Raw genomic sequence first — 111633 nt, 5'->3', positions numbered from 1 at the left:
GGTAAACGCCGTTGACAGGACGATCACGGGCAAATCACTCGGAATAGTGAGCGCAGTTGTCACGCGATGTCGCGGGCAGTTCCGGACGATGCGGCGAACGGAGTAGTGCCTGGCTGGGCGCCCGCGATCCGGTGACCGTTGGTAGCCGGGTCACCCTCTCGGGCCCGTGGTGGCGCTCCTCGAGGGGTGCCTTGGTGAAGATCCCCAGGCTGTGGCTAGGATTCCGTCAGAAATCACCGCCCAGTGTGGCGTACTCGCGCAAGGCCACAACATCGGGCATATCTCACCCCTTGACCCACCCGATGGGGGCACGCTGAGTACACCTGAAGGGGGAACTGACTACCCTTCGTGGGCTAAACGGGTGACGTCCGAGTGCCCGAGCCCGACGCGTCCGGTAACCGGAATTACCCGTTTGTCCCCCGGCGGGGCGGAATGCGTGTCCGGGGCACCCGGTGATGAACGCATTTTCCCAGGTCAGCACCCATATACGGAACGGAATTGACCGGGCCACCATTGGTGTACGATTCTTTGGCCCAGCTGACCGCAGCGATCGATTGGCACCGAAAAGTTGATCTCGACGACCGTGCAGTACGCAAGTTGCGCAGTGCACGTGGAGCGCACCGGGTGGCAGCCCGGGAACGAGAGCCGCGCCGTGTGCCGCCCGGGCCTACAGTGCGCACGGGGTGATCGCGCGGCACGCCGCAAGGCCGGGGACCGCGCCGCAAGCACCGGGTGCCGTCGCCGCGGCTCCACGACGCCGGACAGGGAGTCACTTACGTGACCGTTGCAGGAGAAGGCCAAGTGCCTGTTGGCAAGCTGCTCGGCCGCCCGCCCCAGCGTTCACGCTGGGCGTCGGCCTGGCAGGCGCTGGTGCGCTGGCGGGACTGGAGCCTGCCGGTCAAGCTCGCGGCCGTCACCGTGGTGCCGATCATCATCGCGCTGGTACTGGGTGTCACCACGATCGCGAGCCAGGTCGGCCGCTCGGGCGGCTACCAGCGGATCGACCGGCTCGTCGCGCTCGGCTCGCAGGTCCGCGCGCTGGCCACCGGGCTCGAGCACGAACGCACCGTCACCGCGGCGACGCTGACCGCGGGCACCGTGGGCGGCACCCCGGAACTGACCGCCGCCCGTGCCGAGGTCGACGCCGCGGTCGGCCCGTACACCGCCGCGGCGGGGCGGGCCGCGGAGGCCGCGCCGGGCGTCGACGGGCTCGCGAAGGCGGCTTCCGGCCAGCTCGACCGGCTCGCCTCGGTCCGGAAGCAGGCGGCTTCCGGTCAGCTCGAACCGCTCCAGGCGATCGCCGAGTACTCCACGATGACCGCCGCGTTGATGGATCTGGACACCGCGCTGGCCGCCGGGTCCACCGACGACGCGCTGGGCGGGACCCCGAACGCGCTGCACGAACTGACCGTCGCCGGCGACCAGCTCTCGACCAGCCAGGCGCTGGTCTCCTTCGGGATAGCCAGGGCGGGTCTCGCGCCGAGCGCGCTCGATCAGCTCAACACGGCCGAGCTGCGGCTGGCCGACCGGCTCGCGGCGTTTCGCGCCGCGGCCACCGACGCGCAGCGCGCGGACTTCGACAGGACAGTGTCGGGCAGCGCTGTGCAGACCCGCGACCGGCTGGCCAAGGCGGTACGCGGGACCACGGGCGTGGCGAGCGACCAGGCACTCCGGCGGATGGCCGCCGCCGAGTGGAACGACAGCTCCTCGGCGATGCTCGGGAAGCTCGGCGAGGTCGCCAAGCGGATGGGCGACCAGGTCGGTGCCGCGTCGGCGGAACTGGTCGAGGACTCCAGCAGCGGCGCCGGGCTGCTCGCGGTGCTGTTGTTCGGCGCGCTCGTGCTCGCCGTCGCGGTCGTCTTCCTCATCACCCGCCAGCTGCTGCGTTCGCTGAAGGTGCTGCGCCGCAGCGCGCTCGACGTCGCCGAGAACCAGCTGCCCGACGCGGTCCGCAACATCCAGGAGGGCCGCGCGCAGAGCACCGAGGTCCAGCCGGTCGCGGTGGGTGCCGACGACGAGATCGGCGAGGTGGCCCGGGCCTTCGACAAGGTGCACCACCAGGCGCTGCGGCTGGCCACCGAGCAGGCCGCGATGCGCACCGGGTACGGCAGCGTGTTCGTCAACCTGTCGCGGCGCAGCCAGAGCCTCGTGCAGCGGCAGCTGCAGCTCATCGAACAGCTCGAGCGGGACGAGGAGGACGCCGACCAGCTCGCCACGCTGTTCCAGCTCGACCACCTCGCCACCCGGATGCGGCGCAACAACGAGAACCTCATGGTGCTCTCCGGCGCCGAGCCGGGCCGCCGCTCCGGCAGGCCGGTCGGCACCACCGACATGCTGCGTGCCGCGGTGTCGGAGATCGAGCAGTACCAGCGTGTCGTCGTGCAGCCGCCGCCGTCGGCCACGATCGTGGGCTACGCGGCCAGCGACCTGATGCGGCTGGTGGCGGAGCTGCTGGACAACGCGACGGCGTTCTCCGCCCCGGCCACGCAGGTGACCGTGGCGACCAGGCTCGGCGAGGACGGTTCGCTCAACATCGACATCCTCGACAAGGGCATCGGGATGAACGCCGCCGAGGTCGCCGAGGCGAACGCCCGGCTGACCGAGGCCGGGTCGGTGGACCTGGCGACCTCGCGCCGGATGGGCCTGTTCGTGGTCGGCCGGCTGGCCAGCAGGCACCGCATCGGCGTCTCGCTGCACGGCGGCAAGGACATCGTCGGCGTGCGCGCGACCGTCGTCGTCCCCGCCGAGCTGGTCACGGTGACCGACGCGGGCCCGGCGACCGGGCCGATCACCCGGCCGCCCATGCAGACCACGCAGAACACGCAGACCACCGGCGGGCTGCCGCGGCGGCTGCCGGTCAACGGCTCGGCGGTGCACGTCCCGGCGCAGCCGGGGGAGAACCGGTGGCCCTCGGCGAGCGACCTCGCCGGCCACACGAACAACGGGCACACGCCGCCGCAGGTGGCCCGGCCGCCTTCGGATCTGGAGATCTCCGGCACCGCGCTGTTCAGCCCGATCCCCAGCGACGAACCCCCCGCCGCCCCGCCGGCGCCGCTGGCCGCGCCGCCTCCGCCGCGTCAGCCCGAACCGGAGCCGAAGGCGGCCGAGGAGCCCGCCGAGCTGCCTTCGGGGAAGGACCTGTTCTCCGCCAACGGGACCGCGTTGTCCGACTGGTGGCAGCAGGCGGCCACCTCGGCCCCGCCGCCCGCCCCGGCCCCGGCACCCGCACCGAAGCGGTCGGAGACGACGCCGATCTTCGACGAGATGCTCTCGGCGTGGTTCCGTGAGCCCGCGAAACCGGCCGCGGACGGCGAGCAGCAGCCCGCGGCGAAGGAGCCCGAAACGGACGGGTCCGAAAAGGACACCGAGAAAGCCAAGGGCGGCAAGGATTCCGCCGAGCAGGACCTCGCCGAGCAGGAACGGCGCAGCTGGGACTTCGCGAGCGACGAGAACTGGCGGACCGTGCAGGCGGTGACGCAGGCACAGGCCACGCCCACGTCGTTCACCCAGGCCGGGCTGCCACGCCGCCGTCGTGGCGAGCGGCTGTTGCCGGGCAGCGCCGTCCCGGCGGCGCCCGCCCCGGCCGAGGCGGCCGCGGAGGCCAAGCCGGAGCTGCCGGTCCGGGATCCGGCCGATGTCCGCGGCAGGCTCAGCAGCTTCCAGCAGGGGGTGTACCGCGGCCGGCTGGAGGTCCAGCAGGCCGTGCCGGAAGCGCCCGCCGCGGCCCCGGAAAAGCCCGTCGCCCCGCAGCAGCCGGAGCAGCAGGCCAATCCGGCCGCCGCCGGTCAGCCGGCGCAGGCCGCGCCGGGCACCACACCCGCGGGTCGTCCCGCCACGCCGCCGTCGGTGCTGCCGTCCCGGCGCCGTCCGGCCACCCCGCCACCCGCCGCCCAGCCCGCCGCCGCGGCACCCGCCGCTCAGCCACCGGCCGCCCAGACACCGGCCTCTCGGACACCGGCCTCTCGGACGCCCGCGGCGCAGCCGGGAGCCGAGGCACCTGCCGTGCAGCAGCCCGTCGAGACGCCCGCGGCGGAGGTACCGCAGCCGCCGCTGGTCGAGCCGCTGGAGCAGCCACGGCCCGAGGTCCCGGCGACGGCGGTGGCCGACCGGACCGCGGACGCCGCGTGGTCGTTCGGCTCGGACGAGGGCTGGCGGAGTGCGCAATCGGTGTCCCAGTCGACACCTTCGGCGTTCACTTCGGCAGGATTGCCCCGGCGGCGTCGCGGGGAGCAACTGCTTCCGGGTAGCGTCGCACCACTCGCCGGAGGGTCCAATCCCCGACCACAACGCGACGCGCACGATGTACGCGGTCGCCTGAGCAGCTTCCAGCAGGGCATCCAGCGCGGACGGCACCACAACGCGCGGGCCGCCGAAAGCAACCACGAAACACTGGAGGGTGAATGACCTCGCCGAGTACCGGGCAGCCGCAACAGAACCAGTTCGGATGGCTCGTCAACGACTTCGCCGAGCGGGTACCGGGCGTGGCGCACGCTGTCGTCGTCTCGGCGGACGGCCTGCTGCTGACCGCCTCCAACCGGCTGCCGCTCGACCGCGCCGACCAGCTCGCCGCGGTGGCGTCGGGCCTGGTCAGCCTCACCCAGGGCGCCGCGCGGTGCTTCGAGGCGGGCGCGGTCAACGAGACCGTGGTCGAGATGGAGCTCGGCATCATGATCCTGATGTCGATCAGCGACGGCTCGTGCCTGGCGATCCTCGCGGCGCCGAACTGCGACATCGGGCAGGTCGCCTACGAGATGACGATGCTGGTCGACCGGGTCGGCCAGATCCTCACCCCGGAACTTCGCGCGCAACTTCAGGGCGCGGGCGGGTCGCTGATCGGCGAACCGGTGGGATGATACCGCGATGAGCACGGGGTCCGGATACGGCGAAGAGCCGGGAGCGCGCGACGCTTCCGGTGGCGGGGACGACGGCACGTTCGCCGACGTCCTCAACGGCTTCACCCTGGACTCGGGCCGTGCCCGGCGGAAACGCAAGAAGAACAAGGAGTCCCCGCAACCCCCGGCCGCCGGAGCACACGCGGCCGCGGAAGAGGGGGATAACAGGCAGCCGCCTGCCGAGCAAGGAGACCGCGTGACCTCACTAGTCTCTCCCCCGGGCAGTACCGACGCCGATGGGCCGAGACCGGGCGGCATGTTCGACCCGGGCCCGCCCAGCGGCGAGTTCGTGATGCCCGCCGTGTTCGATCCGCCGAGCCCGGCGGAGGAGACGGCGATCGTGCGGCCCTATGCCCTCACCGGTGGCCGGACGAGGGCCAATTATGCTCTTGAGCTGGAGACGTTGATCTCCACCAAGGACTACGCCGTTTCGGGGGGCCTCCCCGAGGGGGCGGCGGATCGGATCGAGAACATCTCGATCATGGAAGAGTGCCGGACCCCGCGTTCGGTCGCCGAGATCGCGGCGGCCCTGCGCGTACCACTGGGTGTGGCCAGGGTGCTGATCAGCGACGCGGCGGACGCGGGGCTGGTCACGGTGCACAGGACGATATCCGGGAATGACGGCGCCGAGGCACATCTGGTGTTGATGGAAAGGGTTTTGAGTGGACTCCGTCGGCTATAAGGCTCCGCGGGAGACCGCGCCTCCCACCATGACCTCGGCGAAGATCGTGGTGGCCGGCGGCTTCGGGGCGGGCAAGACGACGTTCGTCGGTTCGGTGTCGGAAATCGTTCCGCTCACGACCGAGGCGATGATGACCGACGCGAGTCGCGGCATCGACAATCTGGACCAGACCCCGAACAAGTCGACGACGACCGTGGCCATGGACTTCGGCCGCGTGTCGCTGGACGCGGACCTGATCCTCTACCTGTTCGGCACGCCGGGACAGCAGCGGTTCTGGTTCATGTGGGACGACCTGGTCCGCGGCGCGATCGGCGCGGTGGTGCTCGCCGACACCCGGCGGCTGGCCGACTCGTTCGCCCCGATCGACTTCTTCGAGGACCGCGGGCTGCCCTACATCGTCGGGGTCAACACGTTCGACGGCATCCTCGAGCACGACATCAACGACGTGCGCGAGGCCCTGTCGATCGACCCGAACATCCCGATCGTGCGGTGCGACGCCCGGGATCGCGAGTCGACGAAGCAGACGCTGATCACGCTCGTCGAGTACGCGATGCGGCAGTGGATCGCGCTGCGGGCGGCCAACGCTCGCTGACCCTGGCTCCTGCCTGCCGGTAGGAATCGATGGTCCGGTGCAGCTGCGCGCACAGCTCACCGAGGTGGCGCTCGCGGAACCCTTCGCCGACGGCGAAGGGTTCCAGTTCCGCCGTGAGCCGCTCCAGCTCGGCCGCTTTTTCGGCGCCGGGCAGGTGGTTGCGGGTCAACGTGTGCAGGATGCGGTACACGAGATCGGAACTGTCCGGCTGGGGGTCCATGACGCCAGCCAACCCACTTTTCAAGCCGGAGTTGTCGATGAGAACTCTGCGAGCCGACGCCCGGCGCAGTCGCGAGCAGATCGTGCAGGCGGCCGAGACCGCGTTCCAGCGGTACGGCGTCGACGCCTCACTCGAGGCGATCGCGAAGGACGCTGGAGTCGGATCAGCCACGCTGCACCGCCACTTTCGTTCCCGGCGCCAGCTGGCGGAGGCAGTGTTCCAAGAGCGCACCGAGGCGGTCGCCGCGGTCGCCGACCGGCTGAAGGCCGAGCAGGAACCGGGTCCGGCGCTCTTTCACTGGCTTCGGGCGGCGCTGGAGTACACGGTGGCGAACCGCGGGCTGGTGATGACCCTGCTGCCGCCGTCGGACGACGACGCCCCCACAAAGGTTTGCGGCCACCAGACCCTTGCCGCCGCGGCGGATTCCCTGCTGAGCGCCGCCCAAGCGGCCGGCGCGGACGTCACTGTGGCCGACACGCTGGCGTTGGTCAACGCGATGTCGCTACTCGCAGAACAGGACGCCACGGCAGACGTTCGGCACTTACTCGGATTGGCGATCACAGGCATCGGTCCCGGCCCATGCGAGGCTGACGAACCTGCCCAGTAGCCCCGGGCGTTCCCGCGTCGGCCTGCCCCGCGGGCGGCGAGCTGGTGTGAAACGCAACTCAGGATCAGCGCAGGGCGTTCTCGACCAGCGCGACGGTCGCGCGGGGATCGTCGACTTGGACGACCAGGCGGGCGTAGCGCTCGTCGGCGAGTTCGATCACGACGGCCTTCGACGGGTTTTTGACGTCCCAGAAGACCTTTTCGCCGTCGAGGTGGAACGTGCCCGCCGTGATCACGCCGGGCACGTGGGCACCCGGCGCACGGATCCCCTGGGGATCGGCTGCGATGCCGGGGTCCGCGGTCGCGCCGCGGACGTTGGCCAGCGGGATGGTCATGCTGCTCTTGAAGGCCCAGAGCTTGTCGAGACCCTCGATCACGACAACGAGATCGTCGCCGTCGATGGTGACCAGTGCCATGTTTGTTTCCTTGTCAGTTAAGCGGATCGAGGCGGTGGGTCAGCGCGGTGCCGACACCGTCGGGGTTGCCGCGCAGGAGGATGCCCAGTGCGGCGGCCGTGAGGGCGGCGGCCAGTGCGGTGGAAATGCCGAGCGCGTCGGCGATCGCCTGGTCGGCGGCGGCCAGCGCCGCGGCCACCTCGGCGGCCACCTCCTCGTCGGCCGGTGCCCGTTCGGCCGCCGCGAGCAGCAGCAGACCGAGGTCGGCTGACGTGATGAGCCGCAGCGCGGTCGCGGCATCCGTTGCCGCGGCGAGCTTTTCGGTCAAGGGGCGGACGTCGTCGGCGAGGTGGCGGCGCAGGGCGACCAGGTAGAGGCCGCGCTTGCTGCCGAACGTCTTGTACAGGCTGTTGCGGTGCACGCCGAGGTGGGTCACGAGGTCGTCGATGGACACTCCGTCGTACGCGCGGCCACCGAACAACCCCACGGCGGCGCGCACCACCTCGTCCTCGTCGAACGCCCTTCGCCTGCCCATGCCACGACGATAGACTTTTGAGGAACGATCAGTCAAGAACGATCGTTCCTCAAAAGTCGGGCGCACAGGAGACGACGCGGCCGGGCGGGCGATCCCGAGGAAATCCGGCCACCGTGGATCACCAGGCGACGGAGAGCCGTTCGACGCCGTGCACGGCTGTCATGGTGCGAAAGCGGATGTCTGCCGGATCACCATCGAGCCGGAGCCTGGGGAAGCGTCGCAGTAACGCTGGTAGCGCGATCCGTAGTTCCATCCTGGCCAGTGGCGCGCCGATGCAGTGGTGGATGCCGTGTCCGAAAGTCACGTGCGGGACCGGTTTCCGTGAGATGTCGAAGTCGTCTGGCGCGGCGGCAAGACCCGGGTCCCGGTTGGCCATGGGGAGCGACGGAACGACCAGATCGCCGGTGCGCATTTCCTGCCCGCCGACGGTGGCGTCCACCATGACGGTTCGAGGAAGACCAGAGTGCACCGGAGTGAGAAACCGGAGCAGTTCTTCGACGGCATCGTCGACACGCTCGGGCTCGTCGCGAATCGCGGCCAGTTGTCCGGGGTGCTCGAGCAACAGGGCGGTGCCCGCGCCGAGGGTGCTGGCCGTGGTCTCGTGCCCCGCGATCAGCAGCACAAGGGCGATACCGACCAGCTCGTCGTGACTGACGTCCTCATCGTGCTCGCGGATTAGCATGCCGATCAGGTCGTCACCCGGAGCACCGCGATGCCGGTTGACGAGATCGCTCAGGTAAGTACGAAGAGCAAGGAACGCCGCGGTTCGTTCGTCCTGTGAGGCGGTGAGCCGAAGCTGAACCGACGACAGACGTTGGAACATCTCCCGGTCGGAGTAGGGAACTCCCAGGAGTTCGCAGATGACCAGGGAGGGGATGGGCAGCGCGAAGCTCTCGACGAGGTCGGCCGGCGGGCCGGCGTCCCGCATGTCGTCGAGAACTTCGCCGACAACGGCCCGCACCCGAGGCTCCAGCACACGCATGCGGCGCATCGTGAACTCCGGGGTGAGCAGCCGGCGTAGCCGGGTGTGCTCGGGCGGGTCCTGACCGACCATGAACGATGCCGCGTCGGCGAACTGCTGTCGTCCGGACGCGGCGGCATCGGTTCGCGAGGCGGCGGGATCCGCGTGCCGGGCAAGACCCGCGCTGCTGAACCGGTCGGCGTCGCCGAGTACGGCACGCACATCCTCGTGGCGGGTGACCAGCCAGGCGGACACCCCGAACGGCGTGTCCGTTCTGGCCGGCCTGCCCGTGCGTGCGTGTTCGGAAAGCTCGGGTCCTGGGCCGTAGCGCTCGCGCGACATGGTGACCGGACGCGGCGGGGTCGGCGACGTCATCAGTTCTCCCATCGAGCAGCGACCGGGCGTCTCCCGGAGCACATTGCTGAGACTCAGTAAACTTACCTGGTAAGCTTATCGAGTAAGCATTCAGTGCGCCAGGTCGAACCGGGGAGACCGGGACGGGTGTCGCTCGATCATCTTCCTGGTGCTGACAGAAGGGGAATCGGTGTCATGACATCCACATCCGGAACGCGCTCCCTGAAGGTCCTCGTCTGCGGCGCTGGTGTCGCGGGACAGGCATTGGCCTACTGGCTGGTGCGAGGTGGTCATCGGGTCGTGGTCGCCGAGCGCTTCCCGGCGCTGCGGGCCACCGGCGCCCAGGTCGATCTCCGTGGTCAAGGCATCGAGGCGGTCGAGGCCATGGGACTTCTCGATGTCGTGAAGAGCAAGCTTGTGGACGAAGCCGGCGTCGCCTTTGTGGACACCCGGGGCAAGGCGCGGGCGACGATCATGGCCAACACGTCCGGCCAGGGGCGCCAGATGCTGACCTCCGAGTACGAGATCATGCGGGGAGACCTCGTGCGCATTCTCCATGATGCGACGAAGAACGACGTCGACTACGTCTTCGGGACGAGCGTGGACCGCTTCGAGCAGGATGAGAAGAAGGTCGTCGCCCACTGCTCCGACGGCTCGTCCGACGAGTTCGACCTGCTGGTCGGCGCCGACGGACAGGGGTCGCGTGTCCGCCGGGCCCTCCTGCCTGCCGGGACTCCGGAGCCGTACTGGCGGGTGGGGATCCACATGGCGTACTGGTTCGTTCCGCGCATCGCGTCGGACAGCAACATCCGCGACACCTATATCGCCCCTGGTGGCCGGATGATCATGCGCAGGAGTCACAACCCGGACGAGACCCAGGTGTATTTCGTGCTGCGGGAAACCTCGGAGGAAGCGTCGGTCGTCCATCGCGAGCCGGTCGAGCGCCAGAAAGCGTTCTGGGCCGGGCGGTTCCGCGACGCGGGATGGCAGACCGGCCGGTTCGTCGACGGCATGGAGACGACCCCGGACTTCTATTCGCAGGAGGTCGTGCAGGTTCGTACGGACACCTGGTCGCGCGGACGTGTCGCCCTGGTCGGCGATGCCGCGCACTGCGCCTCCCCCTACAGCGGCATGGGGGTTTCCGGCGGCCTGGTCGGCGCCTACGTCCTGGCCGCCGAGATCAACCGCCACCCCGCTGACCTGTCGCGGGCGCTCGCGAACTACGACACGACACTCCGGCCGTTCGTCGACGAGATCCAGGCCGCGGTGAAACCGCACCTGTTGCGCCTCGGCATGCCCCGGAGCCGCTTCGGGATCAACGCTTTCCTCGCCGCCACCGGATTCGCCACCTTCCTGCGTGTTCCCGACCTCGTCGCGCGGTTCTCGACGGAAGACCGGGGCGGCGCTTGGCAACTCCCCGAAAGCCCGGAACTTCGTGTCCGCTAGAAGTGGCAGCTTGTCCGAAATGACTTACTTGATAAGCTTACTGTATAAGTACACTGGATAAAGAATCAGTCCGGCGAAGGAGCCCGTTTTCCATGCCAAAACGCGGAGATCGAGGCGGGGCGAAGACGCGGGCGCGTATCGCCGAGATCGCGAGCGAGCTGTTTCTGGAGCGAGGCTTCGACGAAGTCACGATCGCGGAAGTCGCCGCGGCCGCCGGGGTGTCGAAGGTGACGGTGTTCTCGCACTTCGAGCGCAAGGAAGATCTCCTGCTCGACCGTCTTCCCGACGTCGTCGACATCGTGCGGATCGCGATCCGCGAGCGGGCGAACGACGTGGATGCCATCAGGGCGCTCCGCCGGGCGGTCCTCGCGCTCGGCGAGGAGCGGCACGTGCTCTCGGGATTGGGTGGGGATCTCGAACCGATCATGCGGACCATCGCGGCTTCGCCCGCGTTGATCGCACGGCTCCGTGCGTTCGGGTACGAAATCGAGACGGAGTTGGCCGCCGAGCTCGACGCGGACGCGAGTTTCGACGGCGACAGCACGTTGGCCGCGGCCCTGCTCGTCGCCGCGTATCGGACAGTCGCCGTCGAGACGGTACGACGTCGGCTGGCAGGAGAGGATCTCGACGACCTCGCCGTGTCGCACCGTCGGCGCGTGAAGCGGGCGTTCGACGCCGTTGAACGCGGCATCTCAGGCGCTCATCGCAAGGCGCCGTCCGCCTGAGATCCCGAACGCCGCGCAAGCGAGTCGCCGAGGTGTTGTCGGGAGTCTGCCGTCAGCAAAGGGCGCTGGCTGTCCGCACTTCGGTGAGTGTTCGCCGCGCGAGTTCGCCGAACTCCTTGTCGGTGGTCGTGTCGCACCAGCGCTCGTAGGCGATTTTCCAGGCGAGCGCGCCCAGTTCGGCGGCCACGTGCGCGGTCAGGACGGGAACGCCGCGGCGCTTGAGCGCGTCGATCATCGACGCGGTGAGGCCGATTCCCTTGAGTGCCTCGCGTTCGCGCAGTTCCGGGTTGGCGGCGATCACTGCCTGCCGCCGGGCGCCGAATTCACGACGATCGGGTGGGAAGGCTTCCCTGCCGATCACGTCCAGAGCGTGAGCCACCGCTTCGAGCGGGCCGGCGCTGGCCGGCGCCGCGGCGATCCCGTCGACGAGCAGCCCGGTCATCGTGCCCCCGCCGAAGAGCACTTCCCGCTTGTCCGGGAAATGCCGGAAGAAGGTGCTCTTGGTGAGCCCGGCACGTTCGGCGATCTCGATCACCGTCGTGTTCTCGTAACCCCGTTCCTCGAACAGTTCCAGGGCAGCGACCACGAGTCGCTGTGATGCGTTGGGTTGCCAGCGGGCCATGGGGCCAGTTTACGGCACTTGGTCCCGTCACTCGTGTATGGTGATGGGACCAAGTCTCATCACTGTGGTGTCGGAGGTCCCGAAGTACCATGATCGTTTTTCTCCACGGAGTACCGGAAACAGCCGCGGTCTGGCGCAAGGTGCGGGCCGGGATCGGCGCCGAGTCGGTGGCGCTGACCCTGCCGGGGTTCGACGGCTCGCTGCCGGACGGGTTCACCTCGACCAAGGACGAGTACGTCGACTGGGTCGCCGAGCAGCTCGACCAGTACGACACCGTCGACCTGGTCGGCCATGACTGGGGCGCCGGGCTGGTGTACCGGCTGGCGATGACCCGGCCACTGCGCTCCTGGGTCGCCGACGTCGGCGGCTTCCTGCATCCCGGCTACGTCTGGCACTCCCTTGCGCGGACCTGGCGGACGCCCGGCGAGGGTGAGGCGGCGATCGCGGCCATGGTCGCCACGGAGCCCCAGGCCTTCGCCGGTTCCGCCGCCCAGTGGGGCCTGTCGAAGGAGGACGCACGGGAAATGGCCGAAGGCTTCACCGAGACCATGGGCGCGTCCATCCTGTCGCTGTACCGCTCGGTCACGTCGACCGCGCACGCCGACTGGGGCCCGCTCACCCCGACCGGCGCGCCGGGCCTGATCCTGCACCCGGCCGACGACGAGTTCTCCGACGAGGCCAAGGCACGCGAGGTGGCCGCCGCGTTGGGTGCGCGGTTCCGGCTGCTCGAAGGCGTGGGTCACTTCTGGCCGTACCAGGCGCCGAAACAGGCCGCCGAGATCCTCGTCGAGTTCTGGTCATCGTTGCGATAGGACAGTCCTTATTGGATCGTGCCGCGAACGGTCCTATCACCGTGTCATTGGAGGTCCCCATGAGCCGAGCCGTTGTCCATGAGACGTTCGGAGGCCCGGAAGTGTTGGAGTTGCGAGAGATTCCGGAGCCGCACGCCGGGCCCGGCGAGGTCCGCGTCCGTGTCACGGCCGCCGGTCTGAATCCCATGGACTGGGGTATCGCGGCGCGGCCCGAAGCGGCCGCCCAGTTCGGTATCACCGTGCCATCGGGCTTCGGTTTCGACTTCGCCGGGGTCGTCGACGAGGCCGGGCCCGGCGCCACGGGATTCGCTGTGGGCGACCGTGTCCACGGCGGCGCGCTGAGCAGGGCCGTCGCCGATTTCGTGGTGGTCAAGACGCCCACTGCGGCGCCCGACGCGCTTTGGCCGACGCCGGAGGGCGTCGGCGACGAGGTGGCGGCAACGCTCCCGGTGGCAGGTATGACCGCTGCCGCCGCGCTGGCGGCCATCGATCCACGGGCGGGCGACACCGTCCTGGTCGGCGGTGCCGCGGGCGGCGTCGGTGTGTTCGTGGTACAGCTCGCGAAGCTCGCCGGCGCCCGGGTGATCGGGACCGCCGCGGAGAGTACTTTCGAGTTCCTGCGCCAATTCGGTGCCGAGCCCGTGACATACGGCCCCGGACTGACTGATCGGGTACGGGCACTCGCCCCCGACGGCGTGACCGCGGCGACCGACCTGTTCGGCACCGAGACGGCCGAGACCGCGCTCGCGCTCGGCGTGCCGCCCGAGCGGATCTCCACCATCGCCGCGGGGCCCACCCCTCCCGGCGGCGTGCGCGCGACCGGCGGTTTCGACGCGGAGCCGGACGCCATGAAGCGGATCACCGACGCGATCCTCGCCGGCGAGCTCACCGTGCCGATCGCCGCCAGTTTCCCGATCGAGAAGATCCGCGACGCCGTGACACTGCAAGCCGGACGTCACGTCCACGGCAAGATCGTGATCACCCTCTGACGTGTCGCGAATGGGACATTGGCGACATTGAACGTCCTCAATGGGTCATTCGCGACATCACCCAGCCCGGCACGGATTCAGCTCACAGCGTGACCGCGCGCCGGTAGCGCAGCAGGACGGCCTTCCCGTCGAAGACGCGGGATTCCGTGAGTTCGAGGCCGAACCTGTCCGGGCGGCCGGGAAAGGCGTGCTTCCCGCCGCCGAGCACGACGGGGTGCACGACGATCAGGTACTCGTCGATCAGGCCGCGCTCGGTGAGCGCGGTGGCCAGTTCCGCGCCGCCCATGAGCAGGATGTCCTTGCCCGGTTCCCGTTTCAGCGCGGCGGTTTCCTCGCCGAGGTCGCCGCCGAGGACGCGGGTGTTCCAGCCGGCCTCGGTCAGCGTGCGGGAGAAGACGACCTTCGGGGTCGCACGCCAGACCGGGGCGAAGGCCAGGTCGTGCGGGTGGTCCGAATGCGATTCGGCCTCGGGCCAGTACCCCGCCATCATCTCCCACACCCGGCGGCCGTAGGCGAACGTGCCGCTGCGACCGGTCAGCGCCTGGGAGTAGGCGGACAGCTCCGGGCCCATGACCGGCCAGTCGAACTCGCCGCCCGGGCCCTCGACGTAGCCGTCGAGGGAGGTGTGGACCAGGTAGACGATCTCGCGCATGGGGTGCTCCTCGGTTCCGGTGAAGGGGTCCTTCACCGGATAGTCGGAGCACCCCGCGCGACCTTGACATCCTCACCGGAAGTTTTTTCGCGGCGGGGATCAGTACTCGTTGTGGCGGCGCCACCAGGAGCTGGGCGTGTCCGTGCCGGGGCTGTTCTCCTCCCAGTCCTCCTGCCGCCCGAACGGGGTGAGGTCCAGATAGCGCAGGGTGCCGACCAGCTGATCGCCGCCGCGGCCGGTGGTGAAGTAGGTGCGGAACACGTCGTCGCCGTCCCGCAGGAACACGCTGATCCCGAAGCCGCCGCCGACACCGCTGTCGGCGGTGAACTCGCTGCCATGCGCGGAGACCCAGGGGACCGTCCAGCCCATCCGTGCCTTGTAGCGCTCGATCTCCGCCAGCGTCGCCGGCGCGACGACGGTGAGGGTGACGTCGCGGGCATGCAGATGCGCGAGGTGTCCGATGTTGTCGACCACCAGCGAACAGCCGGGGCAGCCCACCTCGTCACCGGGGTGCAGCATGAAGTGGTACACGATCAGCTGACGGCGTCCCTCGAACAGGTCGAGCAGGCTCTTCGGCCCGGCCGGTGTGTCGAACTCGTACTTCGCGTCGAAGCGCACCATCGGCAGCCCGCGCCGCTCGGCGGCCAGCGCGTCCTGCGCCTTGGTGAGCTCCTTTTCCTTGACCAGCAAGGTGTCTCGGGCCGTCTGCCACTCCTCGGGCGAGACGATCTTCGGCAGCGTCATGATTTCTCCTTCACGTCAGGTGGTGCACGAGGTCGTCGAACGCTTCCGACCAGCCGCCGTGGTGGCCGTCGCGCTCGGCGACGGTCGGGAAGCCGGTCTGGTGGAACGTCATCTCGGTCTTGCCGCCGAGATCGGCGAAGTGGATGGTGACCAGGGTCTGTTCGCGCATGTCGCCTTCGGTGTCCCAGGTGAAGGTGAACACCAGCCGCTCCGGCGCGGAGATCTCCCGGTAGGTGCCGTGCATCCAGTGCTCGTCGTCGCCCGCCTCGTCGCGGATGCAGGCACGCCAGGCGCCCTCGGGACGCGGATCGAGCGTGACCGCCGGGGCGGTGTAACCCTTCGGGCCGAGCCACGCGGCGAGCTGGTCGGGGTCGGTCCAGGCGGCGAACACCAGCTCCCGCGGCGCGTCGAACACCCGGGTGATGGTCAGTTCGTGGTCAGGCATCCCGGTTTCCTTCCTGTGCTTCGCGGAGCCGGCGCAGGTGCTCGTCGAGCTGGTCGAACGAGCCTTCCCAGAACCGCCGGTAGTGGCCGACCCAGTCCGCGACGTCGGCGAGCGGCGCCGCCTCCAGCCGGCACGGGCGCCACTGCCGGGTGCGCCCGCGGCTGATGAGCCCGGCGTTTTCCAGCACCTTGAGGTGTTTCGACACCGCCTGGAGGCTCACCTCGAACGGCGCGGCCAGTTCGTTGACCGTCGCCTCGCCCGCGGAGAGCCGCGCGAGGATGGCGCGCCGGGTCGGGTCGGCGAGCGCGGCGAAGGTGGCGCTGAGCTGATCAGTGGACATGAGGTCTCAATCGATCGGTTAATTAACCTATGGGTTGAATATAGCCGCGAGCTGGGACTTGTCAACCCGTCGTGTCATCCCATGAGAGCCGGGTCACGGCCTCTAGGGTTTCCAATAGTAGGAAGTCCAAGTATTTTGGAGGGATGAGCAGCGACCTGTACCGCCCCGCGAACCCCGTCCGGTTCGTCACCGCGTCGAGCCTGTTCGACGGGCACGACGCGTCGATCAACATCATGCGGCGGATCCTGCAGTCGCAGGGCGCGGAGGTGGTGCACCTCGGGCACAACCGCTCGGTCGACGAGGTGGCCACCGCCGCCATCGCCGAGGACGTACAGGGTGTCGCCATCTCCGCCTACCAGGGCGGGCACGTCGAGTACTTCTCCTACCTGGTGGAGTTGCTCGCCGAGCGCGGCGCGGGGCACATCAAGGTTTTCGGGGGTGGGGGAGGCGTCATCGTCCCCGCCGAGATCGAGCTGCTGCACTCGCGCGGTGTCGCGCGGATCTTCTCGCCGGAGGACGGCTACCGCCTCGGCCTGCCGGGCATGATCAACACGATGATCGAGGCCTGTGACGTCGACCTGGCCGCGCGGCCGCCGTCCTCGATCGACGAGTTCCTCTCCGGTGACATGCCTTCGCTCGCCCGCGTACTCACCCAGCTGCAGGCCGGGACGCTGGCCCCGGACTGGCTGGACGCGATCACCGAGACGGCGAAGAAGCGCACGGCCCCCGTCCTCGGCATCACCGGCACCGGCGGTTCCGGCAAGTCCTCGCTCACCGACGAGCTGATCCGCCGCTTCCGGCTCGACCAGGAGGACAAGCTGCGGATCGCGGTCCTCGCGGTCGACCCGACGCGCCGCCGCGGCGGGGGCGCGCTGCTCGGCGACCGGATCCGGATGAACTGCCTCGATGGCTCGCCGGTGTATTTCCGTTCGCTGGCCACGCGGGGCAGCAGCGGCGAGATTCCCGCCGGGCTGAGCGAATCCGTCCTGGCGTGCAAGGCCGCCGGATACGACCTGGTGATCGTCGAGACGCCGGGTATCGGCCAGGGCGACGCCGGGATCGTCGACTACGTGGACGAATCGCTGTACGTGATGACGCCGGAGTTCGGTGCTGCGTCGCAGCTGGAGAAGATCGACATGCTCGACTTCGCCGACGTCGTCGCGATCAACAAGTTCGAGCGCCGGGGAGCCGAGGACGCGCGCCGCGACGTCGCGCGTCAGCTCGTCCGCAACCGGGAAGCGTTCCACTCCGACCCCGCTGACATGCCGGTTTTCGGGACCAGTGCGGCGAAGTTCAACGACGACGGCGTCACCGCGCTCTACCAGCATCTGCGCGACTCGCTCGCCGAGCGCGGGCTTTCGGTGTCCGCCGGGGTGCTCCCGAAGGTCGAGGGCAAGGTGTCCACGGACGCCAGCACGGTCATCCCCGGGAACCGCGCGCGGTACCTGGCCGAGATCGCCGAGACCGTCCGCGGCTACCACGCGAAGACCGAAGAACAGGTCGCCGCGCTGCGCAAGCGGGATCACCTCGCCGCGGCGCGGGAGGCGCTGCTGGGCGCCGACGCCTCGACCGACGCGCTCGACGGGCTGCTCGCCGCCGCGGAGTCCGATGTGGACGGTGAGTCGACAAACCTGCTCGCCCGCTTCCGCGAGCTGGCCAAGGCCTACCGCGAAGACGAGTTCGTGGTGAAGATCCGGGACAAGGAGCTGCGTACCGCGCTGTGGCGGGATACGTTGTCCGGCAACAGGATCCCGCGTGTCGCGCTCCCTCGCTACACCGACCCCGGCGAGCTGCTCTCGTTCCTGCGCCGGGAGCACCTGCCGGGTTACTTCCCTTACACCGCGGGCGTTTTCCCGTTCAAGCGGGACGGCGAGGACCCGGCGCGGATGTTCGCGGGCGAGGGCGACGCGTTCCGCACGAACCAGCGGTTCAAGCTGCTTTCGTCGGATTCCGAGGCGAAGCGGCTCTCAACGGCGTTCGACTCGGTCACGTTGTACGGGCACGACCCGCACACCCGGCCCGACATCTACGGCAAGGTCGGCACCTCGGGCGTGTCCATCGCGACGCTGGAGGACATGAAGGCGCTCTACGACGGGTTCGACCTGACCGCGCCGAACACCTCGGTGTCGATGACGATCAACGGCCCGGCGCCGACGATCCTGGCGTTCTTCCTCAACACCGCGATCGACCAGCGGGTCGAGGCGTTCCGTGCCGAGCACGGCCGCGAGCCGAACGCCGAGGAGGCCGCGGAACTGCGGGAGTGGGCGCTGCGCAACGTGCGCGGCACCGTGCAGGCCGACATCCTCAAGGAGGACCAGGGCCAGAACACCTGCATCTTCTCCACCGAGTTCTCCCTGCGGATGATGGCCGACATCCAGGAGTGGTTCATCGAGCACGGGGTGCGCAACTTCTACTCGGTGTCGATCTCGGGCTATCACATCGCCGAGGCCGGGGCGAACCCGATCTCGCAGCTGGCGTTCACGCTGTCCAACGGCTTCACCTACGTCGAGTCGTATCTCGCGCGAGGGATGGACATCGACGACTTCGCGCCGAACCTGTCGTTCTTCTTCTCCAACGGGATGGACGCCGAATACTCGGTGCTGGGCCGGGTCGCGCGGCGGATCTGGGCCGTGGCGATGCGGGAGCGGTACGGCGCGAACGAGCGCTCGCAGAAGCTCAAGTACCACGTACAGACCTCCGGGCGCTCGCTGCACGCGCAGGAGATGAGCTTCAACGACATCCGCACCACGCTGCAGGCCCTGTGTGCCCTCTACGACAACGCGAACTCCTTGCACACCAACGCTTTCGACGAAGCGATCACGACGCCATCGGAGTCGTCGGTCCGGCGCGCGATGGCCATCCAGATGATCATCAACAAGGAATGGGGCCTGTCGAAGAACGAGAACCCGCTGCAGGGCTCGTTCATCATCGACGAGCTGACCGACCTCGTCGAGGAGGCCGTGCTGCTGGAGTTCGACCGGATCTCCGAACGCGGCGGCGTGCTCGGCGCGATGGAAACCGGTTACCAGCGCGGCAAGATCCAGGACGAATCGATCCTCTACGAGCGCAAGAAGCACGACGGCTCATTGCCGATCATCGGCGTCAACACGTTCCGCAACCCGCACGAGGGCGAGGACGACGTCGAGGTCGAACTGGCACGGGCGACCGAGGACGAGAAGCGCTCGCAACTGTCGCGTTTGGACGATTTCCAGGGCAGGCACCGCGAGGAGGCCCAGCAGGCGCTGAAGGCGCTGCGCGAGGCGGCCACCCGCGGCGGTAACCTGTTCGGGGTACTGATGGATGCCGCGCGGGTGTGCTCGCTGGGTCAGATCACCGAAGCGTTCTTCGAGGTCGGCGGGCAGTACCGCCGCAACGTCTGACGCCTCAGACGGCTTTCGCCGCGAACGCGTCGACTCCGGTGAGTTCCGCCGACAGCGTCCACAGGCGCGCAGCCTCGCCGGGGTCGGTCGCGTGTGCGCGGACGCCGTCGACCATGTCGGAGCGGTCGGTTGGTTCGGCGACGTCGCAGTCCTCGCAGTAGACGCCGCCGAGCCCGGCCAGCTGCGGGGACGTCGCCGCCCACACCTGGGTCGCGGCCCCTTGCTCCGGGGTCTTGAACGACGGGTCGATGACGGTGCCGTGTTCGTCGATCCAGCCGTTGCCGATCATCTCCGCGGTGTCGAGATGCCGGGTCAGCGGGGTGAGGATCTTGCCGGGGTGCAGGGAAAACGCCCGCACGCCAATGCTTTTCGCCAGCGTGTCGAGGTGAAGGGCGAACAGCGCGTTGGCGGTTTTCGCCTGGCCGTAGGCGAGGAACCGGTCGTAGCCGGTGGCGAAATGGACGTCGTCCCAGCGGATTCCACTGAGCTGGTGGCCCGCCGAGGACACCACGACCACGCGTGTGCCGTCTTGGGCGAGCGCGGGCCAGAGCCGGTTGACGAGCGCGAAGTGGCCGAGGTGGTTGGTCGCGAACTGCGCCTCCCAGCCGGGGCCGACCCGGGTTTCGGGGCAGGCCATGATCCCGGCGCCCGCGATGAGAATGTCGATTTTCCGTCCGGTGGCGAGAAAACGCTCCGCGAAGATGCGGACGTTGTCGAGATCGCCGAGATCGAGTTCGCCGACCTCGACGCCGTCGATGCCGCTGACCGCGTCGCGGGCGGAGGCCGGCCGGCGTGCCGGGACGACGACCTCGGCGCCCGCCTTGGCGAGTGCGCGCGTCGTTTCGAGGCCGATACCCGAGTAACCGCCGGTGACGAGCGCGAGCTTGCCGGAAAGGCCGATGCCCGCCAGGACGTCGTCCGCGGTGCTGCGGGCGCCGAAGCCCGAGCCGATCTTGTGCTGTGTGGTCACGGGGCGACGCTACGAGCTGGAGTGCGCTCCAGCGCAAGGGTTCCTGGGGGAGAGCCCTACCACGGAGAGGGTGGCCGGCCGGTGTGTGCGGTGGGCCCGGCGTTCGTAGCGTGCGGAGCCATGACTTCCTTACATCGCTGGGGTGCCGCGCTTGTCGCGGGTGTCGTCGCCTGCGCCCTCGTCGCGGGACCGGGACCGGGATCGGGATCGGCTGAGGCACAGGAGAGAGGACGGCTCGCCGACGTCGTGCCGCTGCGCACCGTGAGCGCGGCGGACGTGGCGGGGGAGCTCGCCGCGACCGGTTTCGACGCCGGAGAAGTGCGGTATGGCGTGCGGGCCTTCCGGCTGGAGTACCGGACGGTGGACGCGCGGAACCGGCCGGCCACGGCGAGCGGGCTGCTGATGGTTCCCGAGGGCGGATCCGGCACACTGTCCACTGTGGTCACCGAACACGGGACAACCAGCTACCGCGGTGACGCGCCTTCCATACGTGCCAAGGACTTCGCGACGTCGCCCGCGCTGACCTACGCGTCGGCGGGCTTCGCCACGGTCGCGCCCGACTACCTCGGGCTGGGCACCGGGCCCGGCTTCCACCCGTGGATGGACGTTCCGTCCGAGACCACCGCGTCACTGGACATGCTGCGTGCCACACGGGAGTTCCTCGGGCACCGGATGGGCCGGGACGTGCTGGTCGCCGGGTTCTCCCAGGGCGCGTCGGCGGCGCTGGGCCTGGCGCGGGCGCTGGACGGGCACGCGGACCCGCGGTTCCGGCTGCGCGCGCTGGCCCCGATCAGCGGCGGCTACGCCTTCCGGGACGCGGAAATCCCCGCACTGCTGGCCGGTGAACTCGAAACGAAGTCGAGTGCGTTGTACGCGGCGTACCTGCTCGTCTCGTGGAACCGGTTGCACCACCTCTACCGTTCGCCGTCGGAGATCTTCCGCGCTCCCTACGACAGGACGATCGAGGAACTCTTCGACGGGAACCACACCGGCAAGCAGCTCATGGCGGGCACCCCCGGCACCCTCGGGGAGCTGATCACTCCGGCCGGGATCGACCTCCTGCGGCACCCCTCGCCCCGGTTCGTCGCGGCGTTGCGCGTCGCCGACGGCGTGTGCACCGGCTGGAAGCCGGGCGCGCCGATGCGGCTGTACGTGATGGACGGTGACGACCAGGCCGCCACCGCCAACACCGATCGCTGCGTCGCGGGCTTCGCCGGCGCCGGGGTTCGTCCGGAGGTCGTGCGGTTGCCGCACTCTGTCTACAATGGATCGACGCATCTCGCGTCGAACGTGACCGCCACCGGCGAAATCGTCCGCTGGTTCCTGCGCGAAGCCGCCTAGGGGAGGACAGCGGTCAGCTGCCACACGGGCACCTGGATCCGGCCGCGCTCGTCGACGTCGAACTCGGCGAGCGCGGCTTGGTCGATCTCGCGTTCCGGTTCGACGGCCTGGATCATGGCCACCATGCTGTCCCTCGTCATCGAGGTGGTGTACACGGCCTTTTCGAGCCGGGTGATCGTCCAGTCCTTCCCGACCTTTTCGCGCAGATCGCGTTCGCTGATCAGGAACGGGACCGGGAAGCTTTCGGGGAGCCCCTCGGGAAAGCAGAAGATGTGCAGGCGGGCGCCGGGCTTCGCGGCGCGGGTGAGCGCGTCGACGTAGGCGCGTCGTGCTTCCTCGTCGAGGCAGTGGTAGAGCGCGCTGTCGACCACGGTGTCGAAGCGGTTCTCGAACCCGTCGAGGCGGGTCGCGTCGGCCTCGGCGAACTCGACCTCGACGCCTTGGGCCGCGGCGCGCTCGCGAGCCTGGCGAAGCGCGGTGACGGACCCGTCCACGCCGGTGACGCGGTGCCCGCGTGAGGCGAGGAAGATCGCGTTGTCGCCGAGGCCGCATCCGACATCGAGGACGTCCTCGCCGATTTCCCCCGCGCTCTCGACTGCCACCAGCGCCGGCTGCGGCGCGCCGATGTCCCACGGCATGACGGGCCCGACGCCCGTTTTTCCTTGGTACAGCTGCTCGAAGTCGACGTCGTCGAGATCGATCCCCGGATCGGTCATCGCATCCTCCCAAGTTATTCAACGCCCGATGAGTTCCATCATGCTGCCGATCTTGGTGAGGTGTCAACACACCCGCGGGAATATCGGGGGCGCCGGGCGAGTAGTTGACTGACATGGACTTCGGTATTGGGACTTTTGTGACCGACGAAGGAATCCGGCCCGACGTGCTGGGCAGGGCGGTGGAGGAGCGGGGGTTCACGGCGTTGTCGCTGGCCGAGCACTCGCACATCCCGGCCAGCCGCGAGACGCCCTATCCCGCCGGCGGCGAGCTGCCGCGGGTCTACTACCGCACGCTCGACCCGTTCCTCGCGCTGAGCGCGGCCGCCGTGGCCACGAAGACCCTCCGGCTCGGCACCGGGATCACGCTGCTGATCCAGCGTGACCTCATCCACACCGCGAAGGAGGTCGCCACGCTCGACCTGCTGTCGGGCGGGCGGTTCGACTTCGGCGTCGGGGTCGGCTGGAACAAGGAGGAAATGCGCAACCACGGTACCGACCCGGCCACCCGCGGCGCGCTGATGAACGAGCAGCTGGCCGCGCTCAAGGAGATCTGGGCCAAGGACGAGGCCGAGTTCCACGGCAAGCACATCGACTTCGACCCGATCTTCTCGTGGCCGAAGCCGGTGGCGAAGCCGCATCCGCCGATCTTCGTCGGCGGCGCGAGCAAGGCGGCGTTGAACAGGCTGGTCGCGCACGGCGACGGCTGGTTGCCCACGCCGGGGGCGTCGCCCGGGGAACTGCACCGCGTCCGGAAGTGGCTGGCCGAGCAGGGCCGCACCGGCGTCCCGTTCGTGGTGTGGGGCTCGCCCGCCGAGCAGGCGGTGATCGACGGCTACGCCGAGGGTGGCGTCGATCAGGTGAACCTGATGTTGCCGACCCTGCCGGAGAGCGAGACGCTGCGGAAGTTGGACGAACTGGCCGCGTTCGCGCAGGCCAACCGCTGAAGGGTTTGATGACCTCGTGAGTGACGTACAAATCGGCCTGGCCGCGGCGCTGGAGCAGTTCTCGCCGCGGGAGTCGATCCGGCTGGCGGCGCTGGCCGAACAGCACGGGTTCTCCGGTCAGATGGCGGCGGACCACTTCCAGCCGTGGGTCCCTCAGCAGGGTGAAGCTTCGTTCGTGTGGAGCGTGCTCGCCTCGCTGGCGGAGAACACCACCGGCGACCTCGGCCCCGGCGTGACCTGCCCGTCGTTCCGGCTGCACCCGGCGATGGTCGCGCAGGCGGCGGCGACGCTGGAGGCGACCTACCCGGGCCGCACCTGGCTCGGGATCGGCTCCGGCGAAGCGCTCAACGAGCACATCATCGGCGGCTACTGGCCCGAGGCGCCCGAACGGGTCCGGCGGATGTTCGAGGCGCTGGAGATCATCCGGAAACTGTTCGGCGGCAAGGACGTCAAGCATTCGGGGGAGTTCTTCAAGCTGCACACCACGCGGCTGTGGACGCTGCCCGACGCGCCGCCGCCGATCTACATCGCGTCGGCGGGCCCGTACACCTCGCGCAAGACCGGCGAGCTGGCCGACGGGCTGATCACGCCCGGCGCGTCGCTGGAGAAACTCGGCGGGATCCTGGACAACTTCAACCAGGGCGCGAAGAAGGCGGGCAAGGATCCGGACGCGATGCCGAAGCTGCTGCAGGTGCACCTGTCCTGGGCCGAGGACGACGAGACGGCGTGGGCGAACGCGCTGGACCAGTGGCCCAACGGTGGCATGAAGTTCCCGAAGGCCGACATCCGCTCGCCGTTCGACTTCGCGCAGATGGCGAAGCTCGTGCGGCGGGAGGACTTCGAGGGCCGCATGGTCGTTTCGTCCGATCCGGACGTGCACCGCGCGGCACTGCAGAAGTATGTGGACGCCGGGTTCACCCGGATCTACGTCCACAACGTGGGACGCAACCAGGACGCGTTCATCGAGACCTTCGGGCGCGACGTCCTGCCGAAGCTCACCGCGTGAGCTGAAGGGGACTTTCCTCTCGTTACATGTGAGGAAAGTCCCCTTCATCGCATGAGACGCGACGAACGTCCCCTTCAGCACACGGGGCGCTACTTGTCCAGCAGCAGGTGCACCGAGAGTTCGACGCGGTGCGCGACGTCGGCGGCCGACGCGCGGCGGGTCACCCAGGCGACCAGGTTCGCCATCCAGACGTCCGCGATGACGTGGAAGATGTCGCGGTCGGCCTCGGTCGGGTCGGTGATGCCCATCGCCTTGGCGAACATGTTCTCCATGAGCCGCCCGACCTGTTCGACCTCGGCCGCGGCGGAGGTGTCGGCGAACATGAACGCGCGCACCATGGCCTCGGTCAGGTGTGGATCGCGCTGCATGAGCCGGGTGTTGCGGCCGAGCACGAACATCAGCCGCTCGGCCGGGGTGTCGCCGGGGATGGCCGACCGCTCGAGCTTCTCCTGCGCCCGTTCGAACTCCCTGGCCAGCCCGGACACCAGCAGGTGGATCTTGGACGGGAAGTACCGGTACAGCGTGCCCAGCGCGACGTCGGCCTTCTCCGCGACGGCCCGCATCTGGACCGCGTCGTAGCCGCCCTTGGCCGCGAGCGCCAGCGTCGCGTCGATGATCCGGCGCCGCCGGTCCCGCTGGGCGGCCGAGCCCAGTTCCTCGGTCCCCGCGCCGCTCAGCCCGTTGCCGCGCCCCTTCGCGGCCACCGGCGCCTTCGCCTTTCCTGGCATGGGCCCCTCTCCCGTCCCCAAAGCTGGCTTCGGAACTTGTTCCAGTTCCCGACGTAGCGTACCTGTCCTGGCGGACTCCGCGCCGATCGACCCACTGGCCGAAAAACTGTAACACGTTCTACACTCGCGAGTAGTCCGAGCCGGTACCCGTGGGTACCCGCTGGTCCTACCGCGAGGAGGTCGCCGATGCCGGTCGCGCTGACGGAGGAACAGGCCGCGCTGGCCGCCGCCATCCACGACTGGGCGGCCGCGCGCCATCCGGTGGAGGCCGTCCGCGCCGCCGAAAGCACGTGCGGCGGGGCGCTCCCGCCGGGGTTCGCCGAGATCGGGCTGTTCGGCGTGGCGCTTCCGGAGGACGTCGGCGGCGCGGACGGCACGGTGGCCGATCTCGCCGCCGGGCTCGCCGCGTCCGCCGAAGCGCTGGTCCCCGGGCCGGTGCTCGGCACCGCGCTCGCCGCGCTGCTGCTCGCCCGCGATCCGGATCGCCCGTCCGCCAAGGAGATCCTGCCCGCGCTGGCCGACGGGACCGCGCAGGCCGCGGTCGTGATGGACGTGTCGTTCGCCACTTCGGGTGACAGGCTGGTCCTCGACGGCGAGAGCGGTCCGGTGCTCGACGCGCACCCGGCGTCCTGGCTGCTGGTGCCCTGCGACGGCGGGTACGTCCCGCTCGCGCCGGGAACGCCGGGGGTGACCGTGGAACCGTTGGCGCCGTTCGACTTCTCCCGGCCGCTCGGCCGCGTCCGGCTCAGCGGCGTCGAGGTCGTGGCCGACGCCGTGCTGGCACTGTCCGATGTGGACGACCTTGCCGCGACACTGGGCGTCGCGGAGGCGGCCGGTGTCGCGCGGTGGTGTCTCACGACGGCGGTGGAGTACGCGAAGGTCCGTGAGCAGTTCGGTCGCCCGATCGGGTCATTTCAGGCGATCAAGCACCTGTGCGCCGAGATGCTCACCAGGGCCGAGTCCGCCGAGGCGCTCGCCTGGGACGCCGCGGCCGCCGGGCATCCACTCGCCGTCGCGGCCGCCGCGTCGGTCGCGCTGGACGCCGCGGTCGAGAACGCCAAGGACTGTATCCAGGTCCTCGGCGGCATCGGGTTCACCTGGGAGCACGACGCGCATCTGTACCTGCGCCGCGCGATCGCCGTCCGGCGGTGGCTCGGCGGATCCGCCCGCTGGCGCCGCCGCGCCGCCGACCTGGCACTCGGCGGGGCGCACCGCACCCTCGCCGTCGACGTCGGTGACGACGCGGCGTTGCGCGAGCAGGTCGCCGAAATCGCTTACCTGCCAACGGAAGAACAGCGGGCGGCGCTGGCCGACGCTGGCCTGCTCGCACCGCACTGGCCCGCCCCGTACGGCCGCGACGCGGGTGCCGCCGAGCAGCTCCGCATCGACAACGCGCTCGCCGACGCCGGGCTCCGGCGTCCCGATCTCGTCGTCGGCGCGTGGGCCGTGCCGACCATCCTCGAGCACGGCTCCGACGAGCAGCGGGCCCGGTTCGCCCTGCCCACGCTGCGCGGCGAACTCACCTGGTGCCAGCTGTTCAGCGAGCCCAGCGCCGGTTCGGATCTCGCGTCCCTGCGCACCGCCGCCCGCCGGGCCGACGGCGGCTGGCGGCTCACCGGCCAGAAGGTCTGGACGTCGCTCGCGCGCGAAGCGGACTGGGGCATCTGCCTCGCCCGCACCAATCCCGAAGCCCCCAAACACAAGGGGATCACCTACTTCCTGGTGGACATGCGCGCCGAGGGCATCACGACGCGGCCGCTGCGCGAGATCACCGGTGAGGCGGTGTTCAACGAGGTGTTCCTCGACGACGTTTTCGTGCCGGACTCCGACGTCGTCGGGGAGATCGACGGCGGCTGGCGGCTGGCGCGGACGACGCTGGCCAACGAGCGCGTCGCGCTCGGCAGCGGCTCGTCGGTCGGCGAAGGCGTGGAAAACCTTGTCGCGACGCTGAATCTCGCCCAGCTCGACGTCACCGCCCGCGAACGGCTGGGCGGCCTGATCGGCCAGGGCAGCGCGTGTTCCGTGCTCGACCTCCGCGCGACACTGCGGCGGCTCGGCGGGCAGGACCCGGGCGCGGAGTCGAGCGTCCGCAAGCTGCTCGGCGTCCGGCATCGCCAGGAGGTCGCCGAATTCGCGCTCGAATTCCACGGCGCGGACGTGCTCGCCGCGGGCGGGGCGGCGGCCGAAGCACAGCACGAGTTCCTGGTGTCCCGCTGCCTTTCCATCGCGGGCGGCACGACGCAGGTGCTCCGTTCGCTCACGGCGGAACGGCTGCTCGGCCTGCCCCGGTGACCTTCCCGATGGGCGCGGTACCGCCGTTTGTCGTACCCGTGGCATACCGTGCACGGCGTGGAGTTCGCAGCAGGCACCCAGGCCACTTACGTCCCCTCGGATCCGCCGAGGGAGGGCGTACTCGCGCTGTGGGGAGAAGGCGTCGAGGGCGACACCGCCATCGAGCTCGTGTTACCGGAGGGCAAGAAGTTCCGGCGCACGAAGGTCGAGGCGAGCGTCGTCCCGCTGGCGCGCGCCATCCCGCGGCTGCTGGTGGTCGGGGAGGACGCGAGCCCGGCGATGGCGGCGTGGTCGGCCGCGGTCAACGCCGGGGTCAACCTCGTCGCGCGCGGCAGGCTGCGGCCCTCGGTCTCGCCGAGCGGCGTCGGTTCGTGGCGGGTGGGCCCGCTCGACGCGGGTGACGAGGAGCTGTTGCGTGGCCTCGCCGGCGCGTTGCCGCCCGAGGCGCACGCGCTGCCGCTGTCCGGGCTGAAACGGATCCGGCTGCATTCGCCGGAGTCGCTCGTCCGCGCGCTGTGGGACGCCACGGCGGACGTACTGGTACGTACTCCGGCGGCAACGGCGGGCGGTCCGGCGGCGTTCTCGGCGGCCCAGCCGACTCTCGTAGGTGAGGACGGCGCGGCCTGGCTCGCCGAGCTGGACGCGCGCCAGCCCCACGGTGCCCAGCTCCTCCTGCGCGTCGAAGCCAGACTGGACGCCGACGCGGAGCCCACGTTCGCCGGAGTGCTGGCGGTGCGCAGCGTCGCCGAACCGAGCCTGGTGGTCGAGGCGGCGACACTCTGGGACGCGCCGGACGCCGTGTTGAACCGGCTCGGGGACGGGGTCGAGACCCAGCTGCTGCTCGGCCTGCGCCGCGGCGCGCGGGCATGGGCACCGCTGGGCAAGGTACTGGCCGAACCCGCGCCTGCCGAACTGCCGCTGAGCGACGAGGAGGTCGTCGACCTGCTCACCGACGGCAGCCGTGACCTCGGCGGCGCCGGGATCGAAGTGCTGTGGCAGAAGGGTTTGTTCAGCGGCGAGGTCAAGGCAAAGGCGGGGGCCACCCAGCAGCCGGGGAGCGTCACCGGCCCGGTGTTCGACCTCAACGGGCTGCTGAAGTTCCGCTGGCGGCTCAGCCTCGGCGGCGAGGAGCTGACCGACGCCGAGGTGAACGCGCTCGCCGAGGCGAAACGGCCGCTCGTCCGCCTGCGCGGCCAGTGGGTCCGGGTCGACCCCGGGCTGCTGGCCCGGATGCGGGCCCGTCGCGAGCGCACGCTCACCGGCGCGGAGGCGCTGGCCGCCGCGCTGTCCGGGGAGCTGGAACTCGACGGCGAACGCGTCGAGTTCGAGGCGCCCTCGGCGCTGGGCGGGCTCGTCGAACGGATCCGGGAGCGGGCCGACGAGCCGGTCGAACCGCCGCCGGGGCTGTGCGCGACGCTGCGGCCGTACCAGCGGGCCGGGCTGGCGTGGCTGGCCACCATGACCGGGCTGGGCCTGGGCGCCTGCCTCGCCGACGACATGGGGCTGGGCAAGACGATCCAGCTGATCGCGCTGCACCTGCACCGGCAGGAGGCCGCGGCGGGCCCGACACTGGTGCTGTGCCCGACGTCGCTGCTGGGCAACTGGGAACGCGAGTTCGCCCGGTTCGCGCCGGGGGTCCCGCTGCGCCGGTTCCATGGCGGCGGGCGGCATCTGGACGAGCTGCGGCCCGGCGAGGTCGTGCTCGCCACGTACGGCGTCCTGCGCAGGGATCGCGCCGCACTGTCCGAAGTGGACTGGGGACTGGTCGCGGCCGACGAGGCCCAGCACGTCAAGAACCCGTTGTCGGCGACGGCGAAGGAACTGCGGAAGATCCCGGCGGCGGCCAGGGTCGCGCTCACCGGGACTCCGGTCGAGAACCGGCTCACCGAGCTTTGGTCCATTGTGGACTGGACGACGCCCGGCCTGCTCGGCCCGCTGGACCGCTTCCGCCGCACCGTCGCCCGGCCCATCGAGCGCGACCGCGATCCGGCGGTCACCGAGCGGCTCGCCGGCACCGTGCGGCCGTTCCTGTTGCGGCGCCGCAAAACCGACCCGGACATCGCGCCGGAGCTGCCCCGCAAGACCGAGACCGACCGGTTCGTCCCGCTGACCGCCGAGCAGACGACACTGTACGAGGCGGTGGTGCGGGAGAACCTCGCGCTGATCCGCGAGTCCGAGGGCGTGCAGCGGCGCGGCCAGGTGCTCAAGCTGCTCACCGAGCTCAAGCAGATCTGCAACCACCCCGCCCAGTACCTCAAGGAGCCGCGTGGCGCGCTGACCGGGCGGTCGGGCAAGCTCGCGGCGTTCGAGGAACTGCTCGACGTCATCCTCGACGAGGGCGACAGCGTGCTGGTGTTCAGCCAATACGTCAAGCTGTGCGAGCTGCTGGAACGCAGGCTGGCCGAACGCGGGCTGCCGGTGGCGTTGCTGTCCGGGAAGAACACGCCCGCCGAGCGCGAGGACATGGTCGAGCGGTTCCAGGCGGGCGAGGTCCCGGTGTTCCTGCTCTCGCTCAAGGCGGGCGGCGTCGGGCTGAACCTGACCAGGGCCACGCACGTCATCCACTACGATCGCTGGTGGAATCCGGCGGTGGAGGACCAGGCCACCGACCGGGCCTACCGGATCGGCCAGGACCGGCCGGTCCAGGTGCACCGGCTGATCGCCGAAGGAACACTGGAAGAGCGGATAGCGGCCGTGCTGGAACAGAAACGGGGTCTCGCCGACGCCGTCGTGGGCGCGGGTGAGGACTGGATCACCGAGCTGTCCGACGACCAGCTCGCCGATCTGGTCCGCCTGGGTTCGGGGTAATGCCGCCGCGCCGGACGTTCGGCAACACCTGGTGGGGGCGGGCCTGGGTCGACGCGTTGGAACAGCGGGCGAAGCTGGACCCGAACCGGCTGCCGCGCGGGCGGACGTACGCGCGCAAGGGCACCGTCGCCGGGCTGGCCGTCGGCGCCGGGGAGATCTCCGCGCGGGTGCGGGGAAGCCGTCCCGTCCCGTACAAGGTGACCATCCGGATGCGGGAGTTCGCCCCGGCGGAGTGGGACGCCCTGCTCGACGTCGCGGGCACGCGGCTGGGGCACGCGGCGGCCCTGCTCGACGGCGAGCTGCCGGAGGAGCTGGCCGAGCAGGCCCGGGAGGCCGGGGCCGATCTGCTCCCCGGCCCCGGTGATCTCAAACCGCGGTGTTCCTGCCCGGATTCGGCTAATCCGTGCAAGCACGTCGCGGCCGTGTACTACGTCGTCGCCGACGAGGTCGACGCCGATCCGTTCGTGTTGTTCCTGCTACGCGGCAGATCCCGCGACGACGTCCTCGCCGAACTCCGCGCCCGCCGTACACCCCGCGGCGGTGACGGCGAGAAGCCGGGAAAGGCGTTGCTGCCGAAGAAGAATCCCGGCCTGACCCCGCGTGCCGCGTTCTCCCGCCGGGTCGGCCCGGTCCCGCCGCTGCCCGCCGCGCCCGAGGCCGCGGGCACTCCGGCCGTCCTCGATCTGGATCCGCCCGCGAGTACCGGCTGGACCGCCGCCGCGCTGACCACTCTCGCCGCCGACGCCGCCGCGCTGGCCCGTGATCTGCTGGTGCACGGCGCGCCCGCGGTGGCGGACCTGACGTTCGAGGAGGACCTGGCCCGCCGGGCGGCCACCCGCGGCGGCGACCTCGGCCCGCTCGCCGCCGAGGCGGATGTCCCGCTCCGCGAACTGACCCGCTGGGCGCATGCCTGGCGGGAAGCGGGCCGCGGCGGCCTCGCCGTGCTCCGGGAGCCGTGGCAGCCGGGCCCCGGCCCCCTCGAACGCGCCCGCGCCGAACTCGCCGATTCCGGCCTGACCGGCCAGGTGAAGGTCTGGCGCAACCGCGTCACCCAGGGTGACGTTCAGCTCCGCTACGGCCGCGACGCCCGCTGGTACCGCTTCGTCCGCGAAGGCCCCGAATGGCACCTAGACGCCCCACCCTCCGACGACCCCCTAGACCTCGCCTACCCCACCCCGTGAGATCGCCACCCAATCACGCGAGTGCGCCGTCCAGTCACGCGAGCCCGCCGCCGAGGCACGCGAGCCCGACCGTCTGGGTACGCGAACCGTCCGTCTGGGTACGCGAACCGTCCGTCGGGGTACGCGACTTCGCCTACTTCGCCGCCCAGCTCCGGTAACTGTGCTCCAGGAACCGTTCCACCCCACGCACCACGTGCGCGCTGCGGATGGACGGGAACACGTCGAACGCGTGCTGCGCCCCGGCCAGCTCCGCGTACGCGACCGGCTCCCGCGACTTCTCCCGCAGCCGCCGCACGAACTCTCGCGCCTCCCGCACCGGGATCAGCGAATCGTGCTTGCCGTGGATGACGAAGAACGGCGGCGCGTCCCCGGTGATCCGGTCCAGCGGCGACGCCGCGACATAGTCGTCGAGGTGGTTCACCGGGTCGCGGTCCGGGGCGAACACCCGGCGCGCCAGCAGCTGGTCCCGCCGGAACGTGCTCGACCGCGAGCCGGTGGTCGCGGCGAAGTCGTAGGCGCCGTAGTGCGGGACGCAGGCCTGCACGCTCGTGTCGACACCGGGGGCGTCCGGCTGGTACATCGGATCGTTCGCGGTCAGCGCGAGCAGCGCGGCGAGGTGCCCGCCCGCCGAACCGCCGGTCGCGGCGACGAACCGCGGGTCCCCGCCGTAGGAGGCGATGTGCTCGCGGATCCAGATCAGCGCCTGCTTCACCCCGAGGATGTGTGCGGGCCAGCGGGCGGCGGGGGCGAGCGGGTAGTTGATCGCGACGCAGACCCAGCCCCGCCGCGCCATGTGCAGCATGAGCGGCCTGCCCTGCTCCTCCTTGTTGCCGATCACCCAGGCGCCGCCGTGTACCTGCAGCAGCACCGGCGCGTCCGACACGGGTTTCCGCGGGCGGTAGACGTCCAGCAGGTACCGCTTGCCGCCGGGGGCGTAGGCGATGTTCCGCTCGACCACGACCTCCGGGTCGTGCATCCGGAACGGCAGCAGCAGCTGGCCCCACGGGGTCGCCAGGTCGCGTGGGCTCGGCGGATGCGCGAGCCGCGAGCCGTAGTCCTCGCCGAGCGCCTCGGTCAGTGCGTCCTCGACCTCGCCCTTCGCGCGCTGGGCTGTCGCGATCAGCGAGCCGAGCCCGGCGGCGGTCAGCCCGGCCAGCGCGAGCCCGATCCGGTCGGACGGCCTGCGCGCGCCGTGGCGTGCCAGGTGGACGGCCGTGTCGGCGGCGGTGAGCGCGAGCTGTTGGGGCGCCAGTTCGTCGGCCAGCCAGCCCGCGAAGAACAGCGGGATCGTCGCGCGCTTCGAACGCACCGGGCGCACGGCGTTGGCCGTGAGGGCGAGCTGGATCGCGCGGCGGGTCAGGAAATTCGGCTGCACCCGCCCGATGCTACCCGCGCGTACGCGCGGCGGCCGGGTCGCCGGATCTGCCTTAGGCTTGCGGCATGCAGAGACTGAGCGGCCTGGACGCGAGCTTCCTCTACCTCGAGACGTCCTCGCAGGTCCTGCATGTCTGCGGCCTGATCACCCTGGACGGCACGACGATGCCGGGCGGGTACAGCTTCGCGGAGTTCAAGCGGCAGCTGGCCGAACGGGTCCTGCTGATCCCGGCATTCCGCCGTAAACTGCACAATCCACTCTGGAATGTCGGGCATCCGGTGTGGGTGGAGGACGAGGACTTCGACCTCGACCACCACGTGCACCGCATCGGCGTGCCCGCGCCCGGCGACCGCACGGAACTGGCCGAGCTGTGCGCGCACATCGCGGGCCAGCAGCTGGATCGCGCGCATCCGCTGTGGCAGCTCTACGTGATCGAAGGCCTGGCCGACGGCGGGATCGCGGTGCTGATCAAGATGCACCACGCCAGTGTGGACGGTGTCAGCGGCGCCAGCCTGATCGCCTACCTGGCCGGGCTTTCCCCGGACGCGCCGCCGCCGGACATCGAACCCGACGAGCGTCGCAACGCGCACGTGCCGGGCAGGCTCGACCTGCTGCGCTCGGGCGTCGCCACGGTCGTCAAACGTCCTTACGCACTGGTGAAACTGCTGCCCGACCTGGTCGAGCTGGTCCCCGGATGGCTCGGGAAAGCGTTGCGGGGCAAGGGAATGCCTGTGCCGTTCACCGCGCCGAGGACCTCGCTCAACGGGACCATCACCGGACACCGCAGCGTCGCCTACGCCCAGCTCGACCTCGAAGACGTCAAGCGTGTCAAGAACGCCTTCCGCGTCACCGTGAACGACGTCGTGCTCGCGCTCGTTTCCGGCGCGCTGCGCCAGTTCCTCGACGATCGCGGCGAACTGCCCGGCGACCCGCTGGTGGCGACCGTCCCGGTGTCGGTGCACGAACGCACCGAACGCGAGGGCGGCAGCAACAAGGTGTCCGCGTTCTTCGCCTCGCTGCCCACGCATCTGCCCGATCCCGCCGCGCGCGTGTTCTTCCTCGCCGAGGCGAACCGGCGGTCCAAGGCACACCACTACGACATCGACGCCGACATGCTGGCCGACTGGGCGCAGTTCTCCGCGGCGTCGATGTTCGGCCTGGCGGTGCGCGCGTATTCGGCGTTGCGGCTGGCCGAAAAACACCCGGTGGTGCACAACCTCGTCGTCTCCAACGTGCCGGGCCCGCCGATGCCGCTGTACCTGCTCGGCGCGCGGATCACCGGGCTCTACCCGCTGGGGCCGGTGTTCCACGGCGCCGGGCTCAACATCACCGTGCTGTCCAACGCGGGCAAGGTCGACGTCGGACTGCTCGGCGCGAAGGAGCTCGTCAAGGATCTCTGGCCGCTCGCCGACGCCCTGCCCGACGCGCTGGCCGAACTGCTCAAGGCCGCGCCCGCTTAACGCCGCCTTCTCGACGGCTTCGTCCGCGCCCGCGACTTCGGCACGTACGGGATGTCGGCGAAACGCAGCTCGGCCCGCAGCGCTCGCACCGCGCGGTCCAAGCGCAGCAACGCGACCTGCGACAGCGTGAACAGCTCGTCGACGTTCCACGATCGTCCGGCGGCGGCCAGCACGACCGTGCCGGGGGATTCGGTGACGACCCGGTCCGGATCCAGTGCCGCGGCTTTCGCGGCGAGCTGTGCGAGCGCGTCCGGTTCGTCGCGGAGGGCTTCGGCCGAGACCAGCGCTTGCGTGTAGAGGTGGCTCGCGGCCGTCGCGCGGCCGAGCCATTTGACGTGGATCAGCTCGTCGCCCGGCCCGAGGAGATCGCACAGTTCGAATCGGGGATGCAGCGGTGTCGTCGCGAAATCCTTGTCCAGACACAGAAAGCCGGGTTCGCGAGCGACCTTCCGGCAGTAGCGGTGCTCGTCGTCGGGCTCGCCGCTCGGTGTCCATTTCACCTCGGGCCACGCGTAGCGGCGCTCCAGCAGCGCGGCCACCTGGGCCCGCATCTGCTCGACGTAGGTTTCCCCGATCCGGTACCAGCGGCCCTGATGGAACACGTACCGGACGTGGTCGATCGTGGTCTCGAAGACCACCCACTTCGCGGCCGGGATCGCGGCGCCGGACTCCTCCTCGCCCGCGTCGTCCGCGCACGCCACGACACGTCCCGCGCGCAGGGCCTTGGTCCGCTTGCCCTCTTCGATTGCGGAAAGACGGTCGGTGAGGTGCCCCAGCTCCAGCCGTCCCTCGGCGGTGAACGGGCCACCGGCACCGAGCCCGGTGATCCGGAACGATCCGGCGTGCTCCGCCTCGCGGACCGCCGTCGCGGGCCACGCCAGCCCCAGCGCGCCGTCGTCCGCGCCGCCGAGCGCCTCGGCGAGCCGGCCTTCGAGCGTGGGCAGCAGACGATGGTGCCGGTCCAGCGGGCGGGTCTGGGCGATGAACCGCAGCGCGGAGTTCCGGTCCGGTTCGTCCACCACCGCGCCGACCGCGTCGAGGTCGGCCAGGAACGCGCGGGGTTCCTTGGCCAGCGGGACCCACAGCGCGTTGCCGACCCGGATCCGGTACCGCTTCCCGGTGATCCGGCCGTAGGTCAGCTCGGTCAGATCTGCGGCGCCCGCCAGCCGGTTGACCAACTCGCCGTAGGGCTCCAGCCGGAACGCGGACAGATCGCCGCCGCCGGGAATGGAGATCTGCGTGGCCCGCGCCGACGCGTCGAGGGCCGCGCTGGCGACCAGCCCGAGGTCGAACGGGTCGAGCCGCCGGATCCCGAACATCAGGCCGAAACCCTGCTCGACGTGTTCGTCGTTCAGCGCCAGATGCCCGGCGCCCCACGTCACGGCGTAGGTCCACGGTGGACGGGGGACCAGCAGCACGGCGAACGGTAGTTCGGCGGACAGGTCGAGTTCGTTGCCGGTCAGCGCGGCGGCGTGCGGGACCCACTGGGGTACCTCGGTGTGGAACACCCCCGCCACCAGCCGCGCGCGGGTGCCGGAGATGTCGACGTCGGTGTCGACGGTGACCTGCTCGGGCTTCAGGGAGACCAGCGCCTCGGTACCGTCGAGGCGGAAGAGGGAGGCGGGTTTGCTCGGGGCGGACGAAGCGGCCATGGAACCACCCGGTCGTACGTACACCGAGACACCCTGGGTGATCGGCGGCGTGGTCACGGACAACTGCCTCACTCCAGAATACGCCGGTGATCGCGAACGCCGATGACGAATACACCCCGCGCGAGAACCGAAGAGGTGAAATCCGGTTGAACGCGGATTCGTCGTTATCCGGCCGTGAGTCGGCCGCTATGTTCGCGGTATACTTCGCCGATGGCCGCGAACGTCTCATCGTGCCGCCGAAAATGGTTTCATCGCTGGTCAGGCGTCCATCAGGTTGTGATCGAGTAACCGGTGGGGCTACGGAGAATGGCGGAACCGGGAATTCTCGATCATTACTCGAATGGACGCCTTTCCGGGTGATCCTGCTCTGTTCGGGCGGGCCGGGAGAAATGTGCGCACGCCTCGTGACGGCGATCGCGGGAATGACGGCGGGGGAATAGGCCGGTCGGGCGGACTCGGCACGGTGCGCTGGTTAGCGCTGCGGCCCGTGCACGACTACGCTGGCCGAGTCCATTCCCGTCCTGGCAGGTGGTGGGGGCAGCATGGAGACCGTCCCGATGTTCGCGCACGGAGACCGTCTCACCCGTCGGGACCTGGAGTTGATCACCGATGAACGTCGTCGGTACGAACTGGTCGACGGGACACTTCTAGTGAGCCCGTCCCCGCGCCCGCTGCACCAGAGGGTGGTCGCGCGCCTGCTCGCCGCGCTCACCCCCTTGTGCCCCGCGGACTGCGAGGTGCTCCCGGCACCGGTGGACGTCGTGCTCGACGATCACACCGTGCTCATCCCCGACGTCGTCGTGGGCAGGCGGGACAGCTTCACCGACCGCGCGCTGGTCGGGATCCCGGTGCTCGCCGTCGAGGTCGTCTCGCCGTCGAGCGAGTACATCGACCGTCACCTCAAGCCCGCCCGGCTGGCCGCCGCGGGCTGCCCGCACTACTGGGTGATCGACCCGCGGGTGCCGAGCCTGAGCTGCTTCGATCTCTCCGGCGATTCCTATGAGCTGGCGGGCGAAGGACGCGGCGGCGACGAAGTCCGGCTCGAAAAGCCGTACGCGCTGACGCTTCGTCCCGCCGAGCTGGTCTCGCCGCACTGACTCACGCCGTCGCCGCGTACCGCCAGAAATCCCGCATGAGCGGGGTCGGGGCCGGGTTGGTCATCGCCAGCTGGGTGAGCAGGACCGCGACCGTGCCGGTGGCCGGGATGACATGGGCGGTCGTGCCGGTGCCGCCGACCCAGCCGTAGCGGCCGGGCACGTTCCACGGATCGACGGCCGCGACGTCGACCGAACCGCCATGACCCCAGCCCTGCCCTTCCAGGAACAGCGTGCTCGCTTCCCGCTGCGCCGGGGTCAGGTGGTCGGTCGTCATCCGCCGCACGGACTCGGCCGACAGCACGCGGTGGCCGTCGAGAATCCCGCCCCCGAGCAGCATCCGGCCGAAGACGGCCCAGTCGTCCACGGTCGAGACCAGCCCGCCGCCCCCGGAGGGGAACCGCGGCAGCGTGTGCCAGGCGTCGTCCGGGGCGCTGGCCGGGACGGGGCCGTCGTCGCCGGGCGCGTAAAGGCGGGTGAACCGCGCGCGTTTCTCCGGCGGCACCACGAATCCCGTGTCCGTCATGCCGAGTGGCTCGAAGACCCGTTCGGCCAGGTACTCGGGCAGAGACCGGCCGGAGACCCGGGCGATCAGGATGCCCTGCAGGTCCGAGCAGGTGTTGTAGAGCCACGCCTCGCCCGGCTGGTGCAGCAGCGGCACGCGGGCCAGTTTCGCCAGCCACTCGTCCGGCGAGGGGAAGGACGCCGGGTTGCGCGGGTCCGCCTGCACCTCCTCGAACAGCAGACGCACCGCTGGCAGGGAGAAATCGGCCGGAAATCCCCACCCGGCCCGGAAATCGAGCAGATCGGCCACGGTGATCGGCCGGGCGGCCGGGACCACGTCGTCGACCGGGCTGTCCGGGGTCCGCACGACGCTCGGGGCCGCCAGCTCCGGAAGCCATTTCTCGATCGGGTCGTCGAGCGCGACGCGACCGTCCTCGATCAGCGTCATGACCGCTGCGGCGACGATCGGCTTGGTGATCGAGGCGACGCGGAAGATCGAGTCCCGCGCCATCGCGGTGGTGCCTTCGACGTCGTGGGAGCCGAGGGCCACCACCTCGGTCTCGTCGCCGCGCGCGATCAGCGCGACCGCTCCGGGCGCCCCCGCGCCGCCGACATGCTTCTCCAGGACGTCACGCAGACCGGTCATCACTGCCCCCATGGTTCGTTCGGTGCCGGAAGACTAACGCGGGACACCGTCAGCGGGCGTGGACCGACGTCACCGCCGCCATGACCGCGGGCACGAACTCCTTCGCGTTGAGCACGCAGGCGGCATGCCCGGCCGGGATCTCGTAGCTCGCCGCGCCGGGGACGAGCCGTGCGAGGGTCCGCTGGTGTGCCGGGGCGATGAACCGGTCTCGGCTGCTGATCACGACCGACGTCGGCTGCCGGATCGCGGGCAGCCACGACCGGGAGTCGAACCGGCCGATCTCGTCGATCGCGACGGCGATCTCCCAGGCGCTGGTGGACCGGAACTCGGCCAGCGCCCAGCGGTGGTCCTCCAGCCGGGCCAGCCGCGCCCGCCGGGGCTCGCCCGGCACCGCGCCGATACGCGCGCTCTCGCGGAACCGCGTCAGCGCGCGGCCGAAGACGTCGAGTGCGACGCGCTGGCGGACACCGCGCCGGAAGTTGCTCGCGGTCGAGCACAGGATGAGACCTGAAACACGTTCTGGTTCTGCGTGGGCGACGAGCTGCGCGACCATCCCGCCCATCGAGTAGCCGCCGACGGCGAAGGTGCCCAGTTCGAGCGCGTCGGCGACCGCGACGACGTCCTCGGCGCAGTCGGCCAGCCGGAACTGCGCTGATGCCTTCTCGGCGGGAGAGCGTGCCTCGAAGCGTGGCGACCGGATGCCCTGCCCGTGCCAGCGCTGGTCGAACACCACCACCCGGTACCGCGCCGACAGGCGTTCCAGCACCGGATACCAGGTGAGCAAGCCGGTGCAGGCCACCGAATGCAGCAGGACGATAGCGGGCGCGTGCCGCGGCCCGACGTCGACGTAAACGGTTTCTCCGCGACCCGGCAGCGTGAGGGGTTTGGGGTCGGGCACGCCCGCGGTCGGCGGGATCGTCACCAGCCGTCGCGTGACGAGCCAGCCGGCGTCGGAGATGGTGCCGCGGTCCATACGCCCTCTCCCCGGGGGTTGCCGATCCCGCTCGTTCCGGCTAAGACTAGAACAGGTTTCAATATTACGCCCATCCGGAGGCGGTGGATGGACTTCACCCTTGACGATACGCAGACCGAGATCATCGCGCTCACCGCGAAGGTGCTCGGCAAGGACGGCGACCCCGGCAGCGTGTGGCACGCGCTGGCCGAGGCCGGGCTGCTCGCGCTCGCGCTGCCGTCCGACCTGGACGGTGACGCGCTCGGCGTCGCGGAGGTCGCCCAGGTGCTCACGGAGGTCGGCAGGGCCGCCGCGCCCGTGCCCGCGCTGCCCGCGCTGGCACTCGGCGTCCTGCCGGTGGAAGCGCTGGGCAGTCCCGGGCAACGGGCCGCGCTGCTCCCGCCGGTCGCGACGGGGGAGGCGCTGCTGACCGCGGCCCTGCACGAACCGTCCGCCCCGCTGGCCGTCCGGCCCGCGACGACCGCCACCGCGAACGGCGGCTGGCGGCTCGACGGGGTCAAGACGGCCGTTCCCTACGCCGCCGAGTCCGCGCGCATCCTGACCCCGGTGTCGATGCCCGGCGGCACCGGCGTGTTCCTGGTCGATCCGCGTGCCGACGGCGTCACGCTCACCGCGTCGAGGAATTCCTCGGAAACGCCGGAATACACGGTGAAACTGGACGCCGTCGTGGTGTCCGAAGCGGACTTGCTCACCGAATCCGGTGGGGGACAGGCGGTCGCGGTCCTGCACCGGTTCGCGCTCGCCGGCGCCGCCGCGCTCGGCGACGGCCTGCTGGCGGGCGCGCTCGCCCTGACTTCCCGGCATGTCGGCGAACGCACGCAGTTCGGCCGTCCACTCGCGACGTTCCAGGCGGTGGCCCAGCAGATCGCGGACGTCTACATCGCGTCGCGGACCGTGCACCTCGCCGCGACGTCGGCGGTGTGGCGGCTCGCGCGGGGACTCGACGCGGACGCCGACCTCGATGTCGCCGCCTACTGGCTGGCCGAGGAAATACCGGCCGCGCTGGCGATCTGCCATCACCTGCACGGCGGCGTCGGCGTCGACGAAACCTATCCGCTGCACCGCTATTCCTCGGCGGTCAAGGATCTGGCCCGTGCGGTCGGCGGGGCCGCGCACCGGCTCGGCAGGCTCGGCGAACGAGTGGCGGGGTGAGCATCGGATGCATGTCGAACTGACGGCCGAGCAGCAGGCGCTGCGGGCCGAACTGCGGAAGTACTTCGCCGGGCTGCTCAGCCCGAAGGAGCGCCGGGAAATGCTGCGTGAGCGGCACGGGCCGATGTTCCGCGAACTCGTGCGGCGGATGGGCCGCGACGGGTGGCTCGGCGTCGGCTGGCCGAAGGAGTACGGTGGCCGCGGTTTCGGCGAGATCGAACAGCACCTGTTCGTCGACGAAGCCGCGCGAGCCGAGGTCCAGCTGCCGTCGGTCACGCTCCAGACGGTCGGGCCGACCCTGCAGAGCTTCGGCACCGAGGAGCAGAAAGCCCTGTTCCTGCCGAAGATCCTGGCCGGGGAAGTGCATTTCGCCATCGGGTACACCGAACCGGAGGCCGGGACGGACCTCGCCTCGCTGCGCACGACGGCGGTGCGTGACGGCGACGAATACGTCGTCAACGGCCAGAAGATCTTCACCACCGGAGCGCACGACGCGGACTACATCTGGCTCGCGGTGCGCACCGCGCCGGACGCGCCGAAGCACAAGGGGATCTCGATCCTCATCGCGGACACGCGCGACCCCGGCTTCTCCTGGACGCCGATCATCACCTGCGACGGCGCGCACCATGTGAACGCGACCTACTACTCGGACGTCCGCGTGCCCGCGAACATGCTGGTGGGCAAGGAGAACGAGGGCTGGAAGCTGATCACCACCCAGCTCAACCACGAACGCGTCATGCTCGGCCCCGCCGGGCGGATCGGCGGCCTGTACGACCGGGTCCGCGCCTGGGCCGCCGCGCGTGAGACCCCGGACGGGACGCCGCTGCTGGACCTGCCCGACGTCCGGGCGGTGCTGGCCGAGTCGCTGGCCACCGCGCGGGTGAACGAACTGCTGAACTGGCAGGTGGCGGTGTCGTCGGCGAGCGCGCCGGTCGCCGTGGCGGACGCGTCGGCGACGAAGGTGTTCGGCTCGGAACGGATCCAGCGGATCGGCAGGAGACTGGAGGAGATCGTGGCACGCCATGGTGATCCGGCCGAGCCGGAGACGGCGGAACTGGCGGAGTTCCTGGACGTCCTCGCCAAGCGGAACCTGGTGCTGACGTTCGGCGGCGGGGTCAGCGAGATCCAGCGCGAGCTGATCGCCACCACCGGTCTCGGACTGCCGAGGGTGCCGCGATGAGCGAAGCTTGCGAGCGAATCATGGATATCATGCGCCAAAAAGAATCGAACATCGTCTCGCGAAGCGAGGCCATCGCATGAGTGTCCAGGACGCGGCCGAACGCATTGCCGCACAAGGGGAATCCTCACCACGGCTCGCGCGTGACGCGGTCAACCAGGCGATGGTGAACAACTGGGTCGAAGCACTCGGCGATCACAACCCGGTGTACACGGACCCGGGCTTCGCCGCCGACAGTGTCCACAAGGGACTCGTGGCGCCGCCCGCGATGGCGCAGGTGTGGACGATGAACGGACTGCACGGAACCCGCGCGGCCGACGATCCGCTCGGTGCCATGATGGAGGTGCTCGACCAGGCCGGGTTCACCTCGGTGGTGGCGACGAACTCCGAGCAGACCTACCACCGTTATCTGCGGCACGGCGAACACGTGGCTGCCACGACGAAGCTGGAGAACGTCGTCGGCCCGAAGCGCACGGCGCTCGGCGAAGGCTGGTTCGTCACCACCCGGACCACCTGGTACGTCGGCGAGGAAGCCGTGGCGGACATGGTGTTCCGCGTGCTCAAGTTCCGCCCGCCCGGCGCCGCACCGGCCCCTGCTGTCAAGGCACCGGTACTGCGTCCGGTGATCAGCAAGGACACCGAGTTCTTCTGGGAGGGCCTGAAAGCGGGCGAGCTGCGGATCCAGCGCTGGGGCGAGACGCTGCGTCATCCGCCCGGCCCGATGCCGCCGGACGGCTCGCTTGACACCGTGCCGGACTACGTCGTCGCATGTGGACGGGGGACGGTGTACAGCTACGTCGTGCACCATCATCCACCGGTGCCCGGTAAGGAACTCCCGTTCGTCGTGGCGCTCGTGGAACTCGAGGAGGGCGTCCGTGTGATGGCCGAACTGCTCGACGCCTCGCCGGATGAGGTCCACATCGGACTCCCGGTCGAGGCCGCGTTCGTCCGGGTCGACGACGAGCTGACGTTGCCCGCGTGGAAGGTGGCGCGATGACTGTGGACTGTGCGGTCGGTACCGAACTTCCGCCGCTGACGATCGAGGCGACGCCGACTTTTGTGGTGAGCACCGCGCTCGCCACCCGGGACTTCCAGGACGTTCACCACGATCGCGATTCGGCGGTCGCCAGGGGCTCCAAGGACATCTTCCTCAACATCCTCACCGACACCGGTCTTGTGCAGCGTTTCGTCACGGACTGGGCCGGGCCGGAGGCATTCGTGCGCTCGATCAAGATCCGCCTCGGAGTACCGTGCTACGCCTACGACACGCTGACCTTCACCGGGCGGGTGATCGAACGCGACGGCGCGGACGTCGTGCTCTCGGTGTCCGCTGTGGACAGTCTGGGTGAACATGTGACGGGAACCGTGGAACTGACCATGCCGGGCGGTGCGTCGTGACCCTTTCCGGAAAGGCCGCCATCGCCGGGATCGGCGCGACCGAGTTCTCCAAGGACTCCGGCCGCAGCGAACTCCGCCTCGCCGCCGAATGCGTCTCGCACGCCCTCGCCGACGCCGGGCTCGGTCCGTCCGATGTGGACGGCCTGGTGTCGTTCACCATGGACGGCAACAGCGAAATCGCGGTGGCCCGCGAACTCGGCATCCCGGAACTGAGCTTCTTCAGCCGGATCCACTACGGCGGCGGGGCCGCGGCGGCGACCGTGCAGCAGGCGGCGATGGCCGTCGCGACCGGCGTCGCGGACGTCGTGGTCGCCTACCGCGCCTTCAACGAACGCTCCGGGCACCGGTTCGGGCAGGTGTCGTCCGCGGCCGCGGGGCAGGTCAATTCGTCCGGTGTGGACAACGCATTCCACTACCCGATGGGCATCGCGACGCCCGCCGCGACCGTTGCCATGGTCGCCCGCCGCTATCTGCACGACTACGGCGCCACGAGCGAGGACTTCGGCCGGATCGCGGTGCTCGACCGCAAGCACGCGGCGACGAACCCGAAGGCGTGGTTCCACGGCCGCCCGATCACGCTCGAAGAGCACCAGGCCTCCCGCTGGGTGGCCGAACCGCTGCACCTGCTCGACTGCTGCCAGGAGAGCGACGGCGGCGTCGCGCTGGTGATCACCAGCGTCGAGCGGGCCCGCGACCTGCCACACCCGGTCGCGGTGATCTCGGCGGCCGCGCAGGGCAGCGGACCGGACCAGTACGTGATGACCAGCTACTACCGCGACGACCTCGCCGCGCTGCCCGAAATGGGCGTCGTCGGCAGGCAGCTGTGGGCCCAGTCCGGACTCGGGCCGTCCGATGTGGACGTTGCGGTGCTGTACGACCACTTCACCCCGTATGTGCTGATGCAGCTGGAAGAACTCGGCTTCTGCGGGCGTGGTGAGGCGAAGGACTTCATCGCGGACGGCGCACTGGAACTGGACGGGAAGCTCCCGCTCAACCCGCACGGCGGCCAGCTCGGCGAGGCATACATCCACGGCATGAACGGCATCGCCGAGGGGGTGCGGCAGGTGCGCGGCAGCGCGGTCAACCAGGTCCCCGGCGCCGCGCGAGTGCTGGTGACCGCGGGCACCGGCGTCCCGACGAGCGGGCTCGTCCTGACGGGAGATTAGCCGGGACGCATATCCGGTTCGTGTTTCCGGTCGTCCATCGGGTGGGCCAACGGTTTCACCACAATGACGGCTGGTGCCGGGAGGCGGCCGGTGTCACGGTGGAGCGGATCACTCCGCGACACACGGCGAGGTTGGCATGCCCGGACGGAACCCGCGAGCCGGCACGAGCCGTGCCACCGGAACCGGCTAGGCGGACCGCGTGCACGGCCTCGTCGCGGTGGACTGGATCCTGACCGGGATCTTCGTCGTGCTGGTCCTGCCCTGCGTGCTGCGTCTCACCCGGCTCGACTACGTCCGGCTCGGCCGGACGGTCCGCAACGGCGATCTGGCCGAGCTGTTGTTCATCGTCGCGATGATCGCCATGTTCTCCCCGGTCGGCGGGCCGATCCCGGCCGCGGGCTGGCAGGCGGTGCTCGTGCTCGTCACGGGCTGGTTCGGCCTCGCCTGGTGGCGTGACCGGCGCGAGCACGCCGGTGGCGGCCACGAACATCCGGCCTGTGGGCACCACGCGCTGTCCGCCGTCGTGATGCTCTACCTGGTGACCGCGATGCCGCACGGCTCCGGCACGCACGGTCCGTGGCTCAATATGTCCACAATGGACCTCTCGGTGGGCGGGGCGTGGCCGGTCCTGGCGGCGGCCGCCGCGTACTTCGTGGTGGACGCCGTCCTCACGGCCATCCGCGCCCTGCGGCCCGGCGACGTCGAGGGCCGCACCTCGCGAGCGGTGTGCCGGGGCGTGATGGGCCTGGGTATGGGCTACATGCTCATCGCCGCCCTGTGACGCGAAAAGTGCTGTGGGGCGTGGTGGCCGGCGCGGTGCTGTTTCTCGGCGTCGTGCTCGTCAGCCTGGCCTGGGTTCCGGGACTGCTGTTCCCGCCGTTGAGCGACGCGGACCTCGGTGCGGTCCCCGCCGCGGAGACACGGATACGGCTGCGGCAGGAGCAGTCGCAGCTGCAGAACGGCGTCCGGTCGACCCTCTTGCAGCTCACCGCCGGGCTGCTCGTCGTCGCGGGCGCCGGGGCGACCTGGCGGCAGGTCCACGTCAACAGGGAAGGGCAGCTCACCGAACGGTTCACCCGCGCCGTGGACCAGATCGGGAGCGACAACCAGGACGTGCGCATCGGCGGGCTCTACGCGCTGGAACGCATCGCGCGGAACTCCCCGGCGGACCGCGACACGATCCAGTTCATGCTGGGCGCGTTCGTCCGCAACCACAGTCCCTGGCCCGCCGGTTCTCCCGACGGGCCGGCCCATCCCACCGAGGAGGTGGACGAGCAGCTGCCCTGGATGCGCGTCCGGGCGCCCGACATCCAGGTCGCCATGGGCGTGCTCGGCCGCCGTCCGGCCTCGTGGAACCAGCCGGTCGTGTTCCTTTCCCGGGTCGACCTGCGCAGCGTGGCGCTCCGCGATTCCCGGCTCGGCGGCGCCCAGCTCCGCTACAGCAACCTCGCGCGCGCCGTGCTCGCCGGGATACACCTGGAACACGCGGACCTGACCGCCGCCGATCTCCGCCGGTCGTATCTCGAACGCGCCCACCTCGTCGAGGCGAACCTCGGCCGGGCGCACCTGCGGGGCGCGAACCTGCGGCACGCCGATCTCAGCGGTGCGGACCTCGGTGCGGCGGACCTTCGTGGCGCGGACCTGACCGATGCGCGGCTCGACCGCGCGGTGCTGGCCGGGGCGAGAGCGGACGCGAGCACGGTCTGGCCGGACGGCTGGGACCGGGAACGGCGTCAGGCACGGGGAATCGTCGAGGACGCCGGCTGACCGCTGTTCGGACTAGGCGCGGGGGAGCCTGCGGACCTCGCCGGGCTTGGGGTCGCCCGGGTCGGGCAGATTCGTCGCCGGGTTGTCGGCCGTCCAGGCCGCGGCCGCGATGACGTCGTTCTTCAACGCCGTGATCAGCTCTTCGGCGGAGGAGTACGCCTTCTGGTCACGCAGGTGCTTGCCGAGCCAGACGGTCAGCACCTCGTCGTACAGGTCGCCGGCGAAGTCCAGCAGATGGGCCTCCAGCAGCCGGTAGCCGTCGGCGCCGTAGTAGGTCGGGCGGCGGCCCACGGAGACGGCGGCGGCGACGCGGGTGCCGTCGGCGCGTTCGGCCCAGCCCGCCCACACGCCGTCGCCGACCGCGCCGTCCTGATCGCGCAGCGCGATGTTGGCGGTGGGGAAGCCCAGCTCCCGGCCCCGCTTGTCGCCGGATTCGACCTGGCCGCGCACCACGAAGAAGTCCTGCTCGTCTGGCATCTGTCGTCCGTCCTGCTGTCGTTGCCCTGTCACCACCGTAACCGGCGGCGGCGGGGCCGGTGCCGGGCGACCAGGGTGTGGACGCCCGGCACTCACGGCAGGCCGTCAGCGTCGCAGGTTCCTGGCGAAGAACGACCGGACGCCGTCACGCACCGCCGGTACCGACACCGCCGGGTCGATCGCGCCGATGAGCGACTTCCGTTGCGCGGCGGTCATCAGGCCCGCTGCCTGCAGTTGCGGTGCGATGGCGGCGAAGTCGGTGAACACCCAGTGCGTGGCGTCGCCGAGCTGGCGACGGCACGTCCATTCCGGCGAGCGGGCGAGCATGGCCGACCACGCGCGGTCGTAGCGTTCGGTGCGGTAGCCGTCGGTGCCCCACAACAGCAGGGGACGGTCGACGCCGTCGCGGACGACCGGCAGCAGTTCACCGGCCTGCCCCGGCCGATCCGGGAGATAGTCGAGGAAACCTTCCAGGTTGACCGCCGCGTCGATCCGCTGGTCCTCGTGCAGGGCCTCGGCTGCGGTCGTCCCGCCCGCCGAATGCCCGTACATCCCGATCCTGCGCGGATCGAGGGAACGGCCCAGGTTCTTCGGCAGCGCACGGTGTTCGGCGTCCGGATTCCCGCCCGCGGCGAGGGTCTCCAGGTTGTCCAGTACGAGCCGGGTATCAGCGAGCCGGGTCGCGATCATCGTGCGGAAGGCCGCGGGCTCAGTGCCGGGATTGTGGCCGTTCAACTCGAGAATCGTCCGCGTCCTTCCGCCGGGGAACTCGACGATGCTCGTTTCGCCGGGATGGTCGAGGGTCACCACGACGAAACCGCGGCTGGCCAGTTCCTCGGCGACGCCGGTACCGAGCGTGCGTGGATCCCCGAAACCCGGGCTGTAGAGGAGCACCGGGTGGCGGCCCGGTAGCGCGGGAGCGCCGGTGTGTGCGTGCGTCAGCGTGGCCGCCCAGTCCACCTTGTCCTTTGTGGACGAAAGCTCCGGGTGCAGGAACACCGTGTCCGTGGTGGCGAACCACGCCGCGGCCTGGCGTGTCATCTGTGGCGCGACCGGATGGCCGCGGACCTCCTCGGCCGGGTAGAACACCGACACCATCACTTCGCGGGTGCCGGTCGGGCTGCCAGGGTCCGGCAGAGCAGGGTCGACCAGGTGCAGGTCGGCGACGCCGACCGCGTGCGGGCCGGTCGGCGCCGGAAGCCGCGGGACGAGCCGATCGGCCGCGTGTGCGACCCCGCTGCTCGCCAGGAACAGAACGGAAAAGAGCAGCAGCAATCTTCGGAACATTTTCATTCCCCTCGATGTGCGGACGGTTTCCCGTCCGTTTTCATCCGGCGGACAACGCCGCCGCGTAGGCTTTCGCCACGTAATCCCACAACTCGTCACCGAGCGCGAAATCTTCGGGCGCCACGTCTTGCAGTACACCGAGCCCCTGCTCCCGGAAGAACCGGGCGACCGAGTCCTTGAGGCCGGAATCGCCACCGGTGTACATGTCCAGTACCACGAACAGCCGCCGCAATGTCCGCACCACTTCAGGCGAATCCACCGGGTCGCCGGCGCGGCAATGTTCCGCGAGTTTCGTCAGCACCTGCGGCCATTCCGTGTCGAGCCATTTCCGGCCGTCGTCGCCGAGTTCGCCGGCGCGTTCGTCCAGCAGGTCGCGTTGTTCCCGGGTGATGTACCCGTCGAAAAGGCTGGTGCGGCCCAGCAGGGTGAGCAGTTCGCCGGTGTCCGGGCACAGCCGCGCGTCGTCCAGCTGCTCCAGCAGGCCGCGGATCTGGCGGCCGAGTGCGTTCAGTCGCCAGACCTCGTCGTCGATCTCGTCGAGACGGCGGTCGAGCACGTCACGCAGGGCGCTGGGGTCGGCCAGTACGCCGCCGATCTCCTCCAGCGACATGCCGAGCTGCCGGAGCAGCCGGATCTGGTACAGCCGGTGGAGGTCTCCTTCGGTGTACCGGCGATGTCCGGATCGGGTGCGTTCGCTGGGCCGCAACAAGCCCAGTTCGTCGTAGTGGTGCAGCGTGCGCACGGTCGTGCCGGTGGCCTTCGCCAGCGCGCCGACACTCCATCGCCGCTGGTCAGTGCCCCCGGTTCCCCTCATGAGGACCACGATAAGACCTCACGTAGGGGGAGGTTCAAGCTTCGGTTGACATGCAGCCAGATGGCTGCCTATAGTTCAGGCAGCCGATTGGCTGCCTATGTGAGGTGACGGATGGACGAGGTGTTCAAGGCGCTGGCCGACGGCAGCCGCCGCGCGCTGCTGGACAGCCTGAACGCCCACAACGGCCAGACGCTGCGCGAACTGTGCGCGGGGCTGGCGATGGCACGTCAGTCGGTCAGCAAACACCTGGCCGTGCTCGAGGCGGCGAACCTCGTGACCACCGTGTGGCGGGGCCGGGAAAAGCTGCACTACCTCAACGCCGAGCCGATCAACGCCCTCGCCGAGCGGTGGATCAACCGCTACCACCAGGCGCGAGTGGACGCTCTCGCCGATCTGAAGAAGGCACTCGAAGGAGAATCGATGAGCAAGCCCGAATTCGTCTACACGAGCTACATCGCCACGACGCCCGAGAAGCTGTGGCAGGCGCTGACCGATCCCGCGTTCACCCGCCGGTACTGGGGTCCCGCGTTCGAGACCGATTGGAAGCCCGGGTCGACGATGGCGTGGGTCGAGCCGGAGTTCACGATCGCCGACCCCGAGCAGGTCGTCCTCGAGGCCGAGCCGTACACCAAGCTGTCCTACCGCTGGCACACCTTCACCAAGGAGCACGCCGAAACCCACGGGCTGGGCGAGGAGTTCCGTGCCAAGGCCGCCGCCGAACCGCGGTCCAAGGTGACCTTCACGCTCGAACAGCAGGGGTCGCTGGTCAAGCTCACCGTCGTGCACGACGACTTCGAACCGGACAGCATCGTCCTGTCGGCGGTCAGCGGTGGCTGGCCGCACCTGCTGTCGAGCCTCAAGACGTTGCTGGAGACCGGCGAAACCCTGCCCTCGCCCGAGCCCGCGGCAGCACGCTGAGACGTCACGCCGGGTTCGGGACCAGCACCGTGTCCGCCAGCACCGGCGCGTCGTCACGTTCCGGCGCGGTGGTGGTGACCAGCAGGCGGTCGTCCTCGCGCCACACCCGGGTACGCAACGTCTCGCCGGGGAACACCACGCCGGCGAACTTCGTGCCGAAGGACCGGACCCGGCCGGGATCGCCGTCGAGGAAGGCGTCGATCACGGTCTTCGCCACCACGCCGTAAGTGCACAGCCCGTGCAGGATCGGCCGGTCGAAGCCGGCGGCGCGGGCGAACCCCGGGTCGGAATGCAGGGGGTTGCGGTCGCCGCAGAGCCGGTACAGCAGCGCCTGCTGCGGCAACGTCGGTGTGTCGAGGACGGCGTCCGGTTCCCGGCCGGGCCACTCCACGCGGTCGGACGGCCCACGCTCGCCGCCGAAACCGCCTTCGCCGCGGGCGAAGATGCTCGACCTCGCCGTCCACAGTGGACTTCCGTCCTCGCCGGTCACCGTCGTCTCCTGGACCACGACGGCCGCCTTGCCCTTGTCGAAGACGTCGGCGATCCGCGAGCGCGCGACCGCCTTGCCCTCGACCGGGATCGGGCGGTGCAGCTCGATCTCCTGCTTGCCGTGCAACACCTTCGCCAGGTCGATCTCGACGCCGGGGAACGACACCGCGGGCGGGTCGAACACCCGCAGGTTCGCCGCGACGGTGGCGAACGTCGGGATCACCCGCAGCTCGCGCTCGGTGGCGTAGCGCAGTTCCCGTTCGTCCACGGGATCCGCGCCGGCACCGAGCGCGAGGTGGTACAGCAGCACGTCCGACGACGTCCAGGCGAAGCCGACTTCGCCGAGATCGGCGCCGATGGCGACAGCGGGATCGATGGGCACGCGTGACTCCCTACAGCGCTAGTGGATACCAACCGACCGGGTTCGGCCTCATGGCTATTCGTAACTGATCTCGACCTCGTCGGTGAGCGGCAGTGACTGGCATCCCAGCACGATGCCGTCCGCGATGTCGTCGGCGTCGAGTACCTGGTTCTCGAGCATCTTCACCTCGCCTGACACCAGACGGCACGCACAGGCGCTGCACTGGCCCTCCCGGCACGAGTACGGCGCGTCGAGCCCCTGCTCCAGCAGGTGGTCCAGCAGCTTCCGGCGGCGAGGCCAGCTCATCTCGCGGGTCTCGCCGTCGAGGGTGACGGTCAACCGGGCGGGCTCGTCGGAGTCGTCCGAGGCGTCGGCGGGGGCGGGCTCGGGTTCGGTGACCTCGAAGGGATTTCCCGCGAGGGAGCTGAACTTCTCCACGTGCACCCGGTTGCGGGGAACGTCCAATGCGGACAGTGCCTGCCGTGCCGCGTCCATGAACGGCGCCGGTCCACAGAGAAACGCCTCGTGCGAACGGTATGGCGCGACCAGGGAACGGAGCTGGTCCGCCGTGGGGAGTCCCTGAACGCTCTCCAGCCAGTGCAGCACCGTCAGCCGATCCGCGTACCGCGCGGCCAGACCCGCCAGCTCGTGCGCGAAGATCACCGACCGCTCGTCCCGGTTGGCGTACACGAGCACGACCCGGCCGGAGCCGTGTTCCAGCGCCGTTTTCAGGATCGAGATCACCGGGGTGATCCCGCTGCCCCCGGCGAACAACAGGAAATCCTCGTCGAGCGAACCGGGGGAGAAGATCCCGGACGGCGCGAGCACCTCGATCCGCATCCCGGGCCGGAGTTCGTCGCACACCCAGTTCGAGCCGTAGCCCTCTGCCGTGCGCTTCACCGTCACCTGGACCCGGTTCTCGTGTGGCGCGCTGGACAGCGAATAGCATCGCGCCACCGACCCGGTCCGTTCGCTCGGGATCCGCAGGGTGAGGAACTGCCCCGCGGTGTAGGCGAAAGCGTTCGCGTGCTCGGCGGGGATCTCGAAGACGATCGACCGCGCGTCCGCCGTCTCGGTGACGACGTCGGCGACAGTCACCGTATAACGCTCAGCCATCGGAGACCGCCAGAGTTCCGTCCCGCACCGCGTCGTCGATGCTCTCCGACAGCCGCGAACAGCTGTCGAGCAGCGCCGTCTGCGCACCACTCGCCGCCTGTTCGGCGAACACCGGGCAGCTGCGCCCGGCGTCGGTGGTCCACTGGATGCTGGTGTGCTGGATGCTGTTCTTCTTGACCAGCACACACGTCCCGCAGCTGCGGCATTCGTGCGGCCGCAGCCCGGCGGTCAGGAACTCGACGGTCTCGGCCTTCACACGCCCGCCTCTTCCTCGGCGCGCTGCTTGGCGAGGTTCTCGGCGACCTCGGCGGCCCACACCTCGTTGGCCCTTGTGGTGTCCACTTCGAACTCGAATCGCCGCGTCATGTCCTCGGTGACGTCGGCCGCGTCGACATAGAACTGCTCGTACCAGCGCCGCAGCTGGTAGACCGGGCCGTCCTCCTCGCACAGCAGGGGATTGTCGATCGGGGTCTTGTTCTTCCAGATCTCGACGTCCTGCAGGAACCCGACGCCGATGCCCTTGGCCAGCTTCTCGGCGATCTTGTCGGCGTGCTCGTCGGAGATCCCGGGCATCTTCTTCACCATCACGCCCCATTGGAGCACGAAGGAGCTCGCCGTCACCGGGTAGTGGCAGTTGATCAGCACGTTCTCGATCTCGAAGCCCTGGAACGTGTTGAGCAGCGTGTTGATCATGTACGACGGCCCGAAGTAGGACGCCTCCGAGCGCAGCAGGTTCTCCTCGCCGCCGTAGTTGGACGCCATGCCTTTGTCCGGGCGGCCCTTGGTGTTGAGGTACTGGGTGGCGATGTGGCCCTCGAAGATGTTCTTGAAGTACGTCGGGAAGGCGTAGTGGATGTAGAAGAAGTGCGCCATGTCCACGACGTTGTCGATGATCTCGCGGCAGTTCGCGTTCTCGATGAGGATCGAGTCCCACGACCAGTTGCTCCACTCGTCGCTGAACGCGCCCTCGACCCGCGGGATCACGACGTCGTCGGGCGGCGGGTTGCCCTCCGGGTCGTTCCAGACGAACAGTTGCTGGTTTTCCTCCATCACCAGCCAGGACCGGGTCCGTGCCCGCAGCGGAACCCGCTTGGCGTAGGGGATCGCCACGCACTTGCCCTTGCCGTTCCAGCGCCAGTCGTGGAACGGGCAGGCGATCTCGTCACCCTTGACCGTGCCCTGGGTGAGGTCGCCGCCCATGTGCCTGCAGTAGCCGTCCAGCACGTTCAGCTTGCCCGACGAGTCGGCGAACACGACGAGCTTCTCACCGAAAGCCGAGATGGCGTGCGGTTTCCCGTCGCGGAAGCTCTCGGCAAGGCCCAGGCAGTGCCAGCCGCGGGCGAACCGCGCCGGCGGTGCCCCGGCGTCGATCGTGCGGACGGATTCGCCGCCTGACCTGGGTGCCTGTGTCATCGCTCAACCTCCGTGTCCTGCGGGACACTCCCTCGGGCGCGGGTGCCCCGCATAGGCACTGCCGGTCGGCCCGACAAACAGCTGCGCAATGGTAAGTTCATCGGCCCTCCATGCTCCTCTGATCTTCGTGTGCCAGCCGCTCGGCCGCAAGGTAGCCGAACACCATGGCGGGCCCGATCGTCGCGCCGGGCCCGGCGTAGGTGCGGCCCATCACCGCGGCGCTCGTGTTGCCCGCCGCGTACAGCCCGGCGATGACCGAGCCGTCCTCGCGCAGGACGCGGGCGTGCTCGTCGGTGAGCAGGCCGCCCTTGGTGCCGAGGTCACCGGGCACGATCTTCACCGCGTAGTACGGTGCTCGGTCCAACGGCCCGAGGCTCGGGTTGGGCCGGTTGCGCGGGTCGCCGTAGTAGTGGTCATACGCGCTGCGCCCGCGATGGAAGTCTTCGTCGACGCCGCGCCGCGCGAAGCCGTTGAACCGCGACACCGTCGAGGTCAGCGCCTCGGCCGGGACGTCGATGCGTTCGGCCAGCTCGGCCAGTGTCGGGGCCTTCGCCGCGATCCCGGCCTTGAACCACCGCCCCGGCAGTGGCTGCCGCGGGCCGAGCCCGGTGAACATGTACCGGTCGCGGTAGCGCTGGTCGAACACCAGCCAGGTCGGGATGTGCTTGCCGGGCCCGTCACCTTCGCCGTACATCGCGTGCACGGCCTCGACGTAGGGCGCGGACTCGTTGACGAACCGCTCGCCCCTGGCGTTGACCATGAGGCACCCCGGCCGCGAGCGCTCGGCGAGCGCGAACCACGGGCCACCGGTGAGCGGCATCGACGGGCCCCACCACGCGTCGTCCATCAGGTCGAGCGCCGCGCCGAGCTTCAGCCCGGCGGTGATGCCGTCGCCGGTGTTGGCCTTGGCGCCGACCGTCCAGTCCGTTCCGATCGGCGCCCGCTGGTATTTCGTCCGCATCTCTTCGTTGTGCTCGAACCCGCCGCAGGCCAGGATCACGCCGCGTCGCGCGTGCAACAGCGTCTCGACGCCGTCGCGACGAACGAGCACGCCGGTGACCTTGTCGCCTTCGGTGCGCAGGTCGAGCAGCGGGGTGTCGAGCCAGACCCCGACGTTCGCGCGTTGCAGTCCCGCCCGCAGTCCGGCGGCCAGTGCCTGGCCCATCACGAGCTGGCGCTGTCCGCGGACGCGTCCGGCAAGCCATCGCATCCCCAGCCCGAACAGCCGCAGGATGCCGCGCGGGTGCCGGGCGATGAGGCTCAGCCAGCGGTAGTCCGCCTGGGTGAGCGGGACGCCGAGCGGGGGCGCGCTGTACGGCGCTTCGAGATTCGCGAGTTCGGGACCGAGCACCCGGCCATCGAGCGCGGCGGGCTCGACCGAGCGACCACCGGAGCGTCCGCCCGGTGCTTCGGGGTGGTAGTCGCTGTAGTCGCGTACCCAGCGAAAACGTAAGGGCGAGTGCTCGCAGACGAACTGGAGCACTTCGGGACCACGTGCGAGATAGGCCTCGCGGCGTTCGGCCGGGACGACGTCGCCGACGATCGACGACAGGTATTCGCGGGCGTGTTCCGGCGGTTCGTCGATCCCGGCGGCCCGCAGCGCGTGGTTGCCCGGGATCCAGACACCTCCGCCGGAGCGTGCGGTCGAACCGCCGTAGCGGGAAGCTTTCTCTACGACGACGACGTCGAGGCCGAGGTGGGCCGCGGCGAGGGCTGCGGTCATCCCGGCGGCCCCGCTGCCGACCACAACCACGTCGAACTGGTTTTCCATCCCACCTCACCTGGAACGTGTTCCATCGGACTATTGGCCTGCTCGGAGCTATCCTCGTCACCATAGACGAGAACGTGTTTCAGTTCTAGGGTGGTCGCCATGGACGAACTCGTCGCGGACGTGGTGATCGTGGGGTTCGGTGCGGCAGGCGCGTGCGCGGCGATCGAAGCCGCCGACGCCGGCGCCGACGTGCTCGTGCTCGACCGGTTCTCCGGGGGCGGCGCGAGCGTGGTGAGCGGTGGTGTCGTCTACGCCGGGGGCGGGACGGCGCAGCAACTCGACGCGGGGATCGAAGATACGCCCGACGCGATGCTCGATTACCTGCGCCTGGAGACCGATGGCGTCGTCTCCGAGGAGACCTTGCGGCGATTCTGTGCGTCGAGCCCGGACATGATCACTTGGCTGGAGGACAACGGCGTCCCGTTCGAGGGCAGCCTTTGCCCGTACAAGACGTCCTACCCCTCCGACGACCACTACCTCTACTACTCCGGCAGCGAGGCCGCCGGAGTATTCCGCGACGTCGCGAAACCGGCGCCACGCGGGCATCGGGTCAAAGGCCCCGGTACGTCCGGAAAGCTCCTGTTCGCCCGGCTCGCCGCCGCGGTACGACGCCGTGGCGTGCGCGTTCTCCCGCAGGCGCACGCCAGGACATTGACGGTCGACGACCAGGGCGCGGTCACCGGCGTCGTCGTCGACACGCTGCGCGACGCGCCCGCGTGGGTCCGCTCGACACATCGACGCCTCGCGCGTTACGCCGCGAAGCCCGGGATCTACGTGCCCGCGCTGCGTAAGGCGCTGCATCGCCGCGCTGCTCGCCTGGAACGGCGATACGGGCGCGAACTGCGGATTTCCGCGCGTCGCGGGGTGATTCTCGCGGCGGGTGGGTTCATCGCGAACCGGGAGATGGTGCGCGAACACGCGCCGGACTACCGGGGCGGGCTCGCGCTCGGGACGTCGGCGGACGACGGGTCGGGTATCCGGCTGGGTGTCGAGGCCGGTGCCACGACCGCCGGGCTGGACCGGATCTCCGCGTGGCGGTTCCTGTCTCCGCCCGCGGCCTTCCTCGGCGGGATCCTCGTCGACGCCGACGGCGGGCGGATCATCGACGAGTCGCGGTACGGCGCGGCGATCGGCGAGCGGATGATCGCCGCGCACGGCGGCCGCGGCTGGCTGCTGGTGGACGAGAAGATCGTGGCCGAGGCGCGGCGCGACGGGCGCTCGCAGAGCCAGTGGTTCCAATGGCTGCAACTTCGCTACCTGTTGCGTCGCGGCCGGGTCACCGGGACCACTCTCCTCGATGTCGCTCGTAAGGCCGGTGTCGACCCGGACGGTCTGCAAGCCACCGTCGAGGCCTACCGCACGGGGCCCGACCCGACGGGGAAACCGGCCGAGTTCGCCCGGCCCCTGGACGCGCCGCCGTACTCGCTCATCGACGTCTCCATCAAACCCAACCTCGGCTACCCGTGCCCGATGCTGACGCTCGGCGGATTGGCGGTCGACGAGGGCACCGGCGCGGTGCGCGGTGTGGACGGACGTGCCGTGCCCGGGCTGTACGCGGCCGGCCGTACCGCGGTGGGAATCTGTTCTAGGTCCTATGTGAGCGGTCTCTCGCTCGCCGACTGCGTGTTTTCCGGGCGCCGGGCGGGAATCAACAGTGCTCTTGCCCAGGGAGTTCTCGACAAAAACGAGAACGTGTTCTAGTCTTGGGTTCGGTTGAACACGAGAGAGGGACAGTGCATGAGCGAGCAGACCGCCCACGAGGTGATCGCCGGGGTCCGTGAGCTGCTCCCGGTCCTGCGGGAGCGGGCGCAGGAAGCCGAGGACGCGCGCCGCGTGCCCGAGGAGTCGGTCAAAGCCTTGCAGGAGACCGGATTCTTCAAGCTGTTGCAGCCGAAGCGGTACGGCGGCGTCGAGGCCGACCCGGTGAGCTTCTACACCGCGGTGAAGCTGATCGCGAGCGCGTGCGGGTCCACCGGATGGGTCGCTTCGATCCTCGGTGTGCACCCGTGGCACGTCGCCTTGTTCGACGGGAAGGCGCAGGAAGACGTCTGGGGCGCCGACACGGACGTCCGGATCTCGTCCTCCTACGCGCCGATGGGCAAGGCGACCGTGGTGGACGGCGGCTACCGGCTCACCGGCCGCTGGAGCTTCTCCTCCGGCTGCGACCACTGCACGTGGGTACTGCTCGGCGGGCCCGCCTTCGCCGATGGCAAGCCGGTCGACTTCTGCACCTACCTGCTGCCGATCTCGGACTACTCCATTGTGGACGTCTGGGACACGGTCGGCCTGCGGGGCACGGGTTCCAACGACATCGTCGTGGAGGACGTCTTCATCCCGCAGCACCGCGCGCTGAGTTTCATGGCGACGTCGAAGTGCAAGACGCCCGGGCAGGACGTCAATCCGGGACCGTTGTACAAGCTTCCGTACGGTTCGGTGCATCCGAGCACCATCACCGCGCCGATCATCGGGATGGCCCAGGGCGCCTACGACGCGCACGTCGAGCACCAGGGCAAGCGAGTGCGGGCGGCGTACGCCGGTGAACAGTCCAAAGAGGACCCCTTCGCCAAAGTGCGGATCGCCGAGGCGGGCAGTGAGATCGACGCCGCTTGGCTCCAGCTGACGCACAACATCGACGAGCTGTACCAGCTCGCCTGTCGTGGCGAGAAGCTCCCGTTCAGCACGCGGCTGCGCGTGCGCCGGGACCAGGTCCGCGGCACCGAGCGCGCCATCTCGGCGATCGACCGCCTCTTCGAGAACTCCGGTGGGCGGGCGTTGCAGGCAGGTACGCCGATCCAGCGATTCTGGCGCGACGCGCACGCGGGTCGTGTGCACGCGGCCAACGACGCCGAGCGCGCGTACGTCATGTTCGGCACCGGCGCCTTCGGGCTGCCCGTCGAGAATGCGATGGTGTGATGGAGGGCAAGTACGTCGAGACCCCGGGCGGGCTGAAGCTGCACTACCACGAGGCCGGGGCGGAGCATCCGGAGACGGTGATCTTCTTGCACGGCGGCGGCCCCGGCGCGTCGGCATGGAGCAACTTCGGCCGCAACCTCCCGGTGTTCGCCAAATCGTACCGGGTGCTCGCCGTCGACCAGCCCGGGTTCGGGCGGTCCGACAAACCCACCGAGCATCCGCAGTACTTCCGGCACAGTGCCGACGCCGTCACCGGGCTGATGGACGCGCTCGGCATCGAACGGGCGCATTTCGTCGGCAACTCGCTCGGCGGCGGCGCCGCGGTGCGGCTCGCGCTGAGCCATCCGAAGCGTGCAGGGCGGCTCGTGCTGATGGGGCCGGGCGGGCTGAGCGTCAACGTGTTCGCACCCGACCCGACCGAGGGAGTCAAGAACCTCTCGCGGTTCGGTGGTGCTCCTACGCGCGAGAACCTCGAGGCGTTCCTGCGGATCATGGTGCACGACCAGGCGCTCATCACCGACGAGCTGGTCGACGAACGGCTCGCCGCCGCGAGCACCCCGGAGTCGCTGGCCGCGATGCGGGCGATGGGCAAGTCGTTCATGCTGCCGGACTCCTATGAGGAGGGCATGCTCTGGCGGGACGCGCATCGGCTGCGGCAGCGGGTCCTGCTGATCTGGGGCCGTGAGGACCGGGTCAACCCGCTCGACGGCGCGCTGCTCGCGCTCAAGACGATCCCGCGCGCGCAGCTGCACGTCTTCGGCGGTTGCGGGCACTGGGCGCAGCTGGAGAAGTTCGACGAGTTCAACCGGCTCGCCCTCGACTTCCTGGGGAGTGCGTGATGGGTATCCGTTCACTGGGCTATCTCCGCATCGAGGCCACGGACATGGCCGCGTGGCGGGAATACGGGCTCAAGGTACTCGGCATGGTCGAAGGCAGCGGCACCGATCCGGACGCCCTGTATTTGCGGATGGACGACTTCCCGGCGCGATTGGTCGTCTTCCCCGGCGAGAAGGACCGGCTCGCGCAGGCGGGCTGGGAGGTGGCGAACGCGGGCGAGCTGGACGAGATCCGTGACCGGTTGGACGCGCATTCGGTGCCCTACAAGGAAGGAACCCCCGAACAGCTCGCCGACCGACGGGTCGACGGCCTGGTGTCCTTTGTGGATCCTTCGGGTAATGAGCTGGAGGTCTTCCACGGCGTCGCGTTGCAGCATCGGCGGGTCGTCAGCCCGTACGGGCATCGCTTCGTGACGGGGGAGCAGGGGCTCGGGCATGTCGTCCTTTCCACTCACGATGACGACGCCGCGCTGCACTTCTACCGCGACGTCCTGGGCTTCCGGTTGCGTGACTCGATGAGGCTGCCTCCACAGCTGGTCGGCCGTCCCGCCGATGGCGCGCCGGCGTGGCTGCGCTTCTTCGGCTGCAACCCACGGCACCACTCGCTGGCGTTTCTGCCGATGCCGACCCCGAGCGGGATCGTTCACCTCATGGTCGAAGTCGAGAACACCGACGATGTCGGGCTGTGTCTGGACCGTGCGATCCGTCGTAAGGTGCCGATGTCGGCGACCCTCGGGCGGCACGTCAATGACTTGATGCTCTCATTCTACATGAAGACCCCTGGCGGCTTCGACGTGGAGTTCGGCTGCGAGGGTCGTCAAGTCGACGACGAAAGCTGGATCGCCCGCGAAAGCACCGCGGTTTCGTTGTGGGGCCATGACTTCTCGGTCGGTGCCAGGCCGCCGGGGTCGTCATGACCGCCGTGAGCGAGATCGACGCGGCGCGGTTCCGATCGGTGCTGGGGCACTTCTGCACGGGTGTCACCGTGATCACCGGTCACGACGGGACCGCGCCGGTCGGGTTCGCCTGTCAGTCGTTCGCGGCGTTGTCCCTGGAACCGCCGCTGGTGTTGTTCTGCCCCGCGAAGACGTCCCGTACGTGGCCGGTGCTGGAATCGGCCGGGGTTTTCGCGGTCAACGTGCTGGCCGAGGAACAACAGGAGATCAGCGCCGTCTTCGGTGCCCGCGGCACCGACAAGTTCGCCGCGGCGCCCTGGACACCGGCACCGTCCGGTGCTCCCTTGCTGAACGGTGCCCTGACCTGGATCGACTGTGCGCTGGAAGCGGTGCACACGGCAGGCGACCACTACGTCGTCATCGGCCGTGTCACCGCGCTCGGCGACGTCTCCGATGCCCGTCCGCTGCTGTTCCACCGGGGCCGCTACACGGTCACCGAACCGGTACCCGACGCTCTGGCGGCTCTCATGCCTTGGCCTCGTCCGGACGACTGGCTCTGAGTTCCGGGTGGTCCCGGCGTGTTCCTTGTCCCCGTGCGCCGACGCCGACGACTCGCTCAAGGGCTCAGCGGCGTCACTTCAGCTCATCCTTTTCGCTCTGTTAAGCAGAAAAACCCGGAATCGGGTGCACTTTTGGCCGAGAAAAATTCGACATTTCGCTTTCCGGATAACGGTTTGCGGTGAACCTGGTCCTTTATGGACAGTGATTCCAGAGCGATTCATCATTTCGTGTGATGTTTCGCACGCATGTTCGGCCGTACCGTGGAGCGCGTGACCAGTTCAACCGTTCCCCCGTCCTCGCTCGACACCGCTGGTGCCGATGCGGCTTTGTCCGAAGCGTGTGCTCTGGAGAAGGAGATCTCCCGGGTGCGGGCGCGTCAGATGCGTGCCCTTGACCGCTATTCCCGCTGTGTCGGTTCGCGAAGATCCGCCACAGCGGAGCTGGCTCTCGTCGCGTCGATGACCTCCTACCAGGCTGAGAAGAAGCTCGCCCTGGCCGAGGCCTTGGTGCGAAGGTTGCCGTGCACCCTGGCGGCGATGGAGCGCGGTGAGATCGACGAGCTCAAGGCCGCCAAGATCGCCGAACCGACGTCCGTGCTGTCCGACGAGCTGGCGCGGCGGGTGGACGAGATCATCGTGCAGCGGGTCGCGGGGAAGAACTCCAGCACGCTACGGCGGGCGGTGAACTGGGTCGTCATGAGTGTGGACCCGGAGGGGTACGCGGGGCGTTCGAAGGCGCGGCGGCGGACCCGGCAGATACGGCTGCATCACGACGACGAGACCATGAGCACCCTCACCGCGAAGCTGCCGGGCGAGCAGGCCGGCGCCATTTACGCCTCGGTCGACCGTGCCGCGAGGAAGGCGCGGCGCCTGCCTGGGGAGACGCGCACCACCGAACAGCTGCGGGCCGATGTGTTCGCCGATCGACTGCTTGCCGCCCGCCACGGTGACGCAGGCGTCCGTGCGGACATCCACGTCTACGTCGACCTGCTCACCCTCGCCGGGTTGAACAAGAAGCCCGCCGAGCTGGCGGGGTATGGGCCGATCCCCGCATGGCTGGCGCGTCAGATCGCCACCGATCCCAACTCCACCTGGACCCGGTTGATCACCGATCCCGACACCGGCCAGTTGCTGTCGGTCGGGCGCCGGAAGTACCGGCCCCCGGCGAATCTCGACGGCTTCATCCGGGTTCGCGACCGGGAATGCGGAACCCCGGGGTGTCACCGTCCGGCTCAGTTCGCCGACATCGACCACGTCGACGATTGGCACGCCAAGAATGGCGAGACCAGTGTCGACAACCTGGGTGGACGGTGCGGCTTCCATCACAAGGTCAAGGACGAACCCGGATGGCAGCATATCCCGCACAAGGACGGGAGTTACACCATCATCACCCCCACGGGACGTCGCTTCACCCACGGCCCAGAACCACTTCACGAACCCCGCAGGCCCAAAGGCCCGGAGGTGCACAGCGCTGACCGATCACGTCGAAACCGGAAAAACGGAAAACGGAAAAATTCAGAAAATGGACGCCCTGTCGCGACTCGCTCGGCAACCCTAACGTCTCGGGAAAAGCTGGAAAACAGCCCAGTACGCCCGACGACAGGGAGCGAGCAAAGTGAAGGTACAACTGCGCAGAGGGGCCGGAGCGAGTCTCGCGGCCGCCGTCATCGCCACGCTCGCCGGCGTCATCCCGGCGCAGGCGGCGGAAGGTGCCATCGTCGGCGCCGGGGAAGCGGGGGCCATTCAGGACAGTTACATCGTGGTTCTCAAGAACGGGGCGACAGCGAACAAGGCCGGTGAACTGGCCGGCCGGTTCGGCGGGCAGATCGGAAAGGTGTTCTCCCAGGCAATCGATGGTTTTTCGGTGAAGGTCGACGCCCGGCACGCCCGGCAGATCGCGGCCGACCCCGCGGTGAAATTTGTCGAGCAGAACAAGACCGTGCGTGCCGAGGAGGCCCAGCAGAACCCGCCGTCCTGGGGGCTTGACCGAATCGACCAGCGCAAACTACCGCTGGACAACAAGTACACCTATTCCACCACAGCCTCGAACGTGAACGTATACGTCCTCGACACCGGGATCCGTGCCACGCATCAGACGTTCGGCGGGCGTGTCCATACAGGCTACGACTTCGTTGACAACGACACGAACGCCGACGACGGCTATGGCCATGGTACGCACGTGGCCGGCACGATCGCCGGATCGCAGTACGGCGTGGCGAAGGGAGCGCAACTCTACCCGGTACGCGTACTTGACTCGAACGGAAGCGGCACACTCGACAACGTGATCGCAGGCGTCAATTGGATCACCACGAACGCCAAGAAGCCCGCGGTCGCCAACGCGAGTCTCGGGGGCGGCGTGTCGACGGCATTGGATACCGCCGTGCGCAACTCGGTCAAATCCGGTGTCACTTGGACGATCGCGGCCGGGAATTCGAACACCAACGCTGCTAACAGCTCGCCCGCACGAGTGAAGGAAGCCATTACGGTCGCGGCGGCGGACAAGACCGACACCCGGGCTTCGTTCTCCAACTACGGTTCGGTGGTCGACCTGTTCGCTCCTGGCGTCGGCATCACCTCCGCCTGGAACACGAACGACACCGCTACCTACACTGGCAACGGGACGTCGTTCGCCGCGCCCCACGCTGCCGGCGCGGCGGTTCTCTACCTCTCGTCCCACGTGAACGCTACCGCCGCTCAAGTCGAGCAGGCGTTGGTCGCCGCGGCGACGCCGAACCTCGTGAAGAACCCCGGGGCGGGAACCCCGAACCGCACGCTGTACATCGGACCCTGACCACCTGCCTGTGAGCGGGGTGTGCTCCGGCCGGACCAGGGCGCACCCCGTTTCACCATTCCCAGCGGACACCGATACGGCCGGTGACGTCGAATGCCACATGATGCGCGGACCCGGTCGCGTTCGGGACCAGCTCGGCGAACTGTGTGACGTTCTCCCCGGACGGCGACTGCGACCGCACACAGCGCAGTGGCGTCCGCGTGGGGGCGAAGCTCAAATCGAGGAGGTAGTTCTTCGTGGTGACGGGAAACCGCCGGGCGAACCCGTCACCGGAGAGCCGCGAACGCCGTGGCGGGTAGACGATCCGGTAGTCCATGATGATCGTCTCACCGTGACGCAGCGGCGAGTCGAACAGCAGCTCCGCGCTGAGCACGCCTTCGCGCCGGTCGACACCGATCCGCCCGGTCGCGCAGTGACGGCTGGCGACGACGTTGGGCACGTGTCCCGGATCGATGTCCCAGTGCAGGGGCCAGCGATCCGGCCCGTTCCGTTCCGCTCGCAGCACCTGCCGGACGAAGACCGCCTCGAGTCCGCCCAGCGCGCCGACCTCGGCGCGATCCTGCACGCTCAGCGGGATGAGCCCGTCGGCAGGGAACGACGGGGCGGGCCGTGCGTAGCGGCCGCGGGGACGCGGTGGCCCCAGCAGTGAGCGCAGCGACCTCGGCGGGACCGCCAGTACCTGCTCCAGTTCGACCAGGGCGCGCAGGGACTCCGGCCGTTCCGGCCGGCGCCTGCCCGACTGCCAATGGCTCAGTGTCGGCACACTGATCGAGATGCCCCGCATCCGGAGCCGGTACTGGATCCGGTCCAGCGACAGCCCGCTGGCGGTGATGGCGGCGCGCAGGGCCAGCGGGAACTCACCGGACGTCTCTTCGGCGACACTTGTCATCGGTACTCCTCGTCGCGAGTTCATCGATCGGGGTAGTTCGAGTACTCAGCGACGGAAACAACACGGACGCGTTACCGGGAAGCGCCTCTTTCGTGTGAGTGACTGACGAGGTGACATGCACCGAACGTAAGCAACGGTGTGTGGAGTGTCAACGTTGCCCGGATCGTGAATCCCCTCGGATGGGGGAGCCCGCCTCGTGCAGGTGCCGCAGTGCCTGCCGGTAGGAGTCGATCAGCCCGGTCTGGGTGTAGGGGATGCCCACCTCGGCGCAGTACGCCTCGACGATCGGCTGTGCCCGTCGCAGGTGCGGGGACGGCATGCTCGGGAACAGGTGGTGTTCGACCTGGTAGTTGAGTCCGCCCAGCGCGACGTCGACGAACCGGCCGCCGCGCACGTTGCGCGACGTCAGCACCTGTTTGCGCAGGAAGTCGAGTTCGGGTTTCCCGGTCAGTGTGGGCATGCCCTTGTGGTTCGGCGCGAAGATGGATCCCATGTAGACGCCCCACAGTCCTTGGTGGACGGCGAAGAACGCCAGTGCCTGCACCGGCGTCAGGACTACCAGCAATGCGCTGAGGTAGACCGCGAAGTGTGTGAACAGCAGTGCGGCTTCCAGCCCTCGCCGCTTCAGTCCCGGTTGCCGGACAGCGCGGATCCCGGACCAGTGCAGGTTCAGACCCTCCAGCGTGAGCAGCGGGAAGAAAAGGAAAGCCTGGTAACGGCCGATGAACCGGGGTAGTCCTCGGCTCGCCCGCGCCTGGTCCTTCGACCACACGAGGATGTCCGGGTCGACGTCGGGATCCAGGTCCTCGTGGTTCGGGTTCGCGTGGTGGCGGGTGTGCTTGTCCATCCACCAGCCGTAGCTCATCCCGATGCCGAGATTGCCCGCGATCCGCCCGGCGATCTCGCTCGGCCGCCGGGTGCGGAACACCTGGCGGTGCGCAAGGTCGTGGGAAAGCAGTGCGATCTGGCCGAACATCACCGCCTGGAACACGGCGATCGCGAGCTGCCACCACGATTCGCCGATCAGCGCGAACGCGACCCAGCCCGCAATGAACAGTGTGGTCACCAGCGCGATGCGGGCGGTGTAGTAGCCGGGACGGCGAACGAGCAGCCCAGCTTCGCTGATGCGCCGGGAGAGCCGGGCGAAATCGCTGCCCGAGCTCGGGGGCGCGGGATGCACGAGATTGTCTGTGGTCACGCCCCGAGTCTTTCGACCGGCGTGATCACGGAGAATCCTGTGCGCACCAGGTTTCGTACGGGGGCAGGCCCCACCTGGGCAGCTCAGCGGATGGCCGCCGCCAGTTCCCGTGCTTCCACGTTGACGCCGTTCAACTGCACCACGGGTTCGGCGCCGTGAAGCAGCGCGCGGCGGTACCTCGCGGTCAGCGCCACCGATTCGCCTGGCCAGAGGGTGACGTAGTCGTCGCTCCAGATCGCCGGTGCGACTTCGCCGCCGTCGGCGGTCACTGTGGCGCGGAGGAAGAACGCGACCTTGTCGCCGGTGTTGGTCAGGGTGACGGTCGTGGTGACGTCGTCGCCGCGGGCCTCGCTGCCGGCGTTCACGGACACGGTGCCGGGGGCGAGCAGGCGCAGACCACTGAGGTCGGCATACGCGGTCTGGGGGCTCAGCCGCCACTCGTCGGCCTGGTAGTTCACTTCGTCCGGCTTGGTCGAAAGCCAGTAGACGTTGCGATCGACGACGTTTCCCTGTGCGTCACGCAGCAGGAGCCGGACGAAATAGGTGGTGGAAACACCGTCCGGGACGGGCACGGTGTCCAGAGTGGACGCCGCGTTTCCCTTGGCGGTCACCGAGTTCGTGGTGTGATCGTAGCGCTGGGTGCCGTCGAGATCGAAAACCGTGGTCTGGACGGACAACGGTCCGGCGTCCCGCAGTCCGGTGTTCACCAGCGCCACGGCGGAGTTGTCGTAGCGGTACTGCACATGCAGCGGCCGTAGCGCGGTCCGGGCGCCGAAGTACCCGCCGGAAGGTGCCATCGAGTAGTCGTACAGATGCCAGAAAAGCGACGGCCAGGCGTTGTTCAGCAGCCAGTAGATCGTCCCCGTCGCCGGTCTGTCCGTTGTGGACTGTTCGGCGCCGTATGCCTCGAACTGGGCCCGGTTGACCTCGTAGTTGGCCAGCTGTGACTTCTCGGCGAAATCCGCCAGATCGGCGGGCTTCCCGTAGCGGCGTTCCAGCGCGGTGGAATATTCGGCCAGCCGGTCGAAGTTCGACGACCAGGAAAGGTGGAACTGCGGTTTGTCACCGTGTTGCCAGAGATCCGCCAGTTCCCGCGGCGAAAGGATCTTCTCCAGGCTGCGCAGGTCCGGGATGGCAGGGCCTGGCCCGTGCTCCGCCTCGAAACCGAACGCGCCGCCCTTCTGCTTCCCGTACCAGTAGGACGGCGGCACCCACCAATAGGGGCCGAGGCCCTTGTTCCCGGACGGGCCCAGCCGCGGGCTGGTGCGCCAGCCGATGGACGAGATGATCGGCGCCTGCCAGTCCGACGCGGCGAGCCCGTCGAGATACTCCTTCTCGACCTCCGGAGCGGGGGCCGTGTCACTGCCCACGTAGAACCCCAGGATGCTCGGGTGGTTGCGCAGCCGGTGCCCTTCGGTGACCGCGGAGGCCTTGGCGACCGCGTGGTCGGCCGGGGACCACTTGGCGTAGGCCTGCCATTTCGTGCAGCACTCCCAGCCGGGGAGCAGCATGATGCCCAGCCGGTCGGCGAGCTGGTAGAACTCGTCGTTCTCGCCCTTGCCCTCCAGCCGGATCGTGTTCAGGCCGAGATCGCGGATGTAGGAGAACTCGTCCTCGAGCCGCCTGGCGTCGTAGCGCAGGAACAGGTCGGGCGCCCAGCCCGCCCCGCGTACGAGGAACGGCTTGCCGTTGACGGTGTAGTACCGGTCCCCGGCGTCGTTCAGCCGGGACTGGACGTCGCGGACACCGAAGTCCGTGGTGGCCCGATCGGACGGGGTGCCGTCCGCGGACGCCGCCATCGTCAGGCGGTACATCGGCTGGCCGCCCATCTGGGCGGGCCACCAGACCCGGGGGTGATCGAGGTGGACCGGCTCGAAGGTCACCGTCACGCTCTCGTGCGGTGTGAGGGTGACGTTCTTCTCGAAGGAGAACGAGTCGATCCTCCCGCCGGCCTTCGTCACGACGGTCTGATCGGTGTTGTTCGTCAGATCCGCCTTGACCGTCAGCTCGGCCGAGCCCAGGTCCGGCAGTGCCAGCCGGGTGACCACCCGTGGATCGCGCAGGGACACCGCCCCGGTCTCGACGAACCGGACGTCACGCCAGACACCCATGCTGTTGTCCGGCGGCGGCTGGCTCCAGTCGAGGAAACCGATCGACAGGTCCGGACAGGGGTCCGTCTCGGGGTCGAGGCACAGCGAGGACGGGAACACCTTGATGGCCAGCGCGTTGACGCCGGGCCGCACCAACCCGGACACGTCGAAGCGGTGGGCCGGATACGCTCCCGCGACCACGTCCGGCCCGGCGATCATGGTGCCGTTGAACCACACCTCGGCCTTGGGGATCACGCCGCCCGGCAGGTCCACGAAGGTGTGCGTCTCCGGTTTCGGGCCGGCGGTGATCGTCGTCCGATACCACCACGGCACGGTGAAGTCCTGGGGATTCACCTTGTCCCGCAGGCTCGCCGAATAGTTCAGATCCGGGTACTCGCCCGCCGCGACGAGCCCGCCGAGGACGGTCGAGCGCGCGGGCACCGAGGTCCACGCCCCGTCGTCGTAAGACGGCGAAGAAAGCGCCGCACCGTCCTGACCGGCCTGCCCGCTCGACTGTAACCGCCAGCCGGTGACGGTCCGTGTCTGGCCTGCCCCGGCGGCGGCCGGGAATTCCGGCACCCCGTCCCGCGGCGGAGCCGAACTCACCACGAAGTACGAGAGGAGCAGGACCGCGACCAGCCACGGGATCCGATACGCCGTTCGGGCTCTCCACTTCGACACGCTCGTCGCCCCCACCCCACCCGCTGAAACGCAGTGTGCAGACTCTAGCGCAGGAACCTCAGCTGACCGGGCGAACGTGCGGCAGGTGCCGGTGCGGCGCGCCGAAGAGCTGCGCCGTGGCGTGGGCGCGTTTGAAGTACCGGTGGGCTGGATGTTCCCAGGTCGCGGCGATCCCGCCGTGCAGCTGGATCATTTCGGCGGCGACCGTGCTCAGCGCCTCCGAGCAGTGCACCTTCGCGACCGCGGCGAGCCGGGACGACTCCGGCGCCGCGTAGGCCGCCGAACGCGCAGTCTCCACCAGGACGTGCAGATCGGCCATCCGGTGCTTGAGTGCCTGGAAGCCCCCGATCGGGCGACCGAACTGGCGGCGCTGCCCGGCGTACTCCACGGTCAGCTCCAGCGCTCGCGCCGCGGCACCGGCCTGTTCTGCGGCGAGCACCGCGCAGGCGACATCGCGGATCTGTGCCGGATCGACGGGCCCGAGCGGACGTGCCATGGCGTGGTCGAAGGTGATGGTGGCGAGCGCGCGGGTCTCGTCCATCGCGGGCACGGCCACGCGGTGCACCCGATCCTGCCGAGTGTCCACTTCGTACAGAACGGGGCCGGTCCCGGTGTCGGCGATGGCCAGGAGGACCGGCGCGTTCGCGCCGTCGAGAACGTAGTGCGCAGTTCCGTCCACTGTGGATTCATCGCCACGGCACGCGAACTGGGTGGTCGACCAGTCACCGTGTTCGTCGGTCCACGCCAGGGCGCCGACGGTGCCTTCGGCGAGCTGGGGGAGGAGCCGTGTGCAAGCGGCTTCGTCGCCGCACGCCAGCAGGGCGTGCACGGCGAGTACCGCGGAGCCGAGGAAGGGCACGTCCGCGAGGACACGTCCCAGCTCCTCGGCGACGATTTGGACGTCGGTGGTTTCCGCGCCGAGTCCGCCGAACCGTTCGGGGACCGCGAGGGCGGCGACGCCGATGTGCTCGCACAGCGCGGGCCACGGGCTCGCCTCCCGCGCCAGCAGCTTCCGGACTCCCGCGCGGAGTTCGTCCTGTTCCGGGGTAAAGGTCATCGGGCCACCGTCTCCAGTACACGCCGCCGGTGGATTTCCGCCGTCCCCCAGGCGGAAGCCAGCGCGCGGACGCGGGTGAGCCGCAGGCCGAGCGGGTGTTCGGCGGTGTAGCCGATCGCGCCGTGCACCTGCAGGCCCGTGCGGGCGGCCAGCAACGCGGCGTCGCCGCACGCGACCTTCGCCGCCGAGACGTCTTCCGGTGCCATCGTGACCGCCGCGCCGTACAGCAGGGGCCTGGCGAGTTCGAGCGCGGTGACCACGTCGGCCAGCAAATGCTTGACCGCCTGGTACTGGCCGATTTCCCGGCCGTACTGACGGCGTTGCCCCGCGTAGGTCACCGACGCGTCCAGGAGCCAGCGGCCCGCGCCGAGCAACTGGGCCGCCGTCGCCAGCACGCCGAGTTCGAAGGCACGCCCGGCGTCCTGGGCTGGACCGAGATCGGCGTCGGGGGTACCGGGGGACAAGCGCCGGGAACCGTCCAGAGAGGACAGCGTGTCGCCGGGAGTGAACGAGCGGAGCCGGGACCCGTCGACGGCGATCCGGACGTCCGCGACGTCGGCGTCCAGCGCGTAGGGGACGTGCGGGGCGAAGATGACCGACGCGAGTGTCTCGCCGGTGGCGAGCTTGGCGAGCCGGTCGTCACCGAGCAGGGCCGGCGCGACAGCCACCGTGTCGGTCCACGGCCCGGGAACGCAGTACTCGCCGAGTGCTTCGCAGGCGACGACGAGATCGGCCACTTCCGCCGCCAGCCCGCCGAAAGGCTCCGGGACGGCCAGTGCGGTGACGCCGAGATCGGCGAGGCGGCGCCAGATCTTCAAGCCGGGAGCCGGATCCCCCGCGGCCCACGCCCGGTTCGCGGCGTCGGTGTCCAGTGTGGACAGAAGGTCGCCGAGACTGGTGGCGAAGCTGGCTTGCTCGGCCGACAGCGCGAACTTCATCGCTTCTCCTTAGGCAGGCCCAGCAGACGTTCGGCGACGATCGTGCGCTGGATCTGGTCGGTGCCGCCGTAGATCGGGCCGGCCAGGGAGAACAGCCAGCCGTCCGTCCACGGCCCGCGCAGTTCCGCGGCCGGGCCGAGCACGTCCAGCGCGGTCTCCTGCAGCGCGACGTCGAGATGGGACCAGAACAGCTTGTTGACGCTCGACTCCGGGCCGAGCTCGGCGCCTTCGGCGAGCCGGGTGAGCGTGCCGAAGGTATAGAGCTGGTAGGCCCGCGCGCCGATCCAGGCGTCCGCGACCCGCTCGGCCGTCGCGTCGGGACGGTCCGCGCGGGACCACAAGTCGACAAGCCGATCCGCGGCGGCGAGGAACCGGCCGGGGCTGCGCAGCGAAAGGCCGCGTTCGTTGTTCGCGGTCGTCATCGCGACCCGCCAGCCCTCGCCGGGGGCGCCGATCACGTCCTCGTCGGGGACGAACACGTCGTCGAAGAAGATCTCCGCGAAACCCGGCTCCCCGTCCAGCTGCGGGATGGGGCGGACAGTCACGCCCTCGGCACGCAGATCGGCCATCAGGTAGGTGAGGCCGCGGTGGCGCACGGCGTCCGGATCGCTGCGGAACAGCCCGAACGCGCGATCGGCGAACGCGGCGCGGGAACTCCATGTCTTCTGGCCGTTCAGCACCCAGCCACCGTCCACACGGGACGCGGTGCTGCGCAGCGCGGCGATGTCGCTGCCCGCCTCCGGCTCCGACCACGCCTGTGCCCAGACCTCCTCCGCACGCGCCATCTTCGGCAGGATCCGGCGCAGCTGCTCCTCGGTACCGTGGGAGAACAGCGTGGGCGCGAGCATGAAGATGCCGTTCTGGTTGACCCGGCCCGGCGCGCCCGCCGCGTAGTACTCCTCCTCGAACAGCACCCACTCCAGCAGGCTCGCGTCGCGACCGCCGAGATCACGCGGCCACGAGACGACCGACCAGCGCGCGTCCGCGAGCTGTGCCTCCCACTCCCGGTGCCGGGCGAACCCCTCCACGCTGTCGAACGACGGCAACGGCTCGGCCGGCACGTGCTCGGCCAGCCACGCGCGGGCCTCGTCACGGAAGGCGCGGGCCGGCGCGTCGAGTTCGAGATCCATCAGGCCCCCCGTCCGGCGTCACGCATGGAACGGGCGTCCTGCCCGCCGAGCGAGTCACCGCCCGACAGCTCGGCGTTGTGGGCGTGCGCGAAGTGGTGCAACCCGAACACCGAGTCCATTCCGGACCGCAGGCCCATCAGGTCTTCGGCCTGGTTGACCGCCTTCTTCGCCAGCGCGAGCCCGAACCGCGGCATCTCGGCGATCTTCTCCGCCAGGGCAAGGGTTTCGGCCTCCAGCTCGGCCCGGGGCACGACCCGGTTGAGCATGCCCCATTCCTTCGCCTGCGCGGCGGTGAACCGCTCGCCGGTGAACAGCACTTCCTTGGCCGCCCGCGGCCCGAGTACCCAGGGATGGGCGAAGTACTCGACGCCGGGAATGCCCATGCGTACCACGGGATCGGCGAAGAACGCGTCGTCGGAGGCGACGATGAGGTCGCACACCCACGCCAGCATGAGCGCCCCGGCGATGCACGCGCCCTGCACGCTCGCGATCGTCGGCTTGGGGATTTCCCGCCAGCGGCGGCACATTCCCAGGTACACTTCGGACTCCCGGGCGAACCGCTGGTCACCTCCCTCGGCGCCGACGTGGTCCCACCACAGCACGGCCTTGCGTTCGAAGGAGACGTCCGCGTCGCGGCCGGGTGAGCCGATGTCGTGGCCCGCCGAGAAATGCTTTCCCGCGCCCGCCAGCACGATCACCTTGACCTCGGTGTCGTCCACGGCACGGGTGAACGCGGCGTCGAGCGCGTAGGTCATCGCGGAGTTCTGCGCGTTGCGGTACTCCGGCCGGTTCATGGTCACCAGCGCGACCGGGCCGCGCCGTTCGTAGCGCACCACCTCATCCATCGGACTCCTCCCGCAGAACTCGCTTCAGTACCTTCCCCGACGGATTCCGCGGCAGCTCGGCGCGGAAGTGCACGAAACGGGGAACCTTGTAGTTGGCCAGGTTTTCCTTGCAGTACGCGATGACGTCCTCTGTGGACAGTGTGTGGCCGCGGCGGAGGACGACGTGTGCCTTGCCGACCTCGCCGAGCCGGTGGTCCGGGACGCCGATGACGGCCGATTCGGCGACGCCGTCCAGCCGGGCCAGCGTCTGTTCCACCTCGGCGGGGTAGACGTTGAAGCCGCCGCAGGTGTACATGTCCTTGAGCCGGTCGGTGATCCGCAAATTGCCCCGCGCGTCCTGCTCGCCGACATCGCCGGTGTGCAGCCATCCGTCCGCGTCGATCGCATCCGCCGTCGCCTCCGGATCGTCGAGGTAACCCAGCATCACGTTCGGGCCGCGCAAAAGGATTTCGTCGCGTTCCCCGAGCTTCACCTCGAAATCCGCGGTGGCCCGGCCCGCTGTCCTGGCGACCACCTCGGCCGGGTCTTCGGGACGGCACATCGTGGCCACCACGGCCTCGGTGAGCCCATACGCGGTGAGCACGGTGTCGAAACCCAGTTCGGCGCGCATCCGCTCGACGAGGGTCACGGGCACGATCGCGGCGCCCGTGACCGCGAGCCGGAGAGTGGACAGATCGTGGTTCGCGCGGTCCGGCGCGTCCAGCAGGACCTGGTAGATCGTCGGCGCGCCCGGGAGGACGGTGATCCGCTCGGTCTCGATCAGCCGCAGCGTTTCGGCGACGTCGAAAGTGCGTTGCGGCACGAGCGCCGCCCCGGTCAGCAGCGAGACGACGATTCCGGCCTTGTACCCGAAACTGTGGAAGAACGGGTTGATCACCAGATAACGGTCGTCCGCGGTCACGCGCCCGCACTCCGCCCAGGCCCGCGCGACGCCGAGGACCTGCCGGTGGCTGCTCATCGCGCCCTTGCTGCGGCCGGTGGTGCCCGAGGTGAACAGGATGTCGCTGACGTCGTCCGGCCCTGCCGGGCTGGTGAAATCCTCGCCGTATGCCGCCAGCGCGTCCCATTCGGTGACGCCGTTCAGTCCCTCCTCGACGCCTTCCACCGGGACGCGTAGCACGGTCGGCGGCAGCGCCCCGCCGAGCGCCGCGAGCCTGTCCACGCCGAGGAACCGGCCGGTCACGACGAGCGCGGACACCTTGGCGCGGGTGAGGATGTCGGTGGTCTCCGGCGCGGTGAACCGGGTGCTGATCGGCACGAGGGTCGCTCCGGCGTACAACGCGCCGAGCCCCGCGACGACCCAGTGCCACGTGTTGGGGGAGCAGACCGCGACTTGGTCACCCGGCCGGATTCCCCGGTCGTGGAAGAAAACCGCGCAGCGCCGCACGTGCCGCCGGAGCTCGCGGAAGGTCAGCCGGACGTCGCCGTCGACGACCGCTTCGTGCTCGGCGAAGCGGTCCGCGGCGGCGTCGAGCGCCGCCGGGATGGTCGGCTCCCGCATCGAGACCTCCCTAACAAGTGCTTGGTAGGGTAGCCTACGCAGGAGTCCCCGATTTGGCCAGCGGCCGAAGTGCTCAGTGAGGAGGAGCCTTGGCGGACACCGAATTCCGGGCGCGGATCCGGAGCTGGCTCGCCGAGCGGCTGCGCGGCGAGTTCGCCGCCCTGCGCGGCCTCGGCGGTCCCGGCCGGGAGCACGAGGCGTTCGACGAGCGCGTCGCCTGGGAGAAGGAGCTGGCCGCCGGTGGCTGGAACTGTCTCGGCTGGCCCGCCGAGTACGGCGGGCAGGACGCGTCGTTCGAGCAGCAGGTGATCTTCCACGAGGAATACGCCCGCGCGGACGCCCCGGCGCGGGTCGGTCACGTCGGCCAGGAACTGCTCGGGCCGACACTGCTGGCGTCCGGGACACCGGAGCAGAAGCGCCGGTTCCTGCCCAGGATCGTGGCCGTCGAGGAGCTGTGGTGCCAGGGCTATTCCGAACCGGGCGCCGGATCCGATCTCGCGGCCGTTTCGACGTCGGCGCGGCTCGAGGGTGACGAATGGGTCATCAGCGGGCAGAAGGTGTGGACGTCGCTCGCGCACGTCGCCGATTGGTGTTTCGTATTGGCGCGCACCGAATCCGGCTCGAAGCGTCATCACGGTCTGTCCTATCTGCTCGTCCCGATGCGACAGTCCGGAGTGGACGTCCGGCCGATCCGGCAGATGACCGGGACCTCGGAGTTCAACGAGGTGTTCTTCGACGGTGCGCGGACCGCGAAGGATCTCGTGGTCGGCGAACCGGGCGACGGCTGGCGGATCGCGATGGGCACGCTGGCCTTCGAACGCGGCGTCGCGACACTGGGCCAGCAGGTCGGGTTCCGGCGCGAGCTGGAGGCGCTGACCGAACTCGCCGAGCGGACCGGGGCGGACGCGGATCCGTTCGTGGCCGAGCGGATCGACCGGGCCTGGGCAGGGCTGGAGGTGATGCGGGCACACGCCGTCCGCACCCTCGGCGACGCCGCGCCGGGCGCCGCGTCGGTGGCGAAACTCGTCTGGTCGAACTGGCACCGGTCGCTCGGCGAGCTCGCGATGCTCGTCCGCGGGGCCGCGGGCATGGTCGCGCCGGACGGCTTCGACACCTGGCAGCGGCTGTATCTGTTCACTCGCGCCGACACGATTTACGGCGGCTCCAACGAAATCCAGCGCAACATCATCGCCGAGCGCGTGCTCGGCCTGCCTAGGGAGGCGCGAGCGTGATTCCTGTGCCGAAGTATCCGGAGGGCGCGAACCTGTTGCGGGACAAGGTGGTCGTGGTGACCGCCGCCGCGGGCACCGGCATCGGCTCCGCGGTCGCACGGCGCGCGCTGGAGGAAGGCGCCCGGATCGTGGTCAGCGACCAGCACGAACGGCGCCTCGGCGAAAAGGCCGGGGAACTCGCCGAGTTCGGTGAGGTGCACGCGATCCCGTGTGACGTCACGCGCGAGGAACAGGTCCAGGCGCTCGTCGACGGGGCGGTCGAAAAGTTCGGCAGGCTCGACGTGCTGATCAACAACGCCGGTCTCGGCGGGACCAGGTCGCTGCTGAAGATGACCGACGAGGAATGGTCGCGCGTGCTCGACGTCACGCTCAACGGCACGTTCCGCGCCACTCGCGCGGCGCTGCGGCGGTTCGCCGAGCAGGGCGGGGGAGGCGCGATCGTCAACAACGCCTCGGTGCTCGGCTGGCGGGCGCAGGAGGGGCAGGCGCACTACGCGGCCGCGAAGGCCGGGGTCATGGCGCTGACCCGGTGTGCCGCGGTGGACGCCGCGCCCTACGGCGTCCGGGTGAACGCCGTCGCCCCGAGCATCGCGATGCACGCCTTCCTGGCCAAGGTGACCAGCGACGAACTGCTCGCCGAGCTGACCGCGCGCGAGGTTTCCGGGAGGGCGGCGGAGCCGTGGGAGGTCGCGAATGTCATGGTTTTCCTCGCCAGTGAGTACTCCTCGTACCTCACCGGCGAAGTCGTGTCCGTGAGCAGCCAGCATGCGTGAGGTCCAGACGTGAGTCCAGCCGCCAAGAACGCCCCCGGATCCCGCCGCGCCGAGCTGCTCGCGCTCGCGGCGCGGCTGTTCGCCGACCGCGGTTACGTCTCCACCACCGTGCGGGACATCGCGGACGCGGCGGGCATCCTCTCCGGCAGCCTGTACCACCACTTCGACTCGAAGGAGTCGATGGCCGACGAGATCCTGACCGGGTTCCTGGACGAGCTGTTCGGGTCCTACGCCGAGATCGTGGCGGAGGGGCGCGGTGCCCGGGAGACACTGGAAGCCGTCGTCGTCTCGTCCTTCGACGCGATCCACCGGCGGCCCGCCGAAGTGGCGATCTACCAGAACGAGGCCAAGCACCTCATGGGGCTGCCGCGGTTCTCGTATCTCGCCGACCGCAACGCCGAGTTCCGCAAGCTGTGGAACGGGATCCTCACCGACGGCGTCGCCGAGGGCGTGTTCCGCGAGGATCTGGACGTCGAACTCGTCTACCGCTTCATCCGCGACACCGTGTGGGTCGCGGTCCGCTGGTACAACCCGGACGGCGCGCTGAGCGCCCGCGACGTGGCCGAGCGGTACCTCGGCATCCTGCTCGACGGGATCGCCGCACCGGTGACGAAGAAGAGGAGGAGCCGTGGCTGAAGCCTATGTCCTGGACGCCGTGCGCACCCCGGTCGGGCGGCGCGGGGGAGCGCTGAGCGGGGTGCACTCCGCCGATCTCGGCGCGCACGCCATCCGCGCGGTCGTCGAACGGTCCGGAGTGGACCCGTCCGATGTGGACGATGTGATCCTTGGCTGTACCGACACGTTGGGCCCGCAGTCCGGCAACGTCGCGCGGACGTGCTGGCTCGCCGCCGGGTTCCCGCAGCAGGTGCCCGGGGTGACGGTCGACCGGCAGTGCGGGTCGAGCCAGCAGGCCGTGCACTTCGCCGCGCAGGCGGTGCTGTCGGGCACGATGGACCTCGTGCTCGCGGGCGGCGTGCAGAACATGAGCGCCGTGCCGATCAGCGCGGCGATGCTCGCGGGGCGCGAGTACGGGTTCGAGGATCCGTTCTCCGGCTCGAAGGGCTGGCAGGAACGCTACGGCGGCGTCGAGGTTTCGCAGTTCCGCAGCGCGGACATGATCGCCGGGCATTGGGACCTGTCCCGCGAGGCGATGGAGGAGTTCGCGCTGCGCAGTCACGAGCGCGCGGTCGCCGCTGTCGACAGTGGACGGTTCGACGCGGAGATCGCGCCGTTCGGCGACTTCCGGCGCGACGAGGGGCCGCGCCGGGACACCAGCCTGGCGAAGATGGCCGCGCTGAAACCGTTGAGCGAGGGCTCGCGGATCACCGCCGCCATGGCGAGCCAGATCTCCGACGGTGCGAGCGCGACGCTGATCGCGTCCGAGTCCTACGTCCGCGAGCACGGGCTGACGCCGATGGCGCGGATCCACACGATCGCCGTGCGCGCGGCGGATCCGGTGTGGATGCTCACCGGGCCGATCCCGGCGACGTCGTATGCGCTGAAGCGGGCGGGGCTGAGCATCGAGGACATCGATCTCTTCGAGGTCAACGAGGCGTTCGCGAGCGTGGTGCTGGCGTGGCTCGACGAGACCGGCGCCGACCCGGCGAAGGTCAACGTCAACGGCGGCGCCATCGCGCTCGGGCACCCCATCGGCGCGTCCGGGACGAAGCTGTTCGCCACCCTCCTGCACGAACTCGCCCGCACCGGCGGCCGCTACGGCCTGCAGACGATGTGCGAAGGCGGCGGCACCGCCAACGTCACCATCGTGGAACGCCTCGGCTGACCCGAGACCCGTGCGTGAACGCGGAACTCGCGTGATTGTAAGCGGAACTCGCGTGATTGAACGGAGATCTCGCGTGATTGAACGGAGATCTCGCGTGATTGAACCGGCCACCACGCCCTTCCCGCCGCGAGGGGGACGTGGTGGCCGGCGAGGGGACGCGGCCGCCGCGCGCGACCGCGTCCCGGATCACCCCACCGCGGAGGCCAGCCAGGGATCCTGGAGCACAGCGGGATCGGGCTGGATGGGTACCGCCGTGGTGGGGGCGTCCGCGGGGACGAATTCCGGAGCGGGCAGCCTGCGTTCGAGTTCGGCCGTCCAGTCCAGCATCGCTCGTGGCTTGTCCCACGAGCAGACCCCGACCAGCCTGCCGCCGCGGACGAATCCGGTCACGCCGTCGGCGAGGCCGACGGTGTCTTCGCCGAGTGAGGGGATCCCGGCGGTCTGTAACCGGACGTCGTACAGGGTCGACCACGCGCGGGGAAGCGGGGTGAACGGCTTCGCCGCCGAACGGCCGGCCATGAGGTTCTCCACCCCCGCGCGGGCCGATTCGACCGCGTTGATCCAGTGTTCGACGCGGCGGGGTTTGTCGTCGAAGCGGAGGTTGGGCCAGCGCGCCATGTCCCCGACGACCACGACGTCGTCGGCGCCCTCGGCGAACAGCGTCGATTCGCAGAGCACGCCGTCGGAGATGTCCAGGCCGGACCCGCGCAGCCAGTCCACCTGCGGCACGCTCCCGATGGCGAGGACGACGACACTCGCCACGAGCAGCTGGTTGTTCGTCAGGTGCAGCCCGACGGTCTCCTTGGTGCTGATCCAGTGCCGCACCTCCGACTTCATCGCCAGTTTCGCGCGGTGTTCGTTGTGCAGGGCGACGACGGAGTTCGCGACGCGCTCGCCGAAACGGTGCAGTGGCGCCCGCGCGTGGCCGACCAGGGTGACGTCGCGGCCGAGGTACCGCATGCTGGCGGCGAACTCGTTGCCGATCAGGCCACTGCCGATGATCACGGCCGGCTTGTTGCTCGCGGCGAGACAGCGCCGCACCGCGAGCGCGTCGTCCACGGTGCGCAGCACGCGTACCCGCGGGTCGTAACGCGGCGAGCCCGGCAGATGCCGGGGGTACACGCCGGTCGCGATGACGAGCCCGTCGTACCACAGCGATTCCCCGCCCGGCAGGTGCACGACCCGCTCCAGGGTGTCGAGATGGGTCGCGCGGGTGCCGAGCCGCCAGTGCACGTCGAGGTCGTGGTAGGCCGACAGCGTGACGTCAGCGGGCCGGGCGGCGCCCATGACCAGCTGCTTCGACACCATCGGCCGGTGATACGGGCGGCGTGGTTCGTCACCCACCAGCACGAGTTCGCCGTCGAAACCGATCTCTCGCAGGTGTTCCGCGGCGCGGAGGCCGCCGACACCCGCGCCGACGATGACGATCCGGTCGCCGTCAGCCATGGATGTCCCCTCTCAGAACCACGGCCTGCATCGGGCAGGCCCTGGCGGCCGCGACGGCCTGCTCGAGGTCGTCCGGCGCGAGCAGGCGTTTCCGGAACCGCAGCCTGCCGTCGTTGCCGAGGTCGAACACGTCGGGTGCCTCCATCGCGCAGATTCCGTACAGTTCGCAGCGGTCGTTGTCGACGCTGATGCGGGGGCCGTTCCCCAGGGGCAGCCGCATTCCCATGTCAGGCCACCTGTTCTTCGACGAGCCCGAGCCGTTCCAGCGTCCGCGCCGGCAGGAAGCGCAGCAGTGCCACGGTCACCGCGGGCACGAGCAGGGTGATCCCGCCCAGCCACAGGATCGACAGGTGACCGTTGGCGACCGCGCCGAACCAGGCGTGGATCGCGGCGAGCCCGACCGCGGGGTAGGCGCAGCGGTGCAGCCACAGCCAGCGCCGGTAGGACGTCCAGCGCTGCAGCCCGGCGGTGACCGCGATCGCCAGCATGACCTCGAAGCCGATGATGCCGGCGGTGTGGCGCGATTCCTGCGTCGGCAGGAACGGGATGAACAGGTAGTCGAGGCCGTACGGGTTGATCGTCAGGTAGAAGAAGCCGAGCGCGTGGATCCCGGCGAAGACCAGCGTCATGGTCGCCAGCACCATGTGCCCGTTGCGGAGCGCCTTCCGGCCGGTCACCGAACGCACCCAGCCGGTGGCGGTCAACACGCCCCAGGTCAGGGTGAGGCACATGGCCGCGTAGGCGAAGCGGGCGCACAGGGCGGCGACGCCGCGGGCGGCGGGGTCCGTCTTCGGCTGGAACTGCTGGGTCAGCGTGATCGCCACGTCGTGCCAGTGCTCAACCATGGCTTTCCCCCGTTCTGGTGCGGGACACCGCGGCGGCGGCTTGTCCGCGATGTCCCTTGATCCGGCGCAGGCCGAAGACGATTCCGCCGCCCAGCAGCAGGACGAGGACGGCCGCGGTGAGGACGTCCATGGTGGACAGGGCGAGGCCGCCCTGTCCCGCGGGCGCCGAGGTGGTGGCCACGTTCGCCGAGGGCAGCGCGGTGTAGTCGATGAGCCCGGTGCTTTCGAGCAGCGTGATGTGGCGCATCACCGCCTGGTTGGCGGTGGTCGCGTAGGCGCGGATGCGGTCGTCCCGCGTGCCCGCGCGCACCTGGGCGATGGTGGCGAGGATCTGGCCGTGCGCGGCGCGGAGCCGGTTGGCGAAGATCCGGTCGAAGTCCTCGGGGGCGCGCGCGTTCCTCATCTCGGCGAGCCAGCCCTGCTGTTCGGCGGTCGGCTCGGCGGGCAGGGCGATGCCGAGATCGCCCGCCAGGGAACGGGTGACCACGTCGAGCCGCCCGTGGTCGATCATCAGCGCGCGGCCGACCTCCTTGACCTTCGGGTTGTTCGAGCGCGTCTCGGTCCACATCCCGGACGGCATCTCCCAGAGCCCGGCCTGGCGGACCTTGACCACCAGCGTCGCGTCGGACTGGTCGAGGGCGGCGGCGACCCCGGCGGGGCCCAGCGGCACCAGCGCCGCGGCCGCCGCGAGAACCGCGCAGATCCGGCCGGGCAGCCGGAGGGAACGCGCGGCGCCGGGACGGTCAGAGGCGGAACGCATCGGCCCGCCAGGTGTCCTGGGTCGTCTCGATCTTGTGCCCGTCCGGGGTGACCGGGTACCAGGCGCGGTCGGTGCCCTGGCCCGAGGTCTCCCCGGGCATCCGGTCCTCGGCGTAGCGGTACAGCGGCCAGCCGGCGAGGGTGACCTGGTCGCTCCCGTCGGCGCGGGTGACCTTGCCGACCAGCGCCCTGTCGATCCCGGTCAGCGGGATCTCCCCGCTGGAGCGGACCGGAGTCCATTTCTGGGCACAGGCTTCCACGCAGACCGAACGGGGTGGCGTGCTGGTGTCCCGGTCGTAGCGATACACGGTGTAACCGCTGCCGTCCACGACCATGGGGCCGAGATCGAACGGGCGAGCGGCCTGGAGTGACGCCTTGGCCGGATCGGTGTCGTCGGTGGGCATCATCGGCATGGTTCCGGCGCCGGAGCCCGGCGAATACGGTGCGGACGAACCGGCGCCGGACGAGGCGCCCGCCTGACAGCCGGTGAGCGACGCGAGCGCGGTGAGGAACACCGCGGGCGGCGCGAGGCGGCGGAGTATGCGGTTCACGGCTTTCTCTCCTCGGGCAGGGGAGCGCGCCGTTGCGGCGACGCAACGGAAAAGGGCGCGAAAGATCCACAATGGACAGTCCGTCCTCGTGGATACCGTGCGTTGCGGGGGTCAACGCTCTGTCGGGGTCTTCGGTAGGGGATACGGACACGACTGCGAAACGGTTCAAAAAACTTTGCGCCGGACGGCCCAAGATTTTGGTACTAGACGAACAAGCGGGTGCGGCACAAGGATGTCCGGTGTGGGACGGCACAGTCGGACGCTGCGCCCGGTCGCTGATCATGATTCCGCCTCGAATGCTCATGACGACCTGGCGAAGGCGTTGTACCAGGAGTTCGGTGGGGCCCTGATGGCGTTCGCGCTCAGGCTCACCGGCCACGATCGGCAGTGGGCCGAGGACGTGGTGCAGGAAACCCTGATCAAGGCGTGGCGGAACGCGGACAAGCTCGACCGTCAGCCGGAGATGCTGCGGGCCTGGTTGTTCACCGTGGCCCGGCGTATCGTCATCGACGGCTGGCGCAGCCGCAGCGTCCGTCCTCAGGAGATCGAGGAGATCTCGTCGGACGCGATCTGCGTGCCCGACGAATCGGACCGCACGCTCGCCGCGATGATCATCTACGAGGCGCTGCAAGGCCTTTCGCCCGAGCAGCGGGAGGCGATCCAGCAGACGTACCTGCGTGACCGGACCGTGAACGAGGTCGCCGCGACACTGGGCGTCCCGCCGGGTACCGTCAAGTCTCGCATCCATCATGCGGTCCGGGCGCTACGCCGGGCGTTGCGCGAGCGGGGGTGAACTGAGGTTGGCAGGGTCCGCCCACACCGACGTCGCCGCGTATGTGCTCGGCGTGCTGGGCGAGGCCGACAGCGCGCGGTTCGAGGAACACCTCATGGACTGCCCGCACTGTCAGCTCGATCTGCTCGAGCTCTACCAGCTGCCGGACATTCTCGATCTGGTGAAGAAGAGCTGGCCGGAGCCGCCGATGCCCGCGCCGGGCGTGCGGGCGCTCGCGCCCGGCCCCCGCGTGCTGCGCGCGCTGATGGAGGAGGCGGCGGTCAAGCGGAAACGGCGCCGCCGGCTCGGGTTCCTGGGCGCGGCCGCCGCCGCGGTGGCCGTCATCGCCGGCCCGCTCGTGACGATGGCCGTGCGTCCCGCCGACGCCATCGGCCCGCAGGCGGCGCCGGTGCCGACAGTGCGGCCGGAGACCTCGCCCGCCGCGGCGTCGGCTTCCCTTCCGCCGCCGTCTTCGCAGGCGCCACCGTCCTCGGCCGCGCCGACCGGGCAGGCGGGCGCGGCGACGTCGTTCGGCAGAGCCGACGCGGGTTCGTCGGTGAGCGCCCAGGTCACGGTCTCGCCCCGGGAATGGGGTGCCGCGGTGGAACTCGAACTGCGCGGCATCGTCGGGCCGATGGTGTGTGAACTCAGGGCGATCACGCGTGACGGGCCCAAACGCGTGGCCGACTGGAAGGTGCCCGCCAAGGGATACGGCATCGCGGGTTCGCCCGAACCGCTGCGCATCGGCGGCGACACCTCGCTTTCGTTGTCCGACATCACGCGTTTCGAAGTGCGTACCGAGGACAACACGCTGCTCGTCGCCATCGTGCGCTGAGCATACTATAACGAGGAGATCACGGACAGATCTCGGTTGAACCGGATCGCGCCGCCGTCCGTATTCCCTGATGCAGGACCCCGCGGCGCCGGGACAGCGGCGCCGGATCCACCCGGTGGCCGGGCCGGAGGAAGACCGTTCCCGGCTCCGTGTATCGCGCCCCCGCAATTCCTTCGCAGTTCATGGCCGGGCACCGGTTTTCGGCGTGCCCGGAAAAACGAACGAGGTGACCAAGTCTATGGCCCGGAATCATCCCCGGCCCGCTTCGACGGGCAGGCACCGGATCAGCCGCAGAACGAAACTGACGACCGGTGCGCTCGGCCTGGCGATCGCCGTCGGCGCCTTGGCGGTCTACGCCACGTCGGGCACTCCCCAGCAGGCGGGCGCGGACGAGGCCGACAAGTCCTTCTTCATCGACATCACCAAGGTCCGGCCGAACAAGGACGAACCACAGGCGCGCGACGGCGCCTCGACCGGGACGTTCACCGTCGATTGTGGACGGAACGAGGAACAGCACTTCAACCCCGACAACTTCATCGCCCAGCCGGGGATCCGCAACGGCGCGCAGCATCTGCACGACTACGTGGGCAACCTGTCCACGAACGCCGATTCGAGCAACAAGAGCCTCCTGGCCGCGGGTACGACGTGCAAGAACGGTGACCAGTCGACGTATTTCTGGCCGGTCGTGCGGATCGACACCGGTGACGAGAACAACGGTGACGGGAACAACGGCGGCCGGAACCAGGGTCGCACCGGCGACAGGAACAACGATCAGCGGGCACAGGGCCGGAACGGCGATCAGGGCCGGAACGAGGTGAAACGCCGGGACGGTGGTCAGCGCGACCGCGGCGGCAACCGGGACGACGACCAGAACGGCAGGAACAACGACAACGGCGACCAGCAGGAGCTGCCGGGTGTCAACGACAAGAACGAGCTCGCGGGCAACGACGGGCGGATCCTGCGGCCCGAGGTCGCCAAGATCACCTTCCGCGGCAGCCCGGTCGGCAAGGTGAAGGCCATGCCGAAGTTCCTGCGCATCCTCTACGGCGACGCGAAGCCGTCGGTGAACGGCAAGGCCAACACGAAGGCCAGCTGGACCTGTACCGGCCTCGAGAACCGGATCACCGAGAAGTACCCCATTTGCCCGAACAACAGCAAGGTGGAGCGGATCCACGACTTCCCGAGCTGCTGGGACGGCGAGAACACCGACAGCGACGACCACCGCTCGCACATCGTGTTCCCGAACGAGAACGGCAACTGCAAGCGCGGGTTCACCGCGGTGCCGCAGCTGCGGATCACCCTGGTCTACGACATTCCCCGTGACATCCAGCAAAAGGGACAGTACAAAGTGGACTCCTTCCCGGAGGAGGAGCACAACCCGCTGTCCGACCACGACGATTTCGCCAACGTGATGAGCCGGGATCTGATGGACCGGGTGGTCGGCTGTGTCAACGGTGGCAAGAACTGTGCCGAATAACGGCACCGGCTCTGCCCGCGGCAAGAGGAGAACGACCCATGTACCGGATCCGGCTCGTGGCCGCCGCCGTACTCGGCTCGGCGGGTCTGGCCTTCCTCGCGGCGTGCGGTGCCGGGTACACCGATCCCGGCCAGGTTCGCGGCGCGTCGGCGGCCGGGCGGACCGTGACCTCGGCGGTGCCCGCCTCCTCGCGCGTCAAGCTCGCCGCCGGCGCGGTGGAGGGCCTGGGGCCGGTCCTGACCGATCAGGACGGCCGGACGCTGTACCGCTTCGCGAAGGACGGCGCGCGGCCGTCGAAGTCCACTTGCGACGGTGACTGCGCGGCGCGATGGCCGCCGCTGCTCGCCGACGGGCCACCGCAGGTGACCGGCGTCCAGGAGCAGCTGGTCGGCCTGATGCCGCGGGACGACGGCGGGACCCAGGTGACCGTCGGCGGCTGGCCGGTTTACCGCTACGCCAAGGACTCCGGGCCCGGGATCGCGCTGGGCGACGGTTCCGGCGGGACCTGGACGGCCGTGACCCCCGGCGACGGGAGGGCGGTGGCGCAGCGGCCGTCCACGGCTGTCGCCACCGCCGAGGTCGACGGGCTCGGCACCGTGCTGACCGATCAGGACGGGATGACGCTCTACCTGTTCACCAAGGACGGCAAGCAGCCGCCGAAGTCTGCTTGCGACGGTGACTGCGCCCGCACCTGGCCGCCGCTGGTGGCCACCGGCGAAACCTCGGTGTCCGGAGTGGACGGAAAGCTCGTCGGGCAGGTGCTCCGGCCCGACGGGACCCGGCAGGTCACGGTCGGCGGCTGGCCGGTCTACCGCCACGCCAAGGACACCGCGCCGGGGCAGGCGACGGGCCACGGTGCGGGTGGCACCTGGTTCGCCCTCGAACCGAACGGCTGCAAGGTGCCCGGCGACCGGAAACCCGCGGCGTCCGGTACACCCCTGAGCGGGTAGCGACCCGTTCCCCCATCTCCGGTCCGGCGGATGCTTCCCTCCACCTCACCCCCCTCATCCGCCGGACCGGACCGTCGCGGTCCCCGTGCGTTCCGCGGGGACCGCGGCCCAGAAATCCAGCGGGACCCGGCCCGCCGAGCGGCCCGTGTCGTCCATCAGCCTGCCCATCAGCTTGACGCAGCGCAGTGTCACCGCGCGGTCGACGATCTCGAGCCACGGCAGTTGCGCCGCGAGCCCGCTCTCCAACTCGACCGTGTCGTGCTGGGAACGCAGCCACACCACCGCGCAGAGGTTGGCGGCTCCGCTGATCGCGGCGCACATCCGGATCTCCGGCAGCCGCCCGAGCGTGCGGGCGGTCGCTTCCAGCTTGTCGGGCGGGACCCGCAGCCACAGGGTCGCGGTGACCGGTGCGGGCGAGAGCGGCCGGGCGATCTCGCAGCGGAGGTGGATCGCGCCGCGGCCGAGCAGCGCGTCCAGCCGTCGCCGGACCGTGCTCGCGCCGACTCCGAGCGCCTGCGCGAGTGCCGCGGCCGACGCCCTGGCGTCTTCGCCGAGTGCCAGCAGCAGTGCCCGGTCGAGATCGGTGAACCGCAGGGCGCCGTTGGCCGTGGCCGCCGCCGGGGCCAGTGCCCTGCGCTGGTCGGGCGAGATCGCGCGCACCCGCCAGCGGCTGCCTTCGGCGAACAGCCGCGGTGAGACCACCGTGCGGGTGGCGACCACTCCGGTCAGCCGCGACAGGCGATGGATGACGTAGTCCGACACCTCCCGCAGCGTCGGCGCGACCACGTGCGCGAGCAGATCGCAGTGCCCGGCGACGTACTCGACGGTCGGCACATGCGGGTCGGCGGCCAGCTCGCGGGCGACGCGCAGCGGTTCGCCGGGCCCGCAGTCGATCTCCACCAGCGCGAGGGTGAGCCGGGCCCGGAGTTCACCGCCGGGATAGGCCGTCAGCCAGGCTTCCCCGCGCTCGACCAGCCCGTCCCAGTGCCGGGCGGCGGTGGCCGCGCCGATCCCGAGCGTGCGCCCGAGCGCCGACCACGGCACGCGCGGACTGGCCTGCAGCGCGTCGACGAGCTTGAGGTCGCTTTCGCTCAACATGGCTGATTCCCTGGATTTTTCCCGGCGTTCTGGCTGATTCGGCCGATCTGCCCGGCTTTCGTGTTCGACATTGCATCATTCTCGGATCAGGATAGGCCGACGATCTTCGTCCCCGAGGAGTTCTGGATGAGCCTGCGTTCCGATGCCGGACAGCTGCGTGACGAACTGGTCGCGCTGCGGCGTTCCCTGCACCGCGTCCCCGAGATCGGCTTGCACCTGCCGCGGACCCAGGAGCTGGTGCTCGCCGCGCTCGACGGGCTGGGGTGCGAGATCACCCTCGGCCGCGCACTGAGTTCGGTGACCGCCGTGCTGCGGGGCGGCAAACCGGGCGGCACCGTGTTGTTGCGCGGGGACATGGACGCGCTGCCGGTGACCGAGCGCACCGGGGAGGAGTTCACCTCGCGTGTCGACGGCGCCATGCACGCGTGCGGGCACGATCTGCACACCGCGGGTCTGGCAGGGGCGGCGCGGCTGCTCGCCGCCCGGCGCGAGGACCTGCCCGGCGATGTCGTGTTCATGTTCCAGCCGGGGGAGGAGGGGCACGACGGCGCGGGCAAGATGATCGAGGAGGGGGTCCTGACCGCCTCCGGTCGTCCGGTCGACGCCGCCTACGGGCTGCACGTGAGTTCGGCGCACTACGCGCGCGGGATGTTCACCGGCAGGCCCGGTCCGCTGATGGCGGCGTCGGACGGCCTGTTCGTCCGGGTGGTCGGCGCGGGCGGGCACGGTTCGGCGCCGCAGCACGCGAAGGACCCGGTCCCGGCGGCGTGCGCGATGGTCACCGCGCTGCAGACCATGGTCACCCGCGGTTTCGACGTGTTCGACCCGGTCGTGGTCACCGTCGGGATGTTCCACGCCGGGACGCGGCGCAACATCATCCCCGACGACGCGACGTTCGAAGCCACCGTGCGGTCGTTCTCGCCGGAGGCCAGGGAGCTGGTCAGCAAGGAGGCGGTGCGGATCTGCGAGGGCATCGCGGCCGCGCACGGTCTCGACGTCGAGGTCGCGTACGAGGCGGAGTATCCGGTCACCGTGAACAACGCGGACGAGCACGAGTTCCTCGCCGGCACGGTGCGTGAGGTGTTCGGCGAAGAACGGTTCGAGGAACTCCGCGATCCGATGACCGGTTCGGAGGACTTCTCCCGCGTGCTGAACGCGGTCCCCGGCGCGTACGTCTTCCTCGGCGCGTCGACGGCCGAGGATCCCTTGACGGCACCGAACAACCACTCGCCGCTGGCGACGTTCGACGACAGCGTCCTGCCCGACGGCGCGGCGCTGCTCGCCGAGCTGGCCACCCGCAAGCTCGCCGCACTGGCCGGGTGAGCGCGATGCGGGGTTACCACTTCATCCCGGCGCTGCCGGTGCTCGCACTGGTGCTGATGCCGTTCCTGCCGTTCGTCAACACCACCGGGCTGTGGCTCGGGATGCCGAGAATGCTGGTGTGGGGCGGTTTCTGGTGTCTCATGCTCACCCCGGCGCTGCTGCTGACCGAGCGGCTCATGTCGCGTGACGGTGAGGAGTCCGACCGATGATCCTCGCGTTCACCTTCGCCGGCATCGTCCTGATCGGCGTGCTGGGCTTCGTCGGCCGGCGCCGTCCCGCGGCCGATCTGTCCGAATGGGCCGTCGGCGGGCGGAAGTTCGGCGCGCTGACCATGTGGTTCCTCCAGGCAGGGGAGGTGTTCACCACCTTCACCTTTCTCGGGATGGCCGGGCTCGCGTTCAGCGGCGGGGTCGCGGCGATGTACGCGCTGCCGTACGTGCCGATCGCCTACGTCGTCCTGTTCTTCCTCGCCAAGCGCCTGTGGACGATGGGGAAGGAACGCGGTTACCTGACCCAGGGCGACTTCCTGGAGGACCGGTACGGCAGCCGGGCGCTGGGCACGCTGTCCGCGGTGATCGGGGTCGTCTGCGTGCTGCCCTATCTCCAGTTGCAGATCACCGGGCTCGGCCTGATCGTCCGGCTCGTCACCGGCGACGCCGCGTCCGGGACGTTGAGCATGATCGTCGGCTGCCTGCTGGTGGTGGCGTTCGTGCTGTGGGCTGGCTTGCGCGGGGTCGCGGCGACGTCCTACTTCAAGGACGCGATCATGCTGGTGGTGCTCGTGGTGCTGCTGATCGCGGTGCCGGTGTACTTCCACGGCGGGATTTCCGCGATGTTCCACCAGATCGAGCAGCTGCACCCGGAGAAGCTGATCGTGCACGCCGGGGCGAACGACCACGTCTGGTTCGTCACCAGCATGGTGGTCAGCGCGATCGGCGTCGGGCTGATGACGTTGCCGCACACGTGGCCCGCGCTGATGTCCGCGCGGGATCCGAAGGTGCTGCGGCGCAACTACACCTGGATGCCGGTGTACGAGATCTGCCTGATGCTGCCGATGTTCATCGGGTTCGCGGCGATCCTGGTGCTGCCCAAGAAGACCGACTCGAACGGCGTGCTGCTGACGTTGTCGAAGCAGGCGCTGCCGGGCTGGGTGACCGGCCTGGTGGTGGTCGCCGCGACGGCCACCGCGATGGTGCCGGCGGCCGGGATCCTGATCGGGATCTCCTCGCTGGTGGCCCGCAACATCGTCCGGGTGCGCCGGGAGCGGCTGCAGTTCTGGATCAACCACGGCACCGTGGTGGTGGCCAGCGCGCTGGCGCTCGTGCTCGGTATCTTCCGGCCCGATCTGCTGGCGAACCTGTTGCTGCTGACCTATTCCGGGACCGTGCAGCTCGCCCCGGCGAACGCGCTGGGCCTGCTGCGCCGGGTCCCGGTGGGCAAGGTACCGATCCTGGCCGGCATCGTCGCCGGGGAGATCGTCGTGGTCTGGCTGACCTTTGTGGACACTCATCTCGCGGGCACGATCAACGTCGGGCTGATCGGCCTGGCGGTGAACGTGGTCGTGGTGGCGGTGGTCGCTTTGGTGACCCGCGCGTTCGCGGGGCGTCCCGCCGCGGAGCCCGCGCGGGTGTGAGCCGCGGGGTTTCGCGGCTAGGGTGGCGATCATGGGAGAGCACAAGGACCGCATGCTGCGGGGCGAGCTGTACCGGGACAACGATCCGGAGCTGGTCGCGGACCGCCGTCGCGCGCAGGGTCTCGTCGACGAGTTCAACCTGACCGGAGCGGAGGAGACCGGGCGGCGGGACGAGATCCTGCGGCAGCTGCTCGGGAAACTGGGCGAAGGCTCGTGGATCATGCCGCGGTTCCAGTGCGACTACGGGTATCTCATCGAGATGGGCTCGAACAGCTTCCTCAACTACGACGCGATCCTGCTGGACTGCGCGCCGATCCGGATCGGCAACGACGTGTCGATCGGGCCGCGGTGCCAGCTGCTCACCGCGTTGCACCCCATGGAGGATCACGAGAAACGGCGTCAGCGCTGGGAATCCGCCGCGCCGATCACGATCGGCGACAACGTCTGGTTCGGCGGTGGCGTCATCGTGTGCGCCGGGGTGACCGTCGGTGACGACACCGTCGTCGGGGCTGGCAGCGTCGTCACCCGCGACCTGCCGCCCCGAGTGTTCGCCGCCGGGAACCCCGCGCGCGTCATCCGGCAGCTCTGACGAGGTTCGCTCGACCGACCCGGATCAGGGCCTGTGAGGCGGCTCGGGACCACGTCGTCTGCTCGGGCGCGGCGGCCGGGGGTGTCGGTGCCTGCCGCTAGGATGTTCGGCAAGGGGGCCTGAGGGTGTCCTGAATCTTCCGTTCATTCCTTCAGCAGTCCGTGAATGCCACCTTCACGGACTCTGAGTCCCTCGATGTGGCATTCACGGACCATGGAAGCCCGGAGCGGCGGTGTCCTTTGTGGATGGAGGGCGTCAGGCGCCGGTGAGCAGCTCTCGCAGGGCGGCGGCGAACTGGGACGGGTTCCGTTGCGGCGCCAGGTGTGCGCCCGGCATTTCGGTGAACGGCAGGCCCAGCTCCAGCGCCAGGATCTTCGCGGGCTGGTAGTGATAGCGGCCCCGGCTGCCCTCGCCCGCCACCGGCAGGATCTCGGTGGACGCCTTGCGCAGCGCCCGCAGGTCCGGCAGGTAGTCGTAGAACTCGCTGAACTCGCGGTCGAACAGCCGCAGCCAGTCGGCTTCGTTCGGCAGCCGGAGGTGCGGCAGGTTCGGCAGGGCGGCCCCGGCGATCGCGTCGGCGAAGCGGGTCACCGCGCCCATGAGGTCGCCCGAACGCGCCAGCCGGACCTGCTCGGCGGCGTCGGCCAGCCAGCCCGCCGCGTCCGGCAGCAGCTGGACCACCGGCGGCTCGTGCGCGACGAAGGTCGACACGCGATCCGGGTACCGGGCCACCAGGTCGAGCCCGATCGAGGCGCCCGCGCTGCTCCCGAACACCGCGACCGGACCGGCACCGAGGTGGTCGAGCACGGCCAGCGCGTCGTCGGCCTGCCGGGCCACGGTGACCGGGCCGGTGGTGTGGTCGGTGCTGCCGAAGTGCCCGCGCCGGTCGTAGGTGACGACGGTGTGGTGCGGGTAGAGCTGTTTCGCGAGCGCGCGGTAGGAGTCGGCGCCGCCGAGACCCCCGGCGATCAGTACCAGGACCGGCCCGTCCCCGCCGCGCAGGACACGCAGCTCACCGTCGGAGACCGGGCACCGGCTTTCCGAGATCATGTGCGCAGTCAAGCACAACGGCATACCCGGTTATTCGGAGGATAGCCGCTTGAGGATGGCCTCCGCGTCGGCCACGATCTCCTCGACCAGTTCCCCGACCGGCGGAAGATCGGCCAACAGGCCGACGACCTGCCCGGACGCCAGCACGCCCGCGCCGGTGTCGCCCTCGACGAGCCCGGCCCGCAGCAGCATCGGCGTGTTGGCCGCCATGAAGACCTGGCCCCAGCTCCGTTCGCCGCCGCGTTTCATCCGCAGCCCCTCGCGCACGAGCGATGTCCACGACAGCCCGCTCAGCTTCCGGAACCGGACGGCGTTTCGCGCCGCTTGGGCGATTCCCGCGATCGGCCCGGAGCGTTCCAGCCCCTCCACGAGTTCGGTGCGGAGCACGCGATGCGGCATCCCGTCGACCTTGCGGGTCACGACGGTGCCGTTCAGGTCGCGGGCGAGGTAGGCCCGCTTGACCTCGTCCGGCACCGTGCTTTCCCTGGTCAGCAGGAACCGCGTGCCCATCGCGATGCCCGCGGCGCCGTAGGCCAGCGCGGCGGCAAGCCCCCGGCCGTCGAAGAACCCGCCCGCGGCCACCACCGGGATGTCGACCGCGTCCAGTACGGACGGCAGCAACAGCGTCGTCGCGACCGCTCCGGTGTGTCCGCCGCCTTCGCCGCCCTGCACGATCACCGCGTCCGCGCCCCAGCCCGCGACCTTCTCCGCGTGCCGCGCAGCGCCGACCGAGGGCACGACGACCACGCCGTTGTCCTTCAGCTTCGCGATCATGTCCCGCTTCGGCGCCAGCGCGAACGACGCGACGCGGACCTCTTCGGCGATGAGCAGGTCGACGCGGCGGGCGGCGTCGTCGGCGTCCGCGCGCAGGTTCACCCCGAACGGCCGATCCGTGCGGCTCTTGACCTCCTTGATCGCCGCGGCCAGCTCGTCGTAGCTCATCGTGGCCGAGGCCAGGATCCCGAGCCCGCCCGCCTCGGCCGTGGCCGAGACCAGGCGCGGTCCGGCCACCCAGCCCATCCCGGTCTGCACGACGGGGTGCTCGATCCCGGTCAACGTCGTCAGGGCGGTCTTCATGCCGGAACCCCGGTGTTACGCGGGACACCCGCACCCGGTCGGCGCGATGAGTGGCTGCGCGAGTGTAAACTCATCGCACCTCCTTGTCCCGCAACGACTTCGGGTCGAGCACCGTCCTGATCAGACGAAGCTCCTCCGGATCTGGCAGCCGGGTTTCGGTGGTCGCGCCGGTTTCCAGCGGGAACGACGTCGCTTCGAGCACCTCGTCCACCGTGACACCCGGATGGATCGACAGGAGCCGCGCCGCGTTGCCCGTGCCGCCGAAGTCGAGCACACCCAGGTTCGTCACCACGCGATGGACGTCGTGATACCGCAGCCCGGCCTCATGCGCCCGCGCGAAGCCGACGCCGGACACGATGTCGACCTCTTCGACGAACACCCGCTTGCTGTGCTTCGGCACCCAGTAACTCGTGCGGTGGTTGGCGGTGTTGCCGGGCCCGCCGCGGACGCCGAGCAGCTGTTTCCGCGGCCGATCGTGGTCGCCGATCGCGGAGATGTTCTGGTTCCCGTACCGGTCGACCTGGTTGGCGCCCATGACGACATGCCGTTTTCCGTGCGGTACCACGGTGTCCAGCACCTTCCGGAACGGCTGCCAGCCCTCGACCACCGGCGGTCCGGCGCCGGGCGTGCTCGCCAGCAACGACGCCTCGCCGTCGCTCAGCAGGAGGTCGGGTTCGAAGGTCAGCCGTGCCAGCCGCGCACCCAGCGCGGGGATGAACCCCATGGGGCTGACGAGAATTTCCCCGTCGCCGCGGAACAGCTCGGCGCACGCGGTCACGGCGATCTCGGCACGGGTCACGTCACTCACGCTGCCTCCTCGGAAAAACGGTCGACAGCCGCCTGATAAGCCTTTTCGTCCCCGGAAAGGAACCGGTCGGCGAACTTCGGCCAGGCGTCCGGATCCTTGGCGGATTCGGCGTAGTGCCGCTGGAAGCGTTCATCCCGGCCGTAATCCGGGGCGGCGGTGGTGAAATGCGCGCCACGCGTCGTCTCGACGACTCCGTGCACGCTCGCGCGGCTCAGCAACAGGCTCTGCACCGGCGCGGACGCCGTCAGCTCGGCGGTCTCCACGATACGTTCCGTGGACACGAAACACCGGTCCGCGGCGAGCGCGAACAGTTCGTCGAAGTACGGATCGGCGCCGAGGTACTGCGCGTTGCCCCGAGTGTCGGCGCGGTTGAGGTGCACGAGCGCCGCGTCCAGCCGGAGCGCGGGCACGGCCAGCAACTCCTCACCGTCGGCGTACGGCGACCGCACGGTACGGAGATCGGGGTTGAACCGGACGACGTCGGAGCCGAGTCCCGCACGCGTCGGCAGGAACGGAAGTCGTTGCGCGGCGGCGGAAAGCCCGGTGCCGAGCACACCCTCGTCGTATTCGGTGACGGCGATTTCCCCGGCCTCGCGAACCCGGTTGAACCACGGGTCGAACGGGATCGAGTCGAGCGTGACGAACCCGAACACCAGCCGCCGGAGCTTCCCGGCGGACGCGAGCAGCCCGACGTCGGGGCCGCCGTAGGAGACCACGGTGAGATCCTTCAGCGGCGAGCGCAGGATCGCGCGCACCAGCGCCATCGGCTTGCGCCGCGAACCCCAGCCGCCGATACCGATCGTCATCCCGTCGCGTAGCTCGCCGACGACCTCGTCGACGGTCATCCGCTTGTCGCTCAAGGCTTCTCCTTATCATCCAAAAAGGACTGACGGGCCCCGTCCGACACCCCGGCCAGGTTGAGCTGGAAGGTGAATCCCTGCTCGAAGCGGTAGCTGCGGTGCACCGGCTGGACGTCGATACCGTTGATCGCCTGCTTCGCGGCGCGGATCACCCGGGTGTCCTTCGCCGCGATCTGCCGTGCCAGCTCGAGCGCCGTCTCGTCGAGTTTGTCCCGCGAGACTACCGAGTACACCGAACCGTGGTGATGCAGCTGCTGTGCGGTGATCGTCGACGCGGTGTAGTACAGCGCGCGCATCAGGTGTTGCGGGACCAGCCGGGCCAGATGCGTCGCCGCGCCGAGGGCGCCGCGATCGACCTCGGGCAGCCCGAACTCCGCGTCGTCACTGGCCACCACGACGTCCGCGTTGCCGACCAGGCCGACGCCGCCCCCGAGGCAGAAACCGTGCACCGCCGCGATCACCGGCACCGCGCAGTCGTACACCGCCGAGAACGCCGCCGCGCAGCCCTCGTTGGCGCCGATCAGCGCGCCGTAGCCGGGATCGCGCTGGATCTCCTTGATGTCCACGCCCGCGTTGAATCCCCGGCCTTCCGCGCGCAGCACCACGACGTGCGTGTGCTCGTCGCGGCCGGCCTTCTCCAGTGCGGCGGCCAGCTCGAACCAGCCCCGCACGGTGAGCGCGTTGACCGGGGGAGCGTCCACGGTCACCACGGCGACCCCGGGCTCCGGGGAATGCGTCGAAACGGTCATCGGGTGCCCTCCGGGTTACCAAACCTAGCATTTGCTTGGTACGTTAGCAGGGTGCCCGGCTCGGGTACAGGTGGTTCCCCGACACGGGCGGGAGGTCTCGCGTGGCACTGGAACTTCGGCTGGACGGCGCGGTGGTCCTGGTGACCGGCGGCGTGCGCGGGGTCGGTGCGGGGATCACCCGTGCCTTCCTGCGGGCGGGCGCGGGTGTGGTCACCTGCGCCCGCACGCCGCCGTCACGGCCGGTGGAGGCGGGCGGCGCGGTGGCGGAGTTCCTGCCCTGCGACGTCCGCGATCCCGACGCCGTGGCGAAGCTCGTCGACGCCGTCGTCGCCGCGCACGGCTCCCTCGACGTCGTGGTCAACAACGCCGGGGGAGCGCCGTTCGCGGAAGCGGCGACGGCGTCGGTGCGCTTCCACGAGAAGGTGGTCGCGCTCAACCTGCTCGCGCCGCTGACGGTGGCGCGAGCGGCGAACGCCGTGATGCAGCAACAGGAAACGGGCGGGGCGATCGTGAACGTGAGCAGCGTGAGCGGGACGCGGCCATCGCCGGGCACGGCCTCGTACGGCGCGGCGAAAGCGGGGCTGGACAATCTGACCGCGAGCCTGGCGGTCGAATGGGCGCCGAAGGTGCGGGTGAACGCGCTGGACGTCGGCATGGTGCGGACGGAGCTGGCGAGCCTGCACTACGGCGACGAGGCCGGGGTCACCGCCGTGGGCGGGACAGTCCCGTTAGGACGGTTGGCGGAGCCGGACGAGATCGGTGCCTGCGCGGCGTTTCTGGCTTCCCCCTTGGCTTCCTATGTCAGTGGCGCGTGCCTGACGGTGCACGGTGGCGGGGAGAAACCGGCCTTCCTGGCCGCGTCCAATTCGGGTACGAGCGGAGGTAGCAGGGCATGAGCGACGCTTGCGAGCGAATCATGGACGTCATGCGCCAAAAGGGATCGGACACTGTCTCGCGGAGCGAGGCGATCGTATGAGCGGGTTGCTCGCGGGGCGGGTCGTGATCGTCACCGGTGCGGGGCGTGGCATCGGCAGGGCGCACGCGCTGGCGTTCGCGGCCGAGGGCGCCAAGGTGGTCGTCAACGACCTCGGCGCGGCGCTGGACGGGCGGGGTGGTGAGGCGGGCCCGGCCCAGGCGGTGGTCGACGAGATCACCGCGGCGGGCGGGGAAGCCATGGCGAACACCGACGACGTCGCGGACTGGGCGGGCGCGGCCCGGCTGGTCGGGAACGCGATCGAGGAGTTCGGCGGGCTGGACGTGCTGGTCAACAACGCCGGGTTCCTGCGGGACCGGATGCTGGTCAACCTCGCCGAGGACGAATGGGACGCCGTCGTGCGGGTGCACCTGAAAGGACACTTCGCGACCCTGCGGCACGCGGCGGAATACTGGCGGGCCGAGGCGAAAGCGGGCCGGACGCGGGCCGCGCGGGTGATCAACACCAGCTCCGGGGCGGGCCTGCTGGGCAGTGTCGGCCAGGGCAACTACGCCGCCGCGAAGGCGGGCATCCTCGGCCTGACCACCGTGGCCGCGGCGGAACTCGGCCGCTACGGGGTCACCGTCAACGCGATCGCGCCCGCCGCGCGGACCAGGATGACCGAGCAGACGTTCGCCGACGACATGGCCGCGCCCGGCGCCGGTTTCGACGCGATGGCCCCGGACAACGTGTCCCCGCTCGTCGTGTGGCTCGGCAGCGTGGAATCGGCGGACGTGACCGGCCGGGTGTTCGAAGTGGACGGTGGCAGGGTGAGCCTCGCGCAGGGCTGGCGGCACGGCCCGGAGCGGGACAAGGGCGCCCGGTGGGCCCCGGCTGAACTCGGCCCGGTCGTCGCCGAACTGCTGGCCGAAGGTGTCGAACCGGAGCCCGTGTATGGCGCCTGACCTATTCGGTGGACCGAGGGACGGCCCCTGAAATACCGTGCGCGCTATGGCTGAACGACGGGCGATTCTCAGCGGCTCGACCTTCGAGGAGAAGATCGGGTACGCACGCGCGGTGGTCGACGGGGACCGCGTCCACGTCTCCGGCACGACCGGCTACGACTACTCGACGATGACCATCTCGGATGACGTCGTCGAGCAGGCCGAGCAGTGCCTGCGCAACGTCGGCGCGGCGCTCGCCGAGGCGGGGTGCACGTTCGCGGATGTCGTGCGCGTGCGGTACTTGCTGCCCGATCGCGCCGACTTCGAACCGTGCTGGCCGGTCCTGCGTGCGTGCTTCGGCGACGTGCGCCCGGCCGCGACCATGCTCGAATGCGGGCTGGCCGATACGGCGATGAAGTTCGAGATCGAGGTCGACGCCCGCCTGCCCGTTAGCTGAGCCTCACCACTGCTGCGGAGGATGCTGGCCGGGGTGCGGCGGCGGGCCGTAGCCCTGGCCCGGCGGGTATCCGTACGGGGCAGGCGGGCCGTGCTGGATCGGTTGCCGGGAAGCGCTGAGATAGCGGCGTGTCGGCGGCAGCGCCGCCAGGATCACCACCGCGACGGCGATCAGCAGCCCCAGCAGGTCCACGATTCCGATCAACGGGGCGTAAGCCAGAAGCTCCAGGTAGTTCAGGGACTCACCACCGGTGAGCGCGGCCACCGCCACCCAGGTCAGCACATCGAGCGCCGCGCCGATCAGGAGCAGGCCCGCGCCGGCCTTCACCCGGGCGAAGACGAGGATCGACCCCACCAGCAGCAGAAGCACGGTCGGTATCAGATGCAGGTAACCGATCAGGCCGGGAAGATCGTAGTACCGCACGTCACCGAGGCCCCGCACGACGAAGTAGCCGTCGAGCAGGAACGCGACGAGGGCGAGAACGGCCGCGGTGATCGCCGTGCCGCCGGACGGTCTGGCCTGCCCCGGATACGGGACGGGTTGCTGGGGGTGAGTCATGGGCTCATCATGCAGGACGATCCGTTGGTGCGGGCGGGTTTCCGGCTCATCGCGGCGGGGATCACGACCTCAGTCCCGCCACCACGTCTCGCCGCCGGTCAGGTAGGGGTCGAGGGGTGGGTGCCTGCGCCGGGTCCACCAGTCGTCGTTGCTCGTCGAGCGGGTGTCGAAGGTGCGGCGCAGGTAGAACTCGTCGAGCCGCTTCACCAGCGGCCGCAGTTCGCTGCGGGCGCGGGGTGGAAGTGCGTGCAGCGCTTCGGAAAGCATCCGTCGTTCGCCGACGTGATCGTCCCAGGGAGCCAGGACTCCGCCGTGGAAGTCCCGGGCGGGCTTGTGTACCCACTGTTTCCACAGGGCCAGTGCCTCGGCGAGGGCGCCCGGGGTGGCGCGCCGACGTTCGAAATCCGCGATTTGCCGTTGCGCGGCCCGGGAAATCCCCGGGATCACCTGCGGTGCGAGAGCGCGGCGTTTCAGTGGCAGATCGGCGCGCACGCGCGCCGGGGACTTACGCGGCATCGCTCCCGGAACGGATCGTCATGCCGCCATCGTGGCAGCTTTCCCGGCGTCGCGCCAACGGCTTCCGCGCGGAACTGTCGGTGGTGGATGTGACACTGCGGACATGACCAGTTGGCGAGGATTCACCGAACAGGCACCCGAGCTCGCGGCGAAGATCCACCGCCGGTTCACCGCGGGGGAGACCCACGTGCTGGCCACCCTGCGGCGGGACGGGTCGCCACGGGTGAGCGGCACCGAACTCGACTTCCACGGCGCCCAGATCTACGCCGGGTCGATGTCCGGTGCGGTGAAGGCACGGGATCTGCGGCGGGACGGGCGGTTCGCGATCCACGCCTATCCCGGTGTGGCCGACGGCGGGGACGCCAAGCTCTCCGGAACGGCCGTGGAGCTGACCGATCCGGCGGAAATCGCCGCGGTACAAGGGAACACCGAGCCGTGTCACCTGTTCCGGCTCGACGTCACCGACGCCGTCCTCACCTGGGTCGAGGGGAACACGATGCTCGTGGAGCACTGGCAGGAGGGAGGGGAGCACGTCCGTTTCGCACGTCCGGGCACCGGGCCCGTCGAACGCACCGTGCTCGCGCACGCCGGGTGAGCCGCTGGCCGCGGCCGCTGGACCGTGCGCGTTCCGGCCGCTGGGGGCCCGGCCGGAACGCGCACGAGTTCTAGAGGCGCTCGATGATGCTGGCGGTGGCGAGCGCGCCGCCGGCGCACATCGTCACCAGCGCGGTCGAGGCGTCCCGGCGTTCCAGCTCGTGCAACGCCGTGGTGAGCAGCCGCGAGCCGGTGCTGCCCACCGGGTGCCCGAGCGCGATGGCCCCGCCGTTGACGTTCACGCGCGACTCGTCCGGGCCGTGCACGCGCTGCCAGGACAGCACCACCGACGCGAAGGCTTCGTTGACCTCGAACAGGTCCGGGTCGCCGATGGTCATCCCGGCCTTGGCGAGCACCCGTTCGGTGGCGCGGACCGGGCCGTCGAGGTGGTAGTACGGCTCGGCGCCGACGAGTGCCTGGGCGACGATCCGGGCGCGTGGCCGGAGGCCGAGCGCCTTCGCGCGATCGGCGTCCATGAGCAGGAGCGCGGCGGCGCCGTCGGAGATCTGTGACGACGTGCCCGCGGTGTGGATTCCGTTGTCCAGCACCGGCTTGAGCTTCGCGAGCCCGTCGACGGTGGTTTCCCGCAGGCCCTGATCGCGGTTCACCAGCCGGGTCTCTCCGGTCGGGGCGCCGTCCTCGCCGAGGACGGGCGCCTTGACCGGCACGATCTCGCGGTCGAAGTGCCCGGCGGCCCACGCGGCGGCGGCCTTGCGCTGCGACTCGGTGCCGAACCGGTCGACGTCCTCGCGGGTGATGCCGCGGCGTTCGGCGATGCGCTCGGCCGCGCCGTACTGGTTGGGCATGTCGATCGACCAGGACGACGGCCGCGGGGTGCCCGCCTCGGTGCCGCGGTTGGCGCCGAGCGGGACCCGGCTCATCGCCTCGACCCCGCAGGCGATCCCGGTGTCGATCGCGCCGGTCGCGATGAGCCCCGCGATGAGGTGCGCGGCCTGCTGCGCGGAGCCGCACTGCGCGTCGATGGTCGTCGCGCCGGCGGTCTCGGGCAGCCCGGCGTGCAGCCACGCGGTGCGCGTGACGTTGTTCGACTGCTCGCCCGCCTGTGTCACCGAACCGCCGATGAGCTGCTCGACGAGTTCGGGCTCGATCCCGGCCCGGTCGAGCACCGCGCGCTGTGCGGCGCCGAGCAGTTCGGCCGCGTGCAGCCCGGCCAGCCACCCGCGGCGCTTGCCGATCGGGGTGCGCACGGCCTCGACGATCACTGGCGTGCCCATGCGTGTCCCTTTCGTCCGTCAACACCGTTCACTCGGCCAAAACTAGAACATGTTCCTATTTTTGGCAAGGGTAGGCAGCATTGACGCTATCTGGATCTTGACCGAGTGAGCGCTCGATCACCTGCGACTCTGTCGCCCACATCGATAAAGTTAACGGGTTTCACTGAATCCTCTTCCCTTGGTTAACGCCGTATGCTCTAATCCCTCTAGAACGTGTTTCATCGGCGAACCGCGTAGGAGGCACCTGTGGCAGCTCCGCTGATCCCCGCCGGTTTCGACTTCACCGACCCGGACCTCTACGCGAATCGGCTGCCGCTGGCCGAGTTCGCCGAACTTCGGCGTACCGCACCGGTGTGGTGGAATCCGCAGGCCCGCAACACCGCCGGTTTCGGCGACGACGGCTACTGGGTGGTCACGCGGCACGCGGACGTCAAGGAAGTCTCGCGGGACAGCCAGCTCTACTCTTCGAGCGAGAAGACCGCGATCATCCGGTTCGACGAGAACACGACCGACGAGATGCTCAACGCCAACCGTCTCGTCCTGTTGAACATGGACGCGCCGCAGCACACGAAGCTCCGGCGCATCGTCTCGAAGGGTTTCACCCCGCGCTCGATCTCGCGGCTGGAAGACACGCTGCGCGAGCGCGCCGAGCGGATCGTCGCCGAGGCGAAGAAGAAGGGCACGGGCGACTTCGTCACCGACGTCGCCTGCGAACTCCCGTTGCAGGCCATCGCCGAGCTCATCGGCATCCCGCAGGAGGACCGCCTCAAGATCTTCGACTGGTCCAACCAGATGATCGCCTACGACGACCCCGAATACGAGGTCGAGCCCATCGCCGCCTCCGCCGAAATCCTCGGCTACGCCTGGAACATGGCCGAGGAACGGCGAAAATGCCCGATGGACGACATCGTCACGAAGCTCATCCAGGCCGACGTCGACGGCGAGTCGCTCGCCTCCGACGAGTTCGGCTTCTTCGTCATCCTGCTCGCCGTGGCGGGCAACGAAACCACGCGCAACGCCATCACCCATGGCATGAAGGCGCTGCTGGATCACCCCGAGCAGTGGGAGATCTACCGCGACCAGCGCCCGAAGACCGCGCCCGACGAGATCGTCCGGTGGGCCACCCCCGTCGTCGCGTTCCAGCGCACCGCCACCCGGGACACCGTGCTCGGCGGCCAGGAGATCCACGCGGGCGACCGGGTCGGCATGTTCTACAGCTCGGCCAACTTCGACCCCGACGTCTTCGACGCCCCCGAACGGTTCGACATCCTGCGCGAGGACAACCCGCACGTCGGTTTCGGCGGCACCGGCTCGCACTACTGTATCGGCGCCAACCTCGCCCGTCTCGAGATCGACCTGATCTTCAACGCCATCGCCGACGTCATGCCCGGCATCACCGAGGCGGCCCCGCCTCAGCGGCTCCGTTCCAGCTGGCTCAACGGGATCAAGCACTACCCGGTGAACTACGGCTGATTCCTCAAGGGGCCCGAGACGACGGTCTGGCCGGGTCCGTGGCGAAGTACGCCGAAGCCCGGGGTGTCGCGCCGGCGCGACACCCCGGGTGATGCTGGTGCCCGCCCTGGCCGGCGCGTGGTGACGCCCGGGAGGACGGACAGGGCTTCCGGCCCGGTGCTCAGTTTCCTCGCGGGGGCGGTGTGGTCCCGCCACCCCCGTGAGGCGGAGGGGTTGTTCCGCCACCATGGGGTGGAGGGGTGGTCCCGCCACCATGGGGCGGAGGGGTGGTGCCGCCACCGGACGGGACGCCCGCGTAGCAGTAGGTGTCCGCTGCCGCGGAAGCCGGAGTGAGGACGGCGATGCCGACGAGAATCGGCAGCGTGGCGACGAGGCCCACAATCGTCTTGCGCAGCATGGAATGCCTTCCGGTCAAGGAAAAGTGCGATCCTGCCGAACGTAACAGGAGGAGCCGGGCCAGCCGGTGAGTCAAGTCTTTCGGTTACGCGTCTTGACCGGACGTCCTGAGAACCACGGAATCGGGAGCCTCTTCGTCACCGGACGCCGGGCGGGGTGTCGCCACCCCACGGCTGCGGTGTGGCACTCATCGCGAACCGCAGCTCGCCACCACCGGTGAGATCACGCTGGCTCAGGAACGGCCGGGTGATCGGCTTTCCGTCGAGGCGCAACGATTGCACGTACGGCTTGTCCGCCGCGTTGCCCGGCGCCGAGACCACCAGCGGACGCCGGGAGCCCGGCAGCCGCACCGTGACCTTCCGGAAGAACGGGCTGCCCACCGCGTACTGGTCCGACGCGGGGTTGACCGGGTAGATCCCCAGCGAGGACAGCAGATACCAGGACGACATCTGCCCGCAGTCGTCGTTGCCGGTCAGCCCGTCCGGCCGGTTCGCGTAGTTCGCCGCCGCGATGCTCCGCACCTGCGCCTGGGTCTGCCACGGCCGTCCGGCGTAGTCGTACAGATAACCGATGTGGTGGCTGGGTTCGTTGGTGTGGTTGTTGTGCCCCTCGGCGAAGTGCCGGTCCAGCAGCGCCAGGAACTTTTCCTTGCCCATCAAGGAGATCAGGCCAGGAACGTCGTGCATGACGTCGAAGCTGTAGACCCACTGGTTGCCCTCGGTCCAGCCGCCGTCCGCCCATGAGCCGTCGAAGTTCCGCGACTGCATGAAGCCCGTCGAAGGGTTGTAGAGGTTCCGGTAGTTCTTGCTGCGGTCGAGGAAGAACTTCGCGTCGTCGGTCTTCCCGAGCGCCTTCGCGACCTGGGCCACCGCCCAGTCCTCGTAGGCGTAGTCGAGGGTTCGTGAGCCCGCTTCGGCGGTGCGGTCGTTCGCGACCCAGCCGTTCTGCTTGTACGTCGTGAGCCCAGCGCGAGCCTCGACCGGAGTGCCTTCTTCCCGGTCGGAGAAGCGCAGTTCGGTGTCCCGGTCGGGCGGGGTCGTCGCGTCCTTGCGCACGGCTTCGTAAGCGAGCTTCCGGTCGAATCCGGTGAATCCCTTGGCGATCGCCTCGGCGATGATCGAGTCCGCGTTCGTCCCGACCATGATGTTGGTCTCGGTGGGGTTCTTCCACATCGGCAGCCAGCCGCCCTCGCGGTAGTCCTGCAGCATCGACGTCACCATGTCGTCGACGCGCTCGGGCGCGAAGAGCGTCAGGAAAGCGTTTTCGGCGCGGAAGGTGTCCCACAGCGAATAGCTGGTGTAGCTCGTTCCTTTGTGGACTTTGTCGTCATAGGCGCTGTAGTACCGGCCGTACTCCGACATCTCGGAGGGATACTGCAGCGCGTGGAACATGCTGGTGTAGAACGTCGCCAGCTGGTCGGAGGTCGCGCCCTCGATGTCGACGCGGTCGAGCTTCTCGCTCCACGCCGCCTTGGTCCCGGCCGCGACGCGGTCGAATCCCCGCGGGTCGGGGGCCTCGCGGTACAGGTTCTCCCGCGCCTGGTCCACCGAGATGAACGAGGTCGCGATCCGGACCTGCACCCGCCGCGCCGAGGCGGGGAACCGCACGAACGCGCCGAGCCCGGCGTCGGTGCGGCTCCGTTCCCCTTCGTGCACCGTGGAGCCGGTCGACGTCCCGTAGCCGGTGAACGGCGTGTCGAAGCTCGCCACGAAGTAGCCCTTGAAATGCGGCGCCTTGAACGGCCCGAGCTTCGAATCCTGTCGATCGGGGTTGTAGCCGGTGATCTCGCGCCGTGCCGGATCGATCGTGACGCCGCCGGTGATGCCCGCGCGCGTCGCGTCCAGCACGAAGTTCGGCGAAGAATCCGCCGGGAAGCTGAACCGCATGACGCCGACCCGGGATGTCCCGGTCAGTTCGGCGCCGATGGTCCGGCCGCCGCCTGCCTGCATCTTCACGGAGTACTTCTGCGGCGACGCCTTCTCGTCGGCGTGGCTGAACGGCATGGCCCGCGCGTCGGCGCCCGGCTTGACGTCGCCGATACCGGGCATCCCCGACACGTAGCCGTAGTCGCCCATCCAGATCGCCGGCTGATGGGTGCCGATGAATCCGGTGATCTTCGTGTCGTCGTGGTGGTAGGGCAGGCGGCTGACCCAGTTCTGCCGCGTCATCGGCGACCACCGCGTCATCGCGAACGGCGGCGCGGTGCTCGGGATCATGCCGCCGTACTCGCTCGGATCCGTGCCCGTGGTGCCGATCATCGGGTTCACCAGGTCGACGTTCGACGGCCGGGGATGCGCCGCCGCCGGCACGGCGGTGACGAGCGGGAGCACGAGCGTCGCGGCGAGGAGCAGGCGGGCACGCATGGGCAGGCCTCCAGTCCTGACATCGTTGTCACAATGGGGCGAACCGTCAACGTCTAACCGAGATTCGCCTGCGATGTCAAGAACTTTCGGACCGGACCGCCTGATCACACGAGATCTCCGCCTGGTCACGCGAGATCTCCGCCTGATCACGCGAGATCTCCGGAGCGGCCCCGGAGACCTCGTGTGCTTCGAGAGCCAAGTCGCGTGATTGAGCGGAGATCTCGCGTGATGGGGAGGAGATCGGGGTCAGGAGCCGGGTTTGGCGGAGCCGACCACCCACATCGAGAAGTACTGGGACCCGCCGCCGTAGGCGTGGCCGAGGCCGACGCGCGCGCCGTCGACCTGGTAGTCCCCGGCGCGGCCCATCACCTGCTTCGCGGCCTCGGAGAACCGCAGCATCCCGGACGCGCCGATCGGGTTGGACGAGAGCACGCCGCCGGACGCGTTCACCGGGAGTCGCCCGCCGAGCGCGGTGTCCCCGGCCTCGGTGACCTTCCAGCCCTGGCCCTCTTCGGCGAACCCGAGGTTCTCCAGCCACATCGGCTCGAACCAGGAGAACGGCACGTAGATCTCCGCGACGTCCACTTCGGACAGTGGGTCGGTGATGCCCGCTTCGGCCCACAACGCGGCCGCGGCGTCGCGCCCGGCCTGGGGGTTGACCTGATCACGGCCGGCGAACGTCGTCGGTTCGGTGCGCATCGCGGTCGCGTGCACCCACGCGGCGCCGCCGGGGACGGCGTCGCCCGCGGCCTCGTCACCGATCACCATCGCGCAGGCACCGTCCGAGGACGGGCACGTCTCGTCGTAGCGGATCGGGTCCCACAGCATCTGCGACGCCTGTACGGATTCCACCGTGATGTCGTCCTGCTGCAGATGCGCGTACGGGTTGAGCGCGCCGTTGCGCCGGTCCTTCGCCGCGACGATCGCGCCGATGTGGTCGGGCGCCCCGGACCGGCGGATGTAGGACCGTACGTGCGGCGCGAAGTAGCCACCCGCCCCCGCGCCCACCGGCATCTGGAACGGCGGCAGGATCGACAGTCCCCACATCGCGTTCGACTCGGACTGCTTCTCGAACGCCACCGTCAGCACGCGCCGGTGGATCCCGGCCTGCACGAGCGACGTCGCCACCAGCGCCGTCGACCCGCCGACCGACCCCGCGGTGTGCACGCGCAGCAACGGTTTCCCGGTCGCGCCCAGCGCGTCGGCGAGGAACAGTTCGGGCATCATGACGCCCTCGAACAGGTCCGGCGCCTTGCCGAGGACGACCGCGTCGATCTCGTCCCAGCCCACCTGCGCGTCGAGCATTGCGCGGTCGATCGCTTCGCGCAGCAGGCCCGGCATCGACACGTCGGTGCGCTTGGCCTTGTGGTGCGTCTGGCCGGTGCCGAGCACGGCCGCGAGCTGCTTGCCCATCTCAGCGTCCCTCCAGAACGGCCACGAGATTCTGTTGCAGCGCAGGGCCACTCGTCGCATGGGCGAGGGTCTTCCGCGCCTCGCCGGACAAAATCCGGCTGGCGGCTTCGCCGATCCGGGCGAGCCCGGCGGCGAACATCGGATTGCCCGTCAGCGCTCCGCCCGACGGCGTGATCTTGACGCCGTCGCCAAGCCCGAGCGCCTTCCGCAGGATCAGTTCCTGGTGGGTGAACGGTGAATGCAGTTCCGCGACTTCGACACCGTCGAGATCCAGTGCCGCGGCGGCGGATTCGGTCGACGGCGACCGGGTCAGATCCCGCGCGCCGAGCACGGGCGAGTCGACGCGGTGCTCGATCCCACTGAGGATCGCCGGGCGCTCCGCCAGGTCCTTCGCGCGTTCCGCGGAGGCCAGCACGATCACCGCGGCGCCGTCGGTCACCGGGGCGATGTCGTGGGCCCGCAACGGGTCCGCGACGTACGGCGTGTCGAGCAGATCCGCGACCTCGGCCGTGCCGGACAGCTGCGCGGCCGGATTGCCCGCGGCGTCCGCCCTGCTGCGGGCCGCCACCTCGGCAAGGTCCTTTTCGGACCACAGCCCGGCGTCGAGTCCCAGCCGTGCCTGGATTCCGGCGATGGACACCGAATCCGGCCACAGTGGAGCGACGACGTACGGGTCGAGCTGCAACGCGAGCACGCGGCGCAGTGTCCCGGCGCTCGACTTGCCGAAGCCGTAGACGAGCGCGGTGTCGACCTCGCCCATCCGGATCTTCAGCCAAGCCTCGTACAACGCCCACGCGGCGTCCATCTCGACGTGGGATTCGTGGATCGGCGGGAACGCGCCGATCGCGTCCACCGCGGCGATGAACGAGAAGGCGCGTCCGGCGAGGTAGTCCGACGAGCCGGAGCACCAGAATCCGATGTCCTTCTTGGACAGCCCAGTGGCGGCGAAGACCTCGGCGAAGATCGGCACGAGCATTTCCACGCCGTTGGTGGTGCCCGGGGTTTCCCGGACGTTCGGGGCCTGCGCGAACCCCACGACGGCGACGTCTGGCATCAGTTCCTCACAGGTGGTGGGCGAAGGATTCGTACGGCGCGTCGGGCTCGCCCGTCGGCTCGAAATGGCTGATGTTCTCCAGTGACGTCCACCAGTCCTCACGCGGTTTCCACGCCGCGCGCACCCGCATCCCCATCCGGACGTCGGCCGCGTCGCAGCCGAGCACCAGGTGGAGGAAGGCGATGTCGGCGCCGTCCAGCAGGATGTACGCCGCGACGTACGGCGGCTGGATCCGCTGGCCGAGGAACGGGACGTTGACGATGCAGAACGTCGTGACGATGCCGGTGTCGGGCAGCTCGACCTCTTCGGTGGTCGGCACGCCGTCGGTCGGGCAGGCGCCGCGCGGCGGGATGTAGACCTTCGCGCAGGCGGGGCAGCGTTGCCCGATCAGCCGCCCTTCGGCGAGTGCGCGCAGGTAGCGGCTTTCCTCCGGCGACGCGGAATGCCGGTAGCCCAGGTGCACCGGGGTGATCACGACGGCGACGGGGGCGCCGTCCTCGCGCTTCGCGACCGGGGGCGGGTCCTCGGTCGGGAGAGTGTCGGGGGAGTCCGCGGGCAGGAAGTACGCGATGTCCCGGATGTGCCCGACGGTTTCGTCGGCCCATCGCACGCGGACCCTCTGTCCAGTGTGGACGTTCTCGGGCGTGCCGGCGTCGACAGCGTGCAGCAGCGCGGTGTCCGCGCCGTCGAGCCGGATGAGCGCCCACGCGAACGGCCGGCTCAGCGGCTGCCCGTCGAGGGGTTCGGCGCACCACGACCACGAGACGACGGTGCCCTCCTCGGCGACCGGGACGAACTCGTCCAGCGGTGCCGCGGTGACCGGGTCGTACTCGACCGGGGGCACGTGGACCCGTCCGTCGCTGCCGCGGACGCCCTCGATGTGGCGCTCGCGCAGGGAGTTGACGAACCGGCCGAGCACCGGCCCGGTCGATCGGGTGTAGTCGAAGCCGATGTCGAGCGGGGCCGACAAGGGGGTCTCGGATGCACTGGCCGTCACGTTCTGAGTGAAACACGTTCTCGAATTCACGGCAAGAACCTGCTGGCGGTGCATTGCCGACGAGTGGAACGCGTTCTAGATTTGCGGTATGTCGACGACTGCCGCGAAGACGCTCGGACTGTGGAACATCGCCGGGGAGCAGCCGGAGCTGCCCGCCCTGATCGACCCGGACGGCCGGGCGGTCGGCTATGGCGAGCTGGCCGCCAAGGCGAACAAGTACGCGCTCGGCCTCGAGGCGCTCGGCCTCGAAACGGGCGACGTCGTGGTGCTGTTGCAGCCGAACAGCTCAGAACTGGTCGCCGCGTACTTCGCCGCGATCCAATCCGGCCTGTACATCGTCGTGGTCAACTGGCACCTCGTCGGGCCCGAGATCGCCTACATCCTCACCGACAGCGGGGCGAAGGCGTTCCTCGCGCACGAACGGTTCGCCGAAACGGCGGTGGCCGCGGCGGACGAAGCGGGCATCCCCGCGTCCGCGCGATTCGCCGTCGGCGACGTGCCCGGCTTCCGGCGCATCGAGGAACTCGGCGCCGGTGAGGGCGACGGCAGGCCGTCGCGGCGCACGGCCGGTTCGCCGATGCTGTACACGTCCGGCACGACCGGTCGCCCGAAGGGCGTCCGCCGTCCGCTCACCGGGGCCGACCCGGACCAGGTGCCCGCCGCGTCGACGTGGTTCTTCGGCGTGTTCGGGATTCAGCCCTTCGACAACCACGTCCACCTGTGCGGTTCGCCGCTGTATCACACGGCCGTGCTCAACTTCGTCGCGATTTCGCTGCAGCTCGGGCATACCGCGGTGCTCATGGACCGCTGGGACCCCGAGGAGATGCTGCGGCTGATCGAACGGCATCGGGTCACGCACAGTCACATGGTGCCGACCCAGTTCCGGCGGCTGCTCGCGTTGCCCGGCGACGTCCGCGCGAAGTACGACCTGAGTTCGCTGCGGGTGATGATCCACGGCGCCGCGCCGTGCCCGCTGGAGGTCAAGCGCCGGATGCTCGACTGGTGGGGCCCGGTGGTCACCGAGTACTACGCGGCGACCGAGGGCGGCGGCACTGTGATCAACGGGGAGGACTGGCTGCGGAAGCCGGGCTCGGTCGGCCTGCCGTGGCCCGGCTCGACGATCAAGATCCTCGACGACGACGGGAACGAGTTGCCGGCGGGGGAGACCGGCACGGTGTACATGAAGATGGGCGACTCGAAGTTCGAGTACCACAAGGACAAGGCCAAGACCGAAAAGGCCAGGGTGGGCGATTTGTTCACGCTCGGCGACGTCGGTCATCTCGACGAGGACGGCTATCTCTTCCTGCACGACCGCAAGGCGGATCTGATCATTTCCGGCGGCGTCAACATCTATCCGGCCGAGATCGAGGGCGAGCTGGTGATGCACCCGAAGATCGCCGACGTCGCCGTGTTCGGCGTCCCGCACGAGGACTGGGGCGAGGAGATCAAGGCCGTCGTCCAGCCCGCCCCCGGCGTCGAACCCTCCGGCGACCTCACCGCGGAGCTGCTCGCCTACGCCGCCACCCGCCTGGCGAAGTTCAAGCTCCCTCGCAGCGTCGACTATCTCGACGAACTCCCGCGCGACCCGAACGGCAAGCTCTACAAACGCCGCCTCCGCGCCCCCTACTGGGAAGGCCACCCCGTCCCGTAACGGAGATCTGGTGTGTCCAGCCGGACATCTCGTGTGATTGGGCGGAGATCTCGCGAGATCTCCGCCCAATCACACGAGATCGCCGTCGGATCACGCGAGATCTCCGTTAGCGGCCGTGGAATTCGGGGCGGCGCTTCTCGGCGAAGGCGCGGGGGCCTTCCTTGGCGTCGGCGCTGGCGAAGACGGCGATGCCGTACTGGGCGTCGAGCTTGAAGGCCTCTTCCTCGTGCATGCCTTCGGTGTCACGCATGGTCTTGAGGATCGCGCGGACGGCGAGAGGGCCGTTGGCGTTGACCAGCGAAGCCAGCTCCAGTGCCCGGTTCAGGGCCTTTCCGTCCGGGACGACGTGCCCGATCAGCCCGATTTCGCGGGCCTCGGCCGCGGTGATGTGCCGTCCGGTGAGCAGCAGATCCGCCGCGACGGTGTACGGGATCTGCCGCGGCAGCCGGACCGCCGATCCGCCCATCGGGTACAAACTCCACCGCGCCTCGGACACCCCGAACTTCGCGCTTTCCCCGGCGACGCGGATGTCCGTTCCCTGCAGGATTTCCGTCCCGCCCGCGATGGCGGGCCCTTCGACGGCGGCGAAGAGCGGCTTCGTGAGCCGACGCCCTTTTAGCAGTCCGTCGATCCGGGCCGGGTCGAACGCCCCGCGATCGAAGGCGTCGCTCGGCGCGTTGCGGGACATCGACTTCAGGTCCGCGCCCGCGCAGAACGCGCCGCCCGCGCCGGTGAGGACGCAGCTGCGGATGTCGTCGTCGGAATCGACGCGGTCCCAGGCCTCGGTCATGATCCCGAGCATCTCGCCGGTCAGCGCGTTCTTCGCCCCGGGCCGGTTCATCGTGACGACGAGCGTCTGCCCGTCCCGCTCCACCAGCGCGTGCGGCTCGCTCAACGGATACCTCCTGGAAACGTCGGTGACCATTGCCCAGAACGATAACATGTTCTACTTTGGGGACGTGGCACTCAACATCGCGGATCTACTCGAGCACGCCGTCGACGCCGTGCCGGAACGTGTCGCGGTCGTGTGCGGTGACCGGCGGGTCACCTTCGCCGAGCTGGAGGCGAGGGCCAACCGCCTCGCCCACCACCTGGCCGCGCACGGCGTGGGACGCGGATCCCACATCGGTGTTTACTCCCGGAACTCCATCGAGGCGCTGGAGGCGATGATCGCGGCCTACAAGCTGCGCGCGATCGCCGTCAACGTCAACTACCGTTATGTCCACGGTGAACTGAAGTACTTGTTCACCAACGCCGACCTCGTCGCGCTCGTCCACGAACGGCAGTACGCGGACAAGGTCGCCGCCGTGCTGCCGGAAACCCCGAAACTGAAACACGTTGTCGTCGTGGACGACGGCACCGGCGGGGATTACGAGAGCTACGGCGGAGTCGACTACGAGACGTCGTTGGCCGCCGAGTCGCCCGAACGCGACTTCGGCGAACGCAGCGCCGACGACCTGTACATCCTCTACACCGGCGGTACCACCGGCTATCCCAAGGGCGTCCTGTGGCGCCACGAGGACATCTGGCGCGCACTCGGTGGCGGCATCAACTTCGTCACCGGCGAGTACGTCCCGGACGAGTGGACGCTCGCCGAACAGGGCAAGTCGGGCAGCCTCGTGCGGCTCCCGGCCGCGCCGCTCATCCACGGCGCCGCGCAGTGGGCCGCGTTCGGCGCGCTGTTCACCGGCAGCCCGGTCGTGCTCGTCCCGCGGTTCGACGCGCACGACGTGTGGAAAGCCGTGCAGGACAACAAGGTCCAGGTCCTCACGATCGTCGGCGACGCGATGGCGCGCCCGCTCATCGAGGCCTATCGCGAGGGCGACTACGACGCGTCGTCGATCGTCGCCGTCTCCAGTCACGCCGCGTTGTTCTCGCACTCGGTCAAACAGGAGTTCCTCGGTCTCCTGCCGAACGTCGTGATCACCGACGCGATCGGTTCGTCGGAGAGCGGGTTCACCGGAATCGGCATGGTGGGCAAGGATTCCGACCACAGCGCGGGCCCGCGCGTCCAGTTCGGCAAGGACGCCATCCTGCTCGACGAGGACGGCAATGCCGTCGCACCGGAGCCGGGCGCGATCGGCCTCATCGCCCGGCGCGGGCACGTCCCGCTCGGCTACTACAACGACCCCGAGAAGAGCCGGACGATCTTCGCGGAGGTCGACGGCGCCCGTTATGTCGTACCCGGCGATTACGCTCGCTACGAAGAGGACGGCACGGTCACGCTGCTCGGCCGTGGGTCCCAATGTGTCAACACGGGTGGTGAGAAGGTCTATCCGGAGGAGGTGGAAGGTGCGCTGAAGTCGCATCCCGACGTCTTCGACGCGCTGGTGATCGGCGTGCCGGACGAGCGGCTGGGCCAGCGCGTGGCCGCGGTGATCCAGCCCCGCGACGGCGCAGCCGTGGACTTCGCGAGCCTCGAGGCGCATGTGCGCGGGGAGATCGCGGGGTACAAGGTGCCCCGCACGGTGTGGCTCACCGAGGAGATCGGCCGTACGCCGAGCGGTAAACCGGACTACCCCTGGGCACAGCGGTACGCCGCCGAGCACCCGCCCGCGAACCAGCCCGTCTAGGAGGTACGGATGCGGACTCCGCTCTGCGATCGGTTCGGGATCGACCTGCCGATCTTCGGGTTCACCCCGTCGGAACACGTCGCGGCCGCCATCAGCCGGGCCGGCGGGATGGGCGTGCTCGGCTGCGTCCGGTTCAATGACGCCGCCGAACTCGACGCCGTCCTCGACTGGATGGACGAGCACACCGACGGGAAACCGTACGGCGTCGACGTCGTGATGCCCGCGAAGATCCCCGCCGAGGGGACCCAGGTCGACCTCGGCAAGCTCGTCCCGGAGGAACACCGCGCGTTCGTCGACAGGGTGCTGGCCGAACTGGGCGTGCCGCCGCTGCCCGGCGAGGGGGCCGAGCGCGACGGGGTGCTGGGCTGGCTGCATTCGGTCGCGCGGTCGCAGGTCGACGTCGCGCTGAAGCATCCGATCAAGCTGATCGCGAACGCGCTCGGCTCGCCGCCGGAGGACGTCATCGCGCAGGCGCACGCCGCGGGCGTGCCGGTGGCGGCGCTCGCGGGCAAGGCCGAGCACGCCGCGCGACATGTCGCCAACGGTGTCGACATCGTCGTGGCGCAGGGCTACGAGGCGGGCGGCCACACCGGCGAGATCGCCTCGATGGTGCTCGTCCCGGAAATCGCCGACGCCGTCGGCGATCAGGTCCCGGTGCTCGCCGCGGGCGGGATCGGCTCGGGCAGGCAGGCCGCCGCGGCGCTCGCGCTCGGCGCGTCCGGGGTGTGGATGGGCTCGTTCTGGCTCGCCACCGAGGAATACCTGCAGACGATGACCGGATCGGGCGCGATCCAGAGCGCGCTCGTGGCCGCGAGTTCCTCCGACACCGTGCGCAGCCGGATCTACACCGGGAAACCGGCGCGGCTGCTCAAGACCCGGTGGACCGAGGCGTGGGCGGCCCCGGACGCGCCCGAACCGCTGCCGATGCCGTTGCAGAACCTGCTCGTTTCCCCGGCACACCACCGGATGCACGCGGTGAAGGACCCGGGCCTCGTCGCCATGCCGGTCGGGCAGATCGTCGGGCGGATGGACCGGGTCCGCAGCGTCGCGGAGGTCATCGCCGAACTCGTGTCCGGTTACGAGGAGGCACTGTCCCGCCTGGACAAGACGCGCTGAAATGCCGTCAAGGCCACCTTACGGGCGTCTGTCGCCCGCAAGGTGGCCTTGACGGCA

105 protein-coding genes are annotated in these 111633 nt (G+C 69.7%); 54 read left to right on the top strand and 51 right to left on the bottom strand.

The features are described from left to right. Window positions 1-801 precede the first annotated feature (801 nt). The 4 genes from ACFW0G_RS24450 to ACFW0G_RS24435 are packed head-to-tail and all read left to right on the top strand — an operon-like array spanning window position 802 to window position 6166. Window positions 802-4404: a nitrate- and nitrite sensing domain-containing protein gene (locus tag ACFW0G_RS24450; protein WP_378327694.1), complete on the top strand. Its 3603-nt coding sequence runs from the start codon at window positions 802-804 to the stop codon at window positions 4402-4404. Next, a complete protein-coding gene (locus ACFW0G_RS24445; RefSeq protein ID WP_345387883.1) occupies window positions 4401-4853 on the top strand; it encodes a roadblock/LC7 domain-containing protein in 453 nt (150 codons plus the stop codon). The genes ACFW0G_RS24450 and ACFW0G_RS24445 overlap by 4 nt, the downstream gene beginning before the upstream one ends. 7 nt (window positions 4854-4860) lie before the next feature. Then, window positions 4861-5574, top strand: a complete 714-nt coding sequence (locus tag ACFW0G_RS24440; RefSeq protein ID WP_378327693.1) for a DUF742 domain-containing protein — start codon at window positions 4861-4863, stop codon at window positions 5572-5574. A 28-nt stretch (window positions 5575-5602) separates the two neighbouring features. Beyond that, window positions 5603-6166 (top strand): ATP/GTP-binding protein, encoded by a 564-nt coding sequence (locus ACFW0G_RS24435; protein ID WP_378327692.1) that lies wholly within the window; start codon window positions 5603-5605, stop codon window positions 6164-6166. Here the strand turns inward: ACFW0G_RS24435 and ACFW0G_RS24430 are convergent. Beyond that, entirely contained in the window at window positions 6105-6386 is a 282-nt protein-coding gene (locus ACFW0G_RS24430; RefSeq protein ID WP_378327691.1) for a hypothetical protein, read from the bottom strand. The genes ACFW0G_RS24435 and ACFW0G_RS24430 overlap by 62 nt on opposite strands. On the opposite strand from ACFW0G_RS24430, the gene ACFW0G_RS24425 reads away from it, so the two are divergent. After that, window positions 6385-6993 (top strand): TetR/AcrR family transcriptional regulator, encoded by a 609-nt coding sequence (locus ACFW0G_RS24425; RefSeq protein ID WP_378327690.1) that lies wholly within the window; start codon window positions 6385-6387, stop codon window positions 6991-6993. The genes ACFW0G_RS24430 and ACFW0G_RS24425 overlap by 2 nt on opposite strands. Before the next feature lie 64 nt (window positions 6994-7057). Here the strand turns inward: ACFW0G_RS24425 and ACFW0G_RS24420 are convergent, their stop codons facing one another. From ACFW0G_RS24420 to ACFW0G_RS24410, 3 genes are all read right to left on the bottom strand, one after another. Beyond that, on the bottom strand, window positions 7058-7408 hold the full coding sequence (locus tag ACFW0G_RS24420; protein ID WP_378327689.1) for a hypothetical protein: 351 nt from the start codon (window positions 7406-7408) through the stop codon (window positions 7058-7060). A gap of 13 nt (window positions 7409-7421) precedes the next feature. Next, the gene (locus ACFW0G_RS24415; protein ID WP_378327688.1) at window positions 7422-7922 is read right to left on the bottom strand and encodes a TetR/AcrR family transcriptional regulator; all 501 of its coding nucleotides are present in this window, start codon (window positions 7920-7922) and stop codon (window positions 7422-7424) included. Window positions 7923-8040: 118 nt separating this feature from the next. Beyond that, on the bottom strand, window positions 8041-9258 hold the full coding sequence (locus ACFW0G_RS24410; RefSeq protein ID WP_378327687.1) for a cytochrome P450: 1218 nt from the start codon (window positions 9256-9258) through the stop codon (window positions 8041-8043). A gap of 174 nt (window positions 9259-9432) precedes the next feature. On the opposite strand from ACFW0G_RS24410, the gene ACFW0G_RS24405 reads away from it, so the two are divergent. Both ACFW0G_RS24405 and ACFW0G_RS24400 read left to right on the top strand, forming a co-directional pair. Beyond that, the gene (locus tag ACFW0G_RS24405; protein WP_378327686.1) at window positions 9433-10683 is read left to right on the top strand and encodes an FAD-dependent monooxygenase; all 1251 of its coding nucleotides are present in this window, start codon (window positions 9433-9435) and stop codon (window positions 10681-10683) included. Window positions 10684-10775: 92 nt separating this feature from the next. Then, entirely contained in the window at window positions 10776-11408 is a 633-nt protein-coding gene (locus tag ACFW0G_RS24400; protein WP_378327685.1) for a TetR/AcrR family transcriptional regulator, read from the top strand. A 52-nt stretch (window positions 11409-11460) separates the two neighbouring features. Here the strand turns inward: ACFW0G_RS24400 and ACFW0G_RS24395 are convergent, their stop codons facing one another. After that, window positions 11461-12030, bottom strand: coding sequence for a TetR/AcrR family transcriptional regulator (locus tag ACFW0G_RS24395; protein ID WP_378327684.1), 570 nt, complete (start codon window positions 12028-12030; stop codon window positions 11461-11463). Between the two features lie 89 nt (window positions 12031-12119). Here ACFW0G_RS24395 and ACFW0G_RS24390 point away from each other — a divergent pair, with 89 nt between their 5' ends. Both ACFW0G_RS24390 and ACFW0G_RS24385 read left to right on the top strand, forming a co-directional pair. Next, the gene (locus ACFW0G_RS24390; RefSeq protein ID WP_378327683.1) at window positions 12120-12842 is read left to right on the top strand and encodes an alpha/beta fold hydrolase; all 723 of its coding nucleotides are present in this window, start codon (window positions 12120-12122) and stop codon (window positions 12840-12842) included. 59 nt (window positions 12843-12901) lie between these two features. Next, entirely contained in the window at window positions 12902-13831 is a 930-nt protein-coding gene (locus tag ACFW0G_RS24385; protein WP_378327682.1) for an NADP-dependent oxidoreductase, read from the top strand. A gap of 82 nt (window positions 13832-13913) precedes the next feature. On the opposite strand, the gene ACFW0G_RS24380 is transcribed toward ACFW0G_RS24385, so the two are convergent. The 4 genes from ACFW0G_RS24380 to ACFW0G_RS24365 all read right to left on the bottom strand — a co-directional run bounded on the left by ACFW0G_RS24380 (window position 13914) and on the right by ACFW0G_RS24365 (window position 16012). Further along, window positions 13914-14483: a dihydrofolate reductase family protein gene (locus ACFW0G_RS24380; RefSeq protein WP_378327681.1), complete on the bottom strand. Its 570-nt coding sequence runs from the start codon at window positions 14481-14483 to the stop codon at window positions 13914-13916. Window positions 14484-14582: 99 nt separating this feature from the next. Next, on the bottom strand, window positions 14583-15227 hold the full coding sequence (locus tag ACFW0G_RS24375; protein ID WP_378327680.1) for a DUF899 domain-containing protein: 645 nt from the start codon (window positions 15225-15227) through the stop codon (window positions 14583-14585). A 10-nt stretch (window positions 15228-15237) separates the two neighbouring features. After that, window positions 15238-15672, bottom strand: coding sequence for an SRPBCC domain-containing protein (locus tag ACFW0G_RS24370; protein WP_378327679.1), 435 nt, complete (start codon window positions 15670-15672; stop codon window positions 15238-15240). Further along, window positions 15665-16012, bottom strand: coding sequence for an ArsR/SmtB family transcription factor (locus ACFW0G_RS24365; RefSeq protein ID WP_378327678.1), 348 nt, complete (start codon window positions 16010-16012; stop codon window positions 15665-15667). Before ACFW0G_RS24365 ends, ACFW0G_RS24370 begins: the two co-directional genes overlap by 8 nt. A gap of 143 nt (window positions 16013-16155) precedes the next feature. On the opposite strand from ACFW0G_RS24365, the gene icmF reads away from it, so the two are divergent. Further along, window positions 16156-19392, top strand: coding sequence for a fused isobutyryl-CoA mutase/GTPase IcmF (gene icmF / locus ACFW0G_RS24360; protein ID WP_378327677.1), 3237 nt, complete (start codon window positions 16156-16158; stop codon window positions 19390-19392). Between the two features lie 4 nt (window positions 19393-19396). Here icmF and ACFW0G_RS24355 read toward each other — a convergent pair whose 3' ends face one another. Beyond that, window positions 19397-20362 carry an SDR family NAD(P)-dependent oxidoreductase gene (locus ACFW0G_RS24355; protein ID WP_378327676.1) on the bottom strand — a complete coding sequence of 322 codons (966 nt, stop codon included), beginning with the start codon at window positions 20360-20362 and terminating at the stop codon, window positions 19397-19399. 120 nt (window positions 20363-20482) lie between these two features. Between ACFW0G_RS24355 and ACFW0G_RS24350 the strand changes: the two genes are divergently transcribed. Next, on the top strand, window positions 20483-21703 hold the full coding sequence (locus ACFW0G_RS24350) for a lipase (RefSeq protein ID WP_378327675.1): 1221 nt from the start codon (window positions 20483-20485) through the stop codon (window positions 21701-21703). Here ACFW0G_RS24350 and ACFW0G_RS24345 read toward each other — a convergent pair. Then, complete coding sequence (locus tag ACFW0G_RS24345; protein WP_378327674.1) at window positions 21700-22419, bottom strand: class I SAM-dependent methyltransferase; 720 nt, start codon at window positions 22417-22419, stop codon at window positions 21700-21702. The genes ACFW0G_RS24350 and ACFW0G_RS24345 overlap by 4 nt on opposite strands. Before the next feature lie 113 nt (window positions 22420-22532). Here ACFW0G_RS24345 and ACFW0G_RS24340 point away from each other — a divergent pair, with 113 nt between their 5' ends. Further along, entirely contained in the window at window positions 22533-23363 is an 831-nt protein-coding gene (locus ACFW0G_RS24340) for an LLM class F420-dependent oxidoreductase (RefSeq protein ID WP_378327673.1), read from the top strand. 16 nt (window positions 23364-23379) lie between these two features. Further along, a complete protein-coding gene (locus ACFW0G_RS24335) occupies window positions 23380-24369 on the top strand; it encodes a TIGR03557 family F420-dependent LLM class oxidoreductase (RefSeq protein WP_378327672.1) in 990 nt (329 codons plus the stop codon). Between the two features lie 89 nt (window positions 24370-24458). Here ACFW0G_RS24335 and kstR read toward each other — a convergent pair whose 3' ends face one another. Beyond that, window positions 24459-25097 (bottom strand): cholesterol catabolism transcriptional regulator KstR, encoded by a 639-nt coding sequence (gene kstR / locus ACFW0G_RS24330; protein ID WP_378327671.1) that lies wholly within the window; start codon window positions 25095-25097, stop codon window positions 24459-24461. 186 nt (window positions 25098-25283) lie between these two features. Between kstR and ACFW0G_RS24325 the strand changes: the two genes are divergently transcribed. The 3 genes from ACFW0G_RS24325 to ACFW0G_RS24315 are packed head-to-tail and all read left to right on the top strand — an operon-like array spanning window position 25284 to window position 31378. Then, complete coding sequence (locus ACFW0G_RS24325; protein WP_378327670.1) at window positions 25284-27389, top strand: acyl-CoA dehydrogenase family protein; 2106 nt, start codon at window positions 25284-25286, stop codon at window positions 27387-27389. Window positions 27390-27446: 57 nt separating this feature from the next. Next, the gene (locus ACFW0G_RS24320) at window positions 27447-30197 is read left to right on the top strand and encodes a DEAD/DEAH box helicase (protein ID WP_378327669.1); all 2751 of its coding nucleotides are present in this window, start codon (window positions 27447-27449) and stop codon (window positions 30195-30197) included. Beyond that, window positions 30197-31378, top strand: coding sequence for an SWIM zinc finger family protein (locus ACFW0G_RS24315; RefSeq protein ID WP_378327668.1), 1182 nt, complete (start codon window positions 30197-30199; stop codon window positions 31376-31378). Before ACFW0G_RS24320 ends, ACFW0G_RS24315 begins: the two co-directional genes overlap by 1 nt. Window positions 31379-31511: 133 nt before the next feature. On the opposite strand, the gene ACFW0G_RS24310 is transcribed toward ACFW0G_RS24315, so the two are convergent. After that, entirely contained in the window at window positions 31512-32753 is a 1242-nt protein-coding gene (locus tag ACFW0G_RS24310) for an alpha/beta hydrolase fold domain-containing protein (RefSeq protein WP_378327667.1), read from the bottom strand. Window positions 32754-32818: 65 nt separating this feature from the next. Between ACFW0G_RS24310 and ACFW0G_RS24305 the strand changes: the two genes are divergently transcribed. Then, a complete protein-coding gene (locus ACFW0G_RS24305) occupies window positions 32819-34213 on the top strand; it encodes a wax ester/triacylglycerol synthase family O-acyltransferase (RefSeq protein WP_378327666.1) in 1395 nt (464 codons plus the stop codon). On the opposite strand, the gene ACFW0G_RS24300 is transcribed toward ACFW0G_RS24305, so the two are convergent. Continuing rightward, entirely contained in the window at window positions 34210-35865 is a 1656-nt protein-coding gene (locus ACFW0G_RS24300; protein ID WP_378327665.1) for a TIGR04141 family sporadically distributed protein, read from the bottom strand. The genes ACFW0G_RS24305 and ACFW0G_RS24300 overlap by 4 nt on opposite strands. Before the next feature lie 86 nt (window positions 35866-35951). On the opposite strand from ACFW0G_RS24300, the gene ACFW0G_RS24295 reads away from it, so the two are divergent. Further along, window positions 35952-36305, top strand: a complete 354-nt coding sequence (locus ACFW0G_RS24295; RefSeq protein ID WP_378327664.1) for a hypothetical protein — start codon at window positions 35952-35954, stop codon at window positions 36303-36305. 117 nt (window positions 36306-36422) lie between these two features. Next, complete coding sequence (locus ACFW0G_RS24290) at window positions 36423-36962, top strand: Uma2 family endonuclease (protein WP_378327702.1); 540 nt, start codon at window positions 36423-36425, stop codon at window positions 36960-36962. A gap of 1 nt (window position 36963) precedes the next feature. Here the strand turns inward: ACFW0G_RS24290 and ACFW0G_RS24285 are convergent, their stop codons facing one another. Together ACFW0G_RS24285 and ACFW0G_RS24280 are read right to left on the bottom strand one after the other, a co-directional pair. Beyond that, window positions 36964-38109: a serine hydrolase domain-containing protein gene (locus ACFW0G_RS24285; RefSeq protein ID WP_378327663.1), complete on the bottom strand. Its 1146-nt coding sequence runs from the start codon at window positions 38107-38109 to the stop codon at window positions 36964-36966. Between the two features lie 49 nt (window positions 38110-38158). After that, on the bottom strand, window positions 38159-39082 hold the full coding sequence (locus ACFW0G_RS24280) for an alpha/beta fold hydrolase (protein WP_378327662.1): 924 nt from the start codon (window positions 39080-39082) through the stop codon (window positions 38159-38161). 87 nt (window positions 39083-39169) lie between these two features. On the opposite strand from ACFW0G_RS24280, the gene ACFW0G_RS24275 reads away from it, so the two are divergent. The 7 genes from ACFW0G_RS24275 (at window position 39170) to ACFW0G_RS24245 (ending at window position 45742) form a co-directional block, all read left to right on the top strand. After that, window positions 39170-40234, top strand: coding sequence for an acyl-CoA dehydrogenase family protein (locus ACFW0G_RS24275; RefSeq protein WP_378327661.1), 1065 nt, complete (start codon window positions 39170-39172; stop codon window positions 40232-40234). Between the two features lie 7 nt (window positions 40235-40241). Next, entirely contained in the window at window positions 40242-41414 is a 1173-nt protein-coding gene (locus tag ACFW0G_RS24270; RefSeq protein ID WP_378327660.1) for an acyl-CoA dehydrogenase family protein, read from the top strand. A gap of 76 nt (window positions 41415-41490) precedes the next feature. Continuing rightward, the gene (locus ACFW0G_RS24265) at window positions 41491-42408 is read left to right on the top strand and encodes a bifunctional MaoC family dehydratase N-terminal/OB-fold nucleic acid binding domain-containing protein (RefSeq protein WP_378327659.1); all 918 of its coding nucleotides are present in this window, start codon (window positions 41491-41493) and stop codon (window positions 42406-42408) included. Further along, entirely contained in the window at window positions 42405-42809 is a 405-nt protein-coding gene (locus tag ACFW0G_RS24260) for a MaoC family dehydratase (RefSeq protein ID WP_378327658.1), read from the top strand. Before ACFW0G_RS24265 ends, ACFW0G_RS24260 begins: the two co-directional genes overlap by 4 nt. After that, window positions 42806-43975 carry a lipid-transfer protein gene (locus ACFW0G_RS24255; RefSeq protein WP_378327657.1) on the top strand — a complete coding sequence of 390 codons (1170 nt, stop codon included), beginning with the start codon at window positions 42806-42808 and terminating at the stop codon, window positions 43973-43975. Before ACFW0G_RS24260 ends, ACFW0G_RS24255 begins: the two co-directional genes overlap by 4 nt. A 199-nt stretch (window positions 43976-44174) precedes the next feature. Next, complete coding sequence (locus tag ACFW0G_RS24250) at window positions 44175-44756, top strand: DUF5134 domain-containing protein (protein ID WP_378327656.1); 582 nt, start codon at window positions 44175-44177, stop codon at window positions 44754-44756. Beyond that, window positions 44753-45742, top strand: a complete 990-nt coding sequence (locus ACFW0G_RS24245; RefSeq protein ID WP_378327655.1) for a pentapeptide repeat-containing protein — start codon at window positions 44753-44755, stop codon at window positions 45740-45742. The genes ACFW0G_RS24250 and ACFW0G_RS24245 overlap by 4 nt, the downstream gene beginning before the upstream one ends. A 12-nt stretch (window positions 45743-45754) precedes the next feature. On the opposite strand, the gene ACFW0G_RS24240 is transcribed toward ACFW0G_RS24245, so the two are convergent. From ACFW0G_RS24240 to ACFW0G_RS24230, 3 genes are all read right to left on the bottom strand, one after another. Further along, window positions 45755-46219 (bottom strand): riboflavin kinase, encoded by a 465-nt coding sequence (locus ACFW0G_RS24240; RefSeq protein WP_378327654.1) that lies wholly within the window; start codon window positions 46217-46219, stop codon window positions 45755-45757. Between the two features lie 105 nt (window positions 46220-46324). Further along, window positions 46325-47506 (bottom strand): alpha/beta hydrolase family protein, encoded by a 1182-nt coding sequence (locus ACFW0G_RS24235; RefSeq protein WP_378327653.1) that lies wholly within the window; start codon window positions 47504-47506, stop codon window positions 46325-46327. A gap of 40 nt (window positions 47507-47546) precedes the next feature. Further along, window positions 47547-48320, bottom strand: a complete 774-nt coding sequence (locus tag ACFW0G_RS24230) for a MerR family transcriptional regulator (RefSeq protein ID WP_378327652.1) — start codon at window positions 48318-48320, stop codon at window positions 47547-47549. 111 nt (window positions 48321-48431) lie between these two features. Here ACFW0G_RS24230 and ACFW0G_RS24225 point away from each other — a divergent pair, with 111 nt between their 5' ends. Continuing rightward, window positions 48432-49238: an ArsR/SmtB family transcription factor gene (locus ACFW0G_RS24225; protein ID WP_378327651.1), complete on the top strand. Its 807-nt coding sequence runs from the start codon at window positions 48432-48434 to the stop codon at window positions 49236-49238. 4 nt (window positions 49239-49242) lie between these two features. Here ACFW0G_RS24225 and ACFW0G_RS24220 read toward each other — a convergent pair whose 3' ends face one another. The 5 genes from ACFW0G_RS24220 to kstD all read right to left on the bottom strand — a co-directional run bounded on the left by ACFW0G_RS24220 (window position 49243) and on the right by kstD (window position 54388). Next, window positions 49243-50109 carry a MaoC/PaaZ C-terminal domain-containing protein gene (locus ACFW0G_RS24220; protein WP_378327650.1) on the bottom strand — a complete coding sequence of 289 codons (867 nt, stop codon included), beginning with the start codon at window positions 50107-50109 and terminating at the stop codon, window positions 49243-49245. 54 nt (window positions 50110-50163) lie between these two features. Further along, window positions 50164-51204 carry a 2Fe-2S iron-sulfur cluster-binding protein gene (locus tag ACFW0G_RS24215; RefSeq protein ID WP_378327649.1) on the bottom strand — a complete coding sequence of 347 codons (1041 nt, stop codon included), beginning with the start codon at window positions 51202-51204 and terminating at the stop codon, window positions 50164-50166. Then, window positions 51197-51460 (bottom strand): hypothetical protein, encoded by a 264-nt coding sequence (locus tag ACFW0G_RS24210; protein WP_378327648.1) that lies wholly within the window; start codon window positions 51458-51460, stop codon window positions 51197-51199. The genes ACFW0G_RS24215 and ACFW0G_RS24210 overlap by 8 nt, the downstream gene beginning before the upstream one ends. After that, a complete protein-coding gene (locus ACFW0G_RS24205; protein WP_378327647.1) occupies window positions 51457-52617 on the bottom strand; it encodes a Rieske 2Fe-2S domain-containing protein in 1161 nt (386 codons plus the stop codon). Before ACFW0G_RS24205 ends, ACFW0G_RS24210 begins: the two co-directional genes overlap by 4 nt. Before the next feature lie 97 nt (window positions 52618-52714). Next, window positions 52715-54388 carry a 3-oxosteroid 1-dehydrogenase gene (gene kstD / locus ACFW0G_RS24200; protein WP_378327646.1) on the bottom strand — a complete coding sequence of 558 codons (1674 nt, stop codon included), beginning with the start codon at window positions 54386-54388 and terminating at the stop codon, window positions 52715-52717. Between the two features lie 99 nt (window positions 54389-54487). Here kstD and ACFW0G_RS24195 point away from each other — a divergent pair, with 99 nt between their 5' ends. From ACFW0G_RS24195 to ACFW0G_RS24165, 7 genes are all read left to right on the top strand, one after another. After that, window positions 54488-56089, top strand: a complete 1602-nt coding sequence (locus tag ACFW0G_RS24195; RefSeq protein WP_378327645.1) for an FAD-binding protein — start codon at window positions 54488-54490, stop codon at window positions 56087-56089. 36 nt (window positions 56090-56125) lie between these two features. Beyond that, entirely contained in the window at window positions 56126-57301 is a 1176-nt protein-coding gene (gene hsaA, locus ACFW0G_RS24190) for a 3-hydroxy-9,10-secoandrosta-1,3,5(10)-triene-9,17-dione monooxygenase oxygenase subunit (protein ID WP_378327644.1), read from the top strand. Next, window positions 57301-58140: a 4,5:9,10-diseco-3-hydroxy-5,9,17-trioxoandrosta-1(10),2-diene-4-oate hydrolase gene (gene hsaD / locus ACFW0G_RS24185; protein ID WP_378327701.1), complete on the top strand. Its 840-nt coding sequence runs from the start codon at window positions 57301-57303 to the stop codon at window positions 58138-58140. Before hsaA ends, hsaD begins: the two co-directional genes overlap by 1 nt. Beyond that, entirely contained in the window at window positions 58140-59054 is a 915-nt protein-coding gene (hsaC, locus tag ACFW0G_RS24180; protein ID WP_378327643.1) for an iron-dependent extradiol dioxygenase HsaC, read from the top strand. Before hsaD ends, hsaC begins: the two co-directional genes overlap by 1 nt. Beyond that, window positions 59051-59593 (top strand): 3-hydroxy-9,10-secoandrosta-1,3,5(10)-triene-9,17-dione monooxygenase reductase subunit, encoded by a 543-nt coding sequence (gene hsaB, locus ACFW0G_RS24175; RefSeq protein WP_378327642.1) that lies wholly within the window; start codon window positions 59051-59053, stop codon window positions 59591-59593. The genes hsaC and hsaB overlap by 4 nt, the downstream gene beginning before the upstream one ends. 270 nt (window positions 59594-59863) lie before the next feature. After that, complete coding sequence (locus tag ACFW0G_RS24170) at window positions 59864-61393, top strand: DUF222 domain-containing protein (protein WP_378327641.1); 1530 nt, start codon at window positions 59864-59866, stop codon at window positions 61391-61393. Next, window positions 61281-62384 (top strand): S8 family peptidase, encoded by a 1104-nt coding sequence (locus ACFW0G_RS24165; protein ID WP_378327700.1) that lies wholly within the window; start codon window positions 61281-61283, stop codon window positions 62382-62384. The genes ACFW0G_RS24170 and ACFW0G_RS24165 overlap by 113 nt, the downstream gene beginning before the upstream one ends. Window positions 62385-62436: 52 nt before the next feature. Here ACFW0G_RS24165 and ACFW0G_RS24160 read toward each other — a convergent pair whose 3' ends face one another. From ACFW0G_RS24160 to ACFW0G_RS24125, 8 genes are all read right to left on the bottom strand, one after another. Continuing rightward, window positions 62437-63273, bottom strand: a complete 837-nt coding sequence (locus tag ACFW0G_RS24160) for a helix-turn-helix domain-containing protein (RefSeq protein WP_378327640.1) — start codon at window positions 63271-63273, stop codon at window positions 62437-62439. Between the two features lie 148 nt (window positions 63274-63421). Continuing rightward, the gene (locus ACFW0G_RS24155) at window positions 63422-64471 is read right to left on the bottom strand and encodes a fatty acid desaturase family protein (protein ID WP_378327639.1); all 1050 of its coding nucleotides are present in this window, start codon (window positions 64469-64471) and stop codon (window positions 63422-63424) included. 83 nt (window positions 64472-64554) lie between these two features. Continuing rightward, the gene (locus ACFW0G_RS24150; protein ID WP_378327638.1) at window positions 64555-67242 is read right to left on the bottom strand and encodes an exo-beta-D-glucosaminidase; all 2688 of its coding nucleotides are present in this window, start codon (window positions 67240-67242) and stop codon (window positions 64555-64557) included. A gap of 58 nt (window positions 67243-67300) precedes the next feature. Next, window positions 67301-68299 (bottom strand): acyl-CoA dehydrogenase family protein, encoded by a 999-nt coding sequence (locus ACFW0G_RS24145; protein ID WP_378327637.1) that lies wholly within the window; start codon window positions 68297-68299, stop codon window positions 67301-67303. After that, entirely contained in the window at window positions 68296-69237 is a 942-nt protein-coding gene (locus ACFW0G_RS24140; RefSeq protein WP_378327636.1) for an acyl-CoA dehydrogenase family protein, read from the bottom strand. Before ACFW0G_RS24140 ends, ACFW0G_RS24145 begins: the two co-directional genes overlap by 4 nt. Then, window positions 69234-70367, bottom strand: coding sequence for an acyl-CoA dehydrogenase family protein (locus ACFW0G_RS24135; protein WP_378327635.1), 1134 nt, complete (start codon window positions 70365-70367; stop codon window positions 69234-69236). Before ACFW0G_RS24135 ends, ACFW0G_RS24140 begins: the two co-directional genes overlap by 4 nt. Further along, window positions 70367-71212 carry an enoyl-CoA hydratase gene (locus ACFW0G_RS24130; protein WP_378327634.1) on the bottom strand — a complete coding sequence of 282 codons (846 nt, stop codon included), beginning with the start codon at window positions 71210-71212 and terminating at the stop codon, window positions 70367-70369. The genes ACFW0G_RS24135 and ACFW0G_RS24130 overlap by 1 nt, the downstream gene beginning before the upstream one ends. Then, the gene (locus tag ACFW0G_RS24125) at window positions 71205-72713 is read right to left on the bottom strand and encodes a FadD3 family acyl-CoA ligase (RefSeq protein WP_378327633.1); all 1509 of its coding nucleotides are present in this window, start codon (window positions 72711-72713) and stop codon (window positions 71205-71207) included. The genes ACFW0G_RS24130 and ACFW0G_RS24125 overlap by 8 nt, the downstream gene beginning before the upstream one ends. An 89-nt stretch (window positions 72714-72802) precedes the next feature. Here ACFW0G_RS24125 and ACFW0G_RS24120 point away from each other — a divergent pair, with 89 nt between their 5' ends. Genes ACFW0G_RS24120 through ACFW0G_RS24105 form a run of 4 tightly spaced genes read left to right on the top strand, consistent with a single transcriptional unit; the run spans window position 72803 to window position 76501 of the window. Next, the gene (locus ACFW0G_RS24120) at window positions 72803-73945 is read left to right on the top strand and encodes an acyl-CoA dehydrogenase family protein (protein WP_378327632.1); all 1143 of its coding nucleotides are present in this window, start codon (window positions 72803-72805) and stop codon (window positions 73943-73945) included. Next, entirely contained in the window at window positions 73942-74718 is a 777-nt protein-coding gene (locus ACFW0G_RS24115) for an SDR family oxidoreductase (RefSeq protein ID WP_378327631.1), read from the top strand. The genes ACFW0G_RS24120 and ACFW0G_RS24115 overlap by 4 nt, the downstream gene beginning before the upstream one ends. A gap of 9 nt (window positions 74719-74727) precedes the next feature. Then, window positions 74728-75354, top strand: coding sequence for a TetR/AcrR family transcriptional regulator (locus tag ACFW0G_RS24110; protein WP_378327630.1), 627 nt, complete (start codon window positions 74728-74730; stop codon window positions 75352-75354). Further along, window positions 75347-76501 (top strand): acetyl-CoA C-acetyltransferase, encoded by a 1155-nt coding sequence (locus ACFW0G_RS24105; protein ID WP_378327629.1) that lies wholly within the window; start codon window positions 75347-75349, stop codon window positions 76499-76501. Before ACFW0G_RS24110 ends, ACFW0G_RS24105 begins: the two co-directional genes overlap by 8 nt. A gap of 186 nt (window positions 76502-76687) precedes the next feature. Here ACFW0G_RS24105 and ACFW0G_RS24100 read toward each other — a convergent pair whose 3' ends face one another. Genes ACFW0G_RS24100 through ACFW0G_RS24080 form a run of 5 tightly spaced genes read right to left on the bottom strand, consistent with a single transcriptional unit; the run spans window position 76688 to window position 80102 of the window. Further along, window positions 76688-77947 carry an NAD(P)/FAD-dependent oxidoreductase gene (locus tag ACFW0G_RS24100; protein WP_378327628.1) on the bottom strand — a complete coding sequence of 420 codons (1260 nt, stop codon included), beginning with the start codon at window positions 77945-77947 and terminating at the stop codon, window positions 76688-76690. Continuing rightward, window positions 77940-78173, bottom strand: coding sequence for a ferredoxin (locus ACFW0G_RS24095; RefSeq protein ID WP_378327627.1), 234 nt, complete (start codon window positions 78171-78173; stop codon window positions 77940-77942). Before ACFW0G_RS24095 ends, ACFW0G_RS24100 begins: the two co-directional genes overlap by 8 nt. A gap of 1 nt (window position 78174) precedes the next feature. After that, window positions 78175-78792, bottom strand: a complete 618-nt coding sequence (locus ACFW0G_RS24090; RefSeq protein ID WP_378327626.1) for a ferric reductase-like transmembrane domain-containing protein — start codon at window positions 78790-78792, stop codon at window positions 78175-78177. Beyond that, window positions 78785-79552, bottom strand: a complete 768-nt coding sequence (locus ACFW0G_RS24085; protein WP_378327625.1) for a DUF4142 domain-containing protein — start codon at window positions 79550-79552, stop codon at window positions 78785-78787. The genes ACFW0G_RS24090 and ACFW0G_RS24085 overlap by 8 nt, the downstream gene beginning before the upstream one ends. After that, entirely contained in the window at window positions 79536-80102 is a 567-nt protein-coding gene (locus tag ACFW0G_RS24080) for a hypothetical protein (protein ID WP_378327624.1), read from the bottom strand. Before ACFW0G_RS24080 ends, ACFW0G_RS24085 begins: the two co-directional genes overlap by 17 nt. A gap of 241 nt (window positions 80103-80343) precedes the next feature. On the opposite strand from ACFW0G_RS24080, the gene ACFW0G_RS24075 reads away from it, so the two are divergent. The 4 genes from ACFW0G_RS24075 (at window position 80344) to ACFW0G_RS24060 (ending at window position 84136) form a co-directional block, all read left to right on the top strand. Next, on the top strand, window positions 80344-80895 hold the full coding sequence (locus ACFW0G_RS24075) for a sigma-70 family RNA polymerase sigma factor (protein WP_378327623.1): 552 nt from the start codon (window positions 80344-80346) through the stop codon (window positions 80893-80895). A gap of 7 nt (window positions 80896-80902) precedes the next feature. Next, the gene (locus ACFW0G_RS24070; protein WP_378327622.1) at window positions 80903-81709 is read left to right on the top strand and encodes a zf-HC2 domain-containing protein; all 807 of its coding nucleotides are present in this window, start codon (window positions 80903-80905) and stop codon (window positions 81707-81709) included. A gap of 238 nt (window positions 81710-81947) precedes the next feature. Further along, entirely contained in the window at window positions 81948-83186 is a 1239-nt protein-coding gene (locus ACFW0G_RS24065; RefSeq protein ID WP_378327621.1) for a DUF1996 domain-containing protein, read from the top strand. Between the two features lie 38 nt (window positions 83187-83224). Continuing rightward, on the top strand, window positions 83225-84136 hold the full coding sequence (locus ACFW0G_RS24060; RefSeq protein WP_378327620.1) for a hypothetical protein: 912 nt from the start codon (window positions 83225-83227) through the stop codon (window positions 84134-84136). A 54-nt stretch (window positions 84137-84190) separates the two neighbouring features. Here ACFW0G_RS24060 and ACFW0G_RS24055 read toward each other — a convergent pair whose 3' ends face one another. Further along, window positions 84191-85234, bottom strand: coding sequence for an Lrp/AsnC family transcriptional regulator (locus ACFW0G_RS24055; protein WP_378327619.1), 1044 nt, complete (start codon window positions 85232-85234; stop codon window positions 84191-84193). Between the two features lie 126 nt (window positions 85235-85360). On the opposite strand from ACFW0G_RS24055, the gene ACFW0G_RS24050 reads away from it, so the two are divergent. The 4 genes from ACFW0G_RS24050 to ACFW0G_RS24035 are packed head-to-tail and all read left to right on the top strand — an operon-like array spanning window position 85361 to window position 88779. Beyond that, on the top strand, window positions 85361-86557 hold the full coding sequence (locus ACFW0G_RS24050; protein ID WP_378327618.1) for a M20 family metallopeptidase: 1197 nt from the start codon (window positions 85361-85363) through the stop codon (window positions 86555-86557). A gap of 5 nt (window positions 86558-86562) precedes the next feature. Then, on the top strand, window positions 86563-86766 hold the full coding sequence (locus ACFW0G_RS24045) for a hypothetical protein (RefSeq protein ID WP_378327699.1): 204 nt from the start codon (window positions 86563-86565) through the stop codon (window positions 86764-86766). After that, window positions 86763-88190: a sodium:solute symporter gene (locus ACFW0G_RS24040; protein ID WP_378327617.1), complete on the top strand. Its 1428-nt coding sequence runs from the start codon at window positions 86763-86765 to the stop codon at window positions 88188-88190. Before ACFW0G_RS24045 ends, ACFW0G_RS24040 begins: the two co-directional genes overlap by 4 nt. Before the next feature lie 31 nt (window positions 88191-88221). Beyond that, complete coding sequence (locus tag ACFW0G_RS24035) at window positions 88222-88779, top strand: sugar O-acetyltransferase (protein WP_378327616.1); 558 nt, start codon at window positions 88222-88224, stop codon at window positions 88777-88779. Between the two features lie 255 nt (window positions 88780-89034). Here ACFW0G_RS24035 and ACFW0G_RS24030 read toward each other — a convergent pair whose 3' ends face one another. The 5 genes from ACFW0G_RS24030 to ACFW0G_RS24010 all read right to left on the bottom strand — a co-directional run bounded on the left by ACFW0G_RS24030 (window position 89035) and on the right by ACFW0G_RS24010 (window position 93323). Next, window positions 89035-89829: an alpha/beta fold hydrolase gene (locus tag ACFW0G_RS24030; protein ID WP_378327615.1), complete on the bottom strand. Its 795-nt coding sequence runs from the start codon at window positions 89827-89829 to the stop codon at window positions 89035-89037. A gap of 30 nt (window positions 89830-89859) precedes the next feature. Next, complete coding sequence (locus tag ACFW0G_RS24025) at window positions 89860-90906, bottom strand: NAD(P)H-dependent flavin oxidoreductase (protein ID WP_378327614.1); 1047 nt, start codon at window positions 90904-90906, stop codon at window positions 89860-89862. A 70-nt stretch (window positions 90907-90976) separates the two neighbouring features. Next, window positions 90977-91714 (bottom strand): CoA-transferase subunit beta, encoded by a 738-nt coding sequence (locus tag ACFW0G_RS24020; protein WP_378327613.1) that lies wholly within the window; start codon window positions 91712-91714, stop codon window positions 90977-90979. After that, a complete protein-coding gene (locus tag ACFW0G_RS24015) occupies window positions 91711-92574 on the bottom strand; it encodes a CoA transferase subunit A (protein WP_378327612.1) in 864 nt (287 codons plus the stop codon). Before ACFW0G_RS24015 ends, ACFW0G_RS24020 begins: the two co-directional genes overlap by 4 nt. After that, window positions 92571-93323: an enoyl-CoA hydratase family protein gene (locus ACFW0G_RS24010; protein WP_378327611.1), complete on the bottom strand. Its 753-nt coding sequence runs from the start codon at window positions 93321-93323 to the stop codon at window positions 92571-92573. Before ACFW0G_RS24010 ends, ACFW0G_RS24015 begins: the two co-directional genes overlap by 4 nt. A 101-nt stretch (window positions 93324-93424) precedes the next feature. On the opposite strand from ACFW0G_RS24010, the gene ACFW0G_RS24005 reads away from it, so the two are divergent. The 3 genes from ACFW0G_RS24005 (at window position 93425) to ACFW0G_RS23995 (ending at window position 95637) form a co-directional block, all read left to right on the top strand. Then, the gene (locus tag ACFW0G_RS24005; protein WP_378327610.1) at window positions 93425-94219 is read left to right on the top strand and encodes an SDR family oxidoreductase; all 795 of its coding nucleotides are present in this window, start codon (window positions 93425-93427) and stop codon (window positions 94217-94219) included. Between the two features lie 76 nt (window positions 94220-94295). Further along, window positions 94296-95201 carry an SDR family oxidoreductase gene (locus ACFW0G_RS24000; RefSeq protein ID WP_378327609.1) on the top strand — a complete coding sequence of 302 codons (906 nt, stop codon included), beginning with the start codon at window positions 94296-94298 and terminating at the stop codon, window positions 95199-95201. 46 nt (window positions 95202-95247) lie between these two features. Further along, complete coding sequence (locus ACFW0G_RS23995) at window positions 95248-95637, top strand: RidA family protein (protein ID WP_378327608.1); 390 nt, start codon at window positions 95248-95250, stop codon at window positions 95635-95637. A gap of 3 nt (window positions 95638-95640) precedes the next feature. On the opposite strand, the gene ACFW0G_RS23990 is transcribed toward ACFW0G_RS23995, so the two are convergent. Beyond that, complete coding sequence (locus ACFW0G_RS23990; RefSeq protein ID WP_378327607.1) at window positions 95641-96195, bottom strand: hypothetical protein; 555 nt, start codon at window positions 96193-96195, stop codon at window positions 95641-95643. Between the two features lie 69 nt (window positions 96196-96264). After that, window positions 96265-96711: a hypothetical protein gene (locus tag ACFW0G_RS23985; RefSeq protein ID WP_378327606.1), complete on the bottom strand. Its 447-nt coding sequence runs from the start codon at window positions 96709-96711 to the stop codon at window positions 96265-96267. A gap of 103 nt (window positions 96712-96814) precedes the next feature. Here ACFW0G_RS23985 and ACFW0G_RS23980 point away from each other — a divergent pair, with 103 nt between their 5' ends. Beyond that, a complete protein-coding gene (locus ACFW0G_RS23980; RefSeq protein ID WP_378327605.1) occupies window positions 96815-97306 on the top strand; it encodes a pyridoxamine 5'-phosphate oxidase family protein in 492 nt (163 codons plus the stop codon). A gap of 70 nt (window positions 97307-97376) precedes the next feature. On the opposite strand, the gene ACFW0G_RS23975 is transcribed toward ACFW0G_RS23980, so the two are convergent. Then, a complete protein-coding gene (locus tag ACFW0G_RS23975; RefSeq protein WP_378327604.1) occupies window positions 97377-98540 on the bottom strand; it encodes a steroid 3-ketoacyl-CoA thiolase in 1164 nt (387 codons plus the stop codon). Between the two features lie 246 nt (window positions 98541-98786). Here ACFW0G_RS23975 and ACFW0G_RS23970 point away from each other — a divergent pair, with 246 nt between their 5' ends. Further along, window positions 98787-100013, top strand: coding sequence for a cytochrome P450 (locus ACFW0G_RS23970; RefSeq protein WP_378327603.1), 1227 nt, complete (start codon window positions 98787-98789; stop codon window positions 100011-100013). Between the two features lie 533 nt (window positions 100014-100546). Here the strand turns inward: ACFW0G_RS23970 and ACFW0G_RS23965 are convergent. The 4 genes from ACFW0G_RS23965 to ACFW0G_RS23950 all read right to left on the bottom strand — a co-directional run bounded on the left by ACFW0G_RS23965 (window position 100547) and on the right by ACFW0G_RS23950 (window position 106236). Further along, window positions 100547-102772, bottom strand: a complete 2226-nt coding sequence (locus ACFW0G_RS23965; protein ID WP_378327602.1) for a GH92 family glycosyl hydrolase — start codon at window positions 102770-102772, stop codon at window positions 100547-100549. 246 nt (window positions 102773-103018) lie between these two features. Next, window positions 103019-104185, bottom strand: a complete 1167-nt coding sequence (locus tag ACFW0G_RS23960) for a thiolase domain-containing protein (protein WP_378327601.1) — start codon at window positions 104183-104185, stop codon at window positions 103019-103021. A 1-nt stretch (window position 104186) separates the two neighbouring features. Further along, window positions 104187-105239, bottom strand: a complete 1053-nt coding sequence (locus ACFW0G_RS23955) for a thiolase domain-containing protein (protein ID WP_378327600.1) — start codon at window positions 105237-105239, stop codon at window positions 104187-104189. A gap of 7 nt (window positions 105240-105246) precedes the next feature. Then, on the bottom strand, window positions 105247-106236 hold the full coding sequence (locus ACFW0G_RS23950; RefSeq protein ID WP_378327599.1) for a Zn-ribbon domain-containing OB-fold protein: 990 nt from the start codon (window positions 106234-106236) through the stop codon (window positions 105247-105249). Window positions 106237-106324: 88 nt separating this feature from the next. On the opposite strand from ACFW0G_RS23950, the gene ACFW0G_RS23945 reads away from it, so the two are divergent. Continuing rightward, complete coding sequence (locus ACFW0G_RS23945; RefSeq protein ID WP_378327598.1) at window positions 106325-107887, top strand: acyl-CoA synthetase; 1563 nt, start codon at window positions 106325-106327, stop codon at window positions 107885-107887. 106 nt (window positions 107888-107993) lie between these two features. On the opposite strand, the gene ACFW0G_RS23940 is transcribed toward ACFW0G_RS23945, so the two are convergent. Further along, window positions 107994-108782 (bottom strand): crotonase/enoyl-CoA hydratase family protein, encoded by a 789-nt coding sequence (locus tag ACFW0G_RS23940; protein ID WP_378327597.1) that lies wholly within the window; start codon window positions 108780-108782, stop codon window positions 107994-107996. A gap of 64 nt (window positions 108783-108846) precedes the next feature. Between ACFW0G_RS23940 and ACFW0G_RS23935 the strand changes: the two genes are divergently transcribed. Together ACFW0G_RS23935 and ACFW0G_RS23930 are read left to right on the top strand one after the other, a co-directional pair. After that, window positions 108847-110460, top strand: a complete 1614-nt coding sequence (locus ACFW0G_RS23935) for an acyl-CoA synthetase (RefSeq protein WP_378327596.1) — start codon at window positions 108847-108849, stop codon at window positions 110458-110460. 9 nt (window positions 110461-110469) lie between these two features. After that, entirely contained in the window at window positions 110470-111576 is a 1107-nt protein-coding gene (locus ACFW0G_RS23930) for an NAD(P)H-dependent flavin oxidoreductase (protein WP_378327595.1), read from the top strand. The last annotated feature ends 57 nt before the right edge of the window (window positions 111577-111633 follow it).

The sequence above is a fragment of the Amycolatopsis sp. NPDC058986 genome, from assembly GCF_042741125.1.
In the GTDB taxonomy this organism is placed as follows: Bacteria; Actinomycetota; Actinomycetes; order Mycobacteriales; family Pseudonocardiaceae; genus Amycolatopsis.
The sequence above is the reverse complement of the archived record's forward strand: the minus strand, read 5'-3'. Positions and strand labels throughout refer to the sequence as shown.

What these genes read in the sequence shown, in the direction of transcription:
- ACFW0G_RS24445 (WP_345387883.1), top strand. Translation starts at nt 4,401, where the DNA reads ATGACCTCGCCGAGTACCGGGCAGCCGCAACAGAACCAGTTCGGATGG.
- ACFW0G_RS24440 (WP_378327693.1), top strand. Translation starts at nt 4,861, where the DNA reads ATGAGCACGGGGTCCGGATACGGCGAAGAGCCGGGAGCGCGCGACGCT.
- ACFW0G_RS24435 (WP_378327692.1), top strand. Translation starts at nt 5,603, where the DNA reads ATGACCTCGGCGAAGATCGTGGTGGCCGGCGGCTTCGGGGCGGGCAAG.
- ACFW0G_RS24425 (WP_378327690.1), top strand. Translation starts at nt 6,385, where the DNA reads ATGACGCCAGCCAACCCACTTTTCAAGCCGGAGTTGTCGATGAGAACT.
- ACFW0G_RS24430 (WP_378327691.1), bottom strand. Translation starts at nt 6,386, where the DNA reads ATGGACCCCCAGCCGGACAGTTCCGATCTCGTGTACCGCATCCTGCAC.
- ACFW0G_RS24420 (WP_378327689.1), bottom strand. Translation starts at nt 7,408, where the DNA reads ATGGCACTGGTCACCATCGACGGCGACGATCTCGTTGTCGTGATCGAG.
- ACFW0G_RS24415 (WP_378327688.1), bottom strand. Translation starts at nt 7,922, where the DNA reads ATGGGCAGGCGAAGGGCGTTCGACGAGGACGAGGTGGTGCGCGCCGCC.
- ACFW0G_RS24410 (WP_378327687.1), bottom strand. Translation starts at nt 9,258, where the DNA reads ATGACGTCGCCGACCCCGCCGCGTCCGGTCACCATGTCGCGCGAGCGC.
- ACFW0G_RS24405 (WP_378327686.1), top strand. Translation starts at nt 9,433, where the DNA reads ATGACATCCACATCCGGAACGCGCTCCCTGAAGGTCCTCGTCTGCGGC.
- ACFW0G_RS24400 (WP_378327685.1), top strand. Translation starts at nt 10,776, where the DNA reads ATGCCAAAACGCGGAGATCGAGGCGGGGCGAAGACGCGGGCGCGTATC.
- ACFW0G_RS24395 (WP_378327684.1), bottom strand. Translation starts at nt 12,030, where the DNA reads ATGGCCCGCTGGCAACCCAACGCATCACAGCGACTCGTGGTCGCTGCC.
- ACFW0G_RS24390 (WP_378327683.1), top strand. Translation starts at nt 12,120, where the DNA reads ATGATCGTTTTTCTCCACGGAGTACCGGAAACAGCCGCGGTCTGGCGC.
- ACFW0G_RS24385 (WP_378327682.1), top strand. Translation starts at nt 12,902, where the DNA reads ATGAGCCGAGCCGTTGTCCATGAGACGTTCGGAGGCCCGGAAGTGTTG.
- ACFW0G_RS24380 (WP_378327681.1), bottom strand. Translation starts at nt 14,483, where the DNA reads ATGCGCGAGATCGTCTACCTGGTCCACACCTCCCTCGACGGCTACGTC.
- ACFW0G_RS24375 (WP_378327680.1), bottom strand. Translation starts at nt 15,227, where the DNA reads ATGACGCTGCCGAAGATCGTCTCGCCCGAGGAGTGGCAGACGGCCCGA.
- ACFW0G_RS24370 (WP_378327679.1), bottom strand. Translation starts at nt 15,672, where the DNA reads ATGCCTGACCACGAACTGACCATCACCCGGGTGTTCGACGCGCCGCGG.
- ACFW0G_RS24365 (WP_378327678.1), bottom strand. Translation starts at nt 16,012, where the DNA reads ATGTCCACTGATCAGCTCAGCGCCACCTTCGCCGCGCTCGCCGACCCG.
- icmF (WP_378327677.1), top strand. Translation starts at nt 16,156, where the DNA reads ATGAGCAGCGACCTGTACCGCCCCGCGAACCCCGTCCGGTTCGTCACC.
- ACFW0G_RS24350 (WP_378327675.1), top strand. Translation starts at nt 20,483, where the DNA reads ATGACTTCCTTACATCGCTGGGGTGCCGCGCTTGTCGCGGGTGTCGTC.
- ACFW0G_RS24345 (WP_378327674.1), bottom strand. Translation starts at nt 22,419, where the DNA reads ATGACCGATCCGGGGATCGATCTCGACGACGTCGACTTCGAGCAGCTG.
- ACFW0G_RS24340 (WP_378327673.1), top strand. Translation starts at nt 22,533, where the DNA reads ATGGACTTCGGTATTGGGACTTTTGTGACCGACGAAGGAATCCGGCCC.
- kstR (WP_378327671.1), bottom strand. Translation starts at nt 25,097, where the DNA reads ATGCCAGGAAAGGCGAAGGCGCCGGTGGCCGCGAAGGGGCGCGGCAAC.
- ACFW0G_RS24325 (WP_378327670.1), top strand. Translation starts at nt 25,284, where the DNA reads ATGCCGGTCGCGCTGACGGAGGAACAGGCCGCGCTGGCCGCCGCCATC.
- ACFW0G_RS24315 (WP_378327668.1), top strand. Translation starts at nt 30,197, where the DNA reads ATGCCGCCGCGCCGGACGTTCGGCAACACCTGGTGGGGGCGGGCCTGG.
- ACFW0G_RS24305 (WP_378327666.1), top strand. Translation starts at nt 32,819, where the DNA reads ATGCAGAGACTGAGCGGCCTGGACGCGAGCTTCCTCTACCTCGAGACG.
- ACFW0G_RS24300 (WP_378327665.1), bottom strand. Translation starts at nt 35,865, where the DNA reads ATGGCCGCTTCGTCCGCCCCGAGCAAACCCGCCTCCCTCTTCCGCCTC.
- ACFW0G_RS24290 (WP_378327702.1), top strand. Translation starts at nt 36,423, where the DNA reads ATGTTCGCGCACGGAGACCGTCTCACCCGTCGGGACCTGGAGTTGATC.
- ACFW0G_RS24285 (WP_378327663.1), bottom strand. Translation starts at nt 38,109, where the DNA reads ATGACCGGTCTGCGTGACGTCCTGGAGAAGCATGTCGGCGGCGCGGGG.
- ACFW0G_RS24280 (WP_378327662.1), bottom strand. Translation starts at nt 39,082, where the DNA reads ATGGACCGCGGCACCATCTCCGACGCCGGCTGGCTCGTCACGCGACGG.
- ACFW0G_RS24275 (WP_378327661.1), top strand. Translation starts at nt 39,170, where the DNA reads ATGGACTTCACCCTTGACGATACGCAGACCGAGATCATCGCGCTCACC.
- ACFW0G_RS24270 (WP_378327660.1), top strand. Translation starts at nt 40,242, where the DNA reads ATGCATGTCGAACTGACGGCCGAGCAGCAGGCGCTGCGGGCCGAACTG.
- ACFW0G_RS24265 (WP_378327659.1), top strand. Translation starts at nt 41,491, where the DNA reads ATGAGTGTCCAGGACGCGGCCGAACGCATTGCCGCACAAGGGGAATCC.
- ACFW0G_RS24260 (WP_378327658.1), top strand. Translation starts at nt 42,405, where the DNA reads ATGACTGTGGACTGTGCGGTCGGTACCGAACTTCCGCCGCTGACGATC.
- ACFW0G_RS24240 (WP_378327654.1), bottom strand. Translation starts at nt 46,219, where the DNA reads ATGCCAGACGAGCAGGACTTCTTCGTGGTGCGCGGCCAGGTCGAATCC.
- ACFW0G_RS24235 (WP_378327653.1), bottom strand. Translation starts at nt 47,506, where the DNA reads ATGTTCCGAAGATTGCTGCTGCTCTTTTCCGTTCTGTTCCTGGCGAGC.
- ACFW0G_RS24230 (WP_378327652.1), bottom strand. Translation starts at nt 48,320, where the DNA reads ATGAGGGGAACCGGGGGCACTGACCAGCGGCGATGGAGTGTCGGCGCG.
- ACFW0G_RS24225 (WP_378327651.1), top strand. Translation starts at nt 48,432, where the DNA reads ATGGACGAGGTGTTCAAGGCGCTGGCCGACGGCAGCCGCCGCGCGCTG.
- ACFW0G_RS24215 (WP_378327649.1), bottom strand. Translation starts at nt 51,204, where the DNA reads ATGGCTGAGCGTTATACGGTGACTGTCGCCGACGTCGTCACCGAGACG.
- ACFW0G_RS24205 (WP_378327647.1), bottom strand. Translation starts at nt 52,617, where the DNA reads ATGACACAGGCACCCAGGTCAGGCGGCGAATCCGTCCGCACGATCGAC.
- kstD (WP_378327646.1), bottom strand. Translation starts at nt 54,388, where the DNA reads ATGGAAAACCAGTTCGACGTGGTTGTGGTCGGCAGCGGGGCCGCCGGG.
- ACFW0G_RS24195 (WP_378327645.1), top strand. Translation starts at nt 54,488, where the DNA reads ATGGACGAACTCGTCGCGGACGTGGTGATCGTGGGGTTCGGTGCGGCA.
- hsaA (WP_378327644.1), top strand. Translation starts at nt 56,126, where the DNA reads ATGAGCGAGCAGACCGCCCACGAGGTGATCGCCGGGGTCCGTGAGCTG.
- hsaD (WP_378327701.1), top strand. Translation starts at nt 57,301, where the DNA reads ATGGAGGGCAAGTACGTCGAGACCCCGGGCGGGCTGAAGCTGCACTAC.
- hsaC (WP_378327643.1), top strand. Translation starts at nt 58,140, where the DNA reads ATGGGTATCCGTTCACTGGGCTATCTCCGCATCGAGGCCACGGACATG.
- hsaB (WP_378327642.1), top strand. Translation starts at nt 59,051, where the DNA reads ATGACCGCCGTGAGCGAGATCGACGCGGCGCGGTTCCGATCGGTGCTG.
- ACFW0G_RS24160 (WP_378327640.1), bottom strand. Translation starts at nt 63,273, where the DNA reads ATGACAAGTGTCGCCGAAGAGACGTCCGGTGAGTTCCCGCTGGCCCTG.
- ACFW0G_RS24145 (WP_378327637.1), bottom strand. Translation starts at nt 68,299, where the DNA reads ATGACCTTTACCCCGGAACAGGACGAACTCCGCGCGGGAGTCCGGAAG.
- ACFW0G_RS24140 (WP_378327636.1), bottom strand. Translation starts at nt 69,237, where the DNA reads ATGAAGTTCGCGCTGTCGGCCGAGCAAGCCAGCTTCGCCACCAGTCTC.
- ACFW0G_RS24135 (WP_378327635.1), bottom strand. Translation starts at nt 70,367, where the DNA reads ATGGATCTCGAACTCGACGCGCCGGCCCGCGCCTTCCGTGACGAGGCC.
- ACFW0G_RS24130 (WP_378327634.1), bottom strand. Translation starts at nt 71,212, where the DNA reads ATGGATGAGGTGGTGCGCTACGAACGGCGCGGCCCGGTCGCGCTGGTG.
- ACFW0G_RS24125 (WP_378327633.1), bottom strand. Translation starts at nt 72,713, where the DNA reads ATGCGGGAGCCGACCATCCCGGCGGCGCTCGACGCCGCCGCGGACCGC.
- ACFW0G_RS24100 (WP_378327628.1), bottom strand. Translation starts at nt 77,947, where the DNA reads ATGGCTGACGGCGACCGGATCGTCATCGTCGGCGCGGGTGTCGGCGGC.
- ACFW0G_RS24095 (WP_378327627.1), bottom strand. Translation starts at nt 78,173, where the DNA reads ATGGGAATGCGGCTGCCCCTGGGGAACGGCCCCCGCATCAGCGTCGAC.
- ACFW0G_RS24090 (WP_378327626.1), bottom strand. Translation starts at nt 78,792, where the DNA reads ATGGTTGAGCACTGGCACGACGTGGCGATCACGCTGACCCAGCAGTTC.
- ACFW0G_RS24085 (WP_378327625.1), bottom strand. Translation starts at nt 79,552, where the DNA reads ATGCGTTCCGCCTCTGACCGTCCCGGCGCCGCGCGTTCCCTCCGGCTG.
- ACFW0G_RS24065 (WP_378327621.1), top strand. Translation starts at nt 81,948, where the DNA reads ATGGCCCGGAATCATCCCCGGCCCGCTTCGACGGGCAGGCACCGGATC.
- ACFW0G_RS24060 (WP_378327620.1), top strand. Translation starts at nt 83,225, where the DNA reads ATGTACCGGATCCGGCTCGTGGCCGCCGCCGTACTCGGCTCGGCGGGT.
- ACFW0G_RS24055 (WP_378327619.1), bottom strand. Translation starts at nt 85,234, where the DNA reads ATGTTGAGCGAAAGCGACCTCAAGCTCGTCGACGCGCTGCAGGCCAGT.
- ACFW0G_RS24050 (WP_378327618.1), top strand. Translation starts at nt 85,361, where the DNA reads ATGAGCCTGCGTTCCGATGCCGGACAGCTGCGTGACGAACTGGTCGCG.
- ACFW0G_RS24045 (WP_378327699.1), top strand. Translation starts at nt 86,563, where the DNA reads ATGCGGGGTTACCACTTCATCCCGGCGCTGCCGGTGCTCGCACTGGTG.
- ACFW0G_RS24040 (WP_378327617.1), top strand. Translation starts at nt 86,763, where the DNA reads ATGATCCTCGCGTTCACCTTCGCCGGCATCGTCCTGATCGGCGTGCTG.
- ACFW0G_RS24035 (WP_378327616.1), top strand. Translation starts at nt 88,222, where the DNA reads ATGGGAGAGCACAAGGACCGCATGCTGCGGGGCGAGCTGTACCGGGAC.
- ACFW0G_RS24030 (WP_378327615.1), bottom strand. Translation starts at nt 89,829, where the DNA reads ATGATCTCGGAAAGCCGGTGCCCGGTCTCCGACGGTGAGCTGCGTGTC.
- ACFW0G_RS24025 (WP_378327614.1), bottom strand. Translation starts at nt 90,906, where the DNA reads ATGAAGACCGCCCTGACGACGTTGACCGGGATCGAGCACCCCGTCGTG.
- ACFW0G_RS24010 (WP_378327611.1), bottom strand. Translation starts at nt 93,323, where the DNA reads ATGACCGTTTCGACGCATTCCCCGGAGCCCGGGGTCGCCGTGGTGACC.
- ACFW0G_RS24000 (WP_378327609.1), top strand. Translation starts at nt 94,296, where the DNA reads ATGAGCGGGTTGCTCGCGGGGCGGGTCGTGATCGTCACCGGTGCGGGG.
- ACFW0G_RS23995 (WP_378327608.1), top strand. Translation starts at nt 95,248, where the DNA reads ATGGCTGAACGACGGGCGATTCTCAGCGGCTCGACCTTCGAGGAGAAG.
- ACFW0G_RS23990 (WP_378327607.1), bottom strand. Translation starts at nt 96,195, where the DNA reads ATGACTCACCCCCAGCAACCCGTCCCGTATCCGGGGCAGGCCAGACCG.
- ACFW0G_RS23985 (WP_378327606.1), bottom strand. Translation starts at nt 96,711, where the DNA reads ATGCCGCGTAAGTCCCCGGCGCGCGTGCGCGCCGATCTGCCACTGAAA.
- ACFW0G_RS23980 (WP_378327605.1), top strand. Translation starts at nt 96,815, where the DNA reads ATGACCAGTTGGCGAGGATTCACCGAACAGGCACCCGAGCTCGCGGCG.
- ACFW0G_RS23975 (WP_378327604.1), bottom strand. Translation starts at nt 98,540, where the DNA reads ATGGGCACGCCAGTGATCGTCGAGGCCGTGCGCACCCCGATCGGCAAG.
- ACFW0G_RS23965 (WP_378327602.1), bottom strand. Translation starts at nt 102,772, where the DNA reads ATGCGTGCCCGCCTGCTCCTCGCCGCGACGCTCGTGCTCCCGCTCGTC.
- ACFW0G_RS23960 (WP_378327601.1), bottom strand. Translation starts at nt 104,185, where the DNA reads ATGGGCAAGCAGCTCGCGGCCGTGCTCGGCACCGGCCAGACGCACCAC.
- ACFW0G_RS23955 (WP_378327600.1), bottom strand. Translation starts at nt 105,239, where the DNA reads ATGCCAGACGTCGCCGTCGTGGGGTTCGCGCAGGCCCCGAACGTCCGG.
- ACFW0G_RS23945 (WP_378327598.1), top strand. Translation starts at nt 106,325, where the DNA reads ATGTCGACGACTGCCGCGAAGACGCTCGGACTGTGGAACATCGCCGGG.
- ACFW0G_RS23930 (WP_378327595.1), top strand. Translation starts at nt 110,470, where the DNA reads ATGCGGACTCCGCTCTGCGATCGGTTCGGGATCGACCTGCCGATCTTC.